The sequence below is a fragment of the Companilactobacillus metriopterae genome (assembly GCF_002762335.1).
GTDB classification, from domain to species: Bacteria; Bacillota; Bacilli; order Lactobacillales; family Lactobacillaceae; genus Companilactobacillus; species Companilactobacillus metriopterae.
Genome location: NZ_CP024610.1, coordinates 1,206,986 through 1,310,000, shown reverse-complemented (window position 1 = coordinate 1,310,000; position 103,015 = coordinate 1,206,986). Strand labels below are relative to the sequence as shown.

103 protein-coding genes, 3 tRNA genes, 2 rRNA genes, 1 riboswitch and 3 other annotated features (2 of these 112 cut by a window edge) are annotated in these 103,015 nt (G+C 33.2%); of the genes, 89 read left to right on the top strand and 19 right to left on the bottom strand.

Features of this window, described 5'->3' with window-relative positions; genetic code table 11:
- The 6 genes from CS873_RS06575 to CS873_RS06550 form a co-directional block, all read left to right on the top strand.
- Positions 1–2,683, top strand: a 23S ribosomal RNA gene (locus tag CS873_RS06575) (it extends 234 nt beyond the left edge of the window).
- Positions 2,684–2,748: 65 nt separating this feature from the next.
- Positions 2,749–2,865, top strand: a 5S ribosomal RNA gene (rrf, locus tag CS873_RS06570).
- A 7-nt stretch (positions 2,866–2,872) separates the two neighbouring features.
- Positions 2,873–2,945 (top strand) — tRNA-Asn (locus tag CS873_RS06565).
- 122 nt (positions 2,946–3,067) lie between these two features.
- Positions 3,068–4,252 carry an aminotransferase class I/II-fold pyridoxal phosphate-dependent enzyme gene (locus CS873_RS06560; protein ID WP_099975069.1) on the top strand — a complete coding sequence of 395 codons (1,185 nt, stop codon included), beginning with the start codon at positions 3,068–3,070 and terminating at the stop codon, positions 4,250–4,252.
- Positions 4,253–4,323: 71 nt separating this feature from the next.
- Positions 4,324–4,395: transfer RNA gene (locus tag CS873_RS06555), tRNA-Glu, on the top strand.
- Between the two features lie 4 nt (positions 4,396–4,399).
- A tRNA-Val gene (locus tag CS873_RS06550) sits at positions 4,400–4,472 on the top strand.
- A 37-nt stretch (positions 4,473–4,509) separates the two neighbouring features.
- Here CS873_RS06550 and CS873_RS08150 read toward each other — a convergent pair.
- Positions 4,510–5,181: a hypothetical protein gene (locus CS873_RS08150; RefSeq protein ID WP_169922463.1), complete on the bottom strand. Its 672-nt coding sequence runs from the start codon at positions 5,179–5,181 to the stop codon at positions 4,510–4,512.
- Between the two features lie 80 nt (positions 5,182–5,261).
- Positions 5,262–5,345, top strand: a riboswitch (SMK box riboswitch).
- Here CS873_RS08150 and metK point away from each other — a divergent pair.
- Together metK and CS873_RS06535 are read left to right on the top strand one after the other, a co-directional pair.
- A complete protein-coding gene (metK, locus tag CS873_RS06540) occupies positions 5,343–6,539 on the top strand; it encodes a methionine adenosyltransferase (RefSeq protein WP_099975067.1) in 1,197 nt (398 codons plus the stop codon). (Overlaps the previous riboswitch by 3 nt.)
- A 60-nt stretch (positions 6,540–6,599) precedes the next feature.
- Positions 6,600–8,084 carry an MDR family MFS transporter gene (locus CS873_RS06535; protein ID WP_099975066.1) on the top strand — a complete coding sequence of 495 codons (1,485 nt, stop codon included), beginning with the start codon at positions 6,600–6,602 and terminating at the stop codon, positions 8,082–8,084.
- Here CS873_RS06535 and CS873_RS06530 read toward each other — a convergent pair.
- On the bottom strand, positions 8,025–8,672 hold the full coding sequence (locus CS873_RS06530) for a phosphatase PAP2 family protein (protein WP_099975065.1): 648 nt from the start codon (positions 8,670–8,672) through the stop codon (positions 8,025–8,027). The genes CS873_RS06535 and CS873_RS06530 overlap by 60 nt on opposite strands.
- Before the next feature lie 81 nt (positions 8,673–8,753).
- Here CS873_RS06530 and CS873_RS06525 point away from each other — a divergent pair, with 81 nt between their 5' ends.
- The 3 genes from CS873_RS06525 (at position 8,754) to CS873_RS06515 (ending at position 14,601) form a co-directional block, all read left to right on the top strand.
- On the top strand, positions 8,754–10,157 hold the full coding sequence (locus CS873_RS06525; protein ID WP_099975064.1) for a glucosaminidase domain-containing protein: 1,404 nt from the start codon (positions 8,754–8,756) through the stop codon (positions 10,155–10,157).
- Positions 10,157–10,368 (top strand) — a binding site (T-box leader). (Overlaps the previous gene by 1 nt.)
- A 50-nt stretch (positions 10,369–10,418) precedes the next feature.
- A complete protein-coding gene (leuS, locus tag CS873_RS06520; RefSeq protein WP_099975063.1) occupies positions 10,419–12,833 on the top strand; it encodes a leucine--tRNA ligase in 2,415 nt (804 codons plus the stop codon).
- A gap of 118 nt (positions 12,834–12,951) precedes the next feature.
- On the top strand, positions 12,952–14,601 hold the full coding sequence (locus CS873_RS06515; protein WP_099975353.1) for a putative polysaccharide biosynthesis protein: 1,650 nt from the start codon (positions 12,952–12,954) through the stop codon (positions 14,599–14,601).
- A 33-nt stretch (positions 14,602–14,634) separates the two neighbouring features.
- On the opposite strand, the gene CS873_RS06510 is transcribed toward CS873_RS06515, so the two are convergent.
- Both CS873_RS06510 and CS873_RS06505 read right to left on the bottom strand, forming a co-directional pair.
- Entirely contained in the window at positions 14,635–15,483 is an 849-nt protein-coding gene (locus CS873_RS06510) for an alpha/beta hydrolase (protein WP_099975062.1), read from the bottom strand.
- A 12-nt stretch (positions 15,484–15,495) separates the two neighbouring features.
- The gene (locus CS873_RS06505; protein ID WP_099975061.1) at positions 15,496–16,341 is read right to left on the bottom strand and encodes an NAD(P)H-hydrate dehydratase; all 846 of its coding nucleotides are present in this window, start codon (positions 16,339–16,341) and stop codon (positions 15,496–15,498) included.
- A gap of 99 nt (positions 16,342–16,440) precedes the next feature.
- Between CS873_RS06505 and mscL the strand changes: the two genes are divergently transcribed.
- Complete coding sequence (mscL, locus tag CS873_RS06500) at positions 16,441–16,818, top strand: large-conductance mechanosensitive channel protein MscL (protein ID WP_099975060.1); 378 nt, start codon at positions 16,441–16,443, stop codon at positions 16,816–16,818.
- A 7-nt stretch (positions 16,819–16,825) separates the two neighbouring features.
- Here mscL and CS873_RS06495 read toward each other — a convergent pair whose 3' ends face one another.
- Both CS873_RS06495 and CS873_RS06490 read right to left on the bottom strand, forming a co-directional pair.
- Positions 16,826–18,178, bottom strand: coding sequence for a sensor histidine kinase (locus tag CS873_RS06495; protein ID WP_099975059.1), 1,353 nt, complete (start codon positions 18,176–18,178; stop codon positions 16,826–16,828).
- Positions 18,171–18,848, bottom strand: a complete 678-nt coding sequence (locus tag CS873_RS06490) for a response regulator transcription factor (protein ID WP_169922462.1) — start codon at positions 18,846–18,848, stop codon at positions 18,171–18,173. The genes CS873_RS06495 and CS873_RS06490 overlap by 8 nt, the downstream gene beginning before the upstream one ends.
- A gap of 244 nt (positions 18,849–19,092) precedes the next feature.
- On the opposite strand from CS873_RS06490, the gene CS873_RS06485 reads away from it, so the two are divergent.
- Entirely contained in the window at positions 19,093–21,252 is a 2,160-nt protein-coding gene (locus CS873_RS06485; protein ID WP_425435952.1) for a glycosyltransferase family 39 protein, read from the top strand.
- A 27-nt stretch (positions 21,253–21,279) separates the two neighbouring features.
- Positions 21,280–22,230 (top strand): glycosyltransferase family 2 protein, encoded by a 951-nt coding sequence (locus tag CS873_RS06480; protein WP_099975057.1) that lies wholly within the window; start codon positions 21,280–21,282, stop codon positions 22,228–22,230.
- 177 nt (positions 22,231–22,407) lie between these two features.
- Here the strand turns inward: CS873_RS06480 and CS873_RS06475 are convergent, their stop codons facing one another.
- Positions 22,408–23,385 carry a GMP reductase gene (locus CS873_RS06475; RefSeq protein WP_099975056.1) on the bottom strand — a complete coding sequence of 326 codons (978 nt, stop codon included), beginning with the start codon at positions 23,383–23,385 and terminating at the stop codon, positions 22,408–22,410.
- Between the two features lie 229 nt (positions 23,386–23,614).
- Here CS873_RS06475 and glnA point away from each other — a divergent pair, with 229 nt between their 5' ends.
- The 7 genes from glnA (at position 23,615) to arcC (ending at position 31,658) form a co-directional block, all read left to right on the top strand.
- Entirely contained in the window at positions 23,615–24,943 is a 1,329-nt protein-coding gene (gene glnA, locus CS873_RS06470; RefSeq protein ID WP_099975055.1) for a type I glutamate--ammonia ligase, read from the top strand.
- Between the two features lie 105 nt (positions 24,944–25,048).
- Positions 25,049–25,537 carry a hypothetical protein gene (locus CS873_RS06465; RefSeq protein WP_099975054.1) on the top strand — a complete coding sequence of 163 codons (489 nt, stop codon included), beginning with the start codon at positions 25,049–25,051 and terminating at the stop codon, positions 25,535–25,537.
- 268 nt (positions 25,538–25,805) lie between these two features.
- Positions 25,806–27,041, top strand: a complete 1,236-nt coding sequence (gene arcA / locus CS873_RS06460; RefSeq protein ID WP_099975053.1) for an arginine deiminase — start codon at positions 25,806–25,808, stop codon at positions 27,039–27,041.
- Between the two features lie 21 nt (positions 27,042–27,062).
- A complete protein-coding gene (gene argF / locus CS873_RS06455) occupies positions 27,063–28,100 on the top strand; it encodes an ornithine carbamoyltransferase (protein ID WP_099975052.1) in 1,038 nt (345 codons plus the stop codon).
- A gap of 68 nt (positions 28,101–28,168) precedes the next feature.
- Positions 28,169–29,581: an arginine-ornithine antiporter gene (arcD, locus tag CS873_RS06450; RefSeq protein ID WP_099975051.1), complete on the top strand. Its 1,413-nt coding sequence runs from the start codon at positions 28,169–28,171 to the stop codon at positions 29,579–29,581.
- A gap of 11 nt (positions 29,582–29,592) precedes the next feature.
- Positions 29,593–30,702 carry an aminotransferase gene (locus tag CS873_RS06445; RefSeq protein WP_099975050.1) on the top strand — a complete coding sequence of 370 codons (1,110 nt, stop codon included), beginning with the start codon at positions 29,593–29,595 and terminating at the stop codon, positions 30,700–30,702.
- Positions 30,703–30,716: 14 nt separating this feature from the next.
- Positions 30,717–31,658 (top strand): carbamate kinase, encoded by a 942-nt coding sequence (gene arcC / locus CS873_RS06440; RefSeq protein ID WP_099975049.1) that lies wholly within the window; start codon positions 30,717–30,719, stop codon positions 31,656–31,658.
- Positions 31,659–31,670: 12 nt separating this feature from the next.
- Here the strand turns inward: arcC and argH are convergent, their stop codons facing one another.
- Both argH and CS873_RS06430 read right to left on the bottom strand, forming a co-directional pair.
- Positions 31,671–33,050 carry an argininosuccinate lyase gene (gene argH, locus CS873_RS06435; protein ID WP_099975048.1) on the bottom strand — a complete coding sequence of 460 codons (1,380 nt, stop codon included), beginning with the start codon at positions 33,048–33,050 and terminating at the stop codon, positions 31,671–31,673.
- A complete protein-coding gene (locus tag CS873_RS06430; RefSeq protein ID WP_099975047.1) occupies positions 33,047–34,273 on the bottom strand; it encodes an argininosuccinate synthase in 1,227 nt (408 codons plus the stop codon). Before CS873_RS06430 ends, argH begins: the two co-directional genes overlap by 4 nt.
- 429 nt (positions 34,274–34,702) lie before the next feature.
- On the opposite strand from CS873_RS06430, the gene argS reads away from it, so the two are divergent.
- Together argS and CS873_RS06420 are read left to right on the top strand one after the other, a co-directional pair.
- Entirely contained in the window at positions 34,703–36,397 is a 1,695-nt protein-coding gene (gene argS / locus CS873_RS06425) for an arginine--tRNA ligase (protein WP_099975046.1), read from the top strand.
- Between the two features lie 15 nt (positions 36,398–36,412).
- Positions 36,413–37,327 carry a prenyltransferase gene (locus CS873_RS06420; RefSeq protein ID WP_099975045.1) on the top strand — a complete coding sequence of 305 codons (915 nt, stop codon included), beginning with the start codon at positions 36,413–36,415 and terminating at the stop codon, positions 37,325–37,327.
- 13 nt (positions 37,328–37,340) lie between these two features.
- On the opposite strand, the gene CS873_RS06415 is transcribed toward CS873_RS06420, so the two are convergent.
- Entirely contained in the window at positions 37,341–38,237 is an 897-nt protein-coding gene (locus CS873_RS06415) for an RluA family pseudouridine synthase (RefSeq protein ID WP_099975044.1), read from the bottom strand.
- Positions 38,238–38,369: 132 nt separating this feature from the next.
- Here CS873_RS06415 and CS873_RS06410 point away from each other — a divergent pair, with 132 nt between their 5' ends.
- Positions 38,370–39,143, top strand: coding sequence for a helix-turn-helix domain-containing protein (locus CS873_RS06410; protein ID WP_099975043.1), 774 nt, complete (start codon positions 38,370–38,372; stop codon positions 39,141–39,143).
- A 12-nt stretch (positions 39,144–39,155) separates the two neighbouring features.
- Here CS873_RS06410 and CS873_RS06405 read toward each other — a convergent pair whose 3' ends face one another.
- The 3 genes from CS873_RS06405 to CS873_RS06395 are packed head-to-tail and all read right to left on the bottom strand — an operon-like array spanning position 39,156 to position 40,461.
- A complete protein-coding gene (locus CS873_RS06405; RefSeq protein WP_099975042.1) occupies positions 39,156–39,539 on the bottom strand; it encodes a DUF4430 domain-containing protein in 384 nt (127 codons plus the stop codon).
- A gap of 19 nt (positions 39,540–39,558) precedes the next feature.
- A complete protein-coding gene (locus CS873_RS06400) occupies positions 39,559–39,909 on the bottom strand; it encodes a BMC domain-containing protein (RefSeq protein ID WP_099975041.1) in 351 nt (116 codons plus the stop codon).
- A gap of 9 nt (positions 39,910–39,918) precedes the next feature.
- Positions 39,919–40,461: an NADPH-dependent FMN reductase gene (locus tag CS873_RS06395; RefSeq protein WP_169922460.1), complete on the bottom strand. Its 543-nt coding sequence runs from the start codon at positions 40,459–40,461 to the stop codon at positions 39,919–39,921.
- A 395-nt stretch (positions 40,462–40,856) separates the two neighbouring features.
- On the opposite strand from CS873_RS06395, the gene CS873_RS06390 reads away from it, so the two are divergent.
- The 29 genes from CS873_RS06390 (at position 40,857) to CS873_RS06250 (ending at position 66,523) form a co-directional block, all read left to right on the top strand.
- Positions 40,857–41,135 (top strand): BMC domain-containing protein, encoded by a 279-nt coding sequence (locus tag CS873_RS06390; protein WP_099975039.1) that lies wholly within the window; start codon positions 40,857–40,859, stop codon positions 41,133–41,135.
- A 22-nt stretch (positions 41,136–41,157) separates the two neighbouring features.
- Positions 41,158–41,958 (top strand): propanediol utilization microcompartment protein PduB, encoded by an 801-nt coding sequence (gene pduB, locus CS873_RS06385; protein WP_099975038.1) that lies wholly within the window; start codon positions 41,158–41,160, stop codon positions 41,956–41,958.
- A 33-nt stretch (positions 41,959–41,991) separates the two neighbouring features.
- Positions 41,992–43,656: a propanediol/glycerol family dehydratase large subunit gene (locus CS873_RS06380; protein WP_099975037.1), complete on the top strand. Its 1,665-nt coding sequence runs from the start codon at positions 41,992–41,994 to the stop codon at positions 43,654–43,656.
- 24 nt (positions 43,657–43,680) lie between these two features.
- Positions 43,681–44,415, top strand: coding sequence for a propanediol/glycerol family dehydratase medium subunit (locus CS873_RS06375; protein ID WP_099975036.1), 735 nt, complete (start codon positions 43,681–43,683; stop codon positions 44,413–44,415).
- A gap of 24 nt (positions 44,416–44,439) precedes the next feature.
- A complete protein-coding gene (locus CS873_RS06370; protein ID WP_099975035.1) occupies positions 44,440–44,964 on the top strand; it encodes a diol dehydratase small subunit in 525 nt (174 codons plus the stop codon).
- 3 nt (positions 44,965–44,967) lie between these two features.
- Positions 44,968–46,809, top strand: a complete 1,842-nt coding sequence (locus CS873_RS06365; RefSeq protein WP_099975034.1) for a diol dehydratase reactivase subunit alpha — start codon at positions 44,968–44,970, stop codon at positions 46,807–46,809.
- A complete protein-coding gene (locus CS873_RS06360) occupies positions 46,799–47,161 on the top strand; it encodes a glycerol dehydratase reactivase beta/small subunit family protein (RefSeq protein WP_099975033.1) in 363 nt (120 codons plus the stop codon). Before CS873_RS06365 ends, CS873_RS06360 begins: the two co-directional genes overlap by 11 nt.
- 3 nt (positions 47,162–47,164) lie before the next feature.
- A complete protein-coding gene (locus CS873_RS06355; protein WP_099975032.1) occupies positions 47,165–47,503 on the top strand; it encodes a BMC domain-containing protein in 339 nt (112 codons plus the stop codon).
- 15 nt (positions 47,504–47,518) lie between these two features.
- Positions 47,519–47,800, top strand: a complete 282-nt coding sequence (locus CS873_RS06350; protein WP_277750446.1) for a BMC domain-containing protein — start codon at positions 47,519–47,521, stop codon at positions 47,798–47,800.
- Positions 47,801–47,821: 21 nt separating this feature from the next.
- The gene (gene pduL, locus CS873_RS06345; protein ID WP_099975030.1) at positions 47,822–48,463 is read left to right on the top strand and encodes a phosphate propanoyltransferase; all 642 of its coding nucleotides are present in this window, start codon (positions 47,822–47,824) and stop codon (positions 48,461–48,463) included.
- Positions 48,464–48,486: 23 nt separating this feature from the next.
- Positions 48,487–48,972 carry a PduM family microcompartment protein gene (pduM, locus tag CS873_RS06340; protein WP_099975029.1) on the top strand — a complete coding sequence of 162 codons (486 nt, stop codon included), beginning with the start codon at positions 48,487–48,489 and terminating at the stop codon, positions 48,970–48,972.
- Position 48,973: 1 nt separating this feature from the next.
- Positions 48,974–49,249 (top strand): EutN/CcmL family microcompartment protein, encoded by a 276-nt coding sequence (locus CS873_RS06335; RefSeq protein ID WP_099975028.1) that lies wholly within the window; start codon positions 48,974–48,976, stop codon positions 49,247–49,249.
- An 11-nt stretch (positions 49,250–49,260) separates the two neighbouring features.
- Positions 49,261–49,830, top strand: coding sequence for a cob(I)yrinic acid a,c-diamide adenosyltransferase (locus CS873_RS06330; RefSeq protein WP_099975027.1), 570 nt, complete (start codon positions 49,261–49,263; stop codon positions 49,828–49,830).
- A gap of 3 nt (positions 49,831–49,833) precedes the next feature.
- Positions 49,834–50,313: a GlcG/HbpS family heme-binding protein gene (locus CS873_RS06325; protein ID WP_099975026.1), complete on the top strand. Its 480-nt coding sequence runs from the start codon at positions 49,834–49,836 to the stop codon at positions 50,311–50,313.
- Positions 50,306–51,724, top strand: coding sequence for an aldehyde dehydrogenase family protein (locus CS873_RS06320; RefSeq protein WP_099975025.1), 1,419 nt, complete (start codon positions 50,306–50,308; stop codon positions 51,722–51,724). Before CS873_RS06325 ends, CS873_RS06320 begins: the two co-directional genes overlap by 8 nt.
- Before the next feature lie 15 nt (positions 51,725–51,739).
- Complete coding sequence (locus tag CS873_RS06315; protein WP_099975024.1) at positions 51,740–52,861, top strand: iron-containing alcohol dehydrogenase; 1,122 nt, start codon at positions 51,740–51,742, stop codon at positions 52,859–52,861.
- Between the two features lie 24 nt (positions 52,862–52,885).
- Complete coding sequence (locus CS873_RS06310; RefSeq protein ID WP_099975023.1) at positions 52,886–54,061, top strand: acetate/propionate family kinase; 1,176 nt, start codon at positions 52,886–52,888, stop codon at positions 54,059–54,061.
- An 11-nt stretch (positions 54,062–54,072) separates the two neighbouring features.
- Positions 54,073–54,417, top strand: a complete 345-nt coding sequence (locus tag CS873_RS06305) for a BMC domain-containing protein (RefSeq protein WP_099975022.1) — start codon at positions 54,073–54,075, stop codon at positions 54,415–54,417.
- A gap of 303 nt (positions 54,418–54,720) precedes the next feature.
- Positions 54,721–55,401, top strand: coding sequence for a hypothetical protein (locus CS873_RS06300; RefSeq protein WP_099975021.1), 681 nt, complete (start codon positions 54,721–54,723; stop codon positions 55,399–55,401).
- Positions 55,335–56,960 carry an ABC transporter ATP-binding protein gene (locus tag CS873_RS06295; RefSeq protein WP_099975020.1) on the top strand — a complete coding sequence of 542 codons (1,626 nt, stop codon included), beginning with the start codon at positions 55,335–55,337 and terminating at the stop codon, positions 56,958–56,960. The genes CS873_RS06300 and CS873_RS06295 overlap by 67 nt, the downstream gene beginning before the upstream one ends.
- A complete protein-coding gene (locus CS873_RS06290) occupies positions 56,950–57,624 on the top strand; it encodes an ECF transporter S component (RefSeq protein WP_099975019.1) in 675 nt (224 codons plus the stop codon). The genes CS873_RS06295 and CS873_RS06290 overlap by 11 nt, the downstream gene beginning before the upstream one ends.
- 9 nt (positions 57,625–57,633) lie before the next feature.
- On the top strand, positions 57,634–58,089 hold the full coding sequence (locus CS873_RS06285) for a EutP/PduV family microcompartment system protein (protein ID WP_099975018.1): 456 nt from the start codon (positions 57,634–57,636) through the stop codon (positions 58,087–58,089).
- Complete coding sequence (locus tag CS873_RS06280) at positions 58,086–58,868, top strand: inositol monophosphatase family protein (protein ID WP_099975017.1); 783 nt, start codon at positions 58,086–58,088, stop codon at positions 58,866–58,868. Before CS873_RS06285 ends, CS873_RS06280 begins: the two co-directional genes overlap by 4 nt.
- Positions 58,869–58,871: 3 nt before the next feature.
- Complete coding sequence (locus CS873_RS06275; protein ID WP_099975016.1) at positions 58,872–59,441, top strand: cob(I)yrinic acid a,c-diamide adenosyltransferase; 570 nt, start codon at positions 58,872–58,874, stop codon at positions 59,439–59,441.
- 103 nt (positions 59,442–59,544) lie between these two features.
- Positions 59,545–61,614: a PBP1A family penicillin-binding protein gene (locus CS873_RS06270; RefSeq protein ID WP_099975015.1), complete on the top strand. Its 2,070-nt coding sequence runs from the start codon at positions 59,545–59,547 to the stop codon at positions 61,612–61,614.
- 9 nt (positions 61,615–61,623) lie between these two features.
- Positions 61,624–61,968: a YlbF family regulator gene (locus CS873_RS06265; RefSeq protein ID WP_099975014.1), complete on the top strand. Its 345-nt coding sequence runs from the start codon at positions 61,624–61,626 to the stop codon at positions 61,966–61,968.
- A gap of 47 nt (positions 61,969–62,015) precedes the next feature.
- Positions 62,016–63,176, top strand: coding sequence for a metallophosphoesterase family protein (locus CS873_RS06260; protein ID WP_099975013.1), 1,161 nt, complete (start codon positions 62,016–62,018; stop codon positions 63,174–63,176).
- Between the two features lie 2 nt (positions 63,177–63,178).
- Positions 63,179–65,566, top strand: coding sequence for an ATP-binding protein (locus CS873_RS06255; protein ID WP_169922459.1), 2,388 nt, complete (start codon positions 63,179–63,181; stop codon positions 65,564–65,566).
- Between the two features lie 12 nt (positions 65,567–65,578).
- Positions 65,579–66,523 carry a 3'-5' exoribonuclease YhaM family protein gene (locus CS873_RS06250; protein WP_099975011.1) on the top strand — a complete coding sequence of 315 codons (945 nt, stop codon included), beginning with the start codon at positions 65,579–65,581 and terminating at the stop codon, positions 66,521–66,523.
- Between the two features lie 89 nt (positions 66,524–66,612).
- On the opposite strand, the gene CS873_RS06245 is transcribed toward CS873_RS06250, so the two are convergent.
- The 3 genes from CS873_RS06245 to CS873_RS06235 form a co-directional block, all read right to left on the bottom strand.
- Positions 66,613–67,533: a peptidylprolyl isomerase gene (locus tag CS873_RS06245; RefSeq protein ID WP_425435975.1), complete on the bottom strand. Its 921-nt coding sequence runs from the start codon at positions 67,531–67,533 to the stop codon at positions 66,613–66,615.
- Between the two features lie 153 nt (positions 67,534–67,686).
- Complete coding sequence (locus CS873_RS06240) at positions 67,687–67,968, bottom strand: hypothetical protein (protein WP_099975009.1); 282 nt, start codon at positions 67,966–67,968, stop codon at positions 67,687–67,689.
- Positions 67,969–67,978: 10 nt separating this feature from the next.
- Positions 67,979–68,401 carry an HIT family protein gene (locus CS873_RS06235; RefSeq protein WP_099975008.1) on the bottom strand — a complete coding sequence of 141 codons (423 nt, stop codon included), beginning with the start codon at positions 68,399–68,401 and terminating at the stop codon, positions 67,979–67,981.
- 87 nt (positions 68,402–68,488) lie between these two features.
- Between CS873_RS06235 and CS873_RS06230 the strand changes: the two genes are divergently transcribed.
- From CS873_RS06230 to trmB, 3 genes are read left to right on the top strand one after another with little or no spacing between them, the layout of a single operon-like run.
- Entirely contained in the window at positions 68,489–69,220 is a 732-nt protein-coding gene (locus CS873_RS06230) for an ABC transporter ATP-binding protein (protein ID WP_099975007.1), read from the top strand.
- On the top strand, positions 69,221–70,420 hold the full coding sequence (locus CS873_RS06225; RefSeq protein ID WP_099975006.1) for an ABC transporter permease: 1,200 nt from the start codon (positions 69,221–69,223) through the stop codon (positions 70,418–70,420).
- A gap of 17 nt (positions 70,421–70,437) precedes the next feature.
- On the top strand, positions 70,438–71,085 hold the full coding sequence (gene trmB, locus CS873_RS06220; RefSeq protein WP_099975005.1) for a tRNA (guanosine(46)-N7)-methyltransferase TrmB: 648 nt from the start codon (positions 70,438–70,440) through the stop codon (positions 71,083–71,085).
- 2 nt (positions 71,086–71,087) lie between these two features.
- On the opposite strand, the gene CS873_RS06215 is transcribed toward trmB, so the two are convergent.
- Positions 71,088–71,399, bottom strand: coding sequence for a hypothetical protein (locus CS873_RS06215; protein WP_099975004.1), 312 nt, complete (start codon positions 71,397–71,399; stop codon positions 71,088–71,090).
- A gap of 144 nt (positions 71,400–71,543) precedes the next feature.
- Between CS873_RS06215 and CS873_RS06210 the strand changes: the two genes are divergently transcribed.
- From CS873_RS06210 to CS873_RS06090, 26 genes are all read left to right on the top strand, one after another.
- On the top strand, positions 71,544–71,879 hold the full coding sequence (locus tag CS873_RS06210) for a thioredoxin family protein (protein ID WP_099975003.1): 336 nt from the start codon (positions 71,544–71,546) through the stop codon (positions 71,877–71,879).
- Between the two features lie 104 nt (positions 71,880–71,983).
- Positions 71,984–72,613 (top strand): YtpR family tRNA-binding protein, encoded by a 630-nt coding sequence (gene ytpR, locus CS873_RS06205; RefSeq protein ID WP_099975002.1) that lies wholly within the window; start codon positions 71,984–71,986, stop codon positions 72,611–72,613.
- Positions 72,614–72,621: 8 nt separating this feature from the next.
- Complete coding sequence (gene murC / locus CS873_RS06200; protein WP_099975001.1) at positions 72,622–73,950, top strand: UDP-N-acetylmuramate--L-alanine ligase; 1,329 nt, start codon at positions 72,622–72,624, stop codon at positions 73,948–73,950.
- Positions 73,951–74,044: 94 nt separating this feature from the next.
- Positions 74,045–76,699: a DNA polymerase I gene (gene polA / locus CS873_RS06195; RefSeq protein ID WP_099975000.1), complete on the top strand. Its 2,655-nt coding sequence runs from the start codon at positions 74,045–74,047 to the stop codon at positions 76,697–76,699.
- 12 nt (positions 76,700–76,711) lie between these two features.
- Positions 76,712–77,533 carry a DNA-formamidopyrimidine glycosylase gene (mutM, locus tag CS873_RS06190; RefSeq protein WP_099974999.1) on the top strand — a complete coding sequence of 274 codons (822 nt, stop codon included), beginning with the start codon at positions 76,712–76,714 and terminating at the stop codon, positions 77,531–77,533.
- 76 nt (positions 77,534–77,609) lie between these two features.
- The gene (locus tag CS873_RS08315) at positions 77,610–77,735 is read left to right on the top strand and encodes a hypothetical protein (RefSeq protein WP_277750444.1); all 126 of its coding nucleotides are present in this window, start codon (positions 77,610–77,612) and stop codon (positions 77,733–77,735) included.
- Positions 77,736–77,857: 122 nt separating this feature from the next.
- On the top strand, positions 77,858–78,478 hold the full coding sequence (coaE, locus tag CS873_RS06185) for a dephospho-CoA kinase (protein WP_099974998.1): 621 nt from the start codon (positions 77,858–77,860) through the stop codon (positions 78,476–78,478).
- Positions 78,465–78,935: a transcriptional regulator NrdR gene (gene nrdR / locus CS873_RS06180; protein ID WP_099974997.1), complete on the top strand. Its 471-nt coding sequence runs from the start codon at positions 78,465–78,467 to the stop codon at positions 78,933–78,935. Before coaE ends, nrdR begins: the two co-directional genes overlap by 14 nt.
- Before the next feature lie 3 nt (positions 78,936–78,938).
- Complete coding sequence (locus tag CS873_RS06175; RefSeq protein ID WP_099974996.1) at positions 78,939–80,288, top strand: DnaD domain protein; 1,350 nt, start codon at positions 78,939–78,941, stop codon at positions 80,286–80,288.
- Complete coding sequence (gene dnaI / locus CS873_RS06170) at positions 80,288–81,199, top strand: primosomal protein DnaI (RefSeq protein WP_099974995.1); 912 nt, start codon at positions 80,288–80,290, stop codon at positions 81,197–81,199. Before CS873_RS06175 ends, dnaI begins: the two co-directional genes overlap by 1 nt.
- A 283-nt stretch (positions 81,200–81,482) precedes the next feature.
- Complete coding sequence (gene thrS / locus CS873_RS06165; RefSeq protein WP_099974994.1) at positions 81,483–83,429, top strand: threonine--tRNA ligase; 1,947 nt, start codon at positions 81,483–81,485, stop codon at positions 83,427–83,429.
- A gap of 50 nt (positions 83,430–83,479) precedes the next feature.
- Positions 83,480–83,600: a sequence feature (ribosomal protein L20 leader region), on the top strand.
- A gap of 23 nt (positions 83,601–83,623) precedes the next feature.
- Positions 83,624–84,154 carry a translation initiation factor IF-3 gene (infC, locus tag CS873_RS06160; protein WP_099974993.1) on the top strand — a complete coding sequence of 177 codons (531 nt, stop codon included), beginning with the start codon at positions 83,624–83,626 and terminating at the stop codon, positions 84,152–84,154.
- A gap of 15 nt (positions 84,155–84,169) precedes the next feature.
- Positions 84,170–84,367 carry a 50S ribosomal protein L35 gene (gene rpmI / locus CS873_RS06155; RefSeq protein WP_099974992.1) on the top strand — a complete coding sequence of 66 codons (198 nt, stop codon included), beginning with the start codon at positions 84,170–84,172 and terminating at the stop codon, positions 84,365–84,367.
- Positions 84,368–84,409: 42 nt separating this feature from the next.
- Positions 84,410–84,766: a 50S ribosomal protein L20 gene (gene rplT, locus CS873_RS06150; RefSeq protein WP_099974991.1), complete on the top strand. Its 357-nt coding sequence runs from the start codon at positions 84,410–84,412 to the stop codon at positions 84,764–84,766.
- 153 nt (positions 84,767–84,919) lie between these two features.
- A complete protein-coding gene (locus tag CS873_RS06145; protein ID WP_099974990.1) occupies positions 84,920–85,447 on the top strand; it encodes a YqeG family HAD IIIA-type phosphatase in 528 nt (175 codons plus the stop codon).
- Positions 85,434–86,549 carry a ribosome biogenesis GTPase YqeH gene (yqeH, locus tag CS873_RS06140; RefSeq protein WP_099974989.1) on the top strand — a complete coding sequence of 372 codons (1,116 nt, stop codon included), beginning with the start codon at positions 85,434–85,436 and terminating at the stop codon, positions 86,547–86,549. The genes CS873_RS06145 and yqeH overlap by 14 nt, the downstream gene beginning before the upstream one ends.
- 11 nt (positions 86,550–86,560) lie before the next feature.
- Positions 86,561–86,875, top strand: coding sequence for a YhbY family RNA-binding protein (locus CS873_RS06135; protein WP_099974988.1), 315 nt, complete (start codon positions 86,561–86,563; stop codon positions 86,873–86,875).
- A 9-nt stretch (positions 86,876–86,884) separates the two neighbouring features.
- Complete coding sequence (locus CS873_RS06130) at positions 86,885–87,520, top strand: nicotinate-nucleotide adenylyltransferase (RefSeq protein ID WP_099974987.1); 636 nt, start codon at positions 86,885–86,887, stop codon at positions 87,518–87,520.
- Positions 87,513–88,112: a bis(5'-nucleosyl)-tetraphosphatase (symmetrical) YqeK gene (yqeK, locus tag CS873_RS06125; RefSeq protein WP_245823050.1), complete on the top strand. Its 600-nt coding sequence runs from the start codon at positions 87,513–87,515 to the stop codon at positions 88,110–88,112. The genes CS873_RS06130 and yqeK overlap by 8 nt, the downstream gene beginning before the upstream one ends.
- 1 nt (position 88,113) lies before the next feature.
- Entirely contained in the window at positions 88,114–88,470 is a 357-nt protein-coding gene (rsfS, locus tag CS873_RS06120; protein ID WP_099974986.1) for a ribosome silencing factor, read from the top strand.
- A complete protein-coding gene (locus tag CS873_RS06115) occupies positions 88,470–89,201 on the top strand; it encodes a class I SAM-dependent DNA methyltransferase (protein ID WP_099974985.1) in 732 nt (243 codons plus the stop codon). The genes rsfS and CS873_RS06115 overlap by 1 nt, the downstream gene beginning before the upstream one ends.
- 11 nt (positions 89,202–89,212) lie before the next feature.
- The gene (locus CS873_RS06110; RefSeq protein WP_099974984.1) at positions 89,213–90,310 is read left to right on the top strand and encodes a nucleotidyltransferase family protein; all 1,098 of its coding nucleotides are present in this window, start codon (positions 89,213–89,215) and stop codon (positions 90,308–90,310) included.
- Positions 90,310–90,867: a YceD family protein gene (locus CS873_RS06105; RefSeq protein ID WP_099974983.1), complete on the top strand. Its 558-nt coding sequence runs from the start codon at positions 90,310–90,312 to the stop codon at positions 90,865–90,867. Before CS873_RS06110 ends, CS873_RS06105 begins: the two co-directional genes overlap by 1 nt.
- A gap of 63 nt (positions 90,868–90,930) precedes the next feature.
- Positions 90,931–92,349: an NADP-dependent phosphogluconate dehydrogenase gene (gene gndA / locus CS873_RS06100; RefSeq protein ID WP_099974982.1), complete on the top strand. Its 1,419-nt coding sequence runs from the start codon at positions 90,931–90,933 to the stop codon at positions 92,347–92,349.
- Positions 92,350–92,512: 163 nt separating this feature from the next.
- A complete protein-coding gene (locus CS873_RS06095) occupies positions 92,513–93,199 on the top strand; it encodes a response regulator transcription factor (RefSeq protein ID WP_099974981.1) in 687 nt (228 codons plus the stop codon).
- A complete protein-coding gene (locus tag CS873_RS06090; protein ID WP_099974980.1) occupies positions 93,196–94,254 on the top strand; it encodes a sensor histidine kinase in 1,059 nt (352 codons plus the stop codon). Before CS873_RS06095 ends, CS873_RS06090 begins: the two co-directional genes overlap by 4 nt.
- A gap of 24 nt (positions 94,255–94,278) precedes the next feature.
- Here the strand turns inward: CS873_RS06090 and yidC are convergent, their stop codons facing one another.
- A complete protein-coding gene (yidC, locus tag CS873_RS06085; RefSeq protein WP_179946632.1) occupies positions 94,279–95,274 on the bottom strand; it encodes a membrane protein insertase YidC in 996 nt (331 codons plus the stop codon).
- Between the two features lie 61 nt (positions 95,275–95,335).
- Entirely contained in the window at positions 95,336–95,608 is a 273-nt protein-coding gene (locus CS873_RS06080) for an acylphosphatase (protein ID WP_099974979.1), read from the bottom strand.
- Between the two features lie 57 nt (positions 95,609–95,665).
- On the opposite strand from CS873_RS06080, the gene CS873_RS06075 reads away from it, so the two are divergent.
- The 7 genes from CS873_RS06075 to CS873_RS06045 form a co-directional block, all read left to right on the top strand.
- Positions 95,666–96,427, top strand: a complete 762-nt coding sequence (locus CS873_RS06075) for a TrmH family RNA methyltransferase (protein ID WP_099974978.1) — start codon at positions 95,666–95,668, stop codon at positions 96,425–96,427.
- Positions 96,428–96,470: 43 nt separating this feature from the next.
- Positions 96,471–96,663: a binding site (T-box leader), on the top strand.
- 35 nt (positions 96,664–96,698) lie between these two features.
- Positions 96,699–97,751 carry a phenylalanine--tRNA ligase subunit alpha gene (pheS, locus tag CS873_RS06070; RefSeq protein ID WP_099974977.1) on the top strand — a complete coding sequence of 351 codons (1,053 nt, stop codon included), beginning with the start codon at positions 96,699–96,701 and terminating at the stop codon, positions 97,749–97,751.
- Positions 97,748–100,135, top strand: a complete 2,388-nt coding sequence (gene pheT, locus CS873_RS06065; RefSeq protein ID WP_099974976.1) for a phenylalanine--tRNA ligase subunit beta — start codon at positions 97,748–97,750, stop codon at positions 100,133–100,135. Before pheS ends, pheT begins: the two co-directional genes overlap by 4 nt.
- A gap of 38 nt (positions 100,136–100,173) precedes the next feature.
- Entirely contained in the window at positions 100,174–101,334 is a 1,161-nt protein-coding gene (mltG, locus tag CS873_RS06060) for an endolytic transglycosylase MltG (protein WP_099974975.1), read from the top strand.
- Between the two features lie 81 nt (positions 101,335–101,415).
- Positions 101,416–101,892: a transcription elongation factor GreA gene (greA, locus tag CS873_RS06055; RefSeq protein WP_099974974.1), complete on the top strand. Its 477-nt coding sequence runs from the start codon at positions 101,416–101,418 to the stop codon at positions 101,890–101,892.
- Between the two features lie 45 nt (positions 101,893–101,937).
- Positions 101,938–102,237, top strand: a complete 300-nt coding sequence (locus tag CS873_RS06050) for a HesB/YadR/YfhF family protein (RefSeq protein WP_099974973.1) — start codon at positions 101,938–101,940, stop codon at positions 102,235–102,237.
- Positions 102,238–102,246: 9 nt separating this feature from the next.
- A protein-coding gene (locus CS873_RS06045; RefSeq protein ID WP_099974972.1) for a peptidoglycan D,D-transpeptidase FtsI family protein crosses the window boundary here: on the top strand, positions 102,247–103,015 show its 5' portion. 1,340 nt of this gene lie beyond the right edge of the window; 769 of the gene's 2,109 nt are visible here — the first part of the coding sequence; it begins with the start codon at positions 102,247–102,249; its stop codon lies off the right edge, out of view.

Sequence of the window (103,015 nt, the reverse complement as noted above, 5' to 3'; positions counted from 1 at the left end):
ATTCCCTGAGTAGCGGCGAGCGAAACGGGAATAGCCCAAACCAGAGAGCTTGCTCTTTGGGGTTGTAGGACTGACGACATGAGAAAAAATGTAAGTATAGCTGAATGATTTGGAAAGATCAGCCAAAGAGAGTGAAAGCCTCGTAAGCGAAATGCAAGCAACTCTAGTCAGTATCCTGAGTACGGCGGGACACGTGAAACCCCGTCGGAATCTGGGAGGACCATCTCCCAAGGCTAAATACTACCTAGTGACCGATAGTGAACCAGTACCGTGAGGGAAAGGTGAAAAGAACCCCGGGAGGGGAGTGAAATAGATCCTGAAACCATGTGCCTACAAGTAGTCAGAGCCCATTTACGGGTGATGGCGTGCCTTTTGTAGAATGAACCGGCGAGTTACGTTTGCATGCAAGGTTAAGTAGAAAATACGGAGCCGTAGCGAAAGCGAGTCTGAATAGGGCGAATTGAGTATGTAGACGTAGACCCGAAACCAAGTGACCTACCCATGTCCAGGTTGAAGGTGAGGTAAAACTCACTGGAGGACCGAACCCATGTACGTTGAAAAGTGCTGGGATGAGGTGTGGGTAGCGGTGAAATTCCAAACGAACTTGGAGATAGCTGGTTCTCTCCGAAATAGCTTTAGGGTTAGCCTCGTGGTAAGGATCGTGGAGGTAGAGCACTGTTTGGACTAGGGGCCCATCTCGGGTTACCGAATTCAGATAAACTCCGAATGCCACCGATTTATACACGGGAGTCAGACGATGAGTGATAAGATCCATCGTCGAAAGGGAAACAGCCCAGATCACCAGTTAAGGTCCCAAAATTTATGCTAAGTGGAAAAGGATGTGGAAATGCCTAGACAACTAGGATGTTGGCTCAGAAGCAGCCATTCATTCAAAGAGTGCGTAACAGCTCACTAGTCGAGTGATTCTGCGCCGAAAATGTACCGGGGCTAAGCATAATACCGAAACTGTGGATGCATCGTAAGATGCGTGGTAGGAGAGCGTTGTATGAACATTGAAGCTGTACCGTGAGGAGCAGTGGAGTTCATAGAAGTGAGAATGCCGGTATGAGTAGCGAAAGATAGGTGAGAATCCTATCGGCCGAAAGACTAAGGTTTCCTGGGGAAGGCTCGTCCTCCCAGGGTTAGTCGGGGCCTAAGATGAGACCGAGAGGTGTAATCGATGGATAACAGGTTGATATTCCTGTACTAGTTTAATTTGTTTGAACGATGGAAGGACGCAGGAGGATGATGTGTGCACACAGCTGGAAAAGTGTGTCCAAGCCGCGAGTCTTGATATGAGTTAAATGCTTATAACTATAAGGACAAGTTGTGATGGGGAGCGAAATTTAAGTAGCGAAGCACAGTAACTCACACTGCCAAGAAAAGTTTCTAGTTAGAATTAAACTACCCGTACCGCAAACCGACACAGGTAGTCGAGGAGAGAATCCTAAGGTCAGCGAGTGAACTCTCGTTAAGGAACTCGGCAAAATGACCCCGTAACTTCGGGAGAAGGGGTGCTGGTGTAAAAGCCAGCCGCAGTGAATAGGCCCAAACAACTGTTTATCAAAAACACAGGTCTATGCTAAATCGTAAGATGACGTATATGGGCTGACGCCTGCCCGGTGCTGGAAGGTTAAGAGGATTGGTTAGCTTCGGCGAAGCTAAGAATTGAAGCCCCAGTAAACGGCGGCCGTAACTATAACGGTCCTAAGGTAGCGAAATTCCTTGTCGGGTAAGTTCCGACCCGCACGAAAGGCGTAATGATTTGGGCACTGTCTCAACGAGAGACTCGGTGAAATTATAATACCCGTGAAGATGCGGGTTACCCGCGACAGGACGGAAAGACCCCATGGAGCTTTACTGTAGCTTGATATTGAGTTTTTGTGTAACATGTACAGGATAGGTAGGAGCCGTTGAAGTCGGAACGCTAGTTTCGATGGAGGCATTGGTGGGATACTACCCTTGTTATATGAAAACTCTAACCTACGCCGATAATCGCGGCGAGGGACAGTGTCTGGTGGGCAGTTTGACTGGGGCGGTCGCCTCCTAAATAGTAACGGAGGCGCTCAAAGGTTCTCTCAGAATGGTTGGAAATCATTCGCAGAGTGTAAAGGTATAAGAGAGCTTGACTGCGAGACTGACAAGTCGAGCAGGGACGAAAGTCGGACTTAGTGATCCGGTGGTACCGCATGGAAGGGCCATCGCTCAACGGATAAAAGCTACCCTGGGGATAACAGGCTTATCTCCCCCAAGAGTTCACATCGACGGGGAGGTTTGGCACCTCGATGTCGGCTCATCGCATCCTGGGGCTGTAGTCGGTCCCAAGGGTTGGGCTGTTCGCCCATTAAAGCGGTACGCGAGCTGGGTTCAGAACGTCGTGAGACAGTTCGGTCCCTATCCGTCGCGGGCGTAGGAAATTTGAGAGGAGCTGTCCTTAGTACGAGAGGACCGGGATGGACATACCTCTGGTGTACCAGTTGTTCTGCCAAGGGCATTGCTGGGTAGCTATGTATGGACGGGATAAGCGCTGAAAGCATCTAAGTGCGAAGCCCCCCTCAAGATGAGATTTCCCATTCCGTTAAGGAAGTAAGATCCGTTAAAGATGATGACGTAGATAGGCTGCGGGTGGAAGTATGGCGACATATGGAGCTGAGCAGTACTAATAGATCGAGGGCTTAATCGAGTAAGTGGTTTAAAGTGTTTTAAAATTTCTTAATATCTAGTTTTGAAGGTACGAGGTACCAATAGTGTGGTGATGATGGCAAGAAGGATACACCTGTTCCCATGCCGAACACAGAAGTTAAGCTTCTTAACGCCGAAAGTAGTTGGTGGGAAACTACCTGCGAGGATAGGAAGTCGCCACGCGTATTATTCCGGTTTAGCTCAGTTGGTAGAGCGTCTGACTGTTAATCAGGATGTCGTCAGTTCGAGTCTGACAACCGGAGTACTTAAAGAGATATGTCATAAGACATATCTCTTTTTTTCTGTCAAAAAGAGAAAAACACTCTCATTATTGTGCAAAATCGTTTAGAATAAAAGGTAGATAAATGAATTTAGGAGGTACCATATGCCAAAATTAGATAATTCAGTAAAAGATGTTTATAACAAGATTATTAATCCTTTAGGGGTTTCAAAGATTAGATTATTTAATGACAAATTTTCTAAAATACCTGGAATAATTAAGTTAACATTAGGAGAACCTGATTTTAATGTTTCTGATCACGTGAAAGAAGCAGCAATTAGGAGTATACAAGAGAACAAATCACATTATTCTGAACAAAAAGGAATTCCAGAATTACGAGATGCTATTTCTAAATATTTAAAAACACGACAAGGCTTAGACTATGATCCTGAATCAGAAATAGTTGTAACTATAGGTGCCACTGAGGCTATATTTTCATCTATGGGAGCTATTTTAAACCCTGGTGATAAAGTTATAGTACCAACACCTACATTTGCCTTATATATGCCAATTATTGAAGTTTTGGGTGGTATTCCTATCCAAGTTGATATGTCAGAAGATGGTTTCAGATTAACTGGTAAGAAGTTAGAAGAGGTTCTCGTTAAAGAAGGTGAGGATTCAGTGAAAGCAATATTAATGAACTTTCCTGGTAATCCTACTGGATATGAATATACTGAATCTGACTTGCAAGAAATAGTTGATGTAGTTAAGAACAAAAGAATGTACGTAGTTTCTGATGAAATATATTCTGAGATTACTTATGGTCAAGAACACGTTTCTCTAGCAAAACTAATGCCAGGTAAAACTGTTGTTATAAATGGTTTATCAAAATCACACGCTATGACTGGTTATCGTATAGGCTATATAGCAGCTCCTAAGGACTTTATAACCAATGCAAGTAAAATGCATGCTTATACGGTTACAGCGCCTTCTAACCCTGCTCAATACGCTGCTGTTGAAGCTTTAACAGTAGGAATTGATGATGCAAAGGCAATGAGAGATGTTTATCAAGAAAGAAGAGATTTTGTAGTTTCTCGATTAAATGAACTTGGATACGAAACACTGGTTCCTGAAGGAGCTTTTTATAGTTTTTCACGTATTCCTTCAAAATATGGTATGGACGATGTTGAATTTGCTGAGAAATTGGCAAATGAGGCTAAAGTTGGTGTAACACCTGGTAGTGCATTTGGAAAAGGTGGAGAAAATCATTTTAGGATTTCGTATGCCTCATCAATTGAGGATTTAACTGAAGCAATGAATCGAATAGAAAAATTTACTGCTAATTTATAAAATAAAATACTTGTCTAGTTAATTACAATCCTGTATAGTATTTCTTGTGCTAATTTTGGTACAAGAAATATGACCCGTTGGTCAAGTGGTTAAGACACCGCCCTTTCACGGCGGTAACATGGGTTCAAATCCCGTACGGGTCATCATGGAGGATTAGCTCAGCTGGGAGAGCATCTGCCTTACAAGCAGGAGGTCACAGGTTCGATCCCTGTATCCTCCATAATAAAAAACATTCAATCTTTTGATTGAATGTTTTTTTATATTATCAACAATAGGTTACCGATTATACGGTTGACTAAGTTTGATGTTTTAAAGTGATTTTTAATCAGAGCCATTATGACTATGAAGACAATGATAGCGATAGAAGTTGTTAATTCAATGTATTTCATATAGTAAAGAATAATCAGTATAGCACTCATAAAAATTAATTGTAGATAGTCAAAAATATTTTCTCCATCGTAGAAATCAATGATGATTGCTGCAATATTTACTAGCAATACAGGAATTATAAATGTAAAAGAAATAAAATGTATATTTACAAAAGATATGGCGATAGAACAAAATGATGGAACTATAAACGACTCAATGATTGTGTCTAGAATTTTTAGATTTCGCGAAATGGTCTTCGAAATAAAAAGTAGCAATAATTGTGAGTATAGCAATATCATCACGAATACATTTAGAGATTTTATCGAAAAAGCACATATAACGATGAATAATACAGAATAGAATATATTGAAGTATGTGTTAGGTCGATATGGTTTAAAGAAGTTTTTATAGAAGGCAATCATACCTAACATAATGGTAAATGTAATATTTAATTTTAAGCTACTAAGATTATAGTGCCATATGTAAATAATTGGGAAAATATAGTAACTTACTAATTCTAAAACAGAATTTAAAATATTTTTTGTGGGGGTTATTTTCATAAAATCTCCTTTACTGTTACTATTTTAGATAATGATTAACTGGGTTTCAAGTTTTTCATGAAAATCAAAATTAATTGTGTTAATGTATTAAGAGGTTCCTGATGGGATTTTTTAAAATTTTTAAAAAATGAGCCCTGTAACCGAAAGGTGGAAGACAAAAAATGTCTAAGAATTATTTATTTACTTCTGAATCAGTATCAGAAGGACATCCAGACAAAGTTGCTGATCAAATCAGTGATTCAATCTTAGATGCTATTTTAACAGAAGATCCAGATGCACGTGTTGCCTGTGAAACCACAGTTACTACTGGATTAGTATTGGTAGTAGGTGAAATATCAACATCTGCTTATGTTGATATTCAATCTGTTGTTAGGGAAACAATTAAAGAAATCGGATATGATGGTTCAAATCCTGGTTTTGATGGCAATAGTTGTGCTGTTCTAGTTGCTTTAGACGAACAATCACCTGATATTGCTCAAGGTGTTGATGAAGCTTTAGAAAATAGAGAAAACACAGATGTTGATCCATTTGATCAAATCGGTGCTGGTGATCAAGGATTTGTATTTGGTTACGCAAATGATGAAACTAAAGAATACATGCCATTGCCTATTTCATTAGCTCATAGAATTATGAGAAAAACAGCTGATCTTAGAAAAGAAGGTAAGATTGATTATCTATTACCTGATGCTAAGGCACAAGTAACTGTTGAATACGATGAAAATGATAATCCAGTGAGAATTGATACTATCGTATTGAGTACTCAACATAAAGAAAGTGCAACTCTTCAACAAGTAAAAGATGATGTTAAAAAATACATTATCGATGAAGTTGCTCCAAGCGAGTTAATTGATGAAAATACTAAGTATTTCATTAATCCAACTGGACGCTTTGTACTTGGTGGACCAGAAGGTGATTCAGGATTAACCGGTCGCAAAATTATCGTTGATACATATGGTGGTATGGCAAGACACGGTGGTGGTGCTTTCTCCGGAAAAGATGCTACAAAGGTTGACCGTTCTGCCAGTTATGCAGCACGCTATATAGCAAAAAATCTTGTTGCTGCTGGAATAACAAAAAAATGTGAAGTACAAATTGCTTATGCAATTGGTGTTGCTCGTCCAGTTTCAGTTCATGTAGAGACATTTGGTACAAGTGATTATTCTGAACAACAAATAGTTGATTGTATTAATGCTAACTTTGACTTAAGACCTCTTGGAATTATTAAAATGTTAGATCTTAAACGACCAATTTATAAACAAACAGCGGCTTATGGCCACTTTGGACGTACAGATATTAATCTACCTTGGGAAAATCTTGATAAAGTTAATGATATCAAGGCATTCTTAAATAAAGATTAACGAGTACAGAGGCGTTCTTTAAAGGTAAAACTTTAAAGGCGCTTTTTTTATGGGGGAAATATGGAAAACAATCATCAAAAATCTAATTTAGCAATGGTTACAATAGCTATTTTTATAGCTACATTTATGACAGCAATAGAAGGAACTATTGTTTCAACCGCGATGCCAACCATTATCGGTAGTTTACATGGAGTTAATTTAATGAATTGGGTCTTCTCCATTTATTTGTTAATGACTGCTGTTGCAACACCAATATATGGAAAATTAGCCGATATAATTGGACGAAAACCAGTAATTATGTTTGGTTTGGTACTATTTATCATCGGTTCTACCTTGTGCAGTTTTTCTAATTCAATGACATTCTTGATAGTTGCGAGAGCAATTCAAGGTCTGGGATCTGGAGCAATTCAGCCGCTAACGTTTACTATTATTGCTGATATTTACCCAATTGAAAAACGTGCTCGTGTCATGGGTCTAAATGGATCTGCTTGGGGAATTGCTGCTATAATTGCTCCACTTTTAGGTGGTTTTATAGTTCAACAGTTAAGCTGGCACTGGGTATTTTTAATTAATTTACCAGTAGGATTGATTACTATTTTGATGCTTATGTTCTTTTTCAAAGAAGATAAGAAACTGACAAGAAAAGTTAAAATTGATTATGCAGGTACATCGTTAATTATTTTAATATTGTTACCGTTCATGATTGCTTTGCAGATTTTAGAAAATGAGAATTATATTCTGGCAGCAATTCTAGTATTGGTTTCTATTATATCTTCATTTATATTTGTCAGGGTTGAGAAAAAAGTAGATGATCCTGTTATTCCATTAAAACTGTTCAAAAATAAGACCTTTGTAATCCAAAACTTAATTGCTATGTTAGTTTGCGGATTTTTAATTGGATTTGAAGCTTACATTCCTACATGGATGCAGGCAGTAAAAGGTATGTCACCATCAATGGGAGGATTCGCTGTAACTCCTAGTTCAGTTATGTGGATTTTTGCTTCATTTCTAGCTGGAATGTTGTTGAATAAAATGGCTCCCAATAGAGTTATATATATTAGTTTAATTTTCTTATTTATTGCAAATATCGGTTTAATTGTTGCTCAGATAAGTTCATCATTCTACTATTTCTGCTTGATAGCAGCTTTTGCTGGGGTAGGTTTTGGTCTAACAGTGACAACAACAACTGTGACTGTACAATCTGTTGTTCCTCCAGAAAATATAGGACTAGCTACGAGTTTAAATACATTATTGAGAACAATTGGACAAACCATTATGATATCCGTCTATGGAATCATTTTGAACAAGAGTTTAATTAATGGTGCAGCTGGAAATAAAAAAATAACTGTCGATATGATGAATCGTTTAATTGATCCATCAACCGCCAGTTCTTTGCCAGCAAACCTTTTACCCAAAATGAGAGAAATTATTTTTCAAGGATTGCATAATATTTATGTAGCATCCATTGTATTATTAATCTTGGCTTTAATCTTGAATGCCTTCGAGTTTAAAAATAGAACTATCCTTGGATCTAAAGATCAATAGAGAAGTACATACTGTTACTAAACCTAGTAAATACCCTCCAAATACATCGCTTGGGTAGTGTACACCAAGAATAATTCTACTTAAACCAATCAATATGATAACTATTGTACAGATTATTGAAACAATTATTTTAGTAGATATTTTTTTACTGATATAAAGCGTAAGAATAATGATTGATAGCATGAATGTCATCATTCCAACAGAATGACCACTAGGGAAACTAAATCCGCTTGCATCGACAAAATGATGGTGAACTGGTCTAGCTCTAGTGAAAATATGTTTTAGAATTGAATTGATACCTGTTGCTACGATTTCATTCAGTGCTATAAAAAGCGCAGAATAATAACGCTTTAGTATAAATAATACTATCACAGTGATAGTCACAAGTATTGTAACTGTTAATTCATCACCTAAGTGTGTTATTACTTGGCAGAATTGAACGATTCCTTGTGAAGGATCATATAGATAATTTATTATTGAATTATCAAAGTTTCTTATGAAACTAGAATTGTTTACTACGTTGTATATCCAGTCAATTAAAATGATGTTTAGAACAACATCAATTATTGCTAAAGTTTTGTTTTTCATGATTTGTCTCTCTATTGATTAAGATTTGTTTAAGATTTATAATTATGCATAGCATTGTATGTTAAGGATGGAAATTACCAGATGACAATTAGCAGAATTGAAAGAATAAAAGAAGAAAATAGACTCTACAAATTTAATAATAAAAAAAGAAAAAGTGCAACTCTAAAGAAGAATATTAGCTTGATTGGAGCTGGATTGTTTTTTGGTGGAGCTGTAGCTCAAACTACAAGCACAACTTCAGTAACAGTTCATGCAGCAAGTAACAATACAACTGCAGTAGCTAACTCTAAGGGTTCTGGAGATACTCAATTCATTGATTATATTGGTAACTCTGCACGTAAGTTAGCTCAAAATAATGATATCTATGCATCTGTCATGATAGCTCAAGCTATGATAGAAAGTGGCTGGGGTACTAGTGGTTTAGCTAGTGCACCTAACTACAATTTATTTGGTATTAAGGGAACTTATCAAGGAGATGCTGTAAATATGGCAACTCAAGAAGATGATGGTTCTGGTAAGCTTTATGGAATTAACTCTAACTTCAAGAAGTACCCTTCATACAAAGAATCACTAGAAGATTACGTATCATTGATTCGTGGTGGAATTTCAGGTAACCCACAATTTTATGCAGGTACTTGGAAGAGTAATACAGATTCTTATGAAGAAGCAACTGCCTTTTTAACAGGTAAGTATGCAACTGATACAACATATGCAACTAAGTTAAATGCAATGATTGAAAAATATGATTTAACTAGATTTGATGAAGCTGATGATACAAGCAATACTCAAGAATATGTTGTTCAAGAAGGTGATACATTGGATAGTATCGCAACAGCATTCGATATGTCTAAAGATGATCTTGTTTCACTTAACGAACTTAAGACAGAGAATTATGTATTCCCTGGTAAAACTTTACTAGTTGATAAAATTAATGATTCATCAAATAACGATATTAAAGACATGAGTGTTCTTAATGTTCAAAATAGTACTTCTGATGAAGACACAACTGATGCCTATGGTACTCAACAAGCACCAGTTATTGTTCAAGATGAAACAAATGGTGTAGTTATTTACAGTAAGTCACATAACTCTAAAAATGCTGTAATCAATGTTCAAAATACAATAGATTCTTCAGCATCATCATCAAACAATAGTAGTAATTACTTGGATCAAAATGCTGAAGATGTTTGGACACAAGGTAGCCAAGAAGGAATGACAAGTACTGAAATCACAAATTCAGATGATTCTGCATTAACTCAATCAGCGGCTGATTCAAAAAATGAAGCTCTTAATAAAGCTGATACAGCAAATGATTTAAAATCAGTTGTATCCAGTACATTAGATCAACCTAAGTATACAGTTGTTGAAGAAGGGGATTCTTGGGCAACTATATCAAATAGAGTTGGGGTTTCAGTTGCAGATTTGAAGCAAAAAAATAACATTACTTCTGAAATTTTAGTTGTCGGACAAAAGTTATTAGTATAAAATGTATCTCAACGGAAGTATTAGACTGAGATAACATTTATAGAAAGCGTGTGGTTGATGTAAACACGTATTGTTGTTCAGTTGAACTAGTCCACTTGAATTGAAAACTGAAATTAATAGTAAGTTTTTACGATTAATCTTCGTTAACAGATTATTGAGTGTCGCACATTTGTGCGGAATTTAGGTGGTAACGCGAATATTCGTCCTATGTTTATGTTTATATATACATAATCATAGGACTTTTTTTATGGAGGAAAAGGAATGTACAATCACAATAAAGTTGAAAAAAAATGGCAAAGATATTGGGCAGAAAATAAAACCTTTAAAACTGAGTCTAAGTCAGACAAGGAAAAATTTTATGCTTTAGATATGTTTCCATATCCATCAGGTCAGGGACTACACGTAGGTCACCCTGAAGGATACACAGCTACTGATATTATTTCTCGTATGAAAAGAATGCAGGGCTATAATGTTCTTCACCCAATGGGATTTGATGCATTTGGATTGCCTGCAGAGCAATATGCTATCGATACAGGAAATGATCCTGCAGAGTTTACACAAAAGAATATTAATAACTTTAAACGTCAAATTAATTCATTAGGTTTCTCATATGACTGGGATCGTGAAGTAAACACTACTGACCCGAAATACTATAAGTGGACTCAATGGATATTTGAACAAATGTACAAAAAAGGTCTGGCTTATGAAGCAGAAGTGCCAGTTAACTGGTCTCCAGATTTAGGTACAGTTGTTGCCAATGAAGAAGTAATTGATGGTAAGACAGAGCGTGGTGGTTATCCTGTTATTAGAAAACCTATGCGTCAATGGATGCTTAAAATTACTGCCTACGCTGATCGTTTATTAGATGATTTAGATTTGATTGATTGGCCTGAACATATTAAAGAAATGCAACGTAATTGGATTGGTCGCTCAATTGGAGTGCAACTATCATTTCCTGTTGCTAATAATGATAAAAAAATCGATGTATTCACTACTCGTATAGATACTATCTATGGCGTTTCTTATGTCGTTTTAGCACCAGAGCATGAGCTTGTTGACCAAATCACTACAGATGAATATAAGAGTGCTGTGAAGGAATATAAAGAAGAAGCAGCCAAAAAATCTGACCTTGATCGCACTGATTTAAATGATGAAAAAACTGGATCATTCACTGGGGCATATGCAGTAAATCCTGTTACTGGAAAAGAAGTTCCTATCTGGATTTCCGACTATGTTTTAGCAACTTACGGTACAGGAGCAGTTATGGCTGTCCCAGCACACGATGAACGTGATTATGCGTTTGCTAAGAAGTTTGATTTACCCTTCTATCAAGTAATTGAAGGTGATATTTTAGAAGCTCCTGGTACAAATGATGGAAAGCATATTAATTCTGATATAGTTGATGGTTTAAATATTGAAGATGCTAAAGCAAAATTAATCGACTATATTGAAGAAAAAGGTATCGGAGAGAAGAAAGTTAACTATCGTCTTAGAGATTGGCTATTCTCTCGTCAAAGATACTGGGGTGAACCAATCCCTGTTATTCACTGGGAAGATGGTGAAACAACTTTAGTTCCTGAGGATGAACTACCACTTGTATTACCAGTTGAAAAGAATATTAAGCCTTCAGGTACAGGTGAGAGCCCACTAGCCAACGCTACAGATTGGTTGAATGTAGTTGACAAGAACGGTCGTAAAGGTCGCCGTGAGACAAATACAATGCCACAATGGGCAGGTAGTTCTTGGTACTATCTAAGATATATCGATCCAAATAATAGCGAAAAAATAGCTGATTATGACCTATTAAAGGAATGGCTACCAGTTGATATTTATATTGGTGGAGCTGAACATGCGGTGCTACATCTTCTATATGCAAGATTTTGGCATAAAGTTTTATATGATTTAGGAGTTGTTCCAACTAAAGAACCATTCCAAAAATTATATAACCAAGGTATGATCTTAGGTGATAATCATGAAAAAATGTCTAAATCAAAAGGCAATGTCGTTAACCCTGATGATGTAGTCGAATCATACGGTGCAGACACACTTAGATTATATGAAATGTTCATGGGTCCTTTGGACGCATCTATTTCATGGTCAGAAGATGGATTATCTGGTGCACACAAATTCCTTGATCGTGTTTGGAGATTGTATATAAATGATGACGATGAATCTACATTAAAATCAGATTTTATTACTGATTCAGCAAATCCTAAATTAGATAAGATCTATAATGAAACAATCAAAAAAGTTACCGAAGACTATGAACAAATGCACTACAATACGGCTATTTCTCAAATGATGGTTTTCGTTAACGAAACTAATAAACAAGATAATATTTCAATTGAACAGGCTGAAGGTTTTGCTAAGTTGCTTGCTCCAATTGCTCCTCATATGATGGAAGAAATATGGAGTAAATTAGGTCACGATGAAACACTGACATATGAAGCATGGCCAGTCGTCGATGAAAGCAAGTTGGTATCAGATACTGTGGAATTGATTCTTCAAGTTAATGGTAAGTTGAGAAACAAAGTTGAAGTTTCAATTGATATGGACAAATCTGATGTAGAAGATCTTGCATTGAATGATGAAAAAATCAAAAGATTCATTGAAGACAAGAATGTAGTTAAAGTAATTGTGATACCTAATAAAATTGTAAATATTGTTGTTAAATAAAAAAAGTGTCGTTTTATCGACACTTTTTATAATTTTAAAAACTTTTGAGTTGATTAATTTGATATAATTTTCCTTAATCGATTAAGGCGGTGATGTCTTGGATTCAAATAATGAAGGTATGAATGAAGAAGTAATTCCAAAGCTTGATTCAGAAACTTCAACACAAACTAATATGCTTAGAGGTTCTGCTTGGATGACCGCAGGTAGTATCTTTTCAAGAATCTTGGGTGCAGTCTATATTATTCCTTGGATGGCTTGGATGGGTGCTATGTATCCAGCAGCTAATGCACTTTTTGCAAAAGGATATAATATTTATAGTTTATTCCTGATAGTTTCTACAGCAGGAATTCCTGGAGCAATTTCTAAGCAGATTTCTAGATATAATGCCTTAGATGAATATTCTACTGGTAACAAATTATTCCGACAAGGTTTGAGAATCATGGGAATAATGGGACTAGTTTTCGGTGGATTCATGTATTTCGGAGCAGGTATTATCTCTGTTCTGTTTGTGGGTGGTGACCCTAACAGTATTCCAGTTATACATTCATTGGCAATCGCCGTTTTGATTATTCCAATCCTAAGTATCTTACGTGGATATTTACAAGGATATTCAGATATGGCACCTAGTGCAATATCACAACTTGTTGAACAAATTGCCCGTGTGGCGTATATGTTATTAGCTACGTATATAATTATGCAAGTTAACCATGGTAATTATGTGGATGCTGTCACGCAATCAACGTTTGCAGCGTTTATTGGTGCATTGGCAGCTATCGGAGTATTGGTTTATGCCATTTTTAGAAAAATGCCAATGTTGCGCAAGCTTTCAAGAGAGGGTAAACCTGCAGAAAATTTAGATAACAATTTTACCCGAGAAATTTTTGGGCAGGCGCTACCTTTTATTGTACTAGACTCAGGAATTACCTTATTTTATTTATATGATCAGTCTACATTTAATCAATATATGCAGATGTTCATGAATATATCTAAGAGTCAATTAGACAATTACTATTCATTATTTGGTTTCCAGGCTAATAAGTTAATAATGATTATTATTTCGTTATCAACTGCTATGGCTGTAACTGCAATTCCAATTATTTCGGGTCTTTATGCTAAAGGTAATAGCTCTAAAATAAAAGAGCAGGTAGCAAGTACTTTAGAATTATTTTTCTTTGTAATGATTCCTGCCTCGCTTGGAATGTACGCAGTGACTCAACCACTATGGACAGTTTTCTACCGCTATGATTCTTTGGGAGTAGGGATGTTGCAATTTTCGGCAATAGTATCTATTCTTTTAGGATTGTTCACAGTTCTTTCAGCAATCCTTCAAGCACTTTATCGCAATAGATTAGCAATTAGATATATGTTAATTGGACTAGTTATAAAGATGATTGTACAAATACCTGCCATTTGGTTATTCAGAGAATACGGACCACTGGTAGCTACATTCATTGGTATGGCAATTATTTGTTGGTTAATGATGAGAAGAATCTATATTGCATATCCATTTGATATAGATCGATTTAGTCGTAGATTTATTGGGATGACAATTTTCTCATTTATAATGTTTATTGTTGTCATCGCCATAAACTGGATATTATTTAGATTTGTTGGTAATAGCGATCGAGTATTTAGTCTTTTGATTCTATTATTTGAAGCTGCTATCGGAGCATTCATATATGCATATTTAGTTTTGAAAACTAAATTAGCGGATAGAATTATTGGTTCTCGTGCTAACAGATTAAGAAGAATTTTAAGAATAAAATAAGCTAAGATACTGAAAAGTATCTTAGCTTGTTTTTTATATATTTTTATTTATAAAGTCAACGACGATATCTCTAATGTCCTCTTGCCAGAATTTAATATCCATGTGACCAGTATTTTTTAGAATGTACAAATCTGATTCTATTTGGTTACTTTGAAGTTTGTCATAAAGAGCAATACCATCTTTTACAGGAACAACTACATCGTCTTCACCGTGTAAAATAAGAAAAGGAACTGTATTTTTATTGATATATGTTAAAGGATTAGCTTGATCATCTAGAGTAGGGGATTCTTCAGGTTCTTTACCAAGTAGATTTCGATAAACAAAATCAAAATCATCGGTAACACTACCTTGTTTAGCAGTCAGAGGATCAACAACCCCATACCAAGGGATAGATAATTGTACATCACTAGAAAATTCTAGGTTGTCACCTATATCAAACTTTTCAACACCATTTGTAACACCTAGCATACTAGCCATATGACCACCAGCAGATTCACCCATTGCAATGAATTTATTGGTATCAATTTGGAAATCTTCAGCATTTTTTCTTAAAAATCTAATTGCTGCTTTAGCGTCTGTTAATTGTCCTGGGAAATTAATCTTATTACTATCACGATATTCAACACTTGCTATAATGAAACCTTTTTTAGCAAATTCTACTAAATTAGCAAGATGGATATTATAGTCGACATCCATCCAACCGCCACCAGCAAACCACACAATAACGGGATATTTTTTATCTTCTGTAGGGAATGGTCTGATTATAGATAATTTTAAATCTCTAGTTGAATTACCTAGCCAACCAGGAACATGGGCATAAGTTATATCAGCATCTAGCCACATTCCATTTGAAGTTACATCAATATCGATTTCTTTTTTCATATTCAATCTCCTTTAATTATTTTGGCTTAATTCTTTCATAGTTTCAGGTATTTTACTAATCAAATTTGTTGGTAAAACAACATAATTATTTTGATATATTTTGTCAGCAATATAACTGTGAGTGAAAAGAGCAGCTTCAACAGTTTTTTTTGAGAATCCAAACTGTGCTACAAAACCTGCAATCATTCCTGCTAATGTATCTCCTGTACCACCAGTAGCCATTCCGGGATTCCCAATATTTATATAACTTGTGTGACCTTTATAATAAATTTCAGAATGATGTTTTTTCAAAACTAAAACAGCATTAGGTGATAGTTCGTCTAATTTTTTAATGTTGGTCGTTTCATTTTGTTGATCAATTTTAATTTTAGAAAGTCTCTGCCATTCCATCTGGTGTGGAGTAAGAATGACATTGGATTTTATTTCTTTGAGTAGGTTTGTATTTTGAGATATATAATCTAAAGCTGAAGCATCAATGATTAAAGTTTGTTGAGGATTAAGATTTTTAATTATTGATTCAATTATAATATTTGTACCATCGATATTTAAATCTAGACCAGGTCCTATAGTAATCACATTTAAATTTGGAAGTAGTGATAGTAATTGTTGGGTATCACTATAGTCAATTGTCATTGCTTCAGGAACCGAATGGTTGATAGCGGACATAGTTTTCGGATTAGAGGCAATTGTGACTAAACCAGATCCACTATAGATGGCAGCTGTTGTTGCCAAAACTGCTGCACCGCTGTATTTATCAGAACCTGCTACTATAAGAGTTCTACCATAGGTACCTTTGTGTGAGTTGTCATCCCTCATTCTTATCACATTTTTTATGTTGTCTTTATTTATTAATTCCATAATAGATACCTCAATTTCTTATTAAATAAATCATATACTTTGTAATTTTAAATGTGAACACTTTAAAATGAATATAAGAAATGAAAAGGAGAGGTTATTATGATAAAAGAATTTAGGGATTTTATAAATCGAGGAAATGTAGTAGATTTAGCAGTTGCTGTTATTTTAGGTGCTGCATTTACGGCTATCGTACAGTCACTTGTAAATAATTTGATAAATCCACTTATTGGTTTATTTTTGGGTAAAGTTAATCTATCAAGTTTACAGTTTAGTGTTGGTAGTGCAGCTTTCAAATATGGTAGTTTTATTGAATCTATCGTCAACTTCTTAATTGTAGCTTTTGTAGTTTTCTTAATGGTAAAACTAATAAACAAGGCTTCAAAGAAGAAAGAAGAAGTAGCAGAACCTTCTAAAGAAGATGAGATGGTTGAATATTTAAAAGATATATCTTTAAGTTTAAAAAACAAAAAAGACTAGCTAATAGCTAGTCTTTTTTTATTGGCAATTCAATTATAAATTTTGTTCCTTGAGGTAAATTATCTTCGATGAATATCTTACCTTTATGAGCTCTAACAATCTGCATAGCAATCGATAGCCCTAAACCTGCACCACCGGTATGTTTGTTACGAGATTTGTCAGATCGATAAAATCTATCGAAAACATTCTTTTTATCTTCTTCTGAAATTCCTTGACCTGTATCAGAAATAATAAATTGATATTTGTTATTAACAACACGGTCATAGATATTAATAGTGCCATTTTTTGAAGTGTACTTCGTAGCATTATCTAACATGATGATAAGAAGTTGCTTAATCTTATTTCGATCAACATGTAATGTGACATTGTGATCAATATCTGCTTTAAATACTTTGGATTGAGAACTACAAATTTCCTTGAATGGGAGGATAGGATCACGTAAGAACAATTCTGGTTCAGTATCTTCAAAATTGTAGACATCAGTTGCATTATCAGATCTGGCTAATGAAAGAAGATTTGTTGTTAAAGAATTTAATCGATTAACTTCATCTAGTGAAGTAGAAATAGATTCTGCCTCATCAATAATTGTACTGTTGGGATTAGTTAGCATGTACTCAAGTCTTCCTTGAATAATTGTTAATGGTGTTCTTAATTCGTGGGCAGCATCATTAACAAATATACTTTGTTGTCTCCAAGATTTTATGATTGGAGACATACTGTATCTAGTTAAGAAGAAGGCAAGTATCAAAGAAATAAACCAGAAAACAGCAAACATGATTATCAATATATTTCTAAAACTATCAATAGACTGTATTTGACCGTCAATATTTTGTATAACTAGAACATATTTTCCGGCGTAGGCAGGATTTGTATTGCCTTTACTTACCTTAATCAACTTGGTTCTAAAGTAAAAGTTACTGTATTTTTTAGTTAAGGTTTTATTCAAATCGTCCTTGTTAAGTTTTACGGACTTAAGTGATTGATATCTATTTCCTAAATTATCTTGATTTTCAATTTTTCCTTTATCAGAAAAAACAATTATAGAAGACTGGAAAGGGGCATTAGGAATGTCTTGGTCCGCTTTATTAGCATCATTATCTTTTAATTCACGTGATTCGGGTCCCATAACTTTCTCATTTTCATGATTATCACTATTTTTCCCAGGTCCATTTTTTATGTGATCGACTTGATGACTAATATCTCTATCTATTTGATTATACAAATTATTTTCAAATAGTCGAAATGTTAGTAATCCTAATGATATAAAAAGAACGGCAAAGGCTCCCATAGTTGTTATGAAAAGTCTGTACCGCTGTTTCTGCATCATTTTAGCTTGTGTGGTTTTGATATTTTTACTCATCTTGGAAGATATAACCTACATTTCTGATTGTTCTTACTTGATTATCATTATCTGAATTTCTTATTTTTTTACGCAAATTACTCATATAAACTTCAACAACAGTTAGAGAAGTGTCTGAGTCGAATCCCCAAATACGTTCGAAAATCTGATCTTTTGTGAGAATAGTGTTTTTGTTTTGCATTAGATAAACAAGTAGATCGTATTCTTTACCATTAAGTTCAATCTCTTGATCATCAACAGTAACGATATGGGTATTTAAGTTAACAGAAATATTATTAGATTGCAATGTTGAGTCATCTGTTAGAGAACCTGATCTTTTTAGAAGAGCTTTAACTCTTACTAATAATTCTTCTCTGTGGAAAGGTTTTGTAAGATAGTCATCAGCACCTAAATCAAATCCGTGAATTTTGTCATCTAGTTCTGATTTTGCGGTTAACATCAAAACAGGAGTTTTGATGTTTTCTTCACGAATACTTTTTAAGATATCGAATCCATTAATATTAGGAAGCATAACATCTAAAATAATTAAATCATTGATATTATCCATAGCAGCAAATTTACCATCAAGACCGTCATTTGCTACTTCAACGTGGTATTCATTTAGAAAATCAACTACATTTTCTGCTAGTCTTTCATCGTCTTCGACTAGTAATATTCTTATGTCTTTCATCAACTACTCCTTAGTTTTAAACCCTGATAATTTTTATTATAAGGCATTTTTTAAAATAAAATATTTTTGTTTAAGTTAAATTTAAGTTACCTAAATTAAGATGAACTACATCGATAGGAAAGGAAGCTATGAAATGAAAGATAAGATATTGCCGATGAGAGTCATTCTATATTCTTTAATAATATATTCAATCATTTGTTTCTTAGTGAATATCGCAATTTAAATAACATATAGGAGATAATATATGGATGAATCAATGAATTCAAGTAAGAAGAAAAATTCCTTCTTTAATAAAATTAAGAATCATCGTTATGACTATTGGCTCATAGGTATTCTGATTTTAGCAGCCTTTTTATATGCTTGGAATATCTGGGAGGCTGGCGAAGCAAATAGTTTCTACACTTCAGCTATTGTCAGTATGACTCAAAGCTTTAAAAATTTCTGGTATGCTAGTTTTGATCCGGCAGGTTATATAACTGTTGATAAGCCACCAGTTGCGCTTTGGTTCATGGCTATCAGTGCCAAACTTTTTGGAGTTCATGGTTGGAGTGTTGTATTACCTTCAATCCTCTTCGGAATTGGATCAGTATATTTGATTTACAACGTAGTTGGTAAAAGATTCAACAAGGTAGCAGCAAGACTTTCAGCATTGGTTATGACACTTACACCAATTGCTGTAGCAGATTCTCGAACAAATAATATGGATGCTACTTTAGTATTTTTCTTACTATTATCTGTATTCTTTATTCAAAAAGCAGTAATTAAAAATCAACAGAGATATCTTTGGATAGGTATGTCTTTAATGGGTATTTCATTTAATATAAAAATGTTACAAGCATTTATGATTTTACCTGCTTTATACTTATACTATTTATTGGCAGCAAACACATCATGGAAAAAGAGAATAGGTCATTTAGCTATTGGTACCATATTCTTGGCAGTGTTCACATTAGCGTGGCCATTATCGGTTGATTTAACTAATTCAAACAGTCGACCATATGAAGGTGGTTCCGAAACCAACTCAGCTTTAGAATTAGCCTTTGGATATAATGGAACACAACGTTTGTTAGGTCAAACTACTGGTACAGGTGGAGCGTTCCCAGGTATGGGATCCTCATCAAAGAAATCAAACGAATCTAGTTCTACTTCAAAATCATCAAATAATGCACAAGGTGGAGCACCAACAGGTAATCAACAAGGTGGTAATCCTCCAGGTGGAAATGGAGGCACACCACCTAATGGTAATGGCGGTGGAACACCTCCAAATGGGAATCAGCAAGGAGGCACACCTCCAAAAGGTATGGAAATGGGCCAAGGTGGTCCAGGTAAAAATGGAAAAGGTGGCGCTGGTGGTGGAGCATTCAACACTGGTAATGTAGGTCCATTAAGATTATTCCAAAAGGAACTTGGACCACAAATTAGTTGGCTATTGATTGTTTCAATTTTAGGATTAATTTCAAGTTTTGTTTATTATCGTGGATCTAAAGATAAATGGTACAAACTTAATATTAAACGTAATGAATTAATACTTTGGGCAGCATGGTTAGTACCTGTTGCAGGGTTCTTCTCTGTAGCTGGATTCTTCCATCCTTATTACACAATAATGCTTGCCCCAGCCATTGCTACATTGTCAGGTATTGGGATTTATACAATGTTTAAACAATGGAAACAAAAGAATTGGAAGTCTCTATTATTCCCAACAGCAATTTTGAGTACTGTTTCATTACAAGCATGGTACGTAAATGATTATTATTCAACATTATCAATTGTCTTCCTAGTTGTAGGAATTATTATTTCATTGATTATGTATATTCTACCTTGGATTAAGAAAGGTAGTTTAACAACAAAATCAGTCGCAACAACCGGAGTGATATTGATTATGCTATTCCCAGCTTTCTGGTCATTAACACCAACAATTTCTGGTGAAAGTGCCCAAATTCCTACTGCAGGACCTGATTTATTAAGCAGTCAAGGCGGAGGAATGGGAACAAATGCTGGTGGTATGGGATCACAAGTTGATACAGCTCTATTGAACTATGTTACAAAACATCAAGGTAGTGCAGAATATCTATTTGCTACTGATGATTCAAGTACTGCTGCACCATATATCGTCAAAACAGGTAAAGCTGTTATGGCCATGGGTGGATTTAATGGTACTGATCCAGCAATAACATTAAAAGAATTCAAGCAACTTGTTAAAGATGGAAAAATTAAATATTACTATTCTGGCGGTAAAGCCGGAAGTGCTAATTCTGAAATCGTATCTTGGATTAAGAAAAATGCCAAGACTGTTAAATTAAGTAGTTCTACATCAAGCAAAAACTCATCAACTCAAGGCGGAATGCCTGGTGGAATGGGTGGACAAAGTGGAACACTTTATGACCTATCATCAATTTATAAATAGAACTAAAAAGAAAGGGATGTAACTCATATGAAACCATTAATTTCAATTGTCTTACCTGTCTTCAATGAAGAAGAAGGTATTCAAGACACAATTGACACTTTATTAAACTTTACTGAACAACAAGAAGAAAATTTCGAATTGATATTCGTAGATGATGGTTCAAAAGACCATTCAGTTGAAATTCTCAGTCACGCAGCTGACTATTATGAGAATATTAAATTAGTAGAATTTTCGAGAAACTTTGGACATCAAAATGCTATCACAGCTGGACTGGATTATATATCTGGTGATGCCGTTGTAGTAATGGATGCAGATCTTCAAGATCCTCCTGAAGTCATAACAAGTATGGTAAAAAAATGGAAGGAAGGATATGATGTAGTATACGGTAAACGTGCACAACGTGATGGTGAATCAGTATTCAAAAAAGCCACCGCATCTATGTTTTATCGAACATTCAGAAAACTTTCTTCGATCGATATGCCTTTAGATACTGGTGACTTTAGATTGATGGATAAAAAAGTTGTCTATCAATTACAACAACTAAAAGAATATGACCCCTTTGTCAGAGGACAAGTAACTTGGGTTGGATTCAAGCAAACAAGTGTTGTCTATCATAGACATGAGAGAAATGCTGGAGAAACTAAATATCCGCTCTCTAAAATGCTAAAATTAGCAACAGATGGTATTAAGTCCTTCTCAATCAAACCATTACTATTTGCAAATATATTTGCAGCTATACCATTTGTAGGATCAATAATTTATTTAATTACGATTATTGCCACAAGTTCATATAGTGCAGAATCATTTGGAATTATCGTAATATTATTAAGCATAAGTCTAATGCTTGTAACCCTTGGTATAGTTGGAGATTACATGGGAAGAATTTTAAATCAAGTAAACAAAAGACCAAGATATATTGTTAGAGATTTAAAAGGATTTCAGCAAAATGAAAAAGTATACAAATTAAAAAATAATTAAAAAATGTCCTTTTTAAATTTGATGCAATATGTTACAGTAATGTTAGATTTGATATGAAGTGATTCAATTGTTTTAGTAGTGCAATTGGATTTATGGTTATCAAATTGAATATGAACTATCCCATTCATTATTGAAGCAGACGAACACCCAGTCGTCTGCTTTTTTTTGTGCAAAAAATTAATGTAAATCCCCGTTGTAAATGGAATTTTTAACTATAACATAGTCAACTTTAGTAAGACTATTTAATTCATTTCCGCCGGAATATGAGATTGAAGATTGTAGGTCTTCTTTCATTTCTTGAAGGGTATCAAATATTGATCCTTTAGCAGGTACCAGCATTTTCTTGCCTTCAACGTTTTTATGTTCACCTTTTTGAAATTCTGAAGCTGATCCAAAGTATTCTTTGTATTTTTTATTATCTTTTTCAATTTCTTTGCCTGGTGATTCTACATGTCCAGCAAATAGGGATCCTACCATCACAAATGAGGCTCCAAAACGGACAGATTTGGCGATGTCTCCATTATTTCTAATACCACCATCAGCAATTATAGGTTTTGTTGCAGCCTTAGCACATAGTCTCACTGCTGCAAGTTGCCAACCGCCAGTACCAAAACCAGTCTTCAATTTTGTTACGCAAGCTTTGCCAGGTCCAATACCGACCTTTGTTGCGTCTGCTCCAGCATTTTCTAAGTCTCTCACCGCTGCTGGAGTACCAACGTTACCCGCAATAACGAAACTATTTGGTAGATACTTTTTAACGTGTTTGATCATTTCAATTACATTGTCACTATGACCATGTGCAACATCAATAGTTATGTAATCAGGAACTATATTTTGATCGGATAAAGATCTGATAAAATCGAACTCATCTTCTTTAATTCCCAAACTAATAGAAGAAATTAAATTATTGTCATTCATCATTTCTATAAAATCAGCTCTACTTTGCTCGTCAAATCGATGCATAATATAAAAATATCCATCTGAAGCTAACTTAACAGCAAGTTCTTCATTGATAATAGTTTGCATATTAGCAGGGACTACAGGAATTTTGAATGTGTGATTTCCTAACTTAACAGTGGTGTCACACTCAGATCTACTATTTACAATACATTTGTTCGGAACTAATTGGATATCATCGTAATCAAAAACGTCCATCGTGCTCTCCTTTGAAATAAACCGAATAATTATATTAATTTAATAAATAAAGTACGTCTTTTAGGTTAACTTGTTTAAAATGATAAGTCAAATACAAAGATAAGATTTAAGGATTATATTTGACACTTAGTAAAACAATTGGTATTATCGATACATTATTAACAAACACCCAATCCAATGGTTTTTGTTGCTAATATTAATAATTGGTATATACAAAGGAGAATTCACAGTGACTAATTTTTCAGCAGAAGATATAAAAAGGGCAGTTGAAGAAGAACAAGTAGAGTTTATTTGTTTAATGTTTACAGATATTAACGGTATTATCAAAAACGTTGAAGTTCCTGTATCTCAACTTGATAAGGTTTTGGCTAACAAGATCACTTTTGATGGTTCATCAATTGAAGGATTTACAAGAATTGAAGAAAGTGACATGCTACTTTATCCTGATTTATCAACTTGGCTAATCTTCCCATGGGGAACTGAACATGGAAGAGTAGCAAGATTAATTTGTGATATTTATACTACAGATGGAGAACCATTTTTGGGTGATCCACGTTTAAACCTAAAACGTATTGTAGAAAAAATGAAATCTCAAGGTTTCACTAATTTTAATATTGGACCAGAACCAGAATTTTTCTTATTTAAGACGGATGAAAAAGGCCAACCAACTTTAGATCTTCATGATGATGGTGGATATTTTGATTTTTCACCGGTTGATATGGGAGAAAACTGCCGTCGTGATATAGTTCTAGAACTTGAAAAAATGGGATTTGAAGTTGAAGCGAGTCACCATGAAGTTGCACCTGGTCAACAAGAAGTTGATTTCAGATATGATGATGCACTTAAAGCAGCGGACAATATCCAAACATTCAAATTAGTTGTAAAAACTATTGCTAGAAAACACGGTCTATATGCAACATTTATGCCAAAACCATTGCAAGGAATCAATGGATCTGGAATGCACATCAATATGTCATTGTTCAAAGGATCAGAAAATGTTTTCAATGACGGTAATGACAAACTTTCAGAAACAGCTAAGTATTTCTTGAGTGGTTTGCTAAAACATGCTCGAGCATTAACTGCTATTAATAATCCAACTGTTAATTCTTATAAACGTTTAGTACCAGGATTTGAAGCACCAACATACATTGCATGGTCAGGAAAAAATAGATCACCATTAGTTCGTGTACCAGCAGCTAAAGGTAAATCAAAACGTGTTGAAATGAGAAGTGTTGATCCTTCAACAAATCCATATTTATCAATTGGTGCTATTTTAGACGCAGGTCTTGATGGTATTGAAAATAAATATCAAGTTTCAGATGAAATCCAAGAAAACATTTACGATATGACTGAAGAAAGAAGAGCAGAGCTAGGAATTCGTGAACTACCATCTACTCTTCATAATGCACTGAAAGCATTGCGCGAAGACAAATATGTTCAACAATCATTGGGTGAATTTTTAACAAGGAACTTCCTTGTTGCAAAAGATGACGAATGGGCAAGATATAAGCAAACAGTTTCAGTTTGGGAGCAACAAACTTATATGCCACTTTACTAATAAAGACCTTAGGGTCTTTTTTTATTTGTATATTTATTGCTTTTAGTAAATGAATAACCTAAAATGAAAAGTGTTGATATTCAATAATAAATAGGAGTGTACCTCATGAAAAAAATTATTGTTACACTATTAGCCATATTAGCTTTGGGTGGAGCTGCTACAGGACTTACAGCTTGTTCTAATTCAAGTTCAAAAAATGCAGAAAAGACTGAAGAAACTCACTCAGCTGATAAAATCACAAAATCTGAGATTGAAGGTCATGATTATGTTGGTGTTAGTTCAGATAACAAAGACCAATACATCACTTTCTTTACAGGTAAAGATAAAAAAGATGTTAGATACTACCGTGTAAATAAAGATGGCTCACAAAAGAAAATCACATACTTTATGAAACCAAAACTTGTTATGGATTCAAAAAACAAGAAGAAGTTCAAAATTGATGGTATGAGTGTTATTGCAGAACCAGATTTCAATGATTGGACATTTACAAAAGTTGGTAAAACAACAATTAAGACTGTAGATGGCAAGAAGTGGAAACTTTATGATGGTAGCCACAAAGATGTTAAAAATTATGTAAAGAAGAATGCTAAATAAGACTATCCCTAAGGGATAGTCTTTTTTTAGAAAAAAATTAGTAACTTTCAGAAAGATGTAAATAAATTCACAATCTTTCCATAAAAAATTAAATTAGTTTTCTTTTAATTTTTCAATGAATTTGCGTAATTTGAAGGAGTTTCACTAAATTAAAATATGCTAATTTTATGAAACTAGATTACAAAATATGTGAAAACGCTTGCAAACATAATGATGGAGCGTTAATCTAAGTCTTGGAAATACAAATCGAATTAAGGAGTGAATTATAATGACCAAACCAATTCATGTAACATCAGAAATTGGAAAGTTAGATGTTGTAATGTTGAAGCGTCCTGCTGAGGAAGTAGAAAACCTTACACCAGATACTATGCCAAGACTATTGTTTGATGACATACCATACCTTCCAATTGCTCAAAAAGAGCATGATCATTTTGCACAAATATTGCGCGACAATGGAACGGAAGTATTATATCTCGAGCAACTTTCTGCTGAAGCTATTGATGCTGGTAATGTTAAAGAGGCATTTCTTGAAAAAATGTTGAAAGAATCAGGTTTCCCAAAGGGTGGAAGTCATGATGCTTTAAAAGAATATTTCTTAAGCATGAACACTCAAGATATGGTCAATAAAATCATGGCCGGCGTTCGAAAAGAAGAAGTTGATCACAAACCAACTGATTTAGTAAGTTTTGCTGAAGATAGCAATTATCCATTCTTCATGGATCCAATGCCAAACTTATACTTCACAAGAGACCCTGCTGCTTCAATTGGTGAAGGATTGAGTATTAATCACATGACATATGCTGCACGTCAAAGAGAATCAATGTTTATGGAAACAATCATTGAAAATCATCCACGTTTTGCTAACAAAGGCTTGAACGTATGGAGAAGTCGTAACCATAATCACCGTATTGAAGGTGGAGATGAGTTGGTACTTAGTGATCACGTATTAGCAATTGGGGTATCACAAAGAACAAGTGCTGAAGCAATTCAACAAATTGCACAGAATCTATTTACAGAAAATAGTGGTTTTGATACTGTTATTGCTATTTCAATTCCACATAACCATGCAATGATGCACTTGGATACTGTTTTCACAATGATTAATTATGATCAATTTACAGTACATCCAGGAATTCTAGGTGCTGGTGGAAATATTGATACATGGACATTACATCCAACAAAAGATGGATCAATTTCAATTGAACATAACAATGATCTAAAAGATGTATTGAAAAAAGCATTAAATCTAGATGATCTAGATTTAATCCCTACAGGAAATGGTGATCCAATTATTGCACCTCGTGAACAATGGAATGATGGATCAAATACATTGGCTATTGCACCGGGAACTGTTTTAACATATGACAGAAATTATGTTTCAAATGAACTATTAAGACAACATGGAATTAAAGTTCTGGAGACAATTTCAAGTGAATTATCAAGAGGTCGTGGGGGCCCACGTTGTATGAGTATGCCACTAGTACGACAAGATCTAAAAAAATAAAATAAAATTTGGAGAATAACTATGGACTTTCAAGGTAAAGAAAACTCAGTATTTCAAGGACGCAGTCTTTTAGCAGAAAAATATTTCACACCAGAGGAATTAGAATATCTAATTGATTTCTCAATTCATCTAAAAGCTCTTAAGAAAAAGGGTATTCCTCATCACTATCTTGAAGGTAAAAATATTGCTCTTCTATTCGAAAAGACATCTACAAGAACTCGTTCAGCATTTACAACAGCTTCAATCGATTTGGGAGCACATCCTGAATTCTTAGGTGCTAATGATATTCAACTAGGTAAAAAAGAATCTGTTGAAGATACAGCCAAAGTTCTTGGAAGCATGTTTGACGGAATTGAATTTAGAGGATTTAGTCAAGAAGTCGTAGAAGATCTAGCCAAGTATTCAGGCGTTCCAGTTTGGAATGGTCTAACTGATGAATGGCATCCAACACAAATGATTGCTGACTTCATGACTATGAAAGAAGCATTTGGAACATTGAAAGGCAAGACATTAACATTTGTTGGTGATGGACGTAACAACATGGCTAACAGTCTTCTAGTTACTGGTTCAATGCTTGGTGTAAATATCCATATCGTTGCACCTAAAGAATTATTCCCAGATGATTCAGTTGTCAAAACAGCTCAAGGTTACGCAGATAAGTCAGGAAGCAAATTCTTGATTACTGATAACATCGAAGAAGGTGTTAAAGGCACAAATGTTATCTATACAGACGTATGGGTATCAATGGGTGAAGAAGATCAATGGGCTGAAAGAATTGAACTTCTAAAAGATTACAAAGTAACAATGGATATGATTGAAAAAGCACAAATGCCAGACGATCAGATTATCTTCATGCACTGTCTACCAGCTTTCCATGATGCAACTACAACTTATGGTAAGAATATCAAAGACGAATATGGACTTACAGAAATGGAAGTTTCAGATGAAGTATTTAGAAGTAAATACGCTCGTCAATTTGAAGAAGCTGAAAACAGAATGCACTCAATTAAGGCCATTATGGCAGCTACTCTAGGTAACTTGTTCATTCCTAAGGCATAATTTTTTACCGAAGAGCTACTTTTAAATGGGTGGCTCTTTTTATTTTATTAATTAAGGGGAATATACACATGGAAGAAAAGAAAGGACTATCCCTTGGAGCTTTGACAGCGGCGGTTGTTACTAGTTCTATCGGTTCAGGTGTTTTTACACTAACTAGTTCTTTAGCTACTGGGTCCGCACCGGGTCCTACGTTAATAGCTTGGTTAGTAGTTGGATTTGGTATTTTGATGCTAGCTCTATCTCTAAATAACTTACTTTTAAAAAATCCAGATGCAGAAGGTATTCATGCTTATGCTAAAGAAGGTTATGGTAACTTTGCAGGATTTGTCAGTGGTTGGGGATATTGGTTAAGCGCTTGGCTTGGTAACGTTGCATTTGCAACTGTTTTGATGAGTTCTGTGGGATACTTCTTCCCAGTATTTAAGAGTGGTCAAAATATAGCATCAGTGTTGGTTGCCAGTGCGGTTTCATGGATATTAACGATTATTGTTAATCGAGGAGTTGAATCAGCTGCTGCGGTTAATACAATTATTACTGTTTGTAAATTGATACCATTATTTACATTCATAGTTGTCGGAATTTTTGTTTTCAAAGGTGGAATATTTACTGCTCATTTCTGGACAAATGCAGCCGGAAATATTGCTGGAGGAGACAGCATTTGGATTCAGTTTAGATCTTGTTTAATGATTATGATGTGGGTCTTTGTTGGTGTTGAGGGAGCAAGTATGCTTTCATCTCGTGCCAAAGATAAAAAAGATGCCGGAAAAGCTACAATTATTGGAATAATTTGTCTATTAGTAATATATATCTTGGCTTCAATTCTTCCTTATGGATATATGTCACAAAGTGCTTTAGCTAAAATTAATCAACCTGCAATGCTTTACATTTTCCAAGATATGGTTGGAACATGGGGTGGAGCATTCATCAGTATCGGACTTATTATTGCTATCCTTGGTGCTTGGTTATCATGGACCATGTTGCCAGCTGATACAACGATGTTGATGGCTGAAGAAAAATTATTACCTAAAAAATTTGGTGAGAAAAATAAAAATGGTTCACCAACATATTCACTATTTTTAACAGCAGGATTGATTCAAATATTCTTGCTAATACTTCTATTTTCAGAACAAGCATATGAATTTGCCCTATCACTATGTACTGCTGCAATTGTTGTTTGTTATATCTTTGTTGCCTTATATCAAATTAAGTTTTCATACAAAAATACAGATATGGGTCAACTTTGGATTGGTATTTTTGCATTAGTATTCCAAGTTGGAGCTATCAGTTTAGCTGGTTTACATTACTTATTACTTTGCTGTATAGGTTATCTACCAGGAATTTATTTCTACTACAAAGCTAAAAAAGAAAATAATATTGATGGCGGTAAATTAACAAATAATGAAATTATATTTTCAATAATAATTGTTGTTCTTGCTATAGCTTCTATTGTTATGGTTGCTACAGGAATGATTAAAATTTAGAGGCAAGTGATATGAAAATAAATGCATTTGGAGTTGAGGAATGGCTAAACATTCATGAAAGAGAAGCAAAATATGATTTAGCACAGAGTACTGTAAAATCATTTTCTATGAATGAATTAAACAAGTTAACAAATAGTAAAGATTTATATTCAGATTTAGACAAACAAAAAATGAACTATGGTTGGATAGAAGGGTCCCCAGAGTTCAAAGAAGAAGTATCTAAATTATATAAAAATGTTGCACCGGAAAATGTTTTACAGACAAATGGTGCAACAGGAGCCAATTTACTAGCAATCTATTCTTTGATTGAACCTGGAGACCATGTGATCAGTGCTTATCCAAGTTACCAACAGTTATACGATATTCCTGAATCATTAGGTGCAGAAGTAAGCTATTGGGAACTTAAGGAAGAGAATGGTTGGTATCCAGATATCGATGAATTAAAAAAACTTATTAAAAAGAATACTAAGATGATTTGTTTGAATAATGCGAATAATCCTACAGGAACTATTATTGATAGAGATTATTTAATGAAAATTGTCGAGATTGCAAAAGAAATTGATGCCTATATTTTAGTAGACGAAGTTTATTTACCTTTCGATAGTAGCGTGAAATATTCACCTATTATTGACCTATACGAGAAAGGGATTTCAATAAATTCTTTATCAAAAACATATTCTATCCCAGGAATTAGGATAGGTTGGACAGCTACAAATTCAGAATTGGCAGATATTTTCAGGAAATATCGAGATTATACGATGATTTGTGCTGGAGTGTTTAATGATCAGATAGCTACAATTGTTTTGAAAAATAGAGATAAAATTTTACAAAGAAATTCTAATCTTGTAAAAGCAAATTTGGATATCTATAAAGAATGGGTAGAGGAAACCCCTGATATAAGTTGTGTTTTCCCAGCAGAAGTTTCAACATCATTTATAAAATTTGAAAAAATTAAAGATACAAAAACTTTCTGTGAGAAATTATTACAAGATACAGGTGTTCTATTGGTACCCGGAGAAGCTTTTGATGAACCAGGATTTGCTAGATTAGGTTATTGTACAGATCCTGAAACATTGAAAATTGGATTGAAAAAACTATCAGATTACTTATTAAAATATTAATTGGAGAAATAATTATGACTAAAGAACGCATAGTAGTTGCCTTAGGTGGAAATGCTATTTTGAGTACAGATGCTAGTGCAGAAGCACAACAAGCAGCAGTTAAAAAAACTTGCGAGTCACTTGTGGAATTTGTTAAAAGTGGCAAAGAGCTTATAATTACTCATGGTAATGGACCTCAAGTAGGTAACTTGTTATTACAACAAGCTGCTGCAGACAGTGAAAAAAATCCTGCATTGCCACTAGATTCTTGTGGTGCTATGACAGAAGGAAGTATTGGTTATTGGTTCCAAAATGCTATGAAAGAAGTACTTTTGGAAAATGGAATTGATAAGCAAGTTGCAACTATAGTAACTCAAACTATCGTTGATAAAAATGATTCAGCGTTTACAGATCCTACAAAACCAATCGGACCATTCTATACAGAAGATCAAGCCGAAAGCTTGAGAAAAGAGCATTCTGACTGGACTATAGTAGAAGATTCAGGACGTGGATACAGAAGAGTAGTTCCTTCACCTAAACCTGTAGAAATCAATGAATATCCAGTTGTTGAAGCTATGACAGATGCTGGATTCATTCCTATCGTTGCTGGTGGTGGTGGTATCCCAGTTATAAAAGATGGCAACAAGTTGACAGGTACTGAAGCAGTTATTGATAAAGACTTTAGTGCTGCTAAAATTGCTTCATTAGTTAAGGCAGACAAACTTATTATTCTTACTTCTGTAGGTGGAGTTTTCTATAACTTTGGTAAGGAAAATCAAGAAGAAGTATTTGATGTTGCCGTAGATGATATTCAAAAACACGTAGATAATAATGAATTTGCAAAGGGTAGTATGATGCCTAAAGTTCAAGCAGCTATTAACTTTGTAAATGAATCTGGTAACGCTGCTGTTATTGGTGCCTTAGATGATGTAAAAGAGATTATCGCTGGTAATCAAGGAACAACAATTCATAAATAAAAAAAAGACATCCTATTGGATGTCTTTTTTTGCTTGTTGGATTTGTTTTTTAATTTGTTCAAAGCTTGTACCACCTAAAGAATTTCGGCGTTGAACCGCAATCTCAGGTTTTAATATTTCATATATGTCATCTTCAATCAGATTAGAAATGTTTTTAAATTCTGTAATGCTGAGATCTTGTATATTAATGTTTCTTTGAATACACTCTAAAACTAATTTTCCAACAATAGCATGTGCTTCTCTAAAGGGAATACCCTTGGAACTTAGATAATCTGCTAACTCTGTAGCGTTGGAATAATCATTTTCTGTAGCTGCGTACATTCTATTTTTATTTATTTTGATTGAAGAAATCATTCCATTGAATACTTTTAATGATGGAATAATGGTTTTTACAGTGTCAAAAACGCCTTCTTTATCCTCTTGTAAATCCTTATTATATGCCAGTGGTAAAGATTTCATAGTAGATAAAAGACCCAGTAAATTTCCGTAGACACGACCACTCTTTCCACGAATAAGTTCTGCCATATCTGGATTTTTCTTCTGGGGCATGATGCTACTTCCGGTAGTGAATTGATCACTTAATTCGATATATTGAAATTCAAAGCTTACCCACATACTTATTTCTTCGCAGAATCTAGAGAGATGCATCATAAGGATTGATGCATTACTCAAAAATTCTAAAGCAAAATCACGGTCTGAAACTGCATCTAGAGAGTTACTGTATAGTTCATTGAATCCTAATTCTTTTGCAGAAAACTCGCGATCGATAGGGAATGTTGTTCCTGCTAAAGCTGCAGCACCCAAAGGAGAAATATCGGTATGTTTCATATTGAATTCAAATCGATCAATGTCTCTTTTAAACATTGAGTAGTATGCCATTAAATAATGACCATATGAAATAGGCTGTGCATGTTGTAGATGAGTATATCCAGGCATGATAGTCTCTATGTTTTCTTCAGCAAGTTTTATAAGAGTTTTTTGTAAATTGTAAAGTTCTTCTATAATAATTGGCAATCGATTTTTTAAATAAAGGTGAAAATCAGTTGCTACCTGATCATTTCTTGAACGTCCAGTATGTAATTTTCCGGCAACAGGACCAATTTTTTCGGTAAGAATACTTTCTATATTCATATGTATATCTTCATTTTCAATATCGAAAACTAAAGTGCCTGCATCATATTCATCTGAAATTTCTTCTAAACCTTTTATTATTTTATCGGCATCTTCATTGTTAAGAATGCCAGTTTTTTTAATCATCTTTACATGTGCGAGTGAACCCAGAATATCTTCTTTTGCCATTAATTGATCAAATGAAATAGAAGCACCAAACTCATTTACCCATGGGTCGGCTTCTTCACTAAAGCGACCACCCCATAATTTTTTTGTACTCATGATTTCACCGAATTTTCAGCATTATTAATTTTGGCATCGACCTGGGAAAAGACCTGTGTTGGAAGTCCCCATAGTTTAATAAAACCTTTGGCACTTTCTTGATCAAATGAGTCTGCGGATGTGTATGTAGCCAAGTCTTTATTGTATAGAGAATTAGCAGATTTACGTCCTAAAACCCAAATATTACCCTTAATTAATTTAAGTTTTACTACACCATTTACAACTTTTTGGCTTTCTTTCAAAAATGAAAGAAGAGAATCCATTAGTGGTGAAAACCATAGTCCATTATAAATAATTTCACTCAATTCTTTTTCGATTACAGGTTTGAAGTGTGCCAAACTTCTTTCTAATGTTAGATCTTCTAATTCAGAATGAGCTTTTAAAAGTACCATAGCTGCGGGTGTTTCATATACTTCACGTGACTTTATTCCTACAAGTCGATTTTCAATATGATCGATACGACCTATCGCATTTTCACCTGCAATAACATTTAATTTTTGAATAATTTCAGAAAATGACATTTCATTTCCATTCAAAGATACAGGAAGTCCTTGTTGGAATTCGATTTCTACTTCAGTGGCCTCATTAGGTGCTTCTTCAATTGATTTTGTAATATCAAACGCATCCTCAGGTGCCTGTTCCCATGGATCTTCAAGTATTCCACACTCATTAGCACGTCCCCAAATATTTGCGTCAATTGAGTAAGGTGAGTCTAAATCGATCGGAATTGGAATATTATTTTCTTCAGCGTACTCAATTTCTTCTTCACGAGACCAATGCCAATCACGTACAGGACTTAATACTTCAATATCGGGTGCCAATGCGTGAATAGCTACCTCAAAACGTACCTGATCATTTCCTTTACCAGTACATCCGTGTGCAATAGCTTTTGCATCTTCTAAATGTGCAATTTCAACTAATTTTTTACTAATAAGTGGTCGGGATAGGGCAGATAGTAAAGGATAAACACCTTCATAAAGGGTGTGACCTTGTAGTGCAACTGATAGATAATTATCAGCGTACTCATCCAATGTATCTAGTGAGTAAGCTTTGATTGCACCGGCGTTAATTGCTTTTTGTTTAATGAATTCAGGATCTTTACCTTCGCCAACGTTTACACAACAGGCAATTACGTCATATCCTTTATTTTTTAACCAAGGAATGGCCACTGATGTATCAAGGCCTCCGGAATATGCTAATACTACTTTATTTGTTTCTGTCATAATTGTTCCCCTCCAATAATTAGAAAAAAATTAATTTTATGAACACAGGTTAACACCAGCTTAAAAAAATGACAACTCAAATTATTGAAAGTAAGAGTTAATAAAAACTTTCTACCTAAATATGCGTTTTGAAAATTAAATTAAATTTAATGTTCAGGTATGAAATAATAATTTTTAACTATTAGTTTAGTATTGTCTAAAAACTTCTTATATGCTATTATTTTAGGCAACGAAGGACTAATTAGTCGATAGATTCTAAGCGAGGTTGGGGTGGTGTAAGCCAACTGAATCAATGATTAAGTCGTACCCTTTGTACAATTTAATAATTTGTATTTTGAGTGGATCTTAATCAATTAGAGTGGTACCGCGGGTAATCTCGTCTCTTTCAATGTTTATTGAAAGAGACTTTTTTTATTTTAGGAGGAAATTATGGAATCAAAAAATCTTGCAACTCAAGCACTTTTAAAAGTTTTACCTGAAGAAATTACTGAAGAACAAGTATTTAATTTACTAGAAAAGCCAAAAACATCTGATTTAGGAGATTTAGCTTTCCCAACATTTATCTTGGCTAATTCATTGCATAAAGCTCCAAATCAAATTGCTGAAGAATTAGTTGGTCAAATTAATTCAGATGGATTTGAAAAAGTTGTTAATACAGGCGCATATATCAATTTTTTCCTTGATAAGAAGGCATTTTCAAATGATGTTATTACTGCTGTTATCAATGAAGAAGATGACTATGGTGACCAAAATATTGGTAAGGGTGGCAATGTACCTATAGACATGTCATCACCAAATATTGCCAAACCAATGTCAATGGGACATTTACGTTCGACTGTTATTGGTAACTCAATTGCAAAAATCATCAGTAAGTTGAACTATAACCCAATTAAAATCAATCACTTAGGTGATTGGGGTACTCAATTTGGAAAATTAATTGTTGGTTATAAAAAATGGGGATCAAAAGAAGAAGTTGAAAAAGATCCTATTAACAACTTATTGAAGTATTATGTTAAGTTTCACGATGAATCAGAAGAACATCCTGAACTAGAAGACGAGGCACGTTCTTGGTTTAAGGGTATGGAAGACGGAGATGAAGAATCACTTGAACTATGGAAATGGTTTAGAGATCTATCATTGAGTGAATTCCAAAAAGTCTACGATCGACTAGACGTTCAATTTGATTCTTACAATGGTGAAGCATTCTACAATGATAAGATGGATGCCGTTATTGATACAATCAACGAAAAGGGACTATTACAAGAAAGTCGTGGAGCTGAAATTGTTGATCTTTCAGACTTAGACCTTTCACCAGCGCTTATTCGTAAAACTGATGGAGCAACACTATATATTACTCGTGATTTAGCAGCAGCTATTTACCGTAAAAATGAATACAACTTTGTAGAATCACTTTATGTTGTTGGTAGTGAACAAAGTGAACATTTCAAGAAATTAAAAGCTGTTTTGAAGATGATGGGTTATGACTGGTCAGATGATATTCACCACATTGAATTTGGTCTAATTACAACTGGTGGTAAGAAGCTATCAACTCGTAAGGGTAGAGTTATCTTGCTAGAAAATGTTTTGAATGATGCTGTGGATCTAGCTAAAAAGCAAATCAATGAAAAAAATCCTGATTTGAAAAATAAAGATGAAGTTGCTGAGGCCGTTGGTGTAGGTGCTGTTGTATTCCACGATTTGAAGAATGAACGTCGTGATAATTTTGATTTCAATCTTGAAGAAGTTGTTCGTTTTGAAGGTGAAACAGGTCCTTACGTTCAATATACAAATGCTAGAGCTTTGAGTATCTTAAGAAAAGCTGGAGATGTTGAACTTATTGCTGGAGAAGATTTTGGAATTGATGATCCTAATGCTTGGGACACTGTAAAATTAATTCAAGAATTCCCAGAAACAATTGCTCGTGCAGGACGCACATATGAACCATCAGTTATAGCAAAATATTCACTACGTTTGGCTAAGAGTTTCAATCAATACTATGCACATAGCAAGATTCTTTCAGATGATGAGGGATTACAGGCTCGTTTAGCACTTGTGAAATCAGTATCAGTTGTTTTACAATCTTCATTAGACCTATTAGGTGTTAAAGCACCTGAAGAAATGTAGGATTGGGGTTTAAAAATGAATAGAGCACTCTTTGTAGAACTTTCTGAAGTAAAAAGTACAGTTTTAGATGTCTCATGGTTTGTCTTAGCAGCCAGTTTTTGTTATCTACAATTTGGAAAGTTTAATTTCCTAACAGGAATATTAGCTTTAATAGTAGTAATATTTGATCACATGTTTATTAATTTTCATAATAACTATATGGATTTCAAACATTCTAAAGATGAATTTTATCGTACTAAGATTAGTACTGTGGGTATGAGTCGCGGAATGCTGGGAACCATTCGTAAGTGGATGTATGGTCTGGGTCTTGTTGTTATTATTCTGGGCTTAGTCTTAGTTTATCTAACTAATTGGATAACATTAGTTTTAGGAATAATAGGTGTTGGTATAGGGATGCTATACTCAGCTGGTCCTAAGCCAATTAATTCAACAATATTTGGTGAAACCTTGGTTTCTATCGCAATATCTATCTTGATTCCAGTAGTCTATGTAATTTTGGGATTAGTAAATGTTGGAACATTAGATTCAAGTACAGTGATTAATTTGATAATCTTCTGTTTACCTAATACATTTGTTGTATTCTCTGCACAATTATGTAATAACACTTGTGATTTAGATGAGGATGTCAAGAATGGCAGATACACTCTACCTTATAAAATAGGTCATGATAATGCCATCAGTTTGTTCAAAGCTTTGTGGGCACTAGCATTCTTGTTAGTTCCTATCCTAGTTATTTTGAAAGTGACACCATATACTACATTAATTCTAATTTTGTTATATCCAAATATATGGAGTACTTTCAAACCTTATTTCAGAGAACAAGTTAAAACAAAAACTTATCCTTTGGTTATGAAGGCAATTTCTAAATTTGTATTATCATATATCGGATTAATTGCTATCGGTGCTGTCATTAAAATTATATTTAAATAAAAAAATCTCCAGATCATTTAGATCTGGAGATTTTTTTTATAAAGTCTTCAAAATATTTAGGTGCAGCTGTAGTTACGGTAACTGATTCTTGAGTAAACGGGTCTTTAAAATCTAATTTAAATGCATGCAACATTAATAATGAAGAATTAGTGTCTTTACTATTGTATAGAGTATCATTCACTATTGGCCAACCATTTTCAGAAAGGTGAACTCTTATTTGATGTGTACGTCCGGTTTCAAGAGATAATTCAACTAGAGCATAGTTCATATCTTTCTCGATTACTTTGAAATGAGTTTTAGCATAATCTCCATCAATTCTAACTTTACGTTTCCTTTTATCATCAGGATCTAATCCAATAGGATCAACAATAGTTCCTTCATTAGGAATAGGGGATTCTAAATTAACTATAGCCAGATATGACCGACATAATTCTTTTTTTGACAATTGTCTAACAAGTTGTGGGACAACATATGGTGTTTTTGCAACTAAAACTAAACCACTAGTTAGCATGTCAATCCGATGAATCATATATGGTTGATGATTGGGTGCTAGATATCTAGCTATATCATTGAAGAGAGTATCATCTTCTGTGGCAAGATTTTGATGTGTTTTTATACCGCTAGGTTTGTTGACTACTAGTAGCTCATCATTTTCATATACTACCGATATATCTTTATTTCCTAGTGCATAGAATTGATTTTCAGATCTAGGAGCAAAATCAAACCTAAATTCAACTTCAGATAAATCAGGGATAATTCTATTAAAAGAAAGATATTCATTGTTGAATTTAATTGACTTAGTGACTCTCAGATTATGTTGCCATTTTTTAGGGATATACAGTCTAGTAAGGTAATCACGTACCGACTCATCACCACATGTTTTTTTGTAGGTATATTTTTTTATGTACATAAAGTTATGATACCTCAAAATTAATGTTTTAAGAGCGTTAAATATTGTATATCGTAAATAATTATTTTGAATAAAACTAATTATATTGTTTTTAATTATGCTAAAATTATTCAAAAGCAGGAGTGAGTTGTCATGAGTGAAAAAGTTGATTTGAAAGCAATACTCGATGATCCAGATATCAGTATTTCAGATATCATTCAAAGTTATATTGATGGTCATAATCTTATTTTTTTAATTACAGATAATAGTAATCAAATTATTCAAAGTTATGTAGATGTTACTTTAGAAATTAACTCAACTACTCTTGAATCCATAACAAATCATTCAAATTTTTCTACAAATGATCTGAATATCCAAAACAATCAGTTCAAATTATATCTATTTGGTTATACTGATGATTCGAATGACACAAGGGAATTAGCACAACAAAATCTCTTTTTACAGAAAATTTTGCAAAATGTATGTAATTTTATCTTAAAAATTAAGGGTACAGAGAAATATATAGATTATGAAAAAACTCCCAACACTCCTATAAATTTCAGCCATGAACTAATAATTTATTCATCAATAAAAACAAAAAACGAAATAGTCCTTAAGGCGATAGACTATATTAATGATCACTTAAATGATAATTTAACTTTAAGTGAGATAGCTAAGCACGTCTATGTATCAGATTATTACTTGAGTAAACTATTTAAGCAGGAAACAGGGCTAAATTTCTCTAACTTTTTAAATGTTAAGCGCACTCAAAAAGCGATGGATCTACTAGAAAATTCAGACTATTCTGTTGAATATATATCAAAGCTGGTTGGATTCACAAGAGTGGGGTATTTCAGTCAGATATTTAAAAAGTATACTGGGGTTAATCCTACACAATACAGAAAAAATAAAAAAGCAATCCTTTAAAGGATTGCTTTTTTATTTGTCTTTATATGTATCAAGTTTGAATTCAACGTTATCTTTGTTCTTTAATTTCTTATCTTTAGCACCAACATTAACTTGTTTTTTGTTTACTGTGAAAGTCCAGTATTTGTTTTTCTTTTCATTTTGTTTGTGGCCATCAATAGATGTGATGAATCCATCTTTTTCCTTAACGGTCCAACCCTTTTTGACACCAGTCATAACTGATGAGTTCTTCTTAAGAGTGATTTTCTTCTTAGCAATTTGTTTCTTGCCATCTTTCAATACATAAGTAACGTGAATGCTGTCATTAGATTTTTTGGCTTCAACATTTGTTGCAGAAACTCCTGTTGTGAAAAGCAATGCCAAAGTCATAAAGACAGTAACAATTTTTTTATACATAATTATTCCTCTTTTTAATTTAACTTCTTGTTATATTTGTAACATTAAAATTTAATTCATTCAAGAAGAAATTATTCACACTCTCCAAAGATGCTATAAGATCATCTATTTTACCGACTAAAAAAACTGATCCACTAAATCTATCTAAGAATCCAATATGAACATTACCAGACTTTCTTGCAATGTCTCCCGCCAGAATAGATGATTCAGAAGGAGTAATAGTAATAATACCTATGGGTAAAGTGGTGTCGGTAATACCAAGTTTTTCGTATAGATCTGGATTAGGGTTAGCGATTATATGAGCAAGGGTAATTTGTTTACCAGGGACGTATTCCTGGATAATTCTTTCAGGAAAAGTATCTTCTGACATATTATTCACCTAAAATCTTTCATTAATTATTTCTATAAATTCACTGTATAGATTTTCAAGAACATCGATCGTTTTTTGAGAGGTTACGTGATTATTATCATCAAAATTGTCATCAGCATTAGTTATAAAGCACTCAGTATTATGAGTAACTTTTCCATTAATTGCTGGAGTGGCAAGTATTTCTCTCAAATGCATTTGTGCTCTGACGGTTCCTAAGGGACCAGTTGATGCGCCCATCAGTAGAGTGGGTTTGTTCTTTAATAAACCTGGTTGCATAGATAACCAATCAATTACATTTTTTATATTGGAAGGAATGGAATGATTTATTTCTGTTGTAGCAATCATAATGCCATCTGCGTCTCGCACACAATCATTAATATAACGCACTTTTGAAGGAGTATCTGAATCTTTTACTATTTTGAACATTGGTAAGTCATCAATATCTAAAATCTGTATTTGTATCTCATCAATATGATGTTGTTGATAATATTTAATCAAATTTAAGTTATATGAATCTGGTCGATTACTACCAGAAATTGCAACAATAGACAACAAAGAGATTCACCTCACAATTGTGAATAATATTCACATAGTTATTATTAGTTTCACATTAATAATTAGAAAAATCAATATATGGTAAAAATATAATCAATAGTATATATAGAAAACCCGATGTAGTAGTGTTCTATGGTCATATAGTACAAAATAATGTAAAAACATGAAAACGCTTTATATTTATAAATTCTTGCTGACTTTAGCCATATCAGTTGGTTGACTATGTGAGTATATACGCAATTATCATATGGTAATAAACAATTTCAATTGTGAATTAACTATCTATCAACGCTCTATTGATCAACAAGTATAAAAAAAATAGTCTAAAAATCGTTGAAATTGTATATAATTTTATTTGTAAGTAAATTTAGATAATTTTGGAGGATTTAATTATGGCACTAGAAGCATTAGGTTTAATAGAAACTAACGGATTGGTACCTGCTATTGAAGCAGCAGATGCAATGTTGAAAGCAGCTAATGTAACACTTGTTGGTCAACAAAAAGTTGGACACGGATTAGTTACAACAATGGTTCGTGGTGATGTTGGAGCTGTTAATGCATCAGTTGATGCTGGTGTTGCAGCTGCAGAAAATATTGGAGAAGTTACATCTAACTTTGTAATTCCTCGTCCACATGAAGATATCGAAAAGCTAATTATTTCTAAATTATAAAATTTGTAAGTAGGTAGTTATTATGCAGGAACTTGATAAAAATACTCTTGTAGACAAAATATTGGGACAAGTATTACAAGAAGGTGTAGTTAGTAGTGGCAAGGAGGATAAGCAAGTGAACAACTTATCAGTTGGAGTAACAGAATTTATCGGAACAGCTCCTATAGGAGACACAATTGGCATGGCTATTGCTAATGTGGATCCAGAACTTTTTAAACATCTACATGTTGAAAAACCATTCAAATCTGTCGGAATTCTTTCAGCAAGATCAGGTGGTGGTCCTCAAATATTGGCAATGGACGAAGCTGTAAAAAGCACTAATACAGAAGTTATAAGTATTCAATTGCCTAGAGATACAAAAGGTGGAGCAGGTCATGGTTCATTGATTTTAATTGGTGGAAATGATGTTTCAGATGTTCGACAATCTATTAGTACAGCTCTTAATAGAGTTCCTGATATGTTTGGCGATATCTACAATACTGAAGCCGGACACCTAGAATTCCAATACACAGCACGTGCTAGTCAAGCATGTAATATGGCATTTGGTGTTCCTGAGGGACAAGCATATGGAATGGTTTCAGGTGCACCTGCAGGAATTGGACTAGTTATGGCAGACGTTGCAGTTAAAGCAGCAAATGTTGAAGTTCTATCATTTGCTTCACCAGCACATGGAACAAGTTTTTCAAATGAAGGTATTCTTCATATAACAGGTGAATCTGGTGCTGTGAAACAAGCAGTTATGTCTGCTCGTGATGTGGGAATTAAATTATTATCAAGTTTAGGTGGTACACCTACAAACGATTATCCTTCATACATTATTTAAAATTCTGGATCACTTTTCTAAGAGGTGAAAAATTTGAAAAGACAAAAAAGATTTGAAGAAATAGAAAAAAGACCTGTTCACTTGGATGGATTCGTTGACGAATGGCCTGAAGAAGGTTTTGTAGCAATGGATGGTCCTAATGACCCCAAACCAAGTGTTACAGTTCGTGACGGTGAAATCGTTGAAATGGATGGTAAAACCGAAGACGAATTTGATTTGATTGATAAATTTATTGCCAAGCATTCTATTAAAATTGAAAATGCTGAAAAAGTTATGGCAATGGATTCAGTAAAAATTGCCAATATGTTATGTGATCCAAATGTAACACGTGAGGAAATTATTCCTATAACAACTGGTATGACACCTGCCAAAGCAGCAGATGTTATCTGTCAACTAAATTTCGTTGAAATGATGATGGCGGTTCAAAAGATGCGTCCTCGTAAGATGCCTGCATCTCAATGTCACGTTACTAATATCAGAGATAATCCAGTATTGATTGCTGCAGATGCTGCAGATGCTGCCTTTAGAGGTTTCCCAGAACAAGAAACAACAACAGCTGTTGCTCGTTATGCACCTTTAAATGCCATTTCAATTATGGTTGGTGCACAAACTGGTCGTCCCGGAGTAATTACACAGTGTTCAGTCGAAGAAGCTATGGAATTGAGTTTGGGTATGAGAGGATTTACTGCTTATGCCGAAACAATTTCTGTTTATGGTACAGAACAAGTATTTACAGATGGTGACGATACTCCTTGGTCTAAAGGATTTCTAGCATCATGTTACGCATCTCGTGGATTAAAAATGCGTTTTACTTCTGGATCAGGTTCAGAAGTTATGATGGGATACGCTGAAGGTAAGTCAATGTTGTATCTTGAATCACGTTGTATCTTTATTACAAAAGGTTGTGGTGTTCAAGGATTACAAAATGGTGCCGTTAGTTGTATCGGAATCCCTGGTGCAGTTCCATCAGGAATCAGAGAAGTTCTTGGAGAAAATCTATTGTGCATGATGTTAGATATTGAATGTGCATCTGGTAATGATCAAGCATTCTCACACTCTGATATCAGAAGAACAGAACGTCTTATTGGTCAATTTTTGGCAGGTACAGATTATATCTCATCAGGATATTCTTCAGTCCCTAACTATGACAATACTTTTGCCGGATCTAACACAGATGCGATGGATTACGATGATTATTACGCAATGCAACGTGACTTGAAGATTAATGGTGGTATTGTTCCAGTTAAAGAAGAAGACATCATCAGAGTGAGAAATAAAGCAGCTAGAGCTCTTCAATCAGTGTTTAAGGGATTAAATCTTCCTGAAATTACTGATGAAGAAGTAGAAGCAGCTACATATGCATTCACATCTAAAGATATGCCAGATAGAAATATGGTTGAAGATATGAAATCAGCTCAAGATATCATGGATCGAGGCATTACTGGTGTTGATATTATCAAATCACTTTATGAAGGTGGATTTGAAGATGTTGCTGATGCAGTATTGAAACTTCTACAACAAAGAATAGCTGGTGACTTTTTACAAACTTCAGCAATTTTTGACAAAGATTGGAATGTTATATCTGCTGTAAACAATTCAAACGATTATAACGGACCAGGAACTGGATATCACATGGAAGATGAGTTATGGGAAAAGATTAAAAATGTTCCAATGGCAATCAATCCATCTGATGTTTAAAAAATTGGTGTAGGAGGTGTAAAAATGGCAAATGAAGTTAATGAAGATTTATTGAGAAAAATAATTCGTCAAGTAATTGATGAACAACGAAGTAATGAAAAAGTCGTGGATTTTGGCACTTCTAATACTGATTCACCAGTGGTTGCTGATAAATCTAAAGAAGTTCAACCAGAATCTAATACGACTGCGCCAGGAATGGATGCACCTTTAAAATTAGATTGGTTTAAACATGTTGGACCTGCTAAAAAAGGAACTTCTTCTGATGAAGTTGTGATTGCCGTTTTACCAGGATTTGCAGAACATATGACTGAAAATTTAAAAGGTGTTCCTCATAAAGAAATTTTGAGACAAACTATTGCTGGTATTGAAGAACAGGGATTGAAAGCACGTGTGATTAAAGTATATCGTACTGCAGATGTTTCATTTGCAGGTTCAGAAGGTGATGAATACTCCGGATCTGGAGTAGCCATATCGATTCAATCTAAGGGAACGACAATTATTCATCAAAAAGATCTAGAACCATTGTCTAATCTGGAACTATTTCCACAAGCTCCTGTTATTGATCTGGATACTTACCGTGCTATTGGAAAGAATGCAGCAAGTTATGCAAAAGGTGAATCACCATCACCTGTTCCTACAGTTAATGACCAAATGTCTCGTGTTCAATATCAAGCTAAATCAGCTTTGATGCATATTAAAGAAACTAAGTATGTTGTACCGGGAAAAGGTCCTGATGAAATAGAAATCAATTTTGATTAATGAAATGAAAGGTCGGTAATTGGTATGACAGAAATTGACGACTTAATTAGTAAAATCGTTAATAACGTTCAAGATGCTAGTTCAAGTGAACCAAAGCCTGAACCAGTTAAACAAGCAACACAAGCACTTAACCGTGAAATGACTAGAGATGATTATCCGCTATTTCAAAAACATCCAGAAATGGTCAATGCACCTACAGGAAAAAATGTTAGTGAAATAACTCTAGAAGCTGCTATTAATGGTCAGGTTAAACCAGAAGATTTACGTATTTCTTCAGATACATTGAAAGCTCAAGGAGAAATTGCTAAGAATTCTGGTCGTGAAGCCATTAAAAGTAATATGGATAGAGCTGCTGAATTAACAAGCATTCCTGATGAAAGATTGCTTGAAATGTATGGTTCATTAAGACCATATAGATCTTCTAAACAAGAATTATTAGATATTGCCGATGAGTTACAAAATAAATATAACGCCGTTATTACTGCAAACTTTGTCCGAGAAGCTGCTTCTGAATATGAAATCAGAAAGAAACTTAAAGGGGACAATTAGTTTTTGGAAAAAGTAATTGGCGTTGATATTGGTAATTCTTCTACAGAAGTAGTTTTAGCTGATGTCGAAGATAATGGTTCTATTAATTTTATAAATTCTAATATTGCTGATACAACCGGAATTAAGGGTACAAAGCAAAATATGCTAGGTATTGAGAATTCAATTAATGGTTTATTGGAAAAAAGCAATATCACGATTGATAAAGTTGATCTTATTAGGATAAATGAAGCAACTCCGGTTATTGGAGATGTTGCCATGGAAACCATTACTGAGACTATCATTACTGAGTCTACAATGATTGGTCATAATCCTAAGACACCAGGTGGTGTCGGTGTAGGAATTGGATATACAGTGGATATTCGTGATCTTTATAATCAACAGGATCGAGATCGACAATATATTGTAATTATCAATAAAGATATTGATTTTGATGATGCGGCAAAGCTAATCAACACTTATGTTGACAATGGTTTTAAGATTTCTGCTGCAATACTTCAATCTGATGACGGTGTCTTAGTTGATAATCGTATAAAGAATCGTATTCCTATAGTTGACGAAGTTGCTTTTATTGAAAAAATTCCGATAGGAATGTTAGCAGCAGTGGAAGTTGCAGAAAAAGGTCAGGTAATATCACAATTATCTAATCCTTACGGTATAGCAACAGTGTTTGATTTAGATTCAGAGGAAACTAAGAATATTGTTCCGGTTTCTAGAGCATTGATTGGAAATAGATCAGCTGTTGTAATTAAAACCCCTAAAGGTGATGTTAAAGAAAGAGTTATTCCAGCGGGTTCAATTGAAATTCAAGGAACTCCAATGCCTAAAAAGGTTGATTTGTCAGCAGGTGCCGATAAAATCATGGAAGCAATTTCTTCTTTTAAGCAAATTGATAATGTTACTGGAGAATCAGGTACTAACATTGGTGGAATGCTAGAACGTGTTAGAGAAACGATGGCAAATTTAACTGATAAGGAAATGAGTGAGATATTCATTCAGGATCTTTTGGCAGTTAATACGTCTGTTCCGATTGACGTTAAAGGTGGACTAGCCGGTGAATTTTCAATGGAGCAGGCAGTTGGTATTGCTTCTATGGTTAAGTCAGATAGATTGCAAATGTCAATTATTGCAGATGAAATTGAAAAGAAATTCAATGTAAAAGTTGAAATAGGTGGTGCTGAAGCGCAGTCAGCAATATTGGGTGCTCTGACAACACCAGGTACTTCTGCTCCAATGGCAATATTGGATTTAGGTGCAGGTTCAACTGATGCTTCTATCATCAATAAAGAAGGTGAATCTGTAGCCATTCATTTAGCCGGTGCTGGAGATATGGTCTCAATGATCATTAATTCGGAGCTTGGCTTAGATGACCTATATTTAGCAGAAGATATAAAAAAATATCCACTTGCAAAAGTGGAGAGCTTGTTCTTTATCCGTCATGAAGATGGTAGTGTTCAGTTCTTTGACAAAGCTTTACCGGGTAATTTATTTGCCAATATTGTAGTAGTTAAACCAGATGGATTTTCACCTGTTCCGGGTGATTTAAGTATTGAGAAGATTAAGTCAGTTAGACAAACTGCAAAAAAACGTGTTTTTGTTCAAAATGCTATTAGATCTTTAAAACATGTTAGTCCTACTGGAAATATTCGTGATATTCCATTTGTTGTAATTGTGGGAGGATCTGCTTTAGATTTCGAAATACCACAGCTGGTTACAGATGAACTTTCACATTATAATTTGGTAGCTGGACGAGGAAATATTCGAGCAATAGAAGGTCCTAGAAACGCGGTTGCTACCGGATTGATCCTTTCATATGCTGAAGATAAGAGGTTAAGTTATGGAAGTTAAAAAGCCTAGTATCTATATAGCATCTGGTATTGATAACAAAAATATTAAACAAATTTATTACGGTATTGAAGAAGAAGAAATCCCTTTTACATTTGTTGATGATGAGAAGATAGAAAACTTATCCTCAATGGAAACAATTAAAAAAGCATATCAAGCATCGTTGTCCTCTCAATTAGGAGTGGGTATAGCTTTTGATGATTCTTTTGCTTATTTACATCAAAAGAGTTTGCCAGAAAATGAACCGTTGTTTCGAGTGAGAACTACAGATCTTGAAAATCTAAATCAATTAGGTACAAATGCTGCTAGGTTGGTAAAAGGAATTCCATTTAAAGAAATTAAAGAAGGTGATTAAAAGATGAATGATTCACTAGGTTTAGTTGAAGTAGAAGGTTATTCAACTTCAATATATATTGCCGATACAATGGTTAAAACAGCCGATATTTCAATTGATAAGATTGAACGAGCTAAAGGAAATGGTTGGATGACTATTTATATATCTGGTGATGTAGGTGCAGTTAATGCAGCAATTGCAGCTGGACAAGATTTAGCAGAACAAACTGATAAACTTGTTAGCTTTAAAGTTATTGCACGTCCTGCATTTGATCCAAAGAAGTTTGGTGTTAAAGAAATAGCGAAAAAAGTAGAACCAAAAGCACAAAATAATAATCAAAAAAATACAAATAAAACAAAATAATCTTGGAGGATTTTTATTATGAATAACGCATTAGGAATGATCGAAACAAAAGGTTTAGTTGGAGCAATTGAAGCAGCAGATGCAATGGTAAAGGCAGCAAATGTTGAATTAGAAGGATACGAAAAAATTGGCTCAGGACTAGTAACAGTTATTGTTCGTGGAGATGTTGGAGCTGTTAAAGCAGCTGTAGACGCAGGTGCTGCATCAGCTGAAGAAGTTGGAGAAGTTGTATCAAGTTACGTAATTCCTCGTCCACACGCAGATGTTGAAAAATTACTACCAAATAACAACAAATAATTCTGTGGAGGATAATCAGTTATGAACGACGATCAATTACGTTCAATGATTCGTAGAATTATTGAAGAAGAATTAACTAAAAATGATGATGGCGGAATTCCAATAGGAGTTTCTAACCACCATATTCATTTAACTGATGAGGACTTTGCAAAATTATTCCCAAATCAAGAAATGAAAGTATTCAAGCAATTGAAACAACCTTCTGATTTTGCTTCAGAGCAAATGATTACAATTGTAGGTCCAAATGGGAATGAAATTCCTAACGTACGTATACTTGGACCAACAAGATCACATTCTCAAATTGAAATTTCAAGAAGTGAATCATTTGATTTAGGTATTCAAATTCCAATTAGATTATCTGGAGTTTTGGATAATACACCTTCACTAAAAGTGAAATCTGATTATGCTGAAATTGAAATTCAAGGTGTAATTGCTGCAAAACGTCATATTCATATGAATTTAGATGATGCTGCAAGATTTGGTGTTAAGTATGGAGATTCTGTGAGTGTAAAAATTACATCTGATGACAGAACAACTATCTACGAAGATGTCATTGCACGTCCAAGAAAAGATTTTGTTCTTGAAATGCACATTGATACAGATGAAGCCAGTGCAGCAGGAGTTACAGACGGAACTAAAGCATACATTGTCAACGAACAATAGTTTAGGAAAGGTGGCCAAACGAGATGAATAGTCATGAATCAATGGTCGAAATGATTATGAACTTGTTAGATGAGCGCTCTCAAAAAACGCTTAAGGTCAAATTTTCTGACGATTGTCCAGATGAAAATGAATTTCTTACTTACCAAAATATTGAAATCCATGAAGTGGATCTATCTTTTATATATTCTCTTAAGGATTGGAACTTTGATGATGATTGGATCAATTGGATTCAAAGAGGATTAAATTATGATATAGATTTTAGTATTTATTTGGGATTTTCAAATATTGAATTGATTCCTTGGAATTTAATTAATTTATTTCCAGGCAAATTTTTTGGTAAAGAAAAGAAAGCAATTAATACTTTAAATCGTCGCAACATTACTCTTTCTCGTGTTATGAATTTGAATAGTGATTCTTATCTGTATGTAACGACTAAGCAAAAGTTAACGAATCTAGCACTGGAAGAAATAAAAAAACGAAAAATAATATTAATTGAAGGGCCTGAATGATATGTACATGGGTGTAGTAGTAGGAAGTGTAGTATCAACGCAAAAAGCAAAATCTCTAGTTGGTAAAAAATTAATGATTGTCCAACCCATAGATAGTTCTAGAAACAATATTCGTAGTGAAGAGGTATCAGTAGATACTGTTGGAGCAGGTATTGGAGAGACAGTTCTTATGGTTAGAGGAGCAGCAGCAAGAATTTCTGATTCGTCTAATGGTCAAAATAGAAATGAAGCCGCTGATTCTGCAATTGTTGGTATAGTCGATAGATTTGATAAGTAGAGGTTTTAAAGATGGCTATTTATACAAAAAAAGGTGACAAAGGTAGTACTTCTCTTTTTGATGGAACACGTGTAAAAAAATATTCATTGCGAGTTGAAACATATGGTTCTATCGATGAATGTAATTCACAAGTTAGTGTCGCTCAAAAATTTTGTAAAAGTTCCAAGAACATAGATTTGTTGGATACAATACAAAACAACTTATTTTTAGTTGCTGGCGAATTAGCTAATGAAGATACCGATAGATTCTATAGTAAAAGTAAGCGAGTAGATGAAAATGATACTAAGGTTTTAGAAGAAGTCATTGATGAGTACACCAAAAAGTTACCTGAAGTACATGAATTTATACTTCCAGGTAGGAGTGTCGCCGGAGCTCATCTTCACCTTGCAAGATCTGTTTGCCGAAGAGCAGAACGTCTAGTGGATCAATTGAACGATACTTCAACTGTGAGACCTGACCTAATGAAGTATGTTAATCGTCTATCAGATTTTTTCTATATTCTTGCGCGTGATGAAGACTATATAGACCAGCAAGATGAAATAGTGGAAAAAGTTCTCAAAGAATATAAGGAAAGAAGTTAAATCATGACACCTGAAAATATTTTTGTGAAAATGCAAAGCTCTATAACAAATCAAGATGGTGTGTCTGTTTTTTCTAGAAAAAACTTACAATCAGCTTTAGACCAAGGAGAAATGAAAGCAAATGAATTAGGCGTTGGAGTAACAATGTGTATCACTGATGCATATGCTCAACCAATCCTAACTTATCATATGCCAAATGCAAATATGGTTAGTGCTGTACTTGCTCCTAAAAAGGCTTGGAGTGCTGTTGCTATGAAGATGCCAACTAAAGAAGTTGGACCTCAAATTCAACCTGGTCAACCATTATATGAGATGGAAACAATGTTGGATGGAAAACTTGTATCATTTGCAGGTGGAATTCCAGTTGTTGTAAACAATCAAATTATTGGATCTGTTGGCGTGAGTGGTGGAGCAGTCGAAGAAGATCAAGCTATTTGCGAGTCAATTGTTGAATACATTATGAAAGGAATTAAGTATGGATAATTTAGAAGAAAAAATTCGTGCAATTTTAAGTGAAGAATTACAAAAATCCAATGGTTTAGATACTTCAGTGCAAGGATCTTCATCAGATGGTAACAATGGAATTTTTAATAATGTCGATGATGCAATTGCTGCAGCAAAAGCTGCTTCAGATATCTTCATGGATTGCTCAATTGAAACTAGAGAAAAAGTCATAACTTCAATTAAGGAAGGTTTCAAACCATATATTGAATGGATGGCAAAACAAATAAAAGAAGAAACAGGAATGGGTACTGTTGATGCAAAGATAGCAAAATTAAACAATGCTTTGTACAATACTCCCGGTTCTGAACTTCTTCAACCAGAAGCTGAAACAGGTGATGGTGGACTTATTATGTACGAATATGCACCTTATGGTGTTATTGGTGCGGTAGGTCCAAGTACTAATCCATCAGAAACAGTAATTGCAAATGCAATTATGATGTTTGCAGGTGGAAATACTATATTCTTTGGTGCTCATCCTGGTGCTAAGAATATTACTCGCTGGACAATTGAAAAGATGAATGAATTCATCTATCAAGCTACTGGACTAAAGAACTTGATCGTAAGTATTAGTGAACCAAGTATTGAATCTGTTCAGAGAATGATGGAACACCCTGATATAGCTCTATTAGCTGTTACAGGTGGTCCAGCTGTTGTTCATCAAGCAATGACAAGTGGCAAGAAAACAATTGGTGCAGGTGCAGGAAATCCTCCAGCAATTGTTGATGCTACTGCTGATATAGATTTGGCAGCCCATAACTTAGTTGATTCAATTTCATTTGATAATGACATCCTATGTACTGCTGAAAAAGAAATTATTGTTGAACAACCTGTTAAAGCAGAACTAATCAAAAAACTTCAAGCAGAAGGTGCATTTTTACTAAGAAATAAGGCTGATATTGATAAATTAGTAGGAATGACAATTCAACCAAGTGGTGAACCTGATCGTAAATTTATCGGTAAAGATGCCACATTTATCCTAGATCAAGCCAATATTTCATATACTGGCAATCCAAAAATTATTATTTTGGAAGCTGATAAAGAACATCCATTCAATACAACTGAAATGTTGATGCCAATTATTCCGATTGTTGCATGTCCTGATTTTGAAAGTACACTAGCTACTGCCGTATTCTCAGAAAATGGTAATCATCATACTGCTTCAATCCACTCTAGAGATTTGGTACAAATCAACAAAGCTGCACATCGTATGAATACGTCAATTTTTGTTGTCAATGGTCCTACATATTCAGGTACAGGTGTTGGTTATACAGGAGCATCAGCTCTAACTATTGCTACACCAACTGGAGAAGGAACAACAACTTCTAAGTCATTTACAAGACGTAGAAGACTAAATTCACCACAAGGATTTTCATTGAGATCTTGGAACTAGAAAGGAAAAATTCAAATGTCAGAGTTTACCTTAAAACCTATCATTGTCTCAGGTAGTGATAGTTTAAATAAATTAGATAATTTTAAAAATCAAAAAATCCTTTTAGTTTGTGATCCATTTTTAGTTGATACTAAAGAATTTAATAAAATCACAAGTCATCTTAATTCAGGAAATACTATCGAGATTTTTTCTGATGTAAAACCTGATCCTCCTTTGGAAAACATAACTAGTGGAGTTAAATTCTTTGTTAATGTCAAACCAACTGTGATGGTTGCAGTAGGTGGTGGATCTGCCATAGATACAGCTAAAGCAATCAGATTCTTTGGTGAAAAAATAACAAATAGTCCTATTGGTTGCTTTGTTGGAATCCCTACAACAAGTGGAACAGGTTCTGAAGTTACCAATGCTGCGGTTATCACTGATGATAAAAATGGAGTCAAATTTCCAATTATTGAAAATTATCTAATTCCTGATATTTCAATTTTGTATCCGGAATTAGTAATGAGTGCCCCTAAATCTGTATCTGCATTTTCAGGATTAGATGTTTTGACACATGATTTTGAAGCTCTAGTTGGTAAAGATAATAATTTATTTACAGATGCTTTAGCAGAAAAATCTATGAGTGTAATATTTGATCATCTTGTAGAAGTGACTAAAGATCCACAAAATATAGAATTACGTAAAATCATTCATGAGGCTTCAGCTGCCGCAGGTGCTTCATTTAGCTATGCTGGATTAGGAATTGCTCATGCAATTGCTCATCAATTGGGTTCAATTTATCATATGCCACATGGATTAGCGTGTGCTATTACATTGCCATATGCTATTGAGTACAATGCACGTGCAGATAAAGATGCACAGAAAAAGTATGCTGATGCAGCTAGACGCTGTGGACTAGTTTCTAAAAATATTGCAGACAATGTAGCTGTTAAAAAAATAATTCGTCAAATTCATTTGATGATGACTCAAATGGATTGTCCTAAGTCATTGAAAGAATTTGGAATTACAGCAAAAGATGCAATGCAAGAAGCAGATCGAGTTGTTGAATATGCCAAAAAAGATGGAAACTATAAGTACAATCCAGTAGAACCATCTGATGAAGATTTGCTAAATATCTATAAAAAAATAGTTGGATAAGTATATTTAAGGATGGAGAATTCCATGGTATCAAAAATTTTAGCTATAAATTCAGGTAGCTCTTCATTAAAGTTCAAACTTTATGAGATGCCTGAAGAAACTGCTATAGCAAGTGGTCAGGTAGATCGAATAGGTCATGATGATGCTAGTTTTTATATCAAAACTAGTGATGATAGATTTGAAAAAACACTTAGTGTTTTAGATCATAAAATTGCTGTACAACTTGTTATTGATGGTCTTATTGATAATCATATTGTTAATGATATGTCTGAAATTAAAGGTGTAGGTCATAGAATTTCAAATGGTGGGGAAGAGTATGAACAATCTGTTGTAGTCGATAAAAAAGTCGAAGATACAATAGATCGTTTATCGGCTCTTTCTCCTCTACACAATCCAGTCAATTTATTAGGTATTAAAGCTTTTGAAAATTTGATGCCTGATACTCCTCAGGTAGCAATTTTTGATACTTCTTTTAATACTACAATTCCAAAAGAAAACTCAATGTATGCTATCCCATATGAGTATTATGAAAAATATGGAATAAAGAGATTTGGATTTCATGGTCCCAGTCACCAATACATAAAAGAACAGGTTGAAGACTTGTTTCCACATCAATCATCTAAGATAATTAGTTGTCATTTGGGTAGTGGAGCAAGTATATCTGCGATTCAAAATGGAGAGACAGTTGATAATTCAATGGGCTTTACTCCATTAGCAGGCTTGGTCATGGGTACTAGATCAGGAGATATCGATCCTCAAATTATTCCATTTCTTCAAGAACATGAAAATTTGGATAGCCAGCAGATTAAAGATATGTTGAATCTTAAATCTGGAATATTGGGAATATCAGGAGTTTCTAACGACATTCGTGATGTTGAAAAAGCTGCATCAGAAGAAAATCAACGAGCACAATTAGCTGTAAATGTTATGGTTCATCGAATTCAAAGTTACATTGGATCATATGTTGCTACAATGAATGGTGTTGATACAATAGTTTTCACTGCAGGTGTTGGAGAACACGATTCTTCGATACGATCAAGTGTTATGAAAAACTTTACTTATCTTGGTGCTGAAATAGATGAATCTAGAAATAAAGATAATTCACTGGTTATTAGTAGTGATTCAAGTAAAGTAAATATCTGTGTGATTCCTACTGATGAAGAAATTGTAATTGCTAGAGATGTATTTAGATTAGTATAGGAAATGATAAAATGACTGAAAAATTAAAGAGAGTTATACAAGAGTCTGTTCCAGGAAAACAAATTACCTTGGCTCATGTGATATCAAAGCCTGATTCTGAAGTTTTAAAAACGATAGGAATTGATGATGACAATATCTCAATAGGGATAATGACAATCACTCCTCCTGAGGCAGCAGCAATCGCTTCAGATATTGCTACTAAATCTGGTTTGGTTAAGATTGTCTTCATTGATCGATTCAGTGGATCAGTGGTTCTATCTGGAGATATCAGCTCAATTAAAGAATCAATGAAGCAAGGTATGTATTTCTTGAGAGATAATCTAGGCTTTTCTGTATCTAAAATAACTATGTCTTAAAAAAGGTCACGCTATTATGGTGTGACCTCTTTTTAAAGAATGGAATAAACTATGAGAGTGTTGATAGATAATTTTCAAAAAAGTGTCAATAGCATAACAGTTTTTTATTATATTTTGTCGATAATATTTGTTTCATTAATCTATAATAATTTATTTCTGACAGTATCTTTATCGCTCTCCTTTTTTATATTAAATTGGGCAATAAATCGTCAAACTTTTTTGAAATACTTGAAATTTAGTGTAGTCATTTTTTTAGTAACGGTTATTTTTAATCTGGTAATTAACCAACAAGGTAATACTATTTTGTTTGAATTATTTAGAATAAAAATAACTGTTGAATCGCTACTGAATTCAATAACTTTAGGAGTTTCATTTATTAATTTATTGTTTGCATTTTTTGTTTATAATGAACTAATTCATAATAAGCAAATATATCAAGTTTTGTCGAAAAATTTCAAAAGTATTGCAATTATTTTTATTTTGACTACAAAATTTATTCCAAGAATAGTCAATGTTATTAACAATAGTCGCTTTATGTTGAAATTCAATGAACAAAAAAAAGATAGCGAAAGTAAATTCAATATTTTTAAGAAAAATATTGAATTAATTGGGACTGTTTTTGACAAAGTGATTCCCAGTTTTATGAACATGTCTGATACTCTGATTATTAGAGGATATACTTCAAATAATATTAACAAATCTAAAAAATCTAAAAAAAATTTAGATGATATCATTTTGAGAAGTTTAATCGGTTTTGAAATGTTATTAAGTATTCTTTTTGTAGAAAAAAAGTACGGTAAAGTTGATTTTGGTTCGGCAAATATCAAAATTACATTTAATTCATACATACTAGTTATTTTGATAATCAATATTTTAATTGTTCTAATACCAATTATTATGGGAGGAGTTCACTTATTATGGTGGAAATTGCATCATTCAGAGACTATTCGTTCAGATACCCAAATAACCAGCCTATATCGCTGAAGAATATCAATTTACAAATTAATAGTGGAGATTTTGCCGTAATAATTGGTGAAACTGGTAGCGGTAAGAGTACATTGTTGAGACAATTTATTCCCGAATTGAACCAAGGCATAATTGAGCAAGGAAATTTTGAGTATAAATCCAAAAGGGATGTAAATAATATTATCTATATTTCTCAATTTGTAGATAATCAGATGGTTACAGAAACACCTAGAGAAGAGTTAGAATTTGTTCTCGAAAACTATGGATTTGATGATCAGCAGAAAACGAAAAAAATTGCTGAAATCAGTAGTTACTTGGACATTGTTAAAATTCTCGATTATAAAGAATCACAATTGTCAGGTGGACAAAAACAACTAGTTAATTTGGCTGCAGGTCTTATATTAAATCCAGAGACAATTTTATTGGACGAGCCCACGTCACAGTTGGATCCTGTCTCTTCTGAAAAATTTTTGAATATTCTCAAAAAAATAAATATAGACATGCATATAACAATATTGTTCATTGATCATATGCTGGATCGATCAATATATTTAGCCAATCGGTTGATTATTATGAATGATGGTCAAATTATTTTAGATCTATCAACAAACGAGGCCATTAAAGAATTTTCAAAATTGGATAGTTTTCAAAATTATCTAACTCAAAATGATCGCTTTGTAATTGCTAATGATTTAAATAAAGTATCAGAATTTAAATCATTTCCGGTAACGAATTATCAATTGCATCAATTAATGGAAAATTATAATCAAAATTTTCATTATGTTGATAATTTTATTAGTTCGGAGTCAACAAGTGAAAAAACATTGGAAGTTAAGAATCTAACTTTTAGTTATGAATTTAACGACAAAAATATTGTTGATCATCTCAGTTTTTCCTTAGATAAAGGTAAAATATATTCAATACTTGGACCAAATGGTGTTGGCAAATCAACCTTGATAAAGGTTCTGATAAATCAATTGGATAAAGTAACAGGCAGCATCAGTTTAAATAATATTAAAATAAAAAATGATTATTCAAATTTATATAAAAACGTCTTTTACTTACCTCAAAGTGCGTCATTATTATTTAGATTTGATACTGTTAAAAAAGAGCTAGATGATCAGTTAAATAGTTATAGTTCATCAAAGGTTGTGCTTGATGAGTTAATAAAAAGTTTTAGATTTGACGAATTACTGGATAAGAATCCATATGATTTAAGTGGTGGACAACAAGAATTATTGGCGTTAATTTTGGGATTCATAAAAAACCCTGAATTGATGATATTAGATGAACCTACAAACGGGTTGGATCCTAATAGCAAAGTTATACTGTCGGGTTATTTGAAAAATTATATCCAAAACGGTGGAACAGTACTGATGAATACTCACGATTTACAATTTACGGCGCAGTACTGTGACCAAGTATCAATGATGTTTGACGGAAAATTGACAGAATCTCAAACACCAAAAGATTTCTTTGAGGAAAATTATTTCTATACTACTGAAATTAACAAATCAATAGGTGATTTTTGGCCACGTGCATTACTATGGAAGGATGTAGAAGTAGATGAACATTAGAATAATAATTATGTTTATAGTTGCTTTTGTATCATTGGCAGCTGTTAGTTTTTTTGAAAGGCAAAATTATCTACTAATATCGATATTATTTCTTTCGTTTGTACTAATTCTATATTTTGTGAAATTTGAAAAGAAAGCTGTCTCGACTAGAGAATTAGTTTTCATAGCTATAATTTGTGCATTGGCTGTTGGCGGAAGAATTGCATTTGCGGAACTTCCTTCAGTTAAACCAGAGTTGTTCATTTTGATATTAGGATCTATGGTAGCAGGTTCTGAAACTGGTTTTTTGATGGGGACTATCATAGCGTTAACATCGAACATGTATTTTGGCCAAGGGGCTTGGACTCCGTGGCAAATGTTTTCCATGGGATTGATTGGATTGATATCTGGTTTAATTTCTAATCATAAAATTAACAGATACATGCTTACATTATGGGGCTTCTTAGCAGGTTTCTTAATGGGTTGGATAATGGATGTTTATTATATATTAGGATTTGTGAGTTCTATTAATTTACAAAGTATCGGTCTTGCTTTTGTAGGTAGTTTCTATTTTGATTTAGCGCATGCTTTGTTTACTGCCATATTATTGTTTATATTTGGTAAACCATGGAGTGAAAAGTTTAATTACTACAAGAAGAAATATCAATTGTTTATGAATGAGTAGGATATAAAAATGAAAAAAGCCTTTTTAGTTGGTGCTGTTGGTTGTGGAAAAACAACTTTAAAACAATATATGCAGCAAGAACAAATAAAATATGATAAAACTCAATCAGTAGAATTTTTTGGGAATTTCATTGATACTCCTGGGGAATTCACTGAGCATAGACGCTTATATTCAGCTTTAAGTGTTACTGCCAATGAATCAGATGTTATCATTATGATTCAAAGTGCTAGTGATCATCGACCTGTTTTTTCTCCTGGGTTCTCACATTTGTTCACAAAACCGATAATTGGTGTAATCTCTAAAATAGATTTGGCAACTGCAGACGATATTGAATATTCTAAGGATCAATTACGTTTGGCTGGTGCAAGGGATATTTATTTAATTTCTAGTACAGATACTGATTCAAAAGATAATCAGATTAAGCAACTAGCTGTATTTTTAAATGATGATGAGGTGAAAAAATGACAAAATTAGAAATAGATGTTCTGTCTAATATTACTGAATGGACAGTTGAGGCAGCCCAATATGCCAAAAATCATTTAAACCAAATTTCAGATATTGAAGAAAAATCAGGAGAGTACGATTTAGTTACTTCACTAGATAAAAATATTCAAAAAATATTTAATAAACACATTCAAGAAAAGTATCCTGATGCCACAATAATTGGTGAAGAAAATTTTGATAAAAACTATTCTGATATTGATAAGGGACTTACATTTTTTGTAGATCCTATTGATGGCACTTTGAATTTAGTCAAAAAGCATGACTGTTTTGCAGTTATGGTGGGAGTCCTTTACAATGGTGAATCATTGTGCAGTGCAATTATTGATGTTATGAATGATAAGCTTTATTGGGGCGGTATTGCTACAGGCGTTTATTGTAATGATATAAAACTAAATGCAGCACAAGATAGTCCCTTAAAAAACGGTTTAATAGGAGTATCATGGCGTCAATTTCTAAAAAATTCTTTCAGTGAGATCAATATTGCCAAACATAGCGCAGGAGCTCGTGTAATGGGTAGCGCCGGGCTTGAATTTATCGAAATCATTACAGGTAAACATATTGCCTATATTGCCACACTGATGCCATGGGACATAGTTCCTGGTAAGATTTTGGTAGAGTCTTTAGGTTATAAGATAACCAACGTTAGAGGTAATAAAATAAATCTGAAAAAATCTAATAATATTATTGTTGCTAATGAATTAGCATATAAAGATATCAGAAAGTTGCAGATGCGAGGTTAAGATATGAAAATATATACAAAAACCGGAGATAAAGGTCAAACTAGAATTATTGGTAATGATGTTCTATATAAGTCTGATAAAAGAATAGTTGCTTATGGTACAGTTGATGAACTTAATTCGCAAGTAGGGCTTACTATTGCAATGTTAAATGATAAAACAAAAATATTTGCTGGTGAATTAGAAGAAATTCAACAATTATTATTTGATTGTGGTACTGATCTTGCAATGTTAGTTAATGATGAGAAGCATGAATTTATTTTTAAGCCTGAAGTTGGAGCAGTAGAATGGCTGGAAAAAAAGATTGATTTTTATTCTGAAAAAACTGATAAAATCCAAAAATTTATTTTACCTGGTGGCTCTGTTACAGCTTCTCAATTGCATGTTCTGAGAACTGTTACAAGAAGAGCTGAACGTGAGATAGTAGCACTGATGCAGACTGAAGAAATCAATGGGGAAGTATTGAAATTTATAAATCGACTATCAGATTACTTCTTTAGTGCTGCACGTTATGCTAATAAATTGGAACAAGTTGCAGATATTGAGTATCGAAATAGTAAACCTGTATTTCGTTAAGCATACTTTTTAAGTGTGCTTTTTTTGTATAGTAATTTATCTAGATTGTTTCACTAACATTATATGTGATAAAATTTCATCTATTATATAGAGGTAATTATTAATGAATAATAATAGAAGTGTATGGGAATGGATAAAGTCGGTTCCGCATGTAATATGGATAAATTTACGTGCTTTTTGGCATAGATTTCAAATTACCAGATGGATTATTCTGATAGTTTTTTCAGCAATCCTATTATTAAGTGCAACGTGGACATATCAAGCCAAAACTGCCAATGTTGAAGATTTACAATCTTCGCTACAAAATAAGACAACAATTTATGACAAAAGCGGAGAAACGGCAGGTGACCTGTATTCTTCTAAAGGTACCTACGTCAATTTAGATAAAATTTCTCCCAACATTCAAAATGCTGTTATTTCAACTGAAGATAGGACGTTTTGGACTAATCCTGGATTTAGTATCAAAGGATATGCTAGAGCTTTCTTAGGAATATTGTTACATCGAAGCCGATCAGGTGGAAGTACTTTAACGCAACAATTAGCTAAGAATTCATTGCTTACTCAGAAGCAAACATATTCAAGAAAGGGCAAAGAGCTCTTTTTAGCTATCGAGATTAATAAAACCTATTCTAAAAAAGAAATTTTGACCATGTACTTGAACAATGCTTATTTTGGAAATGGTGTTTGGGGTGTTCAAGACGCTTCTGAAAAGTACTTTGGTAAAAATGCTAGTGAGCTGAATGCTGGTGAAGCAGCAATTATCGCGGGTATTCTAAAAAGTCCTAATGAATATAATCCGATTGACTCTATGGATAAAGCAAAATCAAGACGTAACGTAGTGTTAGGACTGATGGAAGACAATAACAAGCTAACAAGCAGTCAAACAAGTTACTATAAGAATTCTGCTATAATTTTGAATGATAATTTTCAAGAAGGTAATTCTTACAAGTATCCATATTACTTTGATGCTGTAATTGATGAAGCTGTCAACAAATACGGACTCAAAGAAGATGATATTTTGAATAAGGGGTATAAAATTTATACAACTTTAGATCAAAATATTCAGTCTAATTTAGAGAGTTCATTCAATAATAGTTCGCTATTTCCGGCTAATGCTACTGATGGAAAAATGGTTCAAGGTGCATCAGTTGCTGTTGATCCAAAAACAGGTGGTGTCTTAGGTGTAGTCGGTGGACGAGGTGAACATACCTTTAGAGGATTTAATAGAGCCACACAAATGAAACGTCAACCGGGATCAGCTATTAAACCATTAGCTGTTTATGCACCAGCATTAGCTAGTGGATATAAATATGATTCAGAATTACCAGATGAAATTACTAGTTTTGGTAAGAATGGTTACACTCCAACAAATGCTGATAATCAATATCAAGAATCTATGCCGATGTATCAAGCATTAGCTCAGAGTGAAAATATTCCTGCAGTAGCCTTACTTGATAAAATAGGCGTTCAAAAGGGTGTTGATTCCTTAGCTAACTTTGGAATAGATATTAAGAAGAGTGATCAAAACTTGGCAATGGCACTTGGTGGTTTGGAAACAGGTGTATCACCTCTACAAATGACAAGAGCATATACGGCTTTTGCTAATGAAGGTAAACTTACAGATACTCACTTTATAACTAAGGTGGTAGATTCTACTGGAACGGTTCTAGTTGATAATACTGGTACAACTCAAAAGCAAGTTATTAGTAAAAATGTCGCTGATGATATGACAAGTATGATGATTGGAGTTTACAATAACGGAACAGGGAAAACTGCTAAACCATCAGGTTATACTATAGCTGGTAAAACAGGTAGTACAGAAGTTCCAAAATCATATGGTTATGCTGGTACCAAAGATCAGTGGATGATTGGTTATACTCCTGATGTTCTTGTAACAACTTGGATTGGTTTTGATAACACAGACCCAAGTCATTTCTTACAAAGCTACAGTGAGACAGGTGTAGCTTCACTATTTAAGAATCAAATGACAAATATTTTACCTAACACAAATCAAACTAATTTTAATGTTAAAGATGCTTCAACTATTGCGAATAATAATTCAAAATTAGAAAATAATAACGATCTGTCGGACTCTATTCAAGATGGAATAAATAACGTTAAAGATAAAGCAACAGAATGGTATAATAATATAAAAGGTTTTTTTGGTCAGTAGGAGGACATGATGAATAACATTTATGATAGTGCAAACGCACTAGAACAAGATTTAAGAAAAGCAACAGAAGTTGTAGAATTGAAAGAAGCTTTTGAAGCTGTTAAGAATAATGAAGTAGCATTTAAGCTATTTGATAAAGTTCAAAACAAACAATTCGAACTTCAACAAAAACAAGTGATGGGTCAAGATGTTTCAGACGAAGATATCGAATCTATGAAACAACTAACTGATCAACTTCAAAATTTTGATGAGTTTAAAACTTTGATGGAAAAAGAACAAAAGATGAATGCGATGATGGAAGAGCTAAATAAGATTATTACTAAACCAATCGCAGATATTTATCAAAGTAAATAAAAAAATCTTAGCTGATGCTAAGCTTTTTTATTTTAAGGGGGATTTTAATGAAATTTATTCATGCAGCTGACTTACATTTAGATACTCCATTTACCGGAATTAGTAAATATAGTTTAGAAGTACAAAACAAATTAAAAAAATCTACATACAGTGCAGCAAAAAAAGTATTTGAAACTGCTGTAGAAGAAAATGTAGATTTCATTATTTTAGCTGGGGATGTATTTGATAATACTGAAAGAAGTCTGAGTGCACAGACTTTTTTAAATGAGCAATTTATTAGATTACAAGAAAATAATATCGATGTATTTATTATTTATGGTAATCACGACTATTTCCGTAACGACTTGGGTATATTAGAATATCCATCGAATGTTCACGTATATGGTCAAGATGTTGAGACAATTAGATATGTTTCTAAAGATAATAAAACAGTTGATTTAACAGGATTTAGCTATTATCAACAACATATTGATGAAAAAATGATTGAAAAATTTCCTACTAGAGGAACTGCTGATTATCAAATAGGGATCTTGCACGGAGGAATAGGGGACGATAATTATGCTCCTTTTCAAATAAGTGAATTAGTATCTAAGGGTTATGATTATTGGGCATTAGGCCATATACATAAAAGAGAGATACTTAATCAAAATCCTTATATTATTTATCCTGGAGATACTCAAGGAAGAAATCAAAATGAAACTGGTATTAAGGGATTCTATCTTGTTGATATGAATTCCAATCAAGTAAATATTGAGTTCAAGGAATCATCTGAATATATATTTGACGTAAAGAATATAGCTATTTCTAAGGATGAGTCTTTGAAAGCAATAATAGATGATATAAGCGCACTTCTTGTAGATGACAATACTTTAGTTACATTGAATATAAATCATGCAGAAAACCTTGATGAGAACGTAATTAGAATGATTGATCGTGGTGAGCTACAGGATCAATTTAAAAATAATTCTGATAGCTTACTTTACAAAATTTATTTGAATTATAATCCGGGAAATACATTAAGTACTATTGATGAAAAGTATTGGAATATAAGTTCAGAGAATGTATTTGATCTTAATGATATTAAAGATTTGGATAACAAATTATTTAATGTTGATCTTATCAGGAATCGTATTAATGAAAGTGATTTTCTTGATGATATTAAGGAAAAAACTCAGAACATAATAAATAAGAAATCGGCTGGAGAATAGAATTGAGATTAGATAAAGTAAGAATCTATGGATTTGGAAAGTGGTCAGACAAAGAATTTGATATCAATCATGATTATCAAGTTATTTTTGGACCCAATGAATCAGGTAAAACAACTTTTCTAAATTTTATAAAAAGTGTTCTTTTTGGATTTGCTAGTTCACGTGGTTTAAGCAAATATGAACAATATTTGCCAAAAAATAGTAGTGAATACGGTGGGGAATTACAGTTTTTAGATGATGATAATAATGTTTGGACTGTAAAAAGAGTTGCAGGAAAAGCTGATGGAGATCTAACTATATTTAAGAATGATCAGGAACAACCAGAATCAATGATTGACCATATTACTGGTGGATTCGATAAATCAGATTTTGAAAGCTCATATGTATTTGACGATAATAATATAATCAAATTGTACAATTTGTCAGAAGAACAGCTGGAAATAGAGATAATGTCGATAGGAACGGTTGGTAGTAAAGAGTGGTTAGAAACATCTAAAAACCTAGAAGATGATGCTGGAGAAATTTACAAACCTCGAGGTAAAAAACAAATATTAGCAAATCTATTAGTTCAAAGAGAAGAGTTGCAACAACAAAAGTCTCAATTTGAAAATCAACAGTCAGAATATCAAAGATTAAATAATGATTTAGTTAAACAACAAGCTAATTATAATCAACAAAAAAAAGAACTAGAAAATTTAGAAAAAAATCTCAATCAAGAAGAACAGCTAGTAAAAAAATGGTCACAATTTGAAGAGTATTCTAATTTAAAAATTCAAAACCAAGATAATATAAAAATAATTCCTGATGATACTTGGGAAAATTTCATACAGATAACACAAGAACAAAAATCGTTAGATAATTTAAACCAAAATGAATCTCTTAAATTGTCTGATGTGGATAATGAAAAAATTAGTTACTACAAATCTCAGAAAGAAAATATTGATTTACTATCTGAGAATTTGGACTCTATTAGACAGCAAGAATACAATTTACAAAATATTAGCAATCAGCTAGAAGACAACAAAAGACAAAAACAAAGTATTTTAGATAGTAATCCTAAGCTAATTGAATCCATGAAACCATTAAGTAAATCTGAAATGGATGATTTGTTAAAAACAGAGAGCCAAAATAATCGATGGATAATTTTGGCTGTTGCAGCAGTTGCTCTTTTGCTAACAATATTCACAGGGTCAATGTTACGTATTATATTTGGACTTGTATTTTTAGTATCTGCAGGTTACTTTGGCTATGATTATTATAAGAAACAACAAACAAGTAGTTCACATGTAGACCAGTCTTATACAGGACTATCCAATCAAGAAATAATTTCTATACAAGGCTATCTTAATCAATTAAGCCAATTAAATGCTAAAAACAATGAATTAATTGCGCAATACAAGGGTATAGAAACAAATCTATCTGAATGGCGTAATTTAGTGGGTAGGACAGTTCCTAACTGTGATTCTAACCAAAGTATTGCCAATCAAGTAGGAAGCTATTTAGACGAAATTATTCCACTAATAGATCGAACAGAATTAATTAAGAAAAATTCAGAGAGCAACAGGATTGAATTAAAACAAAAGTTAACCGATTTAAACAATAAATTAACTGCAATTTTAAATGATTATGATTGCAAAGATAGCGATGAATTTACTTTAAAACATCAAAAGCAATTAGAATTAACTAAAGATATTGCCAGATATAAATCATTGTCAGAATTTATAGGGTCAGACTTAGAAAAATTGCAAAAATATTCTAGTATTGAAGAACTTAGTCAGAAATACAATAGTTTAAAAGATGATTATGAAGAATTATCTATTAGCGTTAATATGTTAAATCAAGAAATAGGTGGTCTCAAAAATCAGATTGATAATATCTTTGATGACCGTGAGTATCAGCTTGTTGAAAATCAGTTAAAACAAATCGAAGAAGATATTATATCTAATTATGATGAATGGCTATCGATGATTTTAGCAAGCAAATGGATTTATGGAACTCTCAACGAAGCTAGTGAGAATCGCTTCCCTAAAATGTTAGGAAAATCTAGACAATACTTTAATATACTAACTAATGGTAATTACACAGATATAAAGTTAGACAACAAAAATATTAAAGTAACTAGAAAAGACAAAACAATTTTTAACGCACATGAATTATCAAGAGCAACAACAATACAATTGTATCTTTCACTACGATTAGCATTTATTTTAGAAATATCTGATATAGTAAAATTACCAATATTAATTGATGATGCTTTTGTAGATTTTGATTTAGGTCGTAAAGAAGTTATTTCCAGTCTTATTAAGGAAATTTCAAAAGATAATCAAGTAATTTATGTTACTGCCAATCATCCTACAGATGGTGAATATGACAATATTATTAAGCTATAAAGGAAATAGATTATGAATAAGATAAATGATTATAAAAATGGTGAAGAGATGAATCTTGATGTAATTATCAAGCGTTCAGATTTACGAGTTGCCAAAAATGGTAAGAACTATTTGTCTCTAGTTTTTGAAGATAAATCTGGTCAAATTCCAGGTAAATACTGGGATTCCAGTGAAGGGGATGCTACCAATTTTAAAATTGGAACAGTTACTCATCTTGTAGGTAAGAGAGATAACTATCAGGGTAATCCTCAAGTTAATATTAGTAGTCTTAAAGTTTTAGATCCCAATTCTATTGATATGTCACAATTTCTACAGACAGCTCCTATCTCAGCAGAAGATATGGAAGATCAAATGGAGGGGTTATTTCTTCAAATTACCAATGGACATTGGAATAGAATAGTAAGATATCTATATAAAAAATATCATGATCAATTCTACATTAGTCCAGCTGCCAAGATTAACCATCATGATTTTCGTGGTGGTTTAGCATATCACACACTTTCAATGGCAAAATTAGCAGAGAAAATATGTGATCAATATCCTCAAGTTGATCAAGCATTACTTTTAACTGGAGCTTGCTTGCATGATTTAGGGAAAGTGATTGAACTCGGTGGAAGTGTGGATGTTGAATATACTTTTGAAGGTAAGATGTTAGGACATATCACAATAGTTGATGAAGAAATTGTTTCTGCAGCTAATGAGTTGGATATATCTTTAGAATCAGAAGATATGATCTTGCTGAGACATATGGTTATATCTCATCATGGGTTGCTAGAATATGGTTCACCTGAAAGACCACAGTTATTAGAAGCAGAATTATTACATGAAATCGATATGATAGATGCTTCAATTAATATGATTACTAAGGCTTTAGATAGAACAGAAGAGGGCAGCTTCTCTGAACGAATATTTGGTTTAGATAATCGTACGTTCTATAAAAGAAATACAAACTCCTAAACGAAAAGACACACTCCTATAATTAAGGTGTGTGTCTTTTTTATACATTAATTTAAAGTAAATAAAAAAAACCGCCATTCGGCGATTTTTTATTTTGTTGTGTTTGATGTAGAAGAATTATTATTTGAAGATGAACCATTACCAGTATATCCGGCTAAGATATTCTTAAGGTCATCATCCTTAATACTTACATCAGCTTTCTTAAGAACTTTACCAATAACTGATTGCATTACAGTTGAGTCTTGCATCCATCCAGTGTAGATACGTTCTTTAAGTTCAGATTTGTGATCTGCAAGTTTACCCTTAGCAGGTTTGTTGTTTAATTGAAGAACTACATAACTACCGGTTGTTGTTGTAACAGGTGTTGATGAGTAGTCGCCAACTTTTTTAAGCTTGTAAGCTGCAGTAACGATTGATGAGTCAACTTGTGTTGAAGTGTTATCAAAGGCAGCTAACTTACCACCTTTGTCTTTTGTAGATGTATCTGTTGAGTATTCTTTAGCAAGTGCTGAGAATTTTTCACCATTATCAAGTTTTGTAATTACTTCTTTAGCTGTATTTTCATCAGCAACTACGATTTGAGAAACAGTTATTTTTGGTTGATATTTCTTCCATTCAGAGTTAAGTTTCTTGTCTGAAATCTTCTTGTTAGCTTTAAGAGCTTCTTCTGTTAGAAGGTTAGTACGAACATTGTCCTTGAACTTACTTTCTGTAAGTCCATTTTGTTCTAGCAATGTCTTGAATTGTGAACCGTATTGCTTCTTGTATGAGTTAAATTTCTTATTAACATCATCTTTTGAAACTTTGTCACCATATTGATTTTCAAGAGCTTTAGAAATGATCATTGTTTGAAGGGTTTGCTTACCACTTGTAGAATCCTTCATTTCCTTGTAGTAATCATTTTCTGAAATTCTTCCGCCGTTCATTGTAGCGACAGTTTTGTTACCAGCACAACCGGCAACTGTAACCATCATCAACAAACCAGCAAGGGCAACAGCCCATTTTGTAATACGTTTGTTCATTTTTACACATCCTTAATTAAAGTCTATAACAAGAAAAGAGTACCACAAAAAAATCACATTTTGCATCAAATTAGATAAAAATTCAAAAAAAAATCACATTTTATCCACTGAAAGACTAAGATAATATAGAATTATATCAATCTAGCTAGGCAGATTTTCTTTGAGATCTTCTATTGTTAGATTAATATCATCTACGATTGGAGAGATTTCTTCAATATAGTTGCTTACATCATTTTTGATACCGGTAACTACTTCAGGTACTACTTTGATGTTACTTTTTAGAGATTTTAGATCGGATACAAAATCATTGGCATTGCTAAAAACATTTGTACTTCCGGTAGAACTAAATTTTCTACCTTTAGAAAAAATATATATACCAGCACTAGCTGCTGAAATTAAAGTAATAGTTGTACGTAATTTCATCTTTATTCTCCTATAGATTTTCTTTAATATTGTTTAAGATCTGTTCTAATTGATCAGATGTATATTTTTCAGTGTTGTCTTTGAAACTAATAGCGAAATCATCGTGAAGAGTAAATTTAGGGACGAAATGAATATGTGAGTGCATAACAGTTTGATAAGCAACTTCACCGTTATTCATTGCAATGTTCATACCTTCAATATTTTTATCAGATTTTTTAATTGCTTTGGCAATCATTGGAATCTTAGTAAGAACTTTCTCAGAAAGTTCTGAATCATATTCAAAAATATTCTCCACATGCTTCTTTGGTACCATAAGTGTATGACCTGGAGTTACTTGGGAAATATCAAGAAAAACCTTCACGTCATCATCTTCATAGATAGTATAACTTGGAATCTCATTATTTATAATTTTACAAAAAATACAGTTATCCATATTGAATTTTTCCTCTCAAATAAGTATATTGTTTATTTCATGATATCATTGTTATATTAACAAAAACAGATATAGGTGGTTTTATCCATGACTTTAGAAATTAAAGATCTTACAGGTGGCTATGGTCACGTTAATGTATTAAATAAGGAAACATTTACTGTTGAAGACGGTCAAGTTGTTGGAATGATCGGATTGAATGGTGCAGGTAAGTCAACAACTATAAAACACATTATTGGATTATTGAAACAAAAAAGCGGTCAAATTTTGATTGATGGTATTTCTCTTGAAGACAATGTAGAAGAATACCGCAAAAAAATTGCATATGTACCAGAATTGCCAATTCTCTATCCAGAGTTAACATTAAAGGAACATATTGACCTAACTATAATGGCATACGATCTTGACCATGATAAAACATGGGAAAATGCTAACAAATTGTTAGAAACATTCAGATTATCAAATAAACTAGATTGGTTCCCACAAAACTTTTCAAAAGGTATGAAACAAAAAGTTATGATTGTTTGTGCTTTCATGACTGATGCCAGATTGTTTATCATTGATGAACCATTCACAGGATTGGATCCACTATCTGTGAATGATTTGCTGAATGTAATTGATGAAAAGAAAAAAATAGGTTGCTCTGTGCTAATGTCTACTCACGTTTTAGCAACTGTCCAAGATCACGCTGATAAATTTGTTCTTATTAATAATGGACAAGTTCGCGCGGATGGAACTCTTGACCAATTGAAAGAAATGTTTGATATGAAAGATGCCAATCTAGATGATATTTACATCAAGATGTCCAAAGAGGGCAAATAAATGAGAAAACTTTATTCAGAAAGATTAAGAAGACATCAGCAGGAACAGTTTAAGTACTTAAGATTAGTTTTCAATGATAACTTCATGTTGGCATTTATTGTTTTAATGGGAGCCGTAGGATTTTGGTATTCCAATTTCTTAGGATCATTTACCAACCAACAATGGTGGGGTAAGCCAGTATTTATTATAATCACCTTTTTGTCATTTCAAGCAGGTCGAATTGCTACTTTGTTAGAAGATCCAGATAGTACTTTCTTACTAGCAAAAGAAAATGACTTCTATGAATATTTCAAGAGAGCTCTTTCATATAGTAGATTTTTACCAATTTTAGCAATAGCGTTGATATCATTTTTACTATCACCATTTGCATTTAGGATGGCAGATTTCAATGTCACAGGTATCGTGATATTTGCTGTATCAGCTGTAATAAGTAAGATGAGCTTACTTAATGTAGAATTATTTAACTTATACAATGAAGAAAATACTACAAAACTACTGTTTGAATTAATATTACTTGCATCGATTGTCATTGCTACATATTCTAGTTCGTTAATATACTTAGTAGTAAGTATTGTATTACTAGTTATTTCTGTAATGGTTACCAGACCTAATATTACAAGTAAGAGACTACAGTGGCAAAAAGCAATTAGTTTAGAAAATCAAAGAATCTTCAAACTAAAAAGATTTTACAATTTATTTACAGATGTTCCAGGTGTAAGCAGTAAAATTAGACGCCGCAAATGGTTGGATTTCTTGTATTCATCAATGAAATTAAAACAAAGTAATACATACTTCTATATATTCGTCAGAGGATTTGTCCGTAATAACGAGTATATTGGATTATTTATAAGATTGACTATCATTCAAGGTATTTTATTAGCATTTATCGATAATTTTTATATTTCATTAATAGTCGAAATACTATTTATTTATTTGTTAGGATTCCAGTTAAAACCTTATTTCAAAGAAATTATGCAAAATATGCTTCAAAGACTTTATCCAATTTCAAAAGATCAAAAAATACGAGATTTTATTAAATTATCAACTATTATTTTATCAATTCAGTGGTTGATTAGTGCTATAGCGATTTTTGTACAATTTTCATTTACAATGAACAGCATTGTAATTTCACTAGCAGGTTTAGTAGTGTTAATTTTTGTTAACTATTTCTACATGCCAAGACAATTAAAAAAAATATAACGTAATGGAGTAATTAAATGCGCTTAAGAAACAAGCCTTGGGCTAAGGACATGATTAATGATAATTTGGATTTGATTTCGGTTCATCCAGAAAAAATGGCGGGGAAATGGCAATCTAAATTTGATAAGGAACAACCTTTATTTATTGAAGTAGGTTCGGGTAAAGGTAGATTTATAACAGAGCTTGCAAAAGGAAATCCTCAAAATAATTACATTGCAATTGAGGTTCAAGAAGGTGCAATTGCTCTTCTTCTAAAGAAACAAGTTGAAAATAAAATTCCAAATTTACAACTCTTATTAGCTAATGGAGCTAATTTAGATGAGATGTTTGCTGAAGATGAGGTTAGTGGAGTTTACTTAAATTTCTCTGATCCATGGCCTAAAACTCGTCATGAGAAAAGACGCCTAACTTACAAGAGCTTCTTATCACAATATGAAACTGTTTTGAAAAAAGATGGAATACTACAGTTTAAAACTGACAATCAGGGATTATTTGAGTACTCATTGTTAAGTATGAATAATTATGGAATGGTCTTTGATGACATTTCTCTTGATCTTCACAATGACGAAGAGAAAAATGCTGCAAACATTGAGACAGAATATGAAGAAAAGTTCTCAAAAAAAGGCTTCAGAATTAATTATCTGAAAGCCCATTTTAAAAACTAATATTATATTTTCTTGATGTTTAGTAGTTCACCGCTCATTGCGTCAGCAATGAAATGATATTGAGAAACATCATCTTCGTCAAGTGTTGTAACACCACCAACGATACCCCATGTAGATTCTCCGTCAACATTTACACGTTGATAAAGTGGCTCTACCCAAGTACCGATAACTTTTTGATCATCGCCAAGAACGTTTTTTACTTTTTCAATAATACGGTTACTGTCCACATGATGCTTAATTGCTACAGTTGCAGCTACACCAGCAACTAGTGCAGTACTTGCTAAAATTAATGATCCAATACCTTTTTTACTCATAAATAACACTCCTTAACAATTTTGATAATCATATATTAACACTTTTATATGAATATTGTATGATTAAAGTAGCAAGGAATGTAGATTGTTTGACTAAATTTTAGAAAAGAAGTATCTTAAATATCTCGAAAGGTGGTTAAATCTATGAAAACGCTTGAAGATTTTAATACAAAAGACTGGAAAGAAGCCACAAAACAAGGGAAATATGTTTTATTTTTCCATGCAGATTGGTGTCCAGATTGTAAATTTATTGAACCAAAAATGCCAGAAATTGAACAAGATTTTTCTGATTTCACCTTTATAAGCATTGATAGAGATGAAAACATGGATATGGCTATTGAATTAGGAATTATGGGCATACCAAGTTTTATTGTAGTAGAAGATGCTAATGAAATTGGTAGACTTGTCAATAAAGATCGTAAGACAAAAGAAGAAGTTGAAAACTTTATTAGTTCTACTGTCGAAGCAAGCTCATTATAATAAAAAAGTAGTTACTAAATATTAAAGTAACTGCTTTTTTTATTAACTAAATGTTATATTAGAATTATGATTTTTTATCCTTATGAATAAGCGAGGAATTCATTTTGTTACTAAGTTTTTATAATAAAGAAGAATTAGGCGATGTTCTAATAGTAGAATGCGCTGATGATACTAATGTAAAACAAAGGACAACACAAAACGGTAATGTTGTTCGTATATCTGATGAGAATGACAATGCTATTGGTTTTAATTTTTTTAACATTCATGACAAATTAGGAATAAACGAAAATGGACAAGTTTTCCTTAATGAATCTCAAGTTTACATTTTAAATGAAGAACTTAAAAAAGCTTCATTCAATGATACTCTTGAAGCAGATGTTTCTCCCAAATTTGTCGTAGGATATGTAGAAGAAATGACAGAACATCCTGATTCTGATCACTTGCATATTACTAAAACAAATGTTGGACTTGATTCTCCTGTTCAAATCGTTTGTGGTGCATCAAATATTGAACAAGGTCAATTGGTTGTTGTAGCACTTCCAGGCGCAGTTATGCCAACCGGTTTTGAAATTTGGCCAGGACAACTTCGTGGAGTAGATAGTTTTGGAATGATTTGTTCAGCAGGTGAACTGGGAATTCCTAATGCTCCTAAGAAAAAAGGTATTTTAGTACTTGAAGAAGGATCAGCTGGCGACGCCTTTGATTTTGAAAAAGCAGAAAAGATGTTTAATTAGGAGTAATTATGGAAAATAAAATTTATCATTTTGTTGGGATAAAAGGAACTGGTATGAGTGCTTTAGCACTTATCATGAAGGATTTTGGTTATGAAGTTCAAGGATCAGATATTGATAAATATACATTTACTCAAAGAGAACTTGAAAAAGTAGGAATCAAAATTCTACCATTTGATGCGGATAATATTAAACCAGGTATGACAGTTGTTGCTGGTAATGCCTTTAAAGATGACAATGTTGAAATTAAATCTGCTCTTGATCAAAAAGTAGAAGTTATCAAATATCCTGAACTTCTAGCACAAGTTATGAGTGACTATACATCTATCGGAGTTGCTGGTTCTCACGGTAAGACTAGTACAACTGGTTTGTTAGCACATACATTAAGTGGTATTGCTAAAACTTCATATCTTATCGGTGATGGGACAGGTAAAGGTGATAAAGATGCAAAATTCTTTGTTTTCGAAGCCGATGAATATCGCCGTCACTTCCTTGCATATTCTCCAGATTATTTAGTAATTACAAACATTGATTATGATCATCCAGATTATTATTCTGGAATTGATGATGTAATAGATGCTTTCGAATCTGAAGCACGCAAAGTCAAAAAGGGTATTTTCATCTGGGGTGAGGACAAACATGCTGGTAAAATTTCAGCTGACGTTCCGATATATTCATATGGTCTAGATGACAGTGATTATATTCAAGCAAAAAATATCAAGAGAACTGTTAAGGGTTCATCTTTTGATGTTTATATTGATAATGAGAATATTGGTAATTTTGAAGTTCCATTATTTGGAGAACACAATATACTTAATTCTCTGGCAGTTATCGGTATTGGTCACATGGAAAAATTGGATCATGACCCAATTAACAAAGAACTTCAAACATTTGGTGGTGTCAAAAGACGTTTTAGTGAAAAAAATGTGGCAGACATGGTCATTATCGATGATTATGCACATCATCCACAAGAAATTAAAGCTACTATTGATGCTGCTAGACAAAAATATCCAGATCGCGAAGTTGTAGCAATTTTCCAACCTCACACATATACAAGAACTCTTGCATTGATGGATGATTTTGCTGAAGCTTTGGATCTAGCTGATGAGGTTTTCTTAACAGATATCTTTGGATCAATTCGTGAAAAACAAGGTGACATTACAAGTAAAGACCTTGGAGACAAGATTAATAAGGGTGGTCGTGTTCTCACATTAGAAGACATGTCGCCATTATTGGATTTTCATAATGCAGTTATGATATTTATGGGTGCTGGAGATGTTCAAAAATATGAATTAGCATATGAACAAATTTTAAGTACTTTAAATCCAAATCAACAATAATAATTAAGAGTCAGGTGCATGTTCACTTGGCTTTTTTTGTTGTGAAAAGACTGTTAAAATATTAATAATGTAAACAGATTCCAGAGGAGATATTATGGCTGATAAATTATTACTTATTGACGGAAATAGTGAGGCGTTTAGAGCATTTTATGCTTTAAATGATCTTGATAAATTTACTACACCCGAAGGAATACACACTAATGCATTGTATGCATTCACAAATATGTTGGATTTGATTCTGAAAAACGAAAAACCAACACATGTTTTGGTTGCCTTTGATGCAGGTAAGACAACTTTTAGAACAGAAAAGTTCGATGATTATAAAGGTACAAGATCTAGTACACCATCTGAATTAATGGAACAATTACCATTGATTAATGAGTTACTTGATGCCAAAGGAATAAAGCATTATGAGTTGCCTAATTTTGAAGCTGATGACATAATCGGAACTTTGGCAAAAGAAGCAGAAGCTGATGGAATGACTGTTACAATCCTCACAGGTGATCGAGACTTAACTCAATTAACGACAGATAAAACTACAGTAAAAGTTAATGTCAGTGGAGTTACCAAAATAGAATCATACACACCAGAGTTTGCAGAAGAAAAATGGGGTGTAAGAGTTGACCAAATTATTGATAAAAAGGGGTTGATGGGTGATAACTCTGATAACTACCCTGGTGTAACAAAGATTGGTCCTGTAACTGCAGAAAAATTGTTAAATGAGTATGGAACTATAGAAAATTTATATGATCATATTGATGAATTAAAGAAGAGCAAGATGAAGGAAAATCTTATAAATGACCGTGAAAATGCATTTATGAGTAAAGATCTAGCTACCATAAGAAGAGATGCTCCTGTAGATATTTCTTTGAGTGACACAAAATATAAAGGTGAAGATACTGAGCAGTTAGTTTCCTTTTATAAAAAGGTTAACTTCCAATCTTTCTTGAATCGTATGGATCTGAGTGAAGCCAGTGAGGATATAGTTGGTTCTAAAGTCGACGTTAAGTCTGAAGAATTAGACTCTTCTGCTGTTGATTTTATTATTGAGAGTAAAAAGCCTATTACAATTATTGTCGAAAGTTTTGGAGAGAACTACCATATTGAACCAATTATTGGAATTGCTTTATCGGATGGAGATAGATATTTTGCAACTGATAATGTAGGTATATTAGATGATCAAAAATTTTTGTCATGGTTATCTGATGACTCAAAAGAGAAGTATGTTTTTGACTATAAAAAAACAATTGCACTACTTAACCGCTATGGAAGTAAAATATCAGGTGTAACATTTGACTTGCTGCTAGTATCATATCTTCTTGATACTAATGATAGTAAGTCTGATCTTGGTATTGTTGCCAATAATTATGGATATAATATTCAGACAGTAGAAGAATTTTATGGTAAAGGTGTCAAAAAATCACTTCCAGAAGATGCAAATGATTTACTAGACTATTTATCTGAAAAAGCTTTTGTAGTAAATGAACTTCATGATAAAACTATGGCAGAGTTGGCTAAAAACGATCAAGATGCTCTTTATGATGAGATAGAGTTACCACTTTCAATTGTTTTGGCTGAGATGGAAATTGAAGGAATTACTGTTCAGACCAGAAAATTAAAAGAAATGGAAAATACATTTGCACTTCGTTTATCAGATATTGAACAACAGATTTATCATGAAGCAGGTCAGACTTTCAATATCAATTCACCTAAACAACTAGGTGTCGTTTTATTTGAAGATTTGAAACTTCCTGTTGTTAAGAAAACAAAAACAGGTTATTCAACAGCAGTGGATGTCTTAGAAAAACTAAGAAATGAATCTCCTGTTGTAGATTTGATTTTACAATATCGCCAAATTTCCAAAATCCAATCAACATATGTTATTGGATTACAAAAATTCATTCAAGCAGATAACAAGATTCATACTATTTATCAACAAACTTTGACGCAGACAGGAAGATTGTCATCCAATGAACCTAATTTACAAAATATTCCAATCCGAATTGATGAAGGTCGACAAATAAGAAAAGCATTTGTTCCTCAAAAAGAAGATTGGCAAATTTTCTCTGCAGATTATTCTCAAGTTGAACTACGTGTGCTTGCACATATTTCTGGTGACGAAAATATGCAAGAAGCATTTAATGAGGATTATGATATTCACGCACATACAGCGATGCGAATTTTTGGTTTAAACGATGATTCAGAAGTAACAAGTGATATGAGAAGACAAGCTAAAGCTACAAACTTTGGTATTGTCTATGGAATCAGTGATTACGGATTGTCACAAAATATCGGTATTAGCCGTAATAAGGCTGCAGAATTCATCGATAATTACTTTGAGCAATATCCGGGTGTTAAAAAGTATATGGATGATATAGTTAAATTTGCAGAAGAGAATGGTTATGTGGAAACTATTATGCATCGCCGTCGTTATTTACCAGATATTCATTCTAAGAATTTTAATATTCGTAACTTTGCAAGAAGAACTGCTATGAATACGCCTATACAAGGTAGTGCTGCAGATATTATCAAAGTTGCAATGATTAACATGCAAAAGATGATTAAAGATGAAGGGTTACAAGCCAATCTTCTTCTTCAAGTACATGATGAAATGATTTTTGAAGCGCCAAAATCAGAAATTGAAATATTAGAAAAACTAGTACCTAAAGTTATGGATTCAGCGGTGAAACTTGATGTTCCTTTGAAGGTAGGTACTGCACATGGAAATAACTGGTACGAATCTAAATAAAAGGAGTTTACTATGCCTGAAATGCCTGAAGTCGAAACTGTTCGACGTGGATTACAACAACAGATTGTTGGTAAAAAAATAGAAAAAGTAGATATAAGATATCCAAACTTGATAACTGGAGATACTGCAGATTTTGTTGATATAGTCACTGGTGCCACATTTATTTCAGTCAATAGACGAGCTAAATTTCTGGAATTAAATCTGGACAATGATTTGACTATTATTAGTCATTTGAGAATGGAAGGAAAATATAAAGTTTCTAAAGATCAGTCAGCAATTGACAAGCATTCTCATGCTATTTTTTATTTAGATTCTGGTGAGATGTTAATTTATAATGATGTTCGTAAGTTCGGACGCATGCAGCTTTGGGAAACATCAGATCTTTCAGATAACCCCTCTATCAAAAAATTAGGACCTGAACCACTAAGTGATGATTTTAAATTATCTATTTTGTATCCTAGGGTAATAAAACATAGAAAAGACATAAAAACAGTTCTTTTGGATCAATCTGTAATAAGTGGATTAGGAAATATTTATGTTGACGAGGTTTTATGGAAGTCAAAAATCAATCCATTAGCTAAATCAAATGAATTATCAGAGTCTGACGTTCAAAAGATTATTGACACTTCGAATGAAGAAATGGAAGTTGCTATTAAATCTGGAGGATCAACTATAAGATCATATGTTGATTCAACAGGTCATAAAGGAAATATGCAAGCTTTATTGCAAGTATATGGTAAAGAGGGAACTCCATGTCCTAGATGCGGTACAGAGATTGAAAAGATCAAAGTAAACGGTCGTGGAACTCATTTTTGTCCTAATTGCCAAAAATAAATGCTTGCATTAGTTTGGCAATCAGAGTATTGTACTGGATATTCGCTACCGAATTATTTCAATTGGAGGTAAACAAATGAATTATCGTGTTCAACTAAACACGGATTCTCAATTGTTTACTGTTGTAGATAAGTACAATAAAAATGTATTTGCGAACGGTATAACAATCGAAGAAGCCGTCGAAAAATTTAAACGAATATAAAAATAAACCTAGCTCATGTTGAGTTAGGTTTTTTGTATTATTTAAGAATATTGTTTGCAAATCTAATATGATTTATAATTACACGAGAGATATGTGTAAAAAATTAAGTCTGCGAGGTAACTATGAGTTTAATTTATGGTTTGACCGGTGGCATTGCAACTGGAAAAAGTACCGTCGCTAAAATTTTGCAAGAAAATAATATAGAAGTATTTAGTGCCGATCAAGTAGCACGAGATGTTGTTAAACCAGGAACATTAGGATTAAAACAAATTGTTGAAACTTTTGGAACTGAGATTTTAAATGAAGATCAATCACTGAATAGAAAAGAATTAGGTTCGATAGTTTTTAAAAATAAAACTGAACTGGATAAGTTGAACAAAATTAATGGTCCACTAATTAGAACTGAGATTTTAAATATCATTAATAATGTCAAAAAGAAAAAAGATGATAAAATATATGTCTTTGAAATTCCATTATTGTTTGAATTTAACTATCAACAATATTTAGATGGGACAATTTGTCTTAGTATGCCGAAAGAATTACAGACAAAAAGATTAATGGATAGAGATAAGATATCAGAGGAACTAGCACAACAAAAAATATCTAGTCAGATGCCAATTGAAGAAAAAGTGACATTAGCAGACTACGTTTTTGAAAATACTGGAACTATAGATGATCTAACAAAAGAAACTAATAATTTAATAAAAAAATTAAGAGGTCACATAAATAATGAATTGTCCTAAATGTCATGGCACATCTTTGAAAGTTTTGGATTCGAGACCTTGTGAGGACGGCATGTCAATTCGCAGAAGAAGATTGTGCGAATCATGTGGTAATAGAATTACTACCTATGAAAGAATAGAAATAACACCAATTTTAGTAGTTAAGAAAAATGGTGATCGAGAATCATTTGATCGTGACAAAATATTAAAGGGTCTCGTTCGCTCCTCTGAAAGAAGACCAGTAAGTATCGATCAACTAAATGAATTAGTAGATCAGGTTGAGAATGAACTAATTAAGACAGGGAAGAGAGAGATTGCTTCTCAAGATATAGGCGAGATTATTATGAAATTGTTATCTCAATTAGACGATGTAGCCTATATTCGTTTTGCAAGTGTTTATCGCGAATTTAAAGATATGAATGGATTTATGCAAGAAGTACAAGAAATGATAAAAAATGAAAAAAGTAAAGAGGGTTAGTTTGTGGATATAGAACCAAATAATAATTCTTCTAAATTGACACCCATGACGGGCTACTGGTGTTTAAAAAATGGAGAGTTGAGTGATTACAATCAAAGAGTCTTTACTGACTTGTACCTTCCTTTAGTCGGAGCAGAAGCTCTGGCTATTTATCTTTTACTAATTCAAAAAACTACAGATAAAAGAATAGTTACAGAGAGATCCAATCACGCTGAATTATTGAGTTTGCTTGATATCGACTTAAAGTCTTTTCAAAATGCGCGAATTAAACTCGAAGCAACAGGATTAATTAAAAACTACCGTAAATATGATGAATTGGGTGAATACTACATATATGATTTATACTTACCTTTAAACCCAAGTGATTTTTTCAGGGATGATTTATTGAGCATCTTCTTATATGAAAAAATTGGTCAGAGTTTGTTCAATAACTTAGTGAAAAAATATTCTGTTAACCGAGATATATTAAATGATGCAAAAGATCAGACAAGTAAATTTTTAGATGTATTCAGATTGAATTCGGAAGATTTAATAGATACACCTAATGATGTAAGTATTGCTCAAAATAGTATGCAATCAACTCCAACTAAATCCATTGAACTGAATAGTCAGAAGAATTTAGATTTTGACTTGATAATCGATCGAGCTTCACAGTTATATCGAATTGAAAAAGAAGATATTAACCTCAATAAGGATTTGATTGAGAACTTAGCTACATTTTATGATTTAGATGAAATTGTTATAATTGACTTGTTAGGTAGAACCATGGATATCATTACTAATAAGATTGATCCTAGCCAGTTGAAAAATATGGTTCAGCAAAGATTTGAACAGCGTGTTAATATTCAAACAAATGAAGTAACTGAGACTACTTCACAGTTAAATAGTAACTTTAATCGTGATGATCAATTACTCATTAAACAGGCAAAAGAATTAGCACCAGCAGAATTTTTAGCTTCAGAAAAGCAAAAAACAGGTGGATTCACCGGTACAGTTGAGTCTAGAGCACTAAGAAATCTTGCAATGAATACAAGTTTAAGTCCCAGTGTCATCAACATATTAACGCATTATTCTTTACAACAGAATACAACGTTAAGCTTGCCATTAATGGAAACAATTGCTAATGATTGGCAGCAAAATAACATCAAAACCCCAGAAGATGCATTGAAGAGGATACAAGAGTCAAGAAGCAAACCTAGAAATCCCAAAAGACGTTATCAGAATCAAATATCCAATAATGGTAGAGTTGAAAAAGGAACAGATTGGTCTCAAGTAAAAGCAAGACCTGTTGAACAATCAAATCAAGATATTCAGGAACGTTTAAATAGAATTAGGCATAAGGAAAACAACTAATGGAAAAAATTGGCGACACAATCAAGAAACTCATGGATACATCTAATAGAAATGAGCAGTTTAAAAAGTTGATGTCTGATGCACTTAATGACCCAGATGTACGCTCTTTTTTAAATGAACATGAATCTGAATTAAGTAATGAAAGTATTGCTAAAAGTGCAAGTAGCATTTATGAATTCTACAATCAGAAGCATAATTCTAGTGAACTATCAGATCAATTTGTTCCCAGTCTGATTGTTAATAATCACAATGTGGAAGTAGCATATTCTCCAAACGCCAAGAGAATTGCGGAAGAAAATTCTAAAGATTATTCATCAAGTGTTAGATTATTGGATATGCCAGACGATATTAAGGATGCCAGTCTTGATGATTACACTGGAGAAGGCAGACAGGATGCTTTGGATAAAGCATTACAATTCATTGAAAATTATCAGAGTGGTGGACAATATATGCCGGGACTATACCTTGCTGGAGATTATGGCGTCGGAAAGACTTATCTTTTAGGTGCTATTGCTAATGAACTATATAAAACTGGAGTTAAATCAACTTTAGTTAATTTTTTAAGTTTGCAGTCTCAAGCAAAGGGAGCAATCAATGATAATAGAGTTTCTAAATTAGTTGAACGGTTGAAGAAGTCACAATTACTTATGCTTGACGATATTGGTGCTGCTAATATGTCAGAATGGTTTAGAGACGAAGTTTTGGGAGTTATTTTGCAATATCGAATGCAAGAAAATTTGCCAGTATTCTTTTCATCTAATTTCTCTATGAATGAACTTGAAGAACACTTTGCCAATAGCAAAAACGGCAATTACGATATAGTTAAAGCCAAAAGATTAATGGAGAGAGTTCGATATCTCTCAAGAGAGGTTATTGTTTCAGGTAATAACCGTAGGAATAAGACATGGTAAACCCTTGCTTATTTAATTAGTTTGTGATTAAATTTACTTAGTAGAAAGACAACGCTTTGGTTCTATACAGGGAGGGTACGTAAACTGGAAGCTTACCCATTACCAAAGACACCACTTTCGGTTTCCATTTAGAATTATAGATCTAAACAAGAGAGGGATAGACTATAGTCTATTCAATTTGGGTGGAACCGCGCAGATGCGTCCCAGAATTATGTGCATATTTTTATGTGTATATAATTCTGGGACGCATTTTTTTGTCTTTCAAAAATAAAGGAGAACAAATATGTCAAAAATCAATCTTAAATTTCCAGATGGAGCAGTTAAAGAATTTGATTCAGGGGTATCAACTTTAGATGTTGCTAAGTCAATCAGTACTTCTTTAGGTAAAAGTGCCATTGCTGGTAAATTAAATGACCATATCATTGATGTTAATCTACCAATTAATCAAGATGGTTCAATTGAAATTATTACTGCTAAAGATGAGGCTGATGCTCTAGAAGTTTTACGTAATTCAGCTAGTTTTGTATTTAGCAAAGCAGCTAAAGAATTCAAATCAGATTTAAGCTTTGGTGAAAAACAATCATCAGACGATGGTTTCTATGTCGACACAGATAGCAAATCAGGACAGATCACTGTTGATGAATTGGAAGACATTGAAAAAATGATGTCAAAAATCATCAAACAAAATGATAAAATTGAACGTTTGATGATGGACAAGTCAGAACTTGAAACAATGTTCAAAGGCGATGATTACAAGACATCATTAGTTCAAGCAATCGATGCTGTTCAAATTCCTGTTTATAAAATGGGAGATTTTGTAGACTTTGGTTATAGTGCAATTTTGCCAAGCTTAAAAGATTTGAAGCATGTAAAACTTCTTTCTGTTGCCGGTGCTTATTGGCAAGGTAAGTCAAGTAATCCTATGCTTCAAAGAATTTATGGAACAACATTTTTTAGTCAAGATGCACTTGATGAAGATTTGAAACGCCGTCAAGAAATCAAAGAACGTGACCATAGAACACTTGGACGTGATTTAGACTTATTCTTCGTTGATCCAGAAGTAGGTGCAGGATTACCATATTGGATGCCAAATGGAGCAACAATCAGACGTCAGATTGAAAGATATATCATTGATAAAGAAGTTGCTTGGGGATATGAACATGTATATACTCCAATTCTTATGAACCTAAATGCCTATAAGACATCAGGTCACTGGGAACATTATCGTGAAGATATGTTCCCACCAATGGACATGGGTGATGGAGAAATGCTAGAATTACGTCCTATGAATTGTCCTTCACATATCCAAGTTTACAATCACCACACACGTTCATATCGTGAATTACCAGTTAGAATTGCTGAATTAGGTATGATGCACAGATATGAAAAATCTGGAGCACTTACAGGACTACAACGTGTTCGTGAAATGACTCTTAACGATGGACATACTTTTGTTGCTCTAGATCAAATTGAGGATGAATTTAAACGTACATTGCAGTTAATGATGGAAGTTTACAATGACTTTAATATCACTGATTACTCATTTAGATTGAGTTATCGTGATCCTCAAAATACTGATAAGTATTACGATGATGACGATATGTGGACACGATCACAATCAATGTTGAAGTCAGCTATGGATGATCTTGGCTTAAGTTATTATGAAGCTGAGGGAGAAGCAGCATTTTATGGTCCTAAGTTAGATGTTCAAACAAAAACAGCTTTAGGTAACGAAGAAACACTATCAACAATCCAACTAGATTTCTTACAACCAGAGAGATTTGAATTAACATACGTTGGTTCTGATGGTGAAGATCATAGACCAGTTATGATTCACCGTGGTATCGTTTCTACAATGGAAAGATTTATTGCTTACTTAATTGAAATGTACAAGGGTGCATTCCCAACATGGCTAGCTCCACAACAAGTAAGAATTATTCCGGTCAACAACAAACTACACATGGAATATGCTGAAGATATTATGAAGAAGCTTCGTGATAAAAATATCCGTGTTGAAATAGATGATCGTGATGAGAAAATGGGTTATAAGATTCGTGATTCACAAACAATGAAAGTACCATATACAGTTGTTATTGGTGATGATGAAGCAGCAGATGCTACAGTTTCTGTAAGAAAATATGGACAAAAAGAGTCAGTTTCTGAAAATGCAGATATATTCGTTGATTCTGTTGTAGCAGATGTAGCAAACTACAGTCGCCAAAATGGTTAAAAATAAAATATTGACAATAGGGTATTAATACCGTATAGTTAGTAATTGTTGAGATTAAGCAGAAGCGCCCGCTTCTCACCTATGCATATGCCTCTAGGTCTATTACAGTTACGTATGTTTACATACTAATTTGTTGAGTGGGTGCTTAGGCGCCCACTTTTTTTTGTGGGATGAAATTTCGGAGGTGACTTACTATAGCAAAAGATCTATTAATTAATGATCAAATTCGAGCAAATGAAGTTCGATTGATTTCAGATAGTGGAGAACAACTAGGCGTTAAGACATTAGCAGAAGCACAAAAACTTGCTGATGATTCTAGCATGGATCTAGTTCTTATGTCTCCAGGTGCTAAACCACCCGTAGCAAAAGTTATGGATTATGGAAAGTACAAATTTGAACTTCAAAAGAAAGATCGTGAAGCTCGTAAAAAACAAAAGACCTTTACTGTCAAAGAAGTGCGTCTTAGCCCAACAATTGAAGATAACGACTTCAATACTAAGCTAAAGAATGCACGTAAATTCTTAGATAAAGGCGACAAAGTTAAAGTATCAATCAGATTTAAGGGTAGAGCTATAACCCATAAAGAAATTGGTAAAAGAGTACTTGATCGTTTAGCTGAGGAAACTAAAGATGTTGCGACTGTAACAACTAAGCCAAAAATGGACGGTCGTAGTATGTTCTTGATGCTAGATCCAATTAGTGCCAAAGATAATAAGAAAAATTAGTGGAGGGGTTAGAAAATGCCTAAACAAAAAACACACCGTGCTTCAGCAAAGAGATTTAAAAAGACTGCTAACGGCGGTTGGAAAAGAAGTCACGCTTATACAAGTCACCGTTTCCACGGTAAGACTAAGAAGCAACGTCGTCAATTAGCTAAGTCAGCAATGGTTAGCTCAAGTGATATGAAACGTATCAAGCAAATGCTTGCAACATACTAATAATTAACATTTAATTTTTTATAACTCAAAGGAGGAGTCATTATGCCACGTGTTAAAGGTGGAACAGTAACTCGCAAACGTCGTAAGAAAGTTTTAAAACTAGCTAAAGGATATCGTGGATCAAAACATATCACTTTCAAAGCTGCACATACACAAATCATGGTTTCATACCGTTATGCATTCCGTGATCGTCGTCAAAGAAAGCGTGATTTCCGTAAATTATGGATTGCAAGAATCAACGCTGCAGCAAGAATGAATGATATCAGCTACAGCAAATTGATGCATGGTCTAAAACTTGCAAATGTTGACATTAACCGTAAGATGTTAGCTCAACTAGCAATTGAAGATCCTGCTGCATTTACAAGTCTTGTAGATACAGCTAAAAAAGCGCTAGCTTAATAAAAAACTCTGTCCTTAGGGCAGAGTTTTTTATTTACTTCAAAATAACCAGACAAATTAGATTCTAAACAGGTAATTAAGTTGTTCAAATGTTAAAATATTACTATTGATATTATAATAAGTAGATCAATCATAGATGGAGAAAACAAATATATGTTTAAGCCTTTTTCAATGTTAAATAGCATAACTGATTTGACTATCAAAGATTTAAAAGAATTGAATATTACGACAATTATGACAGATCTTGATAATACATTGATTCCCTGGAATAGCGATGAATATACTCTAACTTTGCGTAAATGGCTATTAGAGATGGATAGAAATGGTATCAAAGTACTTGTTGTTTCAAACAATAGCTACGAAAGAGTCGAAAAAGCTGTTTCTGGATTAGATATTGAAATAGTTGCACGAGCAAAGAAACCTTTGCCATTTGAAATAAATAAGTATATCCAAAGTCATAATTTGTCTAAAGATAGTATATTATTTGTGGGTGATCAGGTTATGACCGATGTTTTTGTAGGAAATATCGCTGGGTTGAAGACAATTTTAGTAAAACCATTGGTTGATACTGATGAATTCAAAACAAGAATTAATCGCCAGATGGAAAGACCTATTTTAAAAATGCATAGAATATTGGATAAGAAATTAAACTGGAAGGATTCACTACATGACAAACATTGATGAAACAATTTTCTGTATCGGTTGTGGTGCAGAGATACAAACTGATAACCCAGAGCTACCTGGTTACGTTCAACCGTCAACATTAAAGAAATACTTGGATGATGATGCAGAAGAGCTCCTATGCAAGAGATGCTTTAGACTTAGAAATTATAACGAAATTACAGATGTTAATATTAGCGATGACGATTTTTTAAGACTATTAGATTCAATATCTGAAGAAGATGGATTGATAGTCAACGTTATTGATATTTTTGATTATGAAGGTAGTGTGATTCCTGGGTTACATCGTTTTGTAGGTGACAAGGATATTATAGTTGTAGGTAATAAAGTAGACCTATTACCTAAATCTACAAATAAAAACAAATTACTCAACTGGCTTCAAAAAATGAGTAAAGAAAATGGAATTAAATCAGTTGATCAAATTTTAGTTTCTGCAGAAAAGGGACTTAACGTTGATGAATTAATGAAAATGATTGATAAGTACCGCAAAGGTAGAGATGTTTATGTTGTTGGAACAACCAATACAGGTAAATCTACACTGATTAATAGAATTATCAGCGCCAATTCTGATATTAAAAATTTAATAACAACATCAAGATTTCCTGGAACAACTTTAGATAGAATAGATATTCCACTGGATGATGGTAGTAGTTTAGTAGATACACCAGGTATTATTCATCATTACCAGCTAGCACACTATTTAAATGACGATGATTTAAAAATTGTTAATCCTAGAAAACCATTGAATCCTTCAACATTTCAACTAAGAGATGGACAAACAATATTTGTAGCTGGTTTAGCTAGATTTGATTTCTTGGATGAAAAGTCAAATGTCACATTTTACGTCAATAAGAATCTTTTATTACATCGTACAAAAACAGTTAATGCAGATGCTTTCTATGAAAAACATTTAGGTGAAATTTTGTCACCACCAAGTGAAATAACAGAATTTCCAAAATTAAAAATTGAAGAATTTACCTCAAAAGTAAAATCAGATATTGTTATTTATGGATTAGGTTGGGTAACTATTCCTGCTAATTGTCATGTAAGAGTATCAGTTCCTGATGGAGTCAATGTATCGATGAGAGAAGCAATTATTTAAGGAGAAATTTAATGATAATTAAGGGTAAGAAAAATAGTTACTTAAGAAGTAAAGCACAAACAATGAAGCCACAAGTTCAAATAGGTAAAGATGGTATTAGCCAAAACTTAATTGATCAAATAAAACAAATTTTGGAGAAAAATGAACTTATCAAGGTATCCTTACTTCAAAATACTACGGTTGATTCAGATGAACTAGTTGAGGCACTTCAAAAAGAAGACGATCAGATTGCACATGTTCAAACAATTGGTTCTAAAGTAGTTTTATATAAAAAATCTTCAAAAGTAAAAAATAGAAACTATTCAATTGAATTGGAGAAAATGTAATAACTAATTATGAATTTGGATAATAAAATTTTAACTAAACCTCAAATTAAAGAAATAAAAAGCGAAGGTATCAAACATGTAGGTATTTTGGGTGGAACTTTTAATCCAATACATTTAGGACACCTAGTTATTGCTGAGCAAGTTTATGATCAGTTGTGTTTAGATAAAATTATGTTTTTGCCAGATGAAATACCTCCTCATAAAGGTGTTGAAAAAGAATTACCAATTAGTAGCAGTGACCGGGTTGAAATGATTAAGTTAGCTATCAAAGACAACATACATTTTGATTTGAATTTGACTGATATTGATCGAGGTGGGGTTAGTTATACCATTGATACGATTAAACAATTGAAGCAGTACAATCCTGATACCAAGTATTACTTTATAATCGGTGGAGATATGGTAGAAAATTTACCTAACTGGTATAAAATTGATGAGCTAGTTCAACTAGTTCAGTTTGTTGGAGTATGTCGTAAAGGCTATGAGCTGAAGTCAAAATATCCGATAATGTGGGTTAATACTCCAGAATTGGAAATTAGTTCCAGTATGATAAGAGAACGAGCTTCTAAAAATCAATCGATTAAATACCTAGTTCCCAAAGAAGTAGAAAATTATATCAAGGATCGAGGTTTGTTCATTGAGTAATTATAATTATGGCAAAATTGTCGCAGGTTTTGATCGTGATCAAGTTATAGAATTAATGAAAAACACATTGAGTGATTTTAGATTAAATCACTGTTTACGTGTAGAGAAACAGGCGATTGCTTTAGCAGAAAAATATGATGTAGACCCTGCTAGGGCAGGCTTAGCAGGGTTACTACATGACTTTGCTAAAGAAAGATCTGACCAAGAATTTATTAATGTAATTAAAGAAAAAAATTTAGATCCTGATTTGTTAAATTATGGTAATGCAATCTGGCACGGAGAAGTTGGGGCAGAGATCATAAAAGATGAGTTAAAAATTCAAGACGAAGACGTTTTGAATGCAATTCGAAGACATACAGTAGGATCAATGCGTATGAACGATATCGATAAATGTGTGTTCATTGCTGATTATATAGAGCCAGGAAGAGATTTCCCTGGTGTTGAAGAAGCAAGAGAACAGGCTGATATATCTCTATATGCAGGGATGATTGCGGAATTAACTAATACGATAAATCACTTAGTTGATCGTAAACAAGTAATTCATCCGCAAACGATTGAAACATACAATTATTGGATAAAAAAGGGAGCTTAAAATGGAATCAAAAGAAATAATGGAATTGGCAGTTAAAGCTGCAGATAGTAAACATGCTAATGATATTGAAGTCTTAAATATTAGCGAAATCAGTATTATGGCTGATTATTTTGTAATTATGGATGCAGGAAGTCAAAGACAAGTTAACTCCATAGTTGAAGAAATATTAGACCAAATTGGTAAAAATGGTGTTGAAGTAGGACATGTTGAAGGCAAGAGAGATTCAGAATGGATTCTTATTGATCTGCATGACGTTGTTATTCACGTATTTAATACAGAACAACGTGAGTTCTTCAATATTGAAAAACTTTGGTCAGAAGCACCTAATGTAGATATTTCTGATTTGGTTGTCGAATAATGATTTATGATTCATTTGCATCTGTATATAGCGAATTGATGGATGATTCACTATATGAAAGATGGGCAGAGTTTGTCAGCTCCAATACCAGTCCAGAGCAAAAAACTCTTTTAGATGTTGCTTGTGGTACTGGAGATCTATCTATTATATTGGATAATGAATTTGATGTAGAAGGAACTGATCTTTCAACATCAATGTTAGAAATTGCTGAAGATAAGGCTAAAAAAGCAAATAAAAATATCAAATTTGAACAAGGCAATATGTTGGATTTATATAACTTTGGCAAATACGATATTATTACTTGTTTTGATGATTCAATATGCTATTTAAAAGATGAAGATCAGCTATATATGGCATTTAAACAATCTTTTGAACACTTAAATGAAAATGGTGTATATATGTTTGATGCACATTCTCTTTATCAAATGGATGAAGTTTTCCCTGACTATATGTTCAATCACAAAACAGAGGATTCTGCATTTATGTGGAGTAGCTTTGAAGGTGATTTTGAGCATAGTATAGAACATGAGTTAACTTTTTTTAACTGGAATGAAGAGATTAGCGGATACTCAGTAAACACTGAAGTTCATAAGGAACGTACATATCCTTATGAAGTATTTTTACAAATTTTAAAAGATGTTGGATTTAAAGATATTTCAATCTCATCTGATTTTGGTAAATCAAATGATTTAGAAAGTTCTACAAGATGGTTTTTTGTTGCTCATAAGTAGAGGGTTAAGTATTGAAAATTTATGGCTTTGTTGCAGAGTTTAATCCATTTCACAATGGACATAAAAAATTTATAGATGAAGTGAAAAGAAAATATGATCCTGATGTTTTAATTGCCATCGTCTCAGGTAATTATGTTCAGCGTGGAGATTTTTCCATTATTGATAAGTGGCAAAAAGCTGAGTTGGCCGTTGAAATGGGTGTGGACTTGGTAGTTGAATTGCCATTTGCTTATGCAGTTCAACCTGCAGATTTGTTTGCTAAGGGTTCAATTAGCCTACTAAAGTACTTGAAAATAAATCATCTAGTTTTCGGAACAGAAAATGAACTAGATTTTGTAGAACAGGCAAAAAGAATTTTAGAGCTAGATGGTGAGTTTGAAGCAAATTATAGTGAGACTTACGGCAGTAATTTGGATAATTATCTAAGTTCAAATGGAATAAATAGTCTGAATCAACCTAATCAATTATTAGGCGTTAATTACGTGATGGAGATTTTGAAAAATAATTTTAACATTGAAATTAAAACTATCCATCGTAATGATAATAAATACAGTGCTACAAAAATCCGTAATAATCTAATTACTGGTAAGGATTCGACTGAATTAATACCCATTCTATCTAGTAAACAGTTAAATGATCCACTTTCTTCATGGGATAAGTATTTTTTGTATCTCAAATCCAGAATTGTGACTAATACCGCAGAAGAAAACAAACAAGTTTATCAAGTATCAGAAGGTCTTGATAATAAGTTTGTCAAAGAAATCCAGAATTCTAATTCTTGGAGTGAATTTTTAGAAAATGTAAAATCCAAAAGATATACTTATGCGAGAATCCGTCGTTTGGCAATTTATATGTTGCTCAACGTATATCCAGAAGAAATAGAGAATGTTTATAATAATCCATATATCCATATTTTGGGAATGAACGAAACAGGTAAAAATTATCTCAATTCGATACGTGAAGATGTTGAGATACCAGTAGTTCCCAGAATAGGTAAAAAAGAACAAACTATAATGTCACTTGATATAAAGGTGGACAGAATTATAGAATTAATTAATGATAGACCTCAAATATATGGCAAGATACCATACATGAAAGGAGATAAATAGTGTTAAATTTTGAAGTACAAGATGTACGAAAATATAAAGATAAACCGCTTCTTATTGAAGAAAATATTGATATAAAGAAAGATATTTTAGATAGAACAGACGATATCTTAGATTTAGATTTAGTTTCTGTTAGTGGAAACTTATTTAATGATAACGGTCTGGTAGTTACTGATCTGAAAATTAAAGCTAATTTAGTTATGCCATCAATTAGAAGTTTGCAACCAGTAGAAGTTCCGGTTGATATTAGAGTGAACGAGGTATATAACATCGATGGTATCGATACCGAAGATATAGATGATTCCACAGTTGTAATGCCAATTGATGAAGAAAACCCTACAATTGATATTTACACATCTATTATTGATAACATTTTACTCAACCTCCCTCAAACTGTTTTGACAGAAGAAGAGATAAGTAATGATATCATGCCAGCAGGAGATGCATGGGAAGTCATTTCGGAAGAAGAGTACGAAAAACGTAAAACTGAAGAAAAAGTCATCAATCCTGAACTAGCTAAATTAAAAGATTTATTTAAAAATAACGACGAAAAGGAGTAATTATTACTCTTTTTTTTAATTAAAATAGTATAATGAGTTTCATAAATAAATGGAGGTACTACAATGACACAACCACAAATTGGTGTAATTGGTATGGCAGTTATGGGTAAGAATCTTGCCCTTAATATTGAAAGCCGTGGATACAATGTTGCTATTTACAATAGAACAGCTTCAAAAACAGAGGAAGTAGTTGCTGAGCACCCTGACAAACAACTAACTCCAAGTTATACAATTGAGGATTTTGTTAATTCACTAGAAAAACCTCGTCGTATTATGATGATGGTTAAAGCCGGTGCTGGTACAGATGCTGTTATTAATGAACTATTACCTTTACTTGATAAGGGTGATGTCTTAATTGATGGTGGAAATACATACTTTGAAGATACTATGGAACGTAATGCTCGATTAGATCAATCAGGTATTAATTTCATTGGTATGGGTGTATCTGGTGGTGAACTAGGTGCATTACAAGGACCATCAATGATGCCAGGTGGTCAAAAAGAAGCATATGACCTTGTTGCACCTATTCTAGAACAAATGTCTGCAAAAGCAGAAGATGGAAAACCTTGTGTAACTTATATCGGACCTAATGGTGCTGGACACTTTGTTAAGATGGTTCACAACGGTATTGAATATGGTGATATGGAATTAATTTCTGAAAGTTATAATCTATTAACACACCTATTTGATAATGATATGGATAAAATTGCATCAATATTTAAGGAATGGAATGAAGGTGAACTTTCAAGTTACTTAATCGAAATCACTTCTGAAATTCTTACTCGTAAAGATGATGAAGGTTCAGATGACTATATTGTCAATAAGATTCTTGATAAAGCTGGAAATAAGGGAACTGGTAAGTGGAGTTCACAAAGTGCACTAGAACTTGGTGTTCCTCAATCTCTTATCACTGAAGCTGTTTATTCACGTTATGTTTCAACTTATAAAGATGAACGTGTTGTTGCAAGTAAAGAATTAAAACCAGCAATAAACGTTCCAGATGTTGATAAAACAGAATTAGTTGAAAAAATTAGAAAAGCTTTGTACTTTAGTAAAATCATGAGTTACGCACAAGGATTTGCACAAATGAAATCTGCATCAGAAAAATACGATTGGAACTTACAATATGGCTCAATCGCACAAATCTGGAGAGAAGGTTGCATTATTCGTGCACAATTCTTACAAAAGATTACTGATGCCTACAACAAAGATGAAAATTTGAACAACCTATTACTTGATGATTATTTCAAGAATATCGTTGAAGAATATCAATCTGCTGTACGTGATGTTGTTAGTTATGCAGTTCAAGCAGGTATTCCTGTTTCAGGATTTATGGCTGCTATTTCATACTTTGATCAATATAGAAGTGAAGTACTTCCTGCAAATCTTATCCAAGCTCAAAGAGATTACTTTGGTGCTCACACATACGAAAGAACTGATAAGCCAGGAATATTCCACTATTCATGGTATAAAGAACAATAATAGAAGAAAGACTGAGATTACATTCTCAGTCTTTTTTATTTGTTGTCATTTAATTTTCTATCGTCTTTTTTTAATAATTTTAATGTGTTAAACTCATAATAATACGTAAAAATTAACATTTTAAGAAGTATGACAGAATTATTTATTAGATTGGAGCTTAATAATGTCTAAGATACTTATAATCGAAGATGAAGAGAATATGGCCAAATTTGTTCAATTAGAACTTGAACATGAAGGCTATGAAATACAAGTTGAACATGATGGTAGATTAGGCTTAGAAGCTGCCTTAAATGATGACTGGGACCTAATTTTGCTAGATCTTATGTTACCAGAATTAAACGGTATGGAAGTGTGTCGTCGTATTCGTCAAGAAAAGAATACTCCTATCATTATGATGACAGCACGTGATTCAGTTATTGACCGTGTATCAGGTCTTGATCATGGTGCAGATGATTATATTGTAAAGCCATTTGCTATTGAAGAGTTACTAGCACGTATCCGTTCTCTTCTAAGAAGAATTGACTTGGATATCGATATTACAAGAAATAATGACCAAATTTTGAAATTTAAGAATTTGGTTGTTGATAAGACAACTCAAACATTGAAAAGAAATGGTGAAGTAATAGATCTTACTAAGCGTGAGTACGATTTATTAACTACATTGATGGAGAATGTCGGAAGTGTTCTTAGTCGTGATGACTTATTAGAACATGTCTGGGGATCAGGTAGTAGTACAGAAACTAACGTTGTGGATGTTTATATCAAATACTTACGCAACAAGATCGATAGAAATGGTTCTCCAAGCTATATTGCTACTGTTCGCGGAAAAGGGTATGAAATGAGACAATGAGATTATCAATTAAAATAAAGTGGACGGTATTTATTTCATTTATAATTTTATTTGCATATGTGGTGGTTTCCTACGTATCTATAGATACATTACGCAGTGTAGCGTCAGAACATGTAACTTATAATTTCATTCTCAAGATAATAATCATAGGTGTAGTAGTCTTAATAGCGGGTATAATAGTTAGCTATGTTTCTGTTAGCACAGTTTTAAGAAGTATCTACTCTATAAATGATACTGTTGATAGAATAAATAAAAAGCCTGATTCAGATGCTCGTATTAAACTAAAAAGAGATAAAGATGAAATTTATGATTTAACTGTCAACATCAATAAAATGTTAGATAGAATGCAGAATTATACAAACCAACAAAAAGAATTTGTTGGTAATGTTTCGCATGAATTGCGAACACCAGTAGCAGTTTTGAATGGACATCTGAGTATGCTTCAAAGATGGGGGAAAGATGATCCTAAGATTTTAGAGGATTCAATTAATTCCTCTCTTCAAGAGTTGAAACGTATGGAGTCACTGATTCAAGAAATGCTTGATTTGACAAGAATAGAACAGATTGATGAAGATTATTTGAATCAAGTAACTGAGGCAAAGCCTCTATTTGATCAGATATATAATGATTTTGTTTTATTACATCCAGATTTTCATATAAATTTTGATAATGATGTACGTGATGGTAGCTTTGTCAAAATTTACCGAAATCACTTAGAACAAATTGTAATTATCTTGTTAGATAATGCCTTTAAGTATTCTAAAGACCGAAAAGAAATCAATTTTTCTACATCAACTAATTCAAATGAACTTGAAGTTGCTATTCAGGATTTTGGACAGGGTATTCCCAAGAAAGAGTTGAAACAGATCTTTAACCGCTTTTATCGAGTTGACAAAGCTAGATCACGTCAACAAGGTGGTAATGGCTTAGGGTTATCCATTGCTAAACGGTTAGTTGAAGTCTATAAGGGTACTTTAACTGTTGAAAGTGTTGAAGGATCGGGGACAGTTTTCAAGTTAGAATTACCCCTAAAAATTGAAGAAAGAGACAAATAAAAAAGCCACTTAACAGTGGCTTTTTTATTTGTCTCTATTTTGTTGTTTATTTTCATTTCTCTTACGTAATTCTAAGTGAAGATCATCTTCGTCTTTAGGCGTTGAACTTTCTTCGGAATTATCTTCAGAATCTGTAGTTGTATTGTTGCCAGAAATTATATCATTTAATATTTCTTCTGAAACGACTACTTTAACAGGATTATCTTTTAATCGATCATCTTCGTTTTTTCTAATACGAGGAACGATTACGTAGTTGGTAATTACTTGTTGGATAAGTATAACAATACCACCAACTAAAAAGTAAAGAGCAAGTGCAGCGGAAGATACCATCGAGATGAAGAATGTAATTAATGGATTCATGAACATTACTGCTTGCATTTGACCTTTTTGTTCTTCAGGCACAACTCTAAGTGATAACCATGATTGAATAATATAGAAAATAGTAGCAATGATAGCAATAACTATACTTGGTTTACCAAGTGGGATAGATAAGAATGTAGCTTTACCAATCTCAGGAGAATATTGAACAGCTTGATAAATACCGATAAGAACAGGCATTTGAATTAGAAGAGGTAAGCAGCCAATACCACCAGTTAAGCTGATATTATTTTGCTTATAAATATCCATCATCATCGTACTAAGTCTTTGTTGAATAGCTGGATCTTTAACTTCTTTTTGTTTTTCTTGAAGTAATTTTAGCTGTGGTTGGATGGCACGCATTTTTTCTTGTTGGATAGTTGATTTAGATTGTTGATTTAGAGATAGAGGAAGTAATACTAAACGAACAACGAATGAAATGATAACAATTCCCCAAGCGTATCCGTTTGAGCCTCCAATAGTGTTAGCAGTCCATGTGATTAATTTTTGGAATGGTGAACCAATCCAAGTAAATATAAATCCATAAGGACCACTTGTTGGTGCGTGTAGATTTGATCCTGTTTGCACACAACCAGTAGCTACTAATGAAAACATAGCTATGATGGCAAAAACAGAAAGATATTTTATATATTTATTTTTCAATTTTTTCCGTCCTTTTATACGATATAAGGGATATATTACGATAACTATAATGTTGTTTCAACTAGATTACGCGAAATTTATTGAAACCTATAACATTATCTTCAAAATTATAATCAATTTTTGTGACTTTCCCATACGGAGTAGGAGACTTACGAACTTCCTCTAAAAAATCGGTTAAATTTTCCGTGCTTCCTTCTGCCTCAATAACTACAGAGCCATCTGTTTGATTTTGAACAGTACCATGGATGCCTAAATTTTGAGCTAGTAATTGGGTAGCGTATCGAAAACCAACTCCTTGTACTCGACCTACAACATGAATATGTAGATGTTTCATAATTGTTCCTCCTCGTTATGATACTATGAGTATTATAGAACAAAAGGGATGGAAAATATGAAATATATAGAATCTAAAAAGAATGACGAAATAAAAAATGTAATCAAACTTTCAGCTACTAAAAATATAAAAAAAACAGGTACTTATGTTGTTGAAGGATTTCATTTAGTTCGTGAAGCTGATTTAAACAATGAAGAATTTGTAAGTTTATACGTAACAACACCAAACGTGGAAGATCGCCTTGTAAAAAAATATCATGAAATTGCTACTGAAATTTCAACAGAAGTTGCAACTGCCATTTCAGAAACTAAGAATAATCAAGGAATCTTTGCAGTAATTAAAATTAATCAACCAGAAGAAATCAGTTCCTTGTCTGGACAATGGGTATTTTTAGATAATGTTCAAGATCCAGGTAATGTGGGAACAATTGTTAGAACAGCAGATGCAGCAGGATTTGCAGGAGTTATTTCCAGTCCTAATTCTGCCGACTTTTTCCAATCTAAAGTTCAACGCGCTATGCAAGGTAGCCAATTTCATCTTCCTATTTATAAAATGAATCTTGATGAGGCAATTGATTTAGCAAAAGATTCAGGATTACATGTATATGGTTCAGAAGTAAATAGTGAAGCAGTGCCTTACAATGAAATACAAAAAAATGATAATTTTGCTTTGATAATGGGTAATGAAGCTAATGGAATGAGTCAAGATCTTTTAGATCAAACCGATGACAATGTTTATATTCCAATACTTGGAAAAGCTGAATCATTAAACGTAGCAATTGCTGCAGGTATTTTAATGTACGGATTAAAAGGTATTTAATACTTGTTAAAACCTATAAATCTTGTATAATTTAAACAGATATAGAGATACCGTGAAGAAAAAATAGTAATCATGTTCAAATAGTTATTTTAGAGAAGGATCGTTTGCTGAAAAGATCTTATAGCTATATTGATGAATTCACTTTCGGAGTATCACGATTGGTTTACGTTATAAAACTGCTGAGTGCACATATTTTGTATGTGAACTAGGGTGGTAACGCGGTCTTCGTCCCTTTTTATGGGATGAGGACTTTTTTATTTGGAGGAAAAATATGACAACATTAGAAGAAAGATTAAAAATGCTCAGAGATGAAGGTATCAAGAGCATTCGTGAGCAAAATCACACAAAAGATCTGAATGAAGTTCGTGTTAATTTGCTAGGTAAAAAAGGTCCTATTACTGAGGCTCTTAGAGGTATGAAAGACTTATCAGCTGAAGAACGACCAAAGATTGGTACATTAGCAAATGCAGTTCGTGATGAAATACAGTCAGCTATTGAGCTACGTTCAAATGAACTCAATGATGCGCTGATTAAACAAAAATTGGAAAAAGAAACAATAGATGTTACCCTACCATCTCAGCCACAAAAAGTTGGAACGGAACATATTCTTACTCAAACAATTTCTGATATTGAAGAATTTTTCATAAGTCTAGGTTATAAAGTTGATTCAGGATTTGAAGTAGAAGAAGATTACTACAATTTTGAACGTTTGAACATCCCTCAAGATCATCCTGCGCGTGATATGCAAGATACTTTTTATCTATCAGATAAACTATTGATGAGAACTCAAACTTCAGCTCAAGAAGGTCGAGATTTGGAAAACCATGATTTTTCAAAGGGACCTTTGAAAGTTATTTCACCAGGTGTGGTTTATCGTCGTGATGATGATGATGCTACACATTCACATCAATTCCATCAACTTGAAGGATTAGTAGTTGATAAAAATATCAGTATGGCTGATTTAAAAGGAACTTTAGAAGCACTATGTCAGCATGTATTCGGTAAAGAAAGAGAAATACGCTTTAGACCAAGTTATTTCCCATTTACTGAACCATCAGTAGAAGTTGATGTTTCTTGTTTCAACTGTGGTGGAGAAGGTTGTCGTATTTGTAAATATACTGGCTGGATTGAAGTATTGGGTGCTGGGCTAAGTCATCCTAAGGTATTAGAAATGTCAGGAATTGATACAAATATTTATAGTGGATTTGCATTTGGATTAGGACCTGAGAGATTTGCAATGCTTAAATATGGAATTACTGATATACGAGACTTCTACACAAATGACGTTAGATTCTTAGAACAATTTAAAGGAGCTATTCGATGAAAATTTCTAGAAATTGGTTGAATGAATATATTCAGTTGGACCAATCTACAGCAGATATTGCTAATAAAATTTCATTAACTGGTATTGAATCTATGCCAGTATATATTGGAAAAGATTTATCAAATCTTGTGGTTGGTCATATAACAAAAATAGAAGATCATCCTGATTCTGATCACATGCACATTTGCCAAGTTGACGTTGGTGGAGAAGAAGAAATTCAAATTGTTTGTGGTGCTCCCAATGTGGCCTTGGATCAATATGTTATCGTAGCTCTTGATGGTGCAACTCTTCCAGATGGAGTAAAGATAAAAAAAGGTAAACTTCGTGGTAAAGAATCTAACGGTATGATTTGTGGATTAGACGAATTGGGTGTGAAAGTAAAAAATGTACCTGAAGAATTTCATAATGGAATTTATGTGTTTGATGAAGCACAACAGCCAGGAGAATCTGTTCTTGATTTACTAGGATTAAGCGATGAGATGGTTGATTTAGATATCACACCAAATCGTGGAGATACATTAGGTATGAGAGGTGCAGCTTGGGAAATAGGAGCGACCTATGATGCAAAACCTAATTTTGTAGATCCTAAGTTGTCAGGCAGTCCTAAGATCGTAGATTTAGATATTGATGTTCAAAGTGACAAAGTCAACGGTTATCAAGCAGTAGTTTTAGAAGATGTAAAAGTTGGCAAGAGTCCTCTTTGGATGCAAAGAAGACTTTGGAATCAGGATATTCAACCTACTAATGCAGTTTTAGATATTGCAAACTATGTCATGATTGAATATGGCCAACCAATACGGGCATATGACTATGACAAAATTGCAGGATTGAAGTTACAAAATGCTGAAAACCAAGAAGTTATTATGTCTGATGGTACAGAAGTAAAATTAGGTCCAGAAGATATCGTAGTTATGTCTGGTGACAATGTGCTTTCAATTGCTGGAGTTCTGGATACAGATTTTGCCAAAGTTACAGAAGATACAAAAAATGTTTTATTTGAAAGTGCAGTTTTCGATGGAGCTACTGTTCGTAAAGAAGCACAGAGACATGATTTGAGAAATAATTCATCAAACCGATTTGAAAAAGGCATTGATACCAGTTTAAATGGATTGGCACTTGATAGAATTGTTGAATTATCTGAAGATATATTGAATCCTTCTGATTACTCACAACATATTGTTGGAAAAGAATACAATTACTCACCAACAACAATTTCTGCTACTGTTACTCGAATTAACAGCCTAATAGGGATTGAACTTACAACTGATGAGATTACTAATATTTTTGATCGATTAGGATTTACAACAACTGTAGATGGTGAAAATCTTAAAGTTACAGTTCCTGCTAGACGCAATGATATGTCCATTGAAGCTGATTTAGTTGAAGAAGTAATTCGTATTTATGGTTATGAGAACTTAGTTGGAACTTTACCAACAGGTAAACAAACTAAGGGTGGATATACTGACAAGCGTGAGTTTAGTAATCGATTAAGATATTCACTACTTTCACAAGGTATGGATGAGGCAGTTAATTTCTCATTATTAAGCAAGAAAGAAGTCGAAGATTTTAATGTAAATGAAACTAAATTAGTTCATCTATTACATCCAATGACTGAAGATCATGAGTACTTAAGAACTAGTTTGATACCATCTCTAGTAAAAAATGTAGCGTATAATCAAGCACGTAAAGAATTCAATGTAAGATTATTTGATCAAGAACGTATATTTGAAAAGGGTCATTCAGATCGTCCAAATGAAATTGAATATATTTCAGGTGCTATTAGTGGAAATATTGTCGATAAGTCTTGGAATCAAAAAGAACAAAAAGTCGATTTTTATTATGTTAAAGGAATTGTTGAAGAAATGATTTCTTATGCTAATCTGGATGCTAACATTGAATTTGAGGCAACATCAGATATTGAAAACTTACACCCAGGTCAAACTGCTAAGATAACAGCAAATGGTAAAATGATAGGATTTGTAGGTAAGTTACATCCTCAATATCAAGATGAGATGAATGTTAACGATACCTATGTTTTTGAATTGAATGTGGATCAATTATTCGCATTTGGATCAAAAGTTATTCAATCACAACCTGCACCTAAGTACCCAAGTATTTCTAGAGATTTAGCATTATTAGTTAAGAAGGATATTTTAAGTGGAGACATTATTAAAGATATTTTCAACAATGGTGGTAAGTATCTTGAAGATGTAGAAATATTTGATGTCTATCAAGGCGATAATATTGAACGTGGATATAAATCATTAGGATATCATTTAGTATTTCTAAATAGGTCTGATACACTAACAGATGAAGAAGTAGAGCAGTCATTTGACCAAATTAAAGATAGTTTAGTTACAAAATTTGCAGTAGAAATACGCTAATTTGTAAAGAGTAATGGTATAATTTTATTTAAATTACTATGGGAGGCTGCATTTTGAGCCAAGATAATAAAAGAAATAGCTTACAGCAAGAATCTGAAAAAAAGATTGAGACTCGTGCTAAAGAGAGTTCAGTAGCTAACCACATTGCCTATTGGGTTATGGGAGTTATTGCAATATTAGCCGTAATCGTGATACTAATTGGTTTTAACTATGTTAATGGTTCTTTGAAGCCATACAATGCAGATAGCAAAGAAAGCATTGTAGTTAAGATACCAGTTGGATCTTCAAGTAAAGATATCTCAAAGACACTTGAAAAAGATAAGGTTATCAAGAGTTCATCAGTTTTTAACATCTATATTAAGACTCAAAATTACACTGATTTCCAAGCAGGATACTACACATTTAAACAATCAATGTCACTAAGTGACGTAGTTAAGCAACTGCAAAAAGGTGGAACAGCACAACCATCAGGTGATGCATCCAACTCTGTATTAGTTCGTGAAGGTGTAACAATAGATGACATCGGAACTCAAATCCAAAAGAGTACTTCATTTAATAAGAAAGATTTCTTGAAGTTAATGAAGGATGAGAGTTATCTTAAGGAGCTACAGAAGAAATATCCTGAATTGTTAAATTCATCAATGCAATCTAAAGATGTTAGATATCATTTGGAAGGATACTTGTTCCCCGCTACATACGGAGTATACTCAGGTATGACATTGAAAGAACTTGTTAACCAAATGGTTGAAAAAGAAGATCAAGAACTAAAACCTTACTATTCAACTATGAAACAAAAGGGGTTAACTGTTCAACAAACTCTAACATTGGCTTCTCTTGTTGAACGAGAGGGTGTAACAGACGCTGATCGTAAGAAGATTGCCGGTGTATTCTTTAACCGTTTAGATATTAATATGCCTATTCAATCAGATATCTCTGTTATGTATGCTTTGAATACACATAAAGAAAGTCTTACAAACAAAGATACTTCAGTTAAATCTCCATATAACTTGTACAAGAATACAGGTTATGGACCTGGACCATTTAACTCTCCAAGTTTGCAATCTGTTGAAGCAACATTGAACCCATCAGATAGAAGTGCAAATTATCTATACTTCTTCGCTGACTTGAAGACAGGAAAAGTTACATATTCAAATACTCTTGATGAACATGAATCAAGATATGCAAAAACAGGTCAATAAAAAATAATGTCATCCTGCCATTTGGTTGGGTGACATTTTGAAATTTTAAATTAATAATTATAAATTCAAAGAGGTAATATCATGGCTGAACAAAGCTATCCAATGACAGAAGAGGGTAAACGTCTTCTTGAAGAAGAGCTAGAAAATTTAAAACAAGTTAAACGACCAGAAGTAATTGATAGAATTAAAATTGCAAGAGGTTTTGGAGATCTATCAGAAAATTCTGAATACTCATCAGCAAAAGATGAACAAAGTGTTCTGGAATCAAGAATCTCTCAAATTCAAGTGATGCTTCAATATGCTCAAATTGTTGATACAGATCAAGTTGACGAGGATGAAGTTTCTATTGGTAAAAAGGTAACTGTTCAAGAAGATGACGACGAACCAGAAGTATTCTTTATTGTTGGTTCGGCAGAGTCTAACCCAGATGAGGGTAAAATTTCTAATGATTCACCAATTGCTAAAGCACTTATCGGTAAGAAAGTTGGAGATTCTGTTTTAGTTGATACTCCTGCAGGTAGTTATGAACTGACAATTAAATCTGTTGAAATTGCCTAATTAATATCTACTAAATTACTTTTTATAAAGTTGAGGTATGAAGATATGAAGATTGAATTAACTAAAGAAGCAGAGAAATGGTTCGAAGATGAAGTAGAACTTGAACCGGGATCAGGTGTCCATTTTTATGGAAAAGTTTATGGAAAAACAATGGTTCATGATGGCTTTTCAATCGCCTTTAAGATTGAAAAACCTGTGAACCCCGTTGCTAGTACTGAAGTTAATGGAATTACATATTATATTACCGCCGCAGACGAGTGGTTTTTTGCTCGTTATGATTTAAAAGTAGATTATGATTCAAAAACAGATGGACCAGTGTATATTTTTGAGTCCAATGAAGATTAAGGAAGATTAATGAAAAGAATACTAGACGTCATAAGAGGTCGAGCAGATAAAAAATCAGGATCTGCTATTCCTTTTAGACTGAACTTATTATTATTAATTGTATTTATATTATTTGCCTTATTAGTAGGACAACTAGCTTATTTACAAATTATATACGGAAATAAATTTCAAGCCGAAGTAGAACGTACTGACAAGACTTCTATGAAGGGGGATGTCCCTCGTGGTATGATTTATGATTCAAAAGGTCGCTTACTAGTAAGTAATACTACCCAAAGTGCTATTACTTATACTAAGAGTTCTGGGGTCAAGAGTACTGACATTTATGAAGTAGCCAATCGTCTATCTAATTATGTTAATATTCCCAAAGAAAAATTGTCTAGCCGTGATAAGGCAGATTATATTTTAGCGGCTCCAGGTAAATCAGAGTCTGTGATCAAAGCACTGCCAAAATCTAAAAAACAAGATTCTAGCGGTAATAATTTGAAAACAGCTGAGTTGTATAAAAATGAGGTTGAATATGTTGAGAGTCAAGGAATTAATTTGACTTCAAAACAGTTGTCGAAAGCAACAACCTTTAAAAAGATGAATGCTGCCTATACATATTCAACTGTCTACTTGAAAGATAAAAAACTTTCTAGTTCTGAAATTGCCAGAGTTAGTGAAAACTTAACAGAACTACCTGGTATAGATGTAGGAAGCAACTGGACCCGCTCATATCCTGAAGGTACTTCAATTAAAAGTATTATTGGTGGAGTGTCTACAGAGAAGCAAGGTATTC

What these genes read in the sequence shown, in the direction of transcription:
- CS873_RS06560 (WP_099975069.1), top strand. Translation starts at nt 3,068, where the DNA reads ATGCCAAAATTAGATAATTCAGTAAAAGATGTTTATAACAAGATTATT.
- CS873_RS08150 (WP_169922463.1), bottom strand. Translation starts at nt 5,181, where the DNA reads ATGAAAATAACCCCCACAAAAAATATTTTAAATTCTGTTTTAGAATTA.
- metK (WP_099975067.1), top strand. Translation starts at nt 5,343, where the DNA reads ATGTCTAAGAATTATTTATTTACTTCTGAATCAGTATCAGAAGGACAT.
- CS873_RS06535 (WP_099975066.1), top strand. Translation starts at nt 6,600, where the DNA reads ATGGAAAACAATCATCAAAAATCTAATTTAGCAATGGTTACAATAGCT.
- CS873_RS06530 (WP_099975065.1), bottom strand. Translation starts at nt 8,672, where the DNA reads ATGAAAAACAAAACTTTAGCAATAATTGATGTTGTTCTAAACATCATT.
- CS873_RS06525 (WP_099975064.1), top strand. Translation starts at nt 8,754, where the DNA reads ATGACAATTAGCAGAATTGAAAGAATAAAAGAAGAAAATAGACTCTAC.
- leuS (WP_099975063.1), top strand. Translation starts at nt 10,419, where the DNA reads ATGTACAATCACAATAAAGTTGAAAAAAAATGGCAAAGATATTGGGCA.
- CS873_RS06515 (WP_099975353.1), top strand. Translation starts at nt 12,952, where the DNA reads ATGAATGAAGAAGTAATTCCAAAGCTTGATTCAGAAACTTCAACACAA.
- CS873_RS06510 (WP_099975062.1), bottom strand. Translation starts at nt 15,483, where the DNA reads ATGAAAAAAGAAATCGATATTGATGTAACTTCAAATGGAATGTGGCTA.
- CS873_RS06505 (WP_099975061.1), bottom strand. Translation starts at nt 16,341, where the DNA reads ATGGAATTAATAAATAAAGACAACATAAAAAATGTGATAAGAATGAGG.
- mscL (WP_099975060.1), top strand. Translation starts at nt 16,441, where the DNA reads ATGATAAAAGAATTTAGGGATTTTATAAATCGAGGAAATGTAGTAGAT.
- CS873_RS06495 (WP_099975059.1), bottom strand. Translation starts at nt 18,178, where the DNA reads ATGAGTAAAAATATCAAAACCACACAAGCTAAAATGATGCAGAAACAG.
- CS873_RS06490 (WP_169922462.1), bottom strand. Translation starts at nt 18,848, where the DNA reads ATGAAAGACATAAGAATATTACTAGTCGAAGACGATGAAAGACTAGCA.
- CS873_RS06485 (WP_425435952.1), top strand. Translation starts at nt 19,093, where the DNA reads ATGGATGAATCAATGAATTCAAGTAAGAAGAAAAATTCCTTCTTTAAT.
- CS873_RS06480 (WP_099975057.1), top strand. Translation starts at nt 21,280, where the DNA reads ATGAAACCATTAATTTCAATTGTCTTACCTGTCTTCAATGAAGAAGAA.
- CS873_RS06475 (WP_099975056.1), bottom strand. Translation starts at nt 23,385, where the DNA reads ATGGACGTTTTTGATTACGATGATATCCAATTAGTTCCGAACAAATGT.
- CS873_RS06465 (WP_099975054.1), top strand. Translation starts at nt 25,049, where the DNA reads ATGAAAAAAATTATTGTTACACTATTAGCCATATTAGCTTTGGGTGGA.
- arcA (WP_099975053.1), top strand. Translation starts at nt 25,806, where the DNA reads ATGACCAAACCAATTCATGTAACATCAGAAATTGGAAAGTTAGATGTT.
- argF (WP_099975052.1), top strand. Translation starts at nt 27,063, where the DNA reads ATGGACTTTCAAGGTAAAGAAAACTCAGTATTTCAAGGACGCAGTCTT.
- arcD (WP_099975051.1), top strand. Translation starts at nt 28,169, where the DNA reads ATGGAAGAAAAGAAAGGACTATCCCTTGGAGCTTTGACAGCGGCGGTT.
- CS873_RS06445 (WP_099975050.1), top strand. Translation starts at nt 29,593, where the DNA reads ATGAAAATAAATGCATTTGGAGTTGAGGAATGGCTAAACATTCATGAA.
- arcC (WP_099975049.1), top strand. Translation starts at nt 30,717, where the DNA reads ATGACTAAAGAACGCATAGTAGTTGCCTTAGGTGGAAATGCTATTTTG.
- argH (WP_099975048.1), bottom strand. Translation starts at nt 33,050, where the DNA reads ATGAGTACAAAAAAATTATGGGGTGGTCGCTTTAGTGAAGAAGCCGAC.
- CS873_RS06430 (WP_099975047.1), bottom strand. Translation starts at nt 34,273, where the DNA reads ATGACAGAAACAAATAAAGTAGTATTAGCATATTCCGGAGGCCTTGAT.
- argS (WP_099975046.1), top strand. Translation starts at nt 34,703, where the DNA reads ATGGAATCAAAAAATCTTGCAACTCAAGCACTTTTAAAAGTTTTACCT.
- CS873_RS06420 (WP_099975045.1), top strand. Translation starts at nt 36,413, where the DNA reads ATGAATAGAGCACTCTTTGTAGAACTTTCTGAAGTAAAAAGTACAGTT.
- CS873_RS06415 (WP_099975044.1), bottom strand. Translation starts at nt 38,237, where the DNA reads ATGTACATAAAAAAATATACCTACAAAAAAACATGTGGTGATGAGTCG.
- CS873_RS06410 (WP_099975043.1), top strand. Translation starts at nt 38,370, where the DNA reads ATGAGTGAAAAAGTTGATTTGAAAGCAATACTCGATGATCCAGATATC.
- CS873_RS06405 (WP_099975042.1), bottom strand. Translation starts at nt 39,539, where the DNA reads ATGTATAAAAAAATTGTTACTGTCTTTATGACTTTGGCATTGCTTTTC.
- CS873_RS06400 (WP_099975041.1), bottom strand. Translation starts at nt 39,909, where the DNA reads ATGTCAGAAGATACTTTTCCTGAAAGAATTATCCAGGAATACGTCCCT.
- CS873_RS06390 (WP_099975039.1), top strand. Translation starts at nt 40,857, where the DNA reads ATGGCACTAGAAGCATTAGGTTTAATAGAAACTAACGGATTGGTACCT.
- pduB (WP_099975038.1), top strand. Translation starts at nt 41,158, where the DNA reads ATGCAGGAACTTGATAAAAATACTCTTGTAGACAAAATATTGGGACAA.
- CS873_RS06375 (WP_099975036.1), top strand. Translation starts at nt 43,681, where the DNA reads ATGGCAAATGAAGTTAATGAAGATTTATTGAGAAAAATAATTCGTCAA.
- CS873_RS06370 (WP_099975035.1), top strand. Translation starts at nt 44,440, where the DNA reads ATGACAGAAATTGACGACTTAATTAGTAAAATCGTTAATAACGTTCAA.
- CS873_RS06360 (WP_099975033.1), top strand. Translation starts at nt 46,799, where the DNA reads ATGGAAGTTAAAAAGCCTAGTATCTATATAGCATCTGGTATTGATAAC.
- CS873_RS06355 (WP_099975032.1), top strand. Translation starts at nt 47,165, where the DNA reads ATGAATGATTCACTAGGTTTAGTTGAAGTAGAAGGTTATTCAACTTCA.
- pduL (WP_099975030.1), top strand. Translation starts at nt 47,822, where the DNA reads ATGAACGACGATCAATTACGTTCAATGATTCGTAGAATTATTGAAGAA.
- pduM (WP_099975029.1), top strand. Translation starts at nt 48,487, where the DNA reads ATGAATAGTCATGAATCAATGGTCGAAATGATTATGAACTTGTTAGAT.
- CS873_RS06335 (WP_099975028.1), top strand. Translation starts at nt 48,974, where the DNA reads ATGTACATGGGTGTAGTAGTAGGAAGTGTAGTATCAACGCAAAAAGCA.
- CS873_RS06330 (WP_099975027.1), top strand. Translation starts at nt 49,261, where the DNA reads ATGGCTATTTATACAAAAAAAGGTGACAAAGGTAGTACTTCTCTTTTT.
- CS873_RS06325 (WP_099975026.1), top strand. Translation starts at nt 49,834, where the DNA reads ATGACACCTGAAAATATTTTTGTGAAAATGCAAAGCTCTATAACAAAT.
- CS873_RS06320 (WP_099975025.1), top strand. Translation starts at nt 50,306, where the DNA reads ATGGATAATTTAGAAGAAAAAATTCGTGCAATTTTAAGTGAAGAATTA.
- CS873_RS06315 (WP_099975024.1), top strand. Translation starts at nt 51,740, where the DNA reads ATGTCAGAGTTTACCTTAAAACCTATCATTGTCTCAGGTAGTGATAGT.
- CS873_RS06310 (WP_099975023.1), top strand. Translation starts at nt 52,886, where the DNA reads ATGGTATCAAAAATTTTAGCTATAAATTCAGGTAGCTCTTCATTAAAG.
- CS873_RS06305 (WP_099975022.1), top strand. Translation starts at nt 54,073, where the DNA reads ATGACTGAAAAATTAAAGAGAGTTATACAAGAGTCTGTTCCAGGAAAA.
- CS873_RS06295 (WP_099975020.1), top strand. Translation starts at nt 55,335, where the DNA reads ATGGTGGAAATTGCATCATTCAGAGACTATTCGTTCAGATACCCAAAT.
- CS873_RS06290 (WP_099975019.1), top strand. Translation starts at nt 56,950, where the DNA reads ATGAACATTAGAATAATAATTATGTTTATAGTTGCTTTTGTATCATTG.
- CS873_RS06285 (WP_099975018.1), top strand. Translation starts at nt 57,634, where the DNA reads ATGAAAAAAGCCTTTTTAGTTGGTGCTGTTGGTTGTGGAAAAACAACT.
- CS873_RS06280 (WP_099975017.1), top strand. Translation starts at nt 58,086, where the DNA reads ATGACAAAATTAGAAATAGATGTTCTGTCTAATATTACTGAATGGACA.
- CS873_RS06275 (WP_099975016.1), top strand. Translation starts at nt 58,872, where the DNA reads ATGAAAATATATACAAAAACCGGAGATAAAGGTCAAACTAGAATTATT.
- CS873_RS06270 (WP_099975015.1), top strand. Translation starts at nt 59,545, where the DNA reads ATGAATAATAATAGAAGTGTATGGGAATGGATAAAGTCGGTTCCGCAT.
- CS873_RS06265 (WP_099975014.1), top strand. Translation starts at nt 61,624, where the DNA reads ATGAATAACATTTATGATAGTGCAAACGCACTAGAACAAGATTTAAGA.
- CS873_RS06260 (WP_099975013.1), top strand. Translation starts at nt 62,016, where the DNA reads ATGAAATTTATTCATGCAGCTGACTTACATTTAGATACTCCATTTACC.
- CS873_RS06250 (WP_099975011.1), top strand. Translation starts at nt 65,579, where the DNA reads ATGAATAAGATAAATGATTATAAAAATGGTGAAGAGATGAATCTTGAT.
- CS873_RS06240 (WP_099975009.1), bottom strand. Translation starts at nt 67,968, where the DNA reads ATGAAATTACGTACAACTATTACTTTAATTTCAGCAGCTAGTGCTGGT.
- CS873_RS06235 (WP_099975008.1), bottom strand. Translation starts at nt 68,401, where the DNA reads ATGGATAACTGTATTTTTTGTAAAATTATAAATAATGAGATTCCAAGT.
- CS873_RS06230 (WP_099975007.1), top strand. Translation starts at nt 68,489, where the DNA reads ATGACTTTAGAAATTAAAGATCTTACAGGTGGCTATGGTCACGTTAAT.
- CS873_RS06225 (WP_099975006.1), top strand. Translation starts at nt 69,221, where the DNA reads ATGAGAAAACTTTATTCAGAAAGATTAAGAAGACATCAGCAGGAACAG.
- trmB (WP_099975005.1), top strand. Translation starts at nt 70,438, where the DNA reads ATGCGCTTAAGAAACAAGCCTTGGGCTAAGGACATGATTAATGATAAT.
- CS873_RS06215 (WP_099975004.1), bottom strand. Translation starts at nt 71,399, where the DNA reads ATGAGTAAAAAAGGTATTGGATCATTAATTTTAGCAAGTACTGCACTA.
- CS873_RS06210 (WP_099975003.1), top strand. Translation starts at nt 71,544, where the DNA reads ATGAAAACGCTTGAAGATTTTAATACAAAAGACTGGAAAGAAGCCACA.
- murC (WP_099975001.1), top strand. Translation starts at nt 72,622, where the DNA reads ATGGAAAATAAAATTTATCATTTTGTTGGGATAAAAGGAACTGGTATG.
- polA (WP_099975000.1), top strand. Translation starts at nt 74,045, where the DNA reads ATGGCTGATAAATTATTACTTATTGACGGAAATAGTGAGGCGTTTAGA.
- mutM (WP_099974999.1), top strand. Translation starts at nt 76,712, where the DNA reads ATGCCTGAAATGCCTGAAGTCGAAACTGTTCGACGTGGATTACAACAA.
- CS873_RS08315 (WP_277750444.1), top strand. Translation starts at nt 77,610, where the DNA reads ATGAATTATCGTGTTCAACTAAACACGGATTCTCAATTGTTTACTGTT.
- coaE (WP_099974998.1), top strand. Translation starts at nt 77,858, where the DNA reads ATGAGTTTAATTTATGGTTTGACCGGTGGCATTGCAACTGGAAAAAGT.
- nrdR (WP_099974997.1), top strand. Translation starts at nt 78,465, where the DNA reads ATGAATTGTCCTAAATGTCATGGCACATCTTTGAAAGTTTTGGATTCG.
- dnaI (WP_099974995.1), top strand. Translation starts at nt 80,288, where the DNA reads ATGGAAAAAATTGGCGACACAATCAAGAAACTCATGGATACATCTAAT.
- thrS (WP_099974994.1), top strand. Translation starts at nt 81,483, where the DNA reads ATGTCAAAAATCAATCTTAAATTTCCAGATGGAGCAGTTAAAGAATTT.
- rpmI (WP_099974992.1), top strand. Translation starts at nt 84,170, where the DNA reads ATGCCTAAACAAAAAACACACCGTGCTTCAGCAAAGAGATTTAAAAAG.
- rplT (WP_099974991.1), top strand. Translation starts at nt 84,410, where the DNA reads ATGCCACGTGTTAAAGGTGGAACAGTAACTCGCAAACGTCGTAAGAAA.
- CS873_RS06145 (WP_099974990.1), top strand. Translation starts at nt 84,920, where the DNA reads ATGTTTAAGCCTTTTTCAATGTTAAATAGCATAACTGATTTGACTATC.
- yqeH (WP_099974989.1), top strand. Translation starts at nt 85,434, where the DNA reads ATGACAAACATTGATGAAACAATTTTCTGTATCGGTTGTGGTGCAGAG.
- CS873_RS06135 (WP_099974988.1), top strand. Translation starts at nt 86,561, where the DNA reads ATGATAATTAAGGGTAAGAAAAATAGTTACTTAAGAAGTAAAGCACAA.
- CS873_RS06130 (WP_099974987.1), top strand. Translation starts at nt 86,885, where the DNA reads ATGAATTTGGATAATAAAATTTTAACTAAACCTCAAATTAAAGAAATA.
- rsfS (WP_099974986.1), top strand. Translation starts at nt 88,114, where the DNA reads ATGGAATCAAAAGAAATAATGGAATTGGCAGTTAAAGCTGCAGATAGT.
- CS873_RS06115 (WP_099974985.1), top strand. Translation starts at nt 88,470, where the DNA reads ATGATTTATGATTCATTTGCATCTGTATATAGCGAATTGATGGATGAT.
- gndA (WP_099974982.1), top strand. Translation starts at nt 90,931, where the DNA reads ATGACACAACCACAAATTGGTGTAATTGGTATGGCAGTTATGGGTAAG.
- CS873_RS06095 (WP_099974981.1), top strand. Translation starts at nt 92,513, where the DNA reads ATGTCTAAGATACTTATAATCGAAGATGAAGAGAATATGGCCAAATTT.
- CS873_RS06090 (WP_099974980.1), top strand. Translation starts at nt 93,196, where the DNA reads ATGAGATTATCAATTAAAATAAAGTGGACGGTATTTATTTCATTTATA.
- CS873_RS06080 (WP_099974979.1), bottom strand. Translation starts at nt 95,608, where the DNA reads ATGAAACATCTACATATTCATGTTGTAGGTCGAGTACAAGGAGTTGGT.
- CS873_RS06075 (WP_099974978.1), top strand. Translation starts at nt 95,666, where the DNA reads ATGAAATATATAGAATCTAAAAAGAATGACGAAATAAAAAATGTAATC.
- pheS (WP_099974977.1), top strand. Translation starts at nt 96,699, where the DNA reads ATGACAACATTAGAAGAAAGATTAAAAATGCTCAGAGATGAAGGTATC.
- pheT (WP_099974976.1), top strand. Translation starts at nt 97,748, where the DNA reads ATGAAAATTTCTAGAAATTGGTTGAATGAATATATTCAGTTGGACCAA.
- mltG (WP_099974975.1), top strand. Translation starts at nt 100,174, where the DNA reads ATGGGAGGCTGCATTTTGAGCCAAGATAATAAAAGAAATAGCTTACAG.
- greA (WP_099974974.1), top strand. Translation starts at nt 101,416, where the DNA reads ATGGCTGAACAAAGCTATCCAATGACAGAAGAGGGTAAACGTCTTCTT.
- CS873_RS06050 (WP_099974973.1), top strand. Translation starts at nt 101,938, where the DNA reads ATGAAGATTGAATTAACTAAAGAAGCAGAGAAATGGTTCGAAGATGAA.